We start from the raw sequence: 112,377 nt of genomic DNA, 5'->3' as shown, positions 1-112,377 counted from the left end.
CCCCGCGGCCGGTCGACGGATTCGTCGGACGCGCGGCGGAGGTCGCGCTCTTCCGCCGGGCCCTGAGCGGCGACGACCGGGCGTTCGCGGTGCCTTTCCTGCACGGCCCGGGCGGCGGGCCGTCCGGTGGTGGAGCTGGACGGCCGTACCGTCGATCCGACCCCGGACGGGTTCGAGAAGGAGGCCGGGGCGGCGCTGGCGGACGAGCGGGTGGCGCTGCTCGTCGACGCTTTCGAACGCTGCCGGGGGCTGGAGGGCTGGCTGCGCGACCGCTTCCTGCCCCGGCTGCCGGCCGGTGTGGTCACGTCGTCGCCGGGCGCCGCGGCCCGGAACCGGCCTGGGTGTCGGACCCCGGCTGGGCCGAACTCCTGCGCGTGACCGCCCTGCGCAACCTCGCGCCGGACGAGGCCGTGCCGCTGCTCGACGCGCACGGGTGCCCCGGGTCGCGCAGAGGGCACTGCTGGCCTTCACCGGCGGCCATCCCCTCGCGCTCGCACTCGCCGCGTCGTCGTCGGCGGCGGCGGCGGCGGCGGAGAACGGCACCGCCGCGGAGCGCTGGCAGCCCATCGGGGACGTCATCGAGACCCTGCTCCCGCGACTCGTCGGGGAGATGCCCTCCCCCGCGCACCGCAGGGCGCTGGGCGTCTGCGCCCGTCTGCACGTCACGACGGAGGCGGCGCTGCGCCCCGTGCTGGGCGGGGAGGCGGCAGTGCTGTTCGCCTGGCTGCGCGAACTCCCCTTCGTCGAAGCCGCCGCGGGCGGGCTCTGCCCGCACGACGTGGTCCGGGAAGCGCTGGAGGCAGACCTGCGCCGACGCGATCCGGCGGGCTACGCGGACATGCACCTGCGGCTGCACCAGCACCTCTTCGAGCGGGTGCGGACCGCGCCCGAACCCGAGCGCCCGGTCGCGGTGGGCGCCCTGCTGCACCTCTACCGCAGCGATCAGCACCTTCCCGGCTTCTTCACCTGGGAAAGCGAGGGCGAGGTGCAGGAGGAGCCGTACGCGCCGGCGGACCGGGACACGGTGCTCGCCCTCGCCGCAGAGGCGGAGGGCCCCGAGTCCGCCGCCCTCGCCCGGCACTGGCTCGACCGACAACCCGTGGCCTTCCGGGTCCACCGCCCGACCCGGTCCGGCACGGTCGTCGCGTTCGCCGCCCGGCTGCGCCTCACCGGTCCCGAGGGCACCGAGGCCGACCCCGTGGCTGCCGCCGCCTGGGCGCACACCCGGGCTGCGGCCCCGCTGCGCGGTGACGAATACCTCGCCCTCGCGCGCTTCGCCGTCCATCCGACCGCCTACCAGCGCAGGTCGGCGGTGACGGACCTGATGCAGTGGCGCGCCCTGGGCACGGTGTTCCACGACCGCGGGCCGGCCTGGTCCTGCGTAGTCCTGCAACGGGACGCGTTCTGGGCACCGCACATGCGGCACTTCGAGAGGGACCCGCTCCCCGCAAGACCCGTCGTCGACGGGCGGGAGCACGCCCTGTTCGTCCACGACTGGCGCGCCCGGACCGCCGCCCGCTGGCTGGAGACCAGGAGCCGGCTACTGCTCGCCGGCGCAGCGGGGGAACCGGCCGGGCCGGCCGATCTCGTCGTGCTCTCCCGACCGGAGTTCGACGCGGCGGTGCGCGCCGGACTGCGCGCGCTCCGGCGCCCCGCCGGACTGGAGCGGAACCCCGCTGACGCGCTGCAGGGTCGTCGCCGAGAGCGGCGGCACGCTCCACGCCGTGCTCGTGCGCGCGGTGGAGGAGCTGCGGACCGGGCGAGGGGGTGAGAAGCAGCACCGCGCCGTCGCAGCGACCTACCTCCGGGCCCGCTCCCCCAGCGGGCGCTGGCGGAGCGGCTGGGGCTGCCGTTCAGCACATACCGCAGGCACCTGGCCTCGGGCACGGACCGGCTCAGCACCTCGCTGTGGCGACGCGAACGGAGCGGCTCCTGATCCCGGGGCGCGAGGGCCGCGCCCACCTCGGGCGTCGCCCCTCGCCCTACGCCGGCTCCTGCAGGGGCCAGACCTCGACCACGCCCTGGGCGACCGCGCAGGGCGTCGCCGACGCGAGCCGGACGGCCTCCTCGAGGTTCGAGGCCTCGATGATCCCGAACCCGGCAACAGGAAGAGCCGAGGACATGAAGGGACTGCTCTCCACGGTCACACCGGCACCGTCGTGATTGCGCACCTGTACGGGCGCGCCGGCGATGCCCGTCACGGCCCCGGCTTCGAGCAGACGGGCCTCATGCGCGTGCGCCTCGTCCCGTACCACCGCCTCGGTGCGGTCGTAGCCGTCCTGATCCCCGTACCCGATGGTCACGAATCTCGCCACGGCAGGGCCTCCCCCTGGTCGTCCACAACACTTACCGGTACAGACCCTCGGACCTGCCCGAACTCATCGTGGCACCGGACGGTTCACGGATCGCCGCGGGGCCGCGCCGATGCGCCTTGCGGCCGCCGAGGTGGCCGGAGCGGGTACCCGGGGCCGCCACCCGCGCGGCCGGCGCGGACGCGCTGCACCACCGGGGAGGACGGTGGCCTGCACAACGCCCGCCGGGCGGGTCCTGGGCGGGTGCCGCTCCGTTCGGCTTTGAGGTGGCGTGTGGTCAGGCGGAGCCGGACTCGCGGCGGGCCGGGCGGCCGTGAGGCGGTGCCGTGGGGAGCCCTCACCGGCGAGGTCTTCGTGGACTTCCCCACCGGCTGGGGACCGCGACGGGCGGCCGACGCCGGGTTCACCGCGGTCCGCGTCGGGCGGAAGGTGGCCCCGGAGGTCACCGACGTACACGGCCTGGTGGAACTCGTCCAGCAGGGGCTGGGCATCGCGGTCGTCCCGCGGCACTTACCGCCAAGTCCGAGACGGCGGGGCTGGCCGCACTGCCGCTCGTCCCGACGGGCGGGGGTACGCGAGCCGGGCCGTGTCCCCGCCCGAGGACGCGCTCGTCCCCGCCGCCGCGGCACTGCTGGCGCTGCTCCCCGCCGGACGGAGGCCGCGCCCGGCTGATCCGTGCGGTCCCCGGCGGGCCCGGGCCGGGAGGGGGACCCGGCGGACCTCGCCCGGGCGGGAGCTGTGATGATGAGGTGCGCGAAGCGTCGCAGCGGAACGCAGGCTGCGCCGAGCCGAGGGGACACGATGGTCGCACTCGTCACCAACTGGGCCCGGAACGTCACGTTCGGGTCGCAGGAACTGCTCCGTCCCGGTTCGACGGACGAACTGCGGGAGCTCGTGGCCCGCAGTCCCCGGGTGCGGGTGCTGGGCGCCGGCCACTCGTTCAACCGGATCGCGGACACCGACGGGGTGCTCGTGTGCCTGGACCGGCTGCCGCGGGTCCTGGAGATCGACCCGGCCCGGCGCACCGCGCGGGTGGGCGGCGGGGTCCGCTTCGCCGAGCTCTGTGCGGAGTTGCGCCGGCACGGCTTGGCCCTGGCCAATCTGGGCTCGACGCCGCACTTCACCCTCGCCGGCGCCCACGCGACCGGAACCCACGGCTCCGGCGACCGGAACGGCAGCCTCGCGGCAGCCGTCCGGGCGATCGTCCTGCTGACCGCCGACGGCTCGGTCAGGACGCTGCGGCGGGGAGACCCGGAGTTCGGCGGCGCGGCGACCTCGCTCGGGGCCCTGGGGGTCGTGACCGAACTGACCGTCGACCTCGTCCCGGAGTTCGAGGTGGCGCAGTTCCTCCATGAGGGGCTGACGTGGGAGACGCTGACGGAACGTTTCGACGAGCTGTTCTCCTCGGCCTACAGCGTGAGTGCGTTCACCGACTGGTCGGCCGCCCCCTGCCGGCTGTGGCTCAAGCACCGGACGGGCGACCCGTCCCCCGACCTGAGCCGGAGCGGGACCCGCCCTGCGGTCGCCGCGCACCACCCGGTCCCGGGGATGCCCGCCACGCACGTCACGGAGCAGCTCGGCACCCCCGGGCCGTGGGACGAGCGGCTGCCCCACTTCCGGTCCGGGTTCGTGCCCAGCTCGGGCACGGAACTGCAGTCGGAGTACTTCGTCCCGCGCGCCGACGCGGCCGGGGCGCTGACCGCGCTGCGCGGCGTGGGGGCGGCACTGGCCCCGGTGCTCCAGATCGCCGAGATCCGCACCGTGGCGGCCGACGACTGCTGGCTGGGGCCGAACCACGGCCGGGACAGCGTCGCCTTCCACTTCACCTGGGTGCAGGACGCCGAGGCGGTGACCCGCGTGCTGCGCACCATGGAGGAGGCGCTCGCCCCGTTCGGCCCCCGGTTCCACTGGGGGAAGCTCTCCTGCCTTCCGCCCGAGCAGCTGCGCCGCTCGTACCCGCGCTGGGACGACTTCGCCCGGCTGCTCTCCCGCCTGGACCCGGGCGGGACCTTCCGCAACCCCTTCGTCGACCACTACTTCCCGCCCGCCGCGGGCTGAGCAGCGGGTCCGTGGCCGGTGGCCGCCGACGGTGCCGGTGGCCACCGGCACCGGTGCCGCGGTCCGGCAAGCGGCACGGACCGTTCGGCGGGACGGTTTCCCCGGCGCGTGTGGCAGGGCTCCCCCGTCCGGCCGCAGGGATGCTTCCGAACGGCCCGCGGGGTGGAACCGACGGGGCGACAGACACGTCGCACGCCATGCAGGGAGCCCCCATGATTCTGTCGATCTCCGGAGTCGTCCTGCTCGGAGTGATCGCCTTCCTCTTCTTCCGCAAGGACGGCTTGAAGCTCTCGCACGCGGTGGTGTGCGCGCTCTTCGGCTTCTACCTGGCCGGATCGGCCATCGCGCCGAGCATCACCGCGGGCGGTGAGAGCCTCGCCAACCTCCTCGGCGGCCTGACGCTCTGAACCGGGCGGGCGCCGCTCCGCAGCAGCCGGCCGCGGCCGACGGCGGTCGGCCGCCCGTCCCGGATCCGGTCCCGGACCGCCGATGACTTTCGCCACGACCCGGAGTCAGTACGTGCGAAAGGCCACGACGGGCCCAGGAACTCCCCGGAAACGAGACGCGGACATGGACAAGCTGACCTTCCTGAACCTGCCGGTGAAGGACCTCGACGCCTCGGTGGCGTTCTTCACCGAGCTCGGGTTCTCCTTCAACCCGCAGTTCACCGACGAGAACGCCACCTGCATGATCATCAGCGACCACAGCTACGTGATGCTGCTGACGGAGGAGTACTTCCGCGGCTTCTCCAAGAAGCCGGTCCCCGACACGGCCGCCTCGGCCGAGATGATCCTGGCGATCGGCCTGGAGAGCCGGGAGCAGGTGGACGAGAAGACCGACCGGGCGCTGGCGGCGGGCGGCTCCGCCGCCGGCGACACGATGGACGAGGGCTTCATGTACTCGCGGAGCTTCCAGGACCCGGACGGCCACCTGTGGGAGTTCATGTGGATGGACCCGGCGGCCGTGCAGAGCTGATCCCGCCGGGCCCCCGGGCCCCGTCACCGGGGCGGCGCCGTGTCAGCGGATCGCCGCCCCTGAGACCGTCCGGGCGATCACCAGCCGCTGGATCTCGCTCGTGCCCTCGAAGACGGTGTAGACGGCCGCGTCGCGGTGCATGCGCTCGACCGGGTACTCCCGGGTGAAGCCGTTGCCGCCGAGGATCTGCATCGCCTGGGCGGTGACGGCCTTGGCGGTCTCTCCGGCGAACAGCTTCGACATCGAGCCCTCGGCAGCGGTGAACGGTTTCCCGGTGGCCGCCATCCACGACGCGCGCCACACCAGCAGCCGGGCTGCGTCGATCCGGGTCCGCATGTCGGCGAGCTGGAAGGCCACGCCCTGGTTGTCGATGATCGGGTGGCCGAACTGCTCGCGGGTGCCGGCGTAGTCGAGCGCGACCTCGTAGGCGGCGCGGGCGATGCCCACCGCCTGGGCCGCCACGGCCGGCCGCGACGCCTCGAAGGTCGCCATCGCGGCGTTGCCGCCGCGTCGGCGGCCGCCCTCTCGCGCCCGGGCCAGCCGCTCGTCCAGCTTCTCCCTGCCGCCGAGCAGGCAGTGCCCGGGGAGCCGGACGTCGTCCAGCACCACTTCGGCGGTGTGCGAGGCGCGGATGCCGTGCTTCTTGAACTTCTGCCCCTGGGACAGGCCCGGTGTGCCGGGCGGCACGAGGAAGGAGGCGTGGCCGCGGGCGCCCAGCTCCGCATCCACCACCGCGACGACCACGTGGACGTGTGCGATGCCGCCGTTGGTGGCCCAGGTCTTGGTGCCGTTCAGCACCCACTCGTCCGTCGCCTCGCGGTACACGGCGCGGGTGCGCATCGCCGCGACGTCGGAGCCGGCGTCCGGCTCCGAGGAGCAGAAGGCGGCCAGCTTCACGTCGTCGGCGTCGCCGTACATCTGCGGGACCCAGGTGGCGACCTGCTCCTCGGTGCCGTTCGCCACCACGCCGACCGCGGCGAGGCCGGTTCCGACGATCGACAGGGCGATGCCGGCGTCGCCCCAGAACAGCTCCTCCATCGTGGTGGGGAGGCCCAGCCCGGTGGGGTCGAAGAACTGCTGCGCGTAGAAGTCGAGGGAGTACAGCCCGATCTTGGCAGCCTCCTGGATGATCGGCCAGGGGGTCTCCTCGCGTTCGTCCCACTCGGCGGCGGCCGGGCGCATCACGTCGGCGGCGAATCCGTGGATCCACTCCCTGAGCGCTCGTTGATCGTCGTCGAGATCCATCGCAAAGTCCGCCACGGCGGCGCCTCCCACATTGTTACTAGCGGTAACATGTGGCAGTCTGTTACCGCTCGGTAGGCCGTGTCAACCACGGCACGGCACGCAGCTCACTCGTTCCGGGTGCTACGTTGCCGTTCCGGGCGACCCGTGGACGCGGGCGGGGGAGGAACTCACGACGATGGTCACCAGAGCGCAGCACAGCGGCCGTTCGGCGGGTCGGCGGGAGGAGCTGCTGGAAGCGGCCAACCGGGTCGTGCTCAGGGACGGCCCCGGAGCCTCCATGAACGCGATCGCGGCCGAGGCGGGCATCACCAAACCGATCCTCTACCGGCACTTCGGCGACAAGGGCGGGCTGTACCGGGCGCTGGCCGTCCGGCACACCGACGCGCTGCTGTCCTCGCTGCGCGCCGCGCTGGACGCACCGGCGGACCGGCGGCGCCGGGTCGAGTCGACGCTCGACACCTACCTCGCGGCCATCGCGTCGCACCCGCAGGTCTACCGCTTCCTGATGCACCCGGCGGAGGAGGGCCCCGCCGGGGAGTACGGCTTCGACGTCGGACAGGACTCCGCGATGCTGCTGCGCCGACTCGGCGACGAACTCGGCTCGGTCATCGACGAGCGGCTGGACCTGGGACCGGACGGTGCCGAGTCGGCGCGGGTGTGGGGGCACGGCATCGTCGGCATGATGCACGCCGCGGGCGACTGGTGGCTCAAGGAACGCCCGTGCTCCCGCGCACAGTTGGTGGAGCAGCTGGCCAACCTGCTCTGGGGCCGGCTGGCCGCCGCGGCCGACCGCGAGGGTGCGCCGGGCTTCTGATCCCGCGACCGGCGGTGGTCCCCTTCGACGCGGTCGCGATGTCCTCGACCGGCCCCGGCGCTCCCGACACCCGCGACCGGACCCGGCTGCGCCGTCAACCGGGGACGGCTCCGCCCGCCCGTCCCCAGGCGGTGTGCCGGGCCGCTCGCACCAGCCGTCGGCGGCGTACGGCACCCAACCGGTCCGGATAGACGACACCGTCCAGGTGGTCGCACTCGTGCTGGAGGCAGCGGGCGAAGAACCCCTCGCCGGTCACTCCCACCAGCCGGCCGTCGCTGTCGCTCCCGCTGAGTACCGCCCGGTCCGCGCGGGCCACCGCCGCCTCGGGCCCAGGGAGCGACAGGCAGCCCTCCGGGCCCCGTACCGAGGCGTCCGAGAGCTCCACGGTACGGGGGTTCACCAGGTGGCCGAGGTGCCGCCGCTCCTCGTCGTCGGGGCAGTCGTAGACGAACACCCGCAGGGGCACGCCGATCTGGCAGGCCGCCAGGCCGACCCCGCGCGCGGCGTACATTGTGGCGAACATATCCTCGATGAGCCGAACCAGCGGCGCACCGAACTCCGCCACCTCCGCAGAACGCCGGTGCAGAACCGGGTCACCGAAGGCGGTGAGTGGCCGGACACGACCGGAGCTGCCGGGAAGTGGACCGCGTTGCATGACCGTCAGGATACGGCCGGGGCTCCGCTCCGGACACCGGGCGGTTCGGGGTACGGCGCGGATCTCGGTAGGCTGCTCCCGGACCGAAGCGCAAGGAGGATCAAGGACGATGGCAGGCAACTCGGACCCGCTGTCGCCGCGGGCCAGACTGGCCGTGACGGCGGGCAGGGCAGCGGCAGCGGTGTCGCGAGCCGCGGGCCGCGGCAGCGGATCGGTCATCGGCGGCCGAGTGGCGCTCAGACTCGAACCTGAGCTGCTGGCCCGGCTGGCCGGCCACCTGGACGTGATCCTCGTGTCCGCGACCAACGGCAAGACCACCACCACGAGGCTGATCGCCGAGGCGCTGCGCGCCACCGGCGAGGAGGTCGTGTCCAACGCGCTCGGCGCGAACATGCCGGCCGGGATCACCTCGGCCCTGGCGGGCGGCTCCAAGGCCCGCTACGGCGTGATCGAGGTCGACGAGAAGTACCTGGCCGGTGTGGCGGGGGATGTCTCGCCGAAGGCGATCGCGCTGCTGAACCTCTCCCGCGACCAGCTCGACCGGGCGGGCGAGACCCGGATGCTGGCCGAGAGGTGGCGCGAGGGGCTGTCCGGCTCGAAGTCCGTGGTGATCGCCAACGCGGACGACCCGCTGGTGGTCTGGGCCGCCTCCTCCTCGCCCAACGTGGTGTGGGTGGCCGCCGGCCAGGAGTGGAAGGACGACGCGTGGTCCTGCCCCTCCTGCGGCGGCGTGATGCAGCGGCCGGGGGACGAGTGGTTCTGCGCGGAGTGCGGCTTCCGGCGCCCCACCCCCTCGTGGGCCCTCTCCGGGGACCATGTGCTCGATCCGCACGGCAGTGCCTGGCCGATCCGGCTCCAGCTCCCCGGTCGGGCCAACAAGGCCAACGCGACCACCTCGGCCGCGGTAGCCGCCGCCTTCGGAGTGGCACCGCAGCACGCCCTGGAGCGGATGTACTCCGTCACGGCCGTGGCGGGCCGCTACGACGTGGTCTCGTTCCAGGGCCGGGAGATCCGGTTGCTGCTGGCCAAGAACCCGGCGGGCTGGCTGGAGACCTTCTCGCTGATCGACCCGCCGCCGACCCCGGTCATCCTCTCGGTGAACGCGCGCGGCGCCGACGGCACGGACACCTCGTGGCTCTGGGACGTCGACTACTCCCGGCTGGCGGGCCACCCCATCTGCGTCATCGGCGACCGGCGCCTGGACCTGGCGGTGCGGCTGGAGGTGGCGAACGTGGACTTCCGGGTGTGCGAGACAGTGGAGGAGGCGATCGGCACCTGCCCGCCCGGCCGGATCGAGGCCATTGCCAACTACACGGCGTTCCAGGAGCTGCGCCGCGTCGTCGGAAACTGACCCTTACGCCTGGAGGTACACGAGCATGAGCGACACGAGCCTGCGGGTGGTGTGGGTCTACCCTGACCTGCTCAGCACCTACGGCGACCAGGGCAACGTCCTCGTCGTCGGACGGCGGGCGGAGCAGCGCGGTCTCGACGTGCAGCGCGTCGACGTGCGCTCCGACCAGCAGATCCCCACCTCGGGGGACATCTACCTGATCGGTGGCGGTGAGGACCGGCCCCAGCGGCTTGCGGCGGAGCGGCTGCTGCGGGACGGCGGCCTGGCGAGGGCGAGCGACAACGGCGCGATCATCTTCTCGGTGTGTGCCGGCTACCAGATCCTGGGGCACGAGTTCGTCAACGACGTGGGCGAGCCCCAGCCGGGGCTCGGCCTGCTGGACGTGACCTCGGTGCGCGGCGAGGCGGACCGCTGCGTGGGGGACGTCCTGGCCGACCTCGACGAGCGGCTGAACCTGCCGCAGCTGACCGGGTTCGAGAACCACCAGGGCATCACCCGGCTCGGCCCCGGCGCGCGTCCGCTGGCCCGCGTCCGCCTCGGCCAGGGCAACGGCACGGGGGACGGCACCGAGGGCGCCTGGAACGGCACGGTCTTCGGCACCTACATGCACGGCCCGGTCCTGGCCCGGAACCCGCTCATCGCGGACCTGCTGATCAAACTGGCCCTGGACGTCAACGCGCTGCCGCCGGCCGACGACCGCTGGTACGAGGCGCTGCGCGCGGAACGGATCGCCGCCGCGACCCAGCCGGTCTGACTCGGCGTCCCGGGCCGGCGACCGGCCCGCGCCCCCGGCCGCGAACGCGGCCGGGGGCGCCTCTACTCTGGAGCAGACGTCCGGCGCGATTCGGGAGAGTACGGGATGGATCACAGCGGTCACGGCATGGATGCAGACCTGCCGCCGTTCACGCTGGGACGGGGGCTGGAGTTCAGCGGCGAGCCGTTCTTCCTGACCGGTTGCCTGCTGGCGCTGGCCCTGTACGGCTGGGGCATGCTGCGCCTGCGCCGGCGCGGGGACAACTGGCCGGTGGGCCGTGCCGTCGCCTTCGCGACCGGGGTCCTGACCGTCGCCCTCGTGATGTGCACCGCCCTCAACGCGTACGGCATGGTGCTGTTCAGCGTGCACATGGTGCAGCACATGGTCATCAGCATGCTCTCCCCGGTCCTGCTCCTGCTCGGCGCGCCGGTCACCCTGATGCTGCGGGCGCTGCCTGCCTCGGGGCGGGCCCGGAGGGGGCCGCGTGAGCTGCTGGTGGCCCTGCTGCACAGCCACTGGATGCGAGCCGTCTCCCACCCGGCCTTCACCATCCCGCTGTTCATCGCCAGTCTCTACGGCCTGTACTTCACCCCGCTGTTCGACTTCCTGATGGGTTCGACCGCGGGACACCTGGCGATGATGGTGCACTTCCTCGCCGTCGGGCTGGTCTTCTTCTGGCCGATCATGGGGGTGGACCCCGGCCCGCACCGCCCCGGCTACGTGATGCGGATGCTGGAGCTGTTCGCGGGGATGCCCTTCCACGCCTTCTTCGGCATCGCGCTGATGATGGCCTCGCAGCCGATGGTGGCGACCTACGCCGATCCGCCCGCTTCGCTGGGCGTGGACGCGCTGGCGGACCAGACGGCAGCCGGCGGCATCGCGTGGGCCTTCAGCGAGATCCCCTCGGTGCTGGTGCTGGTCGCGCTGGTCTTCCAGTGGTACGTCAGCGAGCAGCGGCAGGCGAAGCGGCAGGACCGGGCCGCCGACCGCAACGGCGACCGCGACCTGGTGGCCTACAACGCCTACCTGGCCTCGCTGGGACGGGGGAGCGGCTGACCGCGGAGCGGCCGCTCCCCCGTCCCAGCACCGCCGCCCGCCCGGTACCGCTCCGATCGAGGGGCGTCCCGCAACGTCCGCACACCGGTCGTGCGGGGACGTTCCGGCAACGCGGCGAGGTGCCCGTGGCCGGCGCCGTGCGCCCGCCGGGATTGCGGGACAGCCCTCAGGACGGCGTGTCCATGGCGCGTCGCCCCCGCCCGGGTGGACGATGGAGTCCGGAGGAATCGGACCCGCCCGCGGCCGGCTGCGCCCACCGCAGGGCCTGGAGAGGTGGTGGCGATGCCGGGAACGGTGAAGGGGCTGGCCGGGGCGACGCTGGTCTCCCTGGTGGTTGCCACGGTGTTCTCCGTGACACTGGGTGGCACCGGATGGCTGTGGTTCGCCTGGGTGGTGCTGGGGCTGGCGACCCTGGGGGTGATCACCGCGGAGGGGCGGTGACGTCGGCCTCCCGTTGTTCGGGCGCACGGTTCCGTTTGAGCCCCGTCGAAGACGGTCACCCGGCCCGTGCGACTCCGGAGCGCTCAGGAGCGTAGGCGCCGGCCGGTTGGGAACGCAGCCCCCGGCGCCGCCGCACTTCCCCGGCCCCCACGCGGACGTGCGGCGGGAGCGGTACAGCCGCAGGTCCGGGGCTGCCTCTCGACTGCGCGCACGCGATGGGACAATGGGACGGCAGACCCCAGGGGCGCTGTCCCGACGGCGATGCCGACGAAGCGTGGAGCGCAGAAGGAGAAGGCATGGTCGAGCCGGATGATCCGTGGGTCGAGTTCGCCACCAGGCTGGCGGACATGGCACGTGACCTGCTCACGCAGGACGACGTCGGGGCGACCCTGGAGCGGATCTGCACCCACGCGACGGAGCTGATCGAGGACTGCGACGAGGCGGGCGTCCTCGCGCTGAAGGGCAAGAAGGTGCGGACCCTGGCGGCGACGAGTGACACGGTCCTCGTCGCCGACCGGCTCCAGGAGGAGCTCGGCGAGGGCCCCTGCTTCGACGCCACCCGGCACCGGGAGAAGGTCTACCGGCTCAAGGACATGACCGGCGGGCACGACCGCTGGCCCCGCTTCGCCCCCAGGGCACACGAGCTCGGCATGGGCAGCATGATGGGGTTCCTGCTCTACACCGAGGACGACAACCTCGGGTCCCTGAACATGTACTCGGCCAAGCCCTCCGCCTTCACCGAGGCCGACGAGCGCACCGGGTGGCTGCTCGCCTCCCACGCGGCGGTCGCGTTCTCCAGTGCCCGCCGACACGACGAACTCCAGCACGCCATCGCGACCCGGCACGAGATCGGCGAGGCGATGGGCATCCTCATGGGACGGCACAACCTCACCGAGCACCAGGCCTTCGACGTGCTGCGCAAGGCCTCGCAGGACCGGAACACCAAACTGCGCGAGGTGGCCTCCGTCGTCACCCGGACGGGCGCCCCACCGGAGTAGGAACCCCACCGGGCGCGCTCCCCGCCGCGGGCGTACGGACGCGTGTGAAGTGCGACGACGCGTGCGGCGGGGGTTCGCTTCGGTGCAATGGTGGCAATCGTGACGGAATGTGCGGACGAGCGTTGGAGTGCACACCCAACCCTCCGGTAGCGTCCGGGTATGAGTCATCCCCATCCCCAACTTGGACCGCCGCCGCGCCTGCCCGATGGAGGGCTGAGGGTCATCCCGCTGGGTGGCCTGGGCGAGATCGGTCGCAACATGACCGTATTCGAATACGGCGGAAAGCTGCTGGTCGTCGACTGCGGCGTACTGTTCCCCGAAGAGCACCAACCCGGCGTGGACGTGATCCTCCCGGATTTCACGGCCATCCGGGATCGTCTGGACGACATCGTGGCCGTCGTGCTCACCCACGGCCACGAGGACCACATCGGCGGTGTCCCCTATCTGCTCCGCGAACGCGCCGACATTCCGGTGGTCGGCTCCCGGCTGACGCTGGCCTTCCTGGACGGCAAACTCAAGGAGCACGGCATCAAGCCGCGCAAGGTGCAGGTCAAGGAGGGTGACCGGCGCGGTTTCGGACCGTTCGACTGCGAGTTCGTGGCGGTCAACCACTCCATCCCGGACGGACTCGCCGTCGCCCTGCGCACCCGTGCGGGTCTGGTGCTGCACACCGGCGACTTCAAGATGGACCAGTTCCCGCTGGACGAGCGGATCACCGACCTCCGCGCCTTCGCACGGCTCGGCGAAGAGGGGGTCGACCTCTTCCTGACCGACTCCACGAACTCCGAGGTGCCGGGCTTCACGACTTCCGAGCGCGAGCTGACCCCGGCCATCGAGCAGGTGTTCCGCACCGCGCCGAGACGGGTCATCGTGTCCAGCTTCGCCAGCCACGTGCACCGTATCCAGCAGGTGCTCGACGCGGCGCACGAGCACGGACGCAAGGTGGCGTTCGTCGGCCGGTCGATGGTGCGGAACATGGGAATCGCCCGTGAACTGGGTTACCTCAAGGTTCCGCAGGGCCTGGTCGTCGACACCAAGGCGCTGGACAAGATGGCGGAGAAGAAGGTGGCGCTGGTCTGCACCGGCTCGCAGGGCGAGCCGATGGCCGCCCTGTCCCGGATGGCCAACCGCGACCACGTGATCCGCATCGGGAAGGGCGACACCGTGCTGCTCGCCAGCTCGCTGATCCCCGGCAACGAGAACGCCATCTACCGGGTGATCAACGGCTTGAGCCGGTGGGGTGCGAACGTGGTGCACAAGGGCAACGCCAAGGTGCACGTCTCCGGCCACGCCAGCGCCGGGGAACTCGTCTACTGCTACAACATCGTCCGGCCGCGCCACGTGATGCCGGTGCACGGCGAGTGGCGCCACCTGCAGGCGAACGGCGAGCTGGCCGTCCGTACCGGGGTGGACGAAAAGAACGTGCTCCTCGCGGAGGACGGCGTGGTGGTCGACCTCGTCGACGGCAAGGCCTCGATCACCGGCAAGGTCCCGGCGGGCTACGTCTACGTCGACGGCATGACGGTCGGCGGCGCCACGGAGGCCTCGCTGAAGGACCGGCGCAACCTGGCGGAAGAGGGCGTCATCACCGTCGTGGCCATCGTCGACGCCGACACCGGGGCACTGGTGGAGCCCCCGGACTTCCTGGCACGCGGTTTCGTGCACGACGAGCAGACCTTCGCCGCCGTCGTGCCGGTGATCGAGAAAACCCTCGCGACCGCCGCGGCGGAAGGGGTGGGCGACGCGGTGCAGCTGGAGCAGCTGCTCGTGCGGTCGGTGGGCTCCTGGGTCTACCGCACCTACCGCCGGCGTCCGATGGTCATCCCCGTGATCGTCGACGCCTGAGCCGCCGACGCGTCACCCGGAGCCGGCCGAGCCGGCCTCCGGGTGCGGCCCCGCTGCCAGGCGGGAGGGCCGCACCCGGAGGCGCGCAGGGGACCCGCTTCGGGTCAGTCCTCGCGGTCGTCGACCGGGGGGAGGGTTCCGGTCCGGGCGGCCTTGGCGTACCAGTGGGCGCTGGACTTGGGGATCCGCCGGTGCGTCGGGTAGTCGACGTACACCGCGCCGAACCGCTTGCTGTAGCCGTAGCCCCACTCGAAGTTGTCCAGCAAGGACCACAGGAAGTAGCCCCGGACGTCGACGCCGTCCTCGATCGCCCGGTGCACCGCCGAGAGGTGGCCGTGCAGATAGGCGATGCGGTCCGGGTCGTGGACCTCGCCCTCCGGGTTGACGTAGTCGTCGAAGGCCGCGCCGTTCTCGGTGATCACCAGCGGCAGCTTGGGGAAGTCGCTCTTCACCCGCATCAGCAGGTCGTAGAGCCCGCTCGGGTCCACCGCCCAACCCATGGCCGTGGTGCTGCCGGGCGGACGGTGGAAGGCCACGTCGTCGCCCCCGGGCCACGGGCTGTGGTCGCTCACACCGTGTCCGTCCGACCCGTGCTCGCCCTCGCCGCCCGCGGCGGAGACGAGCGTCGGGGTGTAGTAGTTGACACCCAGGAAGTCCAGCGGCTGCTGGATGAGCGCGGTGTCGCCCTCACGGACGAACGACCAGTCCGTCAGGTGGGCGGTGTCCCGCTGCACGTCCTCCGGGTAGGCGCCGCTCAGCACCGGGCCGGTGAACACCCGGTTGGCCACCCCGTCGATGCGGCGGGCGGCGTCGAGGTCGGCCGGGCTCTCGGTGCGGGGCCGCACGTGGTGGAGGTTCAGGGTGAGGGACATCTGGGCCCGCTCCGGCAGCTCGGCGCGCAGCGCCTGCACCGCGAGGCCGTGCCCGAGGTTCAGGTGGTGGACCGCGCGCAGCGAGGCTGCCTGGTCGGTGCGGCCCGGGGCGTGGACACCGGAGGCATAGCCCAGGAAGGCGCTGCACCAGGGCTCGTTCAGGGTGGTCCAGGTCTGCACCCGGTCCCCGAGCGCCTCGCCGGCGAGCCGGGCGTACTCGGCGAAGCGGTACGCGGTGTCGCGCTCCGGCCAGCCGCCGGCGTCCTCCAGCTCCTGGGGCAGGTCCCAGTGATAGAGCGTGGCCACCGGCTGGATGCCCTTCTCCAGAAGCTCGTCGGTGAGCCGGCGGTAGAAGTCCAGGCCCTTCTGGACGGCCGGGCCGCGCCCGGTGGGCTGGACGCGCGACCAGGAGAGCGAGAACCGGTAGGCGCCGACGCCCATGTCGGCCATGATGCCGACGTCCTCGCGCCAGTGGTGGTAGTGGTCGGTGGCGATGTCACCGGTGTCGCCGTTGCGCACCTTGCCGGGCGTACGGCAGAAGGTGTCCCAGATGGAGGGGGTGCGGCCGTCCAGGGCCGCCGCGCCCTCGATCTGGTAGGCGGCGGTCGCGGTGCCCCAGAGGAACGTGGGCGGGAACACGCGCTCGGCGGTGCTCGCCGCGGTCGCGCGGGTACGGGGTGCTGTGGCCACGAAAGGTCCTTCCAACATCAGCGGTGTCACGGGGAGGGGTTCTGCGGGGAGCACGGCGGCGACCGGCTCCGGGAGGCGGTCGTGCCCGGGGTGCACGGGGCGCCGGAGGCGGCCGGGGTCAGCCCTTGACGGCGCCCTGCATGATGCCGCCGACGATCTGGCGTCCGAAGACGATGAACATCAGCAGCAGGGGCAGCGTGCCGAGCAGGGCGCCGGCCATGATCAGCGACTGGTCGCGCACGTAGCCCGCGCTGAGCTGGGTCAGGGCGACCGGAATCGTCGGATTGGCCATGTCCAGGACGATGAACGGCCAGAAGAAGTCGTTCCAGGCGTGCACGAACGTGATCATGAACAGCACCGCCATCGCCGGCCGGGCGATCGGGAGCACGATGCTCCAGAAGATGCGCAGCGAGTGTGCCCCGTCGACGCGGCCCGCCTCGATGAGTTCGTCCGGCATCGCCTCCATGAGGTACTGCCGCATGAAGAACACGCCGACGGCGCTCACCAGGGTCGGGAAGATGACCGCGGGCAGTTTCTGCCCCCAGCCGAGCTCGGACATCATCATGAACAGCGGGACGACACTCAGCTGCGGCGGGATCATCATCGTGCCGATGACCGTCATCATCAGGATGTTCCGCCCCCGGAAGCGGAGTTTGGCGAAGGCGAAGCCGGCCAGGGTCGCGAAGAGGACGGTGGCCACGGCGATGGTGCCGGCCACGATGAAGCTGTTGGTCAGCGCCTTGCCCATCGCGGCGTCCTCCCACGCCGCCGCCAGGTTCTTGAACAGGTTCGGTCCCGGCAGGAACGGGGGCGGCGTCTGGGTGACGCGGGTGTTGTCCGTGGACGCCGCCACCATCGTCCAGTACAGCGGGAAGAGCGAGGCGATCCCGGCCAGCGCGAGCAGGATGTAGGCGAGCGGCCCGGCATGGTGCTGCCGCCCGGCCTTCACCCGGAAGGGCAGCCGGAGCCGCCGTTTGCGGTCCGGGAACGGCGCGACGCTCGCCGGGCGCTTGCGCGTCTCCGGCCGGCGGGGAGCAGTTTCAGTGGTCATGGCGTGCTGCTCCCTGGTCACGAGGTGCGGGACGAGTAGCGCTTGTAGAGGCGCTGGACGACGAAGAGGAGGATGAGCAGCAGGAACATCGCCCAGGCGACGGTCGCCGCACGGCCCATCTGGTAGTTCTTCCAGCCCTCTTCGTACAGCAGCAGCCCGAGCGTCTGGTACTGGTTGCTCGCTCCGCCGGTGATGCCGTTCGGGCCCTGGCCGAAGATCAGCGGCTCACCGAAGAGCTGGGTGGCTCCGATCGTGGAGAGCACGATGGTGAACACGATGGTGGACCGGATGCCGGGGATGGTGACCTTGGTGAACTGCTGCCAGCGGGAGGCGCCGTCGATGGAGGCGGCCTCGTACCGGTCCTTCGGGATGGCCTGCATCGCGGCCAGGTACAGCAGGGCGTTGTAGCCCGTCCAGCGCCAGATCACGATGCTGGAGATGGCGAACTGGGCGGGCCACCTGCTGCTCTCCCAGTCGACGTTGTCGATCCCGAAGATCCCGAGGAACCAGTTGATCATGCCGAAGTCGCGTTCGAAGAGCATGGTGAACACGAGTGCCGCAGCACCGACCGAGGTGGCGTAGGGAGCCAGCGCGGCGACCCGGAAGAAGCCCGCGCCCCGCATCCGGTAGTTCAGCAGATGCGCGAGTCCCAGCGCCATGAGCAGCTGGGGGACGGTGGAGAGGACGCCGATCGTGACGGTGTTGCCCAACGCGTTCCAGAACCGCTCGTCCTGCACGAGCTCGACGTAGTTCTGGAACGCCCGCCACTCCATGATGTCCATCGTGGAGAGCTCGACCTTGTGCAGCGAGATCCAGGACGTGTAGATCAGCGGGTAGAAGCTGAAGGCCGCGAAGATGACGAAGAACGGGGCGATGAAGGTGTAGGGCGCCCCTCGCATGTCCAGCCGGTGGAGGAGGTTGCGCCACTTCTGCCGGGGCTTGCCCCCCGGGGCGGAGTGCGGCCCTCCGGGCGAGCCGGCCGGGGCGCCCTTGGCCCCGTCGGCGGGAGGTACCGAGGTGGAGGTGGCCACGGAGGGCTTCCTTCCCTGAGATGCGTGAACGGACGGTGCGGGGTCCGGCGGCGGCTCGCGCCGCCGCCGGACCCCCAGGGAGGAACGGTCAGCGAACGGCCTTCTGGACGCGCTCGTCAGTGGTCTCCCACGCCTCGTCGGGGCTCTGGTCCCCGTCCTCGACGAGCTGGAGGCCCTGCGAGAAGGTGTCCTTGATGGTGCCGTCCTTCCGGCCGAGCACCTGCTCGTCCGGGATCTCCTGGGCGGCGGTGCCGAAGATCTGGCCGATCGGTGCGTTGCTGAAGTACTCGGACTTCGCCTCGGAGACCTTCGAGTCGTCGAGCGCCTCCTTTGAGGACGGGAAGTTCCCCAGCTCCTGGAACAGGTAGGCCTGCTGCTCGGGCGCGGTCAGCCACGCCACGAGCTTCTGGGCCTCTTCCTTGACCGGGCTGCTCTCCATCACACCGAGGAAGGAGCCGCCCCAGTTGGCGCCCTGCGGAGCCTTCGCGACGTCCCAGTTCCCCTTGTTGTCGGGGCCGGCCTTCTCGCTGATGTGGGCGAGCATCCACGCCGGGCACACGGTGGAGGCGAAGGTGCTGTTCGCCAGTCCGGGGTCCCAGCCGGGCTGGAACTGCCGCAGCTTGGCGGTGATCCCGGAGGTGGCGGCCTCGGTCGACAGCTCCCAGGCGTCCTCCACGGCCGGGTTGTCCTTGTAGATGAGGTCGCCGTCCTCGTTGTAGAACTGCTCCGAGTTGCCGTAGATCATCGCGTTGAACAGGCCGGAGGCGCTGTCGAGGAAGGCGACCTCCTCGTCCTCGGAGCCGGACTTGAAGTCCTTGCCCGCCGCCACGTAGTCCGACCAGCCGCCCTCCCACAGCTCGGCGACCTCGTCACGGTCGGTGGGCAGGCCCGCCTGTTCGAACAGGTCCTTGCGGTAGCAGACGGCCATCGGGCCGATGTCGGTGCCGAGGCCGATGATCTTGTCGTCCGGGGTGGTGACCTGGCTCAGCTTCCAGGGGAGGAAGTGGTCGATTCCCTCCACACCGGACATGTCGGCGAACTCGTCCGCCTGGGTGTCGACAAGTTCCTTGGCACGGCCGATCTCGATACCCTGGATGTCCTTCAGCCCGCTCCCGGCGGCCAGCCGGGTCTGGAGGGCGGTGTAGTAGCTCTGCTCGTCGCCGGCCACCTCGGCGTTGATCTTGACGTTCGGGTTCTCCTCCATGTACCGGTCGAGCAGATCGGTCTCCTTGAAGCCCATGACACCGAAGAGGCCCATGTTGATGGTGACCGTGCCGTCCTCGGCCTTCCCGCTCCCGTCGCTGTCACCGCCGCTGCAGCCCGAGACGAGTGCGAGGGAGAGGGCAACCGATACGGCGGCTACGACTCTTGTAGCGGATGGCTTGCGGGCACTGACCATTACGTCCTCCTTGCGGCGGCGCGGTAGCGCCGGAGTGCTGACTCATCGAGTGCTCTCCCCCGCCTCAACACGAGGGTGGGAACGATCCCAGTCCGAGTGGGAACGATCCCACCGCGGTTGATAGACGACTGTGTGACTCAAATCCCGTGACGTCAAGAACAAATGTCGCCTCCGTTACGAGACCGTGTCCAAGAGGCCTCCCGAGCCCCCGGAGCCGCTCTCGGGGTCTGGCACAATGCGCTGATCGGCGCTGCACTCGGCGCTACGAGGGCGAGAGGAGACAGCAGGCCATGGGCGCCAGTGACCGGCCAACTATTAAAACCGTGGCTGCACGGGCGGGGGTGGGCCGCACCACCGTGTCCCGGGTTCTGAACGGTTCGCCGCTGGTCAGCGAAGCGGCGAAGACCGCCGTGCAGGAAGCGATCACGGCGCTGAACTACGTACCGAACTCGGTCGCCCGGAGCCTGGTCACCAGCCGGGCGAACTCCATCGCCCTGGTCATCCCGGAGTCCGAGAGCCGGCTGGGGTCCGAGCCCTACTTCTCCGCCGTGATCCGCGGTGTGAGCACCGGGCTCGCCGCCGCGCAGATCCAGCTGCTGCTGATACTGGTCCGCGACCAGCGCGAACTCGACCAGCTCAGCGACTTCCTCGCCGCCCGGCGGGTGGACGGGGTCCTGCTCGTCTCGGTGCACCGCGACGACCCGCTGCCCGGACTGCTGGAGGAGATGGAACTGCCGACCGTCCTCGCGGGCCGCCGCTCCCCCACCGAGTCGCTGAGCCACGTGCTCTCGGACAACGTGGGCGGCGCCTCGGAAGCCGTACGCCACCTGCTGGAACGCGGCCGCTCCGAGATCGCGACCATCACCGGGCCGTTCGACATGGACGTCGGCCACAGCCGGTTGCAGGGCTGGCAGGACGCGCTGGCGGGCGCCGGAATCCGCGCGGACGAGGGACTCGTGGCCCCTTCCGACTTCACCGAGGACGGCGGACGGGCCGCGATGCGGGCCCTGCTGGAGCGGCGCCCGGGGCTGGACGCGGTCTTCGCCGCCTCGGACGTGATGGCCGCCGGCGCGCTCGCCGAACTGCGCAAGGTGGGCCGGCGGGTACCCGACGACGTCGCCGTGGTCGGATTCGACGACTCGATCATCGCGCGGCACACCGATCCCGCCCTCACCAGCGTCGGGCAGCCGGTGGAGGAGATCGGCAGCACCATGGCCGAGATCCTGCTCCACGAGATAGACGAGCCGGGCACCGAGCGGCGCCACGTCCTGCTGCCCACGTCACTCGTCGTCCGCGAGTCGACCTGACGGACCGGACCCGCCCACGGCGACCGGTGCCCGCGACCGGCATCCACCGCCGCTGCCCGCCCCCGGGGTGACGGCTGGTCAGAGCGGCCGGCACAGGCCTGCCACGAGGAGGGAGACCAGCCGGCGCGCGTCGTAGCGGGGGTCGCCGTCCGCACCGACGCAGAGATTGCCGACCCCGCGCATCAGCAGGTAGGGGTCCAGGTCGGAGCGGATCTCGCCGGCCGCGGCCGCGGCGTCGAGCAGTTCCGCGCAGACCGGCACGAGGCGGTCGAGGAACCAGGCGTGCAGCGTCTCGAAACCGTCCTTGTCGGACTGGAGGACGGCGGCGAGCCCGTGCTTGGTGACCAGGAAGTCGACGAAGAGGTCGATCCACCGCCCCAGCGCGGCGTGCGGTGACGCGTCGGCCGCCAGCAGGGCCGGACCGGCCTCGGCGCAGGCCTCGACCTGGTGCCGGTAGACAGCGATCACCAGGTCGGACCGCGTCGGGAAATGGCGGTAGATCGTTCCCATCCCGACACCGGCCTCCGACGCGATGTCGCGCACCGGCGCGTCCACCCCGGACCTCACGAACACCGCGGCGGCCGCGTCGAGCAGCGTCTCCTGATTGCGCCGGGCGTCCGCCCGCTTGGACCGGGACGCACGCCCCGCGCCCTCCTCGCCGCCGTTCACCACGTCCTCCGTCCGCCTGCCGACCTGCATAAACGGAACGCCGCTCCGTATCGTTAGCGGAGCGCGATTCCGTTTGCCCATCATGACAGAGCAGGGCACGGGGGCCAAACCTCGCGCTGCCTGCCCACCTCCACCGCAGAGAAGGAACACCGTCATGCACTACCGCACACTGGGCCGCACCGGCATACAGGTCAGCTCCCTCGCGCTGGGCGCGATGAACTTCGGAGGGATCGGACGCACCACCCAGGAGGAAGCCACAGCCCTGGTCGACGCCGCCCTCGAAGGCGGCGTCAACCTCATCGACACCGCCGACAGGTACAGCGACGGCGAGTCGGAGGAGATGGTCGGAAAGGCCGTCGCCGGCCGCCGCGAGGACCTCGTGCTGGCGACGAAGGCCGGGCTGCCCATGGGCGACGCGCGCAACCACCGGGGCGGTTCGCGCCGCTGGCTGGTGACCGCGCTGGAGAACAGCCTGCGCCGCCTCGGCGTCGACCACGTGGACCTCTACCAGATCCACCGGTGGGACCCGAGCACGAGCGACGAGGAGACCCTGTCCGCGCTGACCGCTCTGCAACGCGCGGGGAAGATCCGCTCCTTCGGCACCTCGACGTACCCCGCCCACCGCCTCGTACAGGCGCAGTGGGCGGCGCGCGAGCACCGCCTGAGCCGCTACACCACCGAGCAGCCCAGCTACTCGATCCTCCAGCGCGGCGTCGAGGCCGACGTGCTGCCCGTGGCCGAGGAGTACGGGCTCGGCGTGCTGGCGTGGAGCCCGTTGGCCTCGGGCTGGCTCTCCGGGGCCGTCCGCGCGGGCCGGGAGATCAGCACGCACCGCTCCGCGATCCTGCCGCAGCGCTTCGACACCACCCTTCCCGCCAACCGGGCCCGGCTCGACGCCGTCGAGAAGCTCGCCGGGGTGGCCGACGGCGCCGGTCTGACCATGGTCCAACTCGCCCTCGGGTTCGTGACCAACCACCCCGCCGTGACCAGCGCGCTCGTCGGGCCGCGCACACCGGAGCATCTGCACGCGCAACTCGCCGCCGCCGACACCGTGCTCCCGGCGGATGTACTCGACGCGATCGACGCGATCGTGGCCCCCGGGGTCGACCTGGCGGCGCACGAGAAGAACGGCACTCCGCCGGCGCTGCTCGCCCCCTCCCTGCGCCGGCGCTGAGCACCCGCGGCGAGACTGCTTCTCCTCTGTCTCCCCTCCTCCCCGACGCTCGCGCAGGCCGGCTCCCCCGGACGGGCCTGCCTCCCCCTCCTGCCCGGTGCGGTGTTCCCGCCGGCGAACCCGATCCGGCTCCCGCGGCCCGCCCTCCCGGTGCTGTCCCCTCGCGCACCGTCGGGGCCGGTGAAGGTCCCGCGGTCCCTCCGCACCCCTCGGGGGCGAGCTACGATCACCCTGTCGGAGCGGGGTGCGCGTCCCGGTCGCGCTCGGACCGCGAGGGTCCCCGCCGTCCGAGCGCGGCAGGCCGGTGCGGGTTCCGTCGGACCCGGCCCGGTGGATGACACGCACCGGACGGCGGGGTAGAAGAGAGTCGTGCGACCTGGCAGAACGCGGCCACCGGCCCGTTTTCGGTGAACTGGGGGAGTGAGCGTGTTCTACTACGTCCTGAAGTACGTGCTTCTGGGCCCGATGCTGCGGCTGGTGTTCCGACCGCGTCTGGAAGGGTGGGAGCGGGTACCGGACGAGGGCGCGGCCATCATCGCCGGGAACCACCTGTCGTTCAGCGACCACTTCCTGATGCCCGCCATGCTCAAGCGCCGGATCACCTTCCTGGCGAAGGCGGAGTACTTCACCGGCCCGGGCCTCAAGGGGCGGCTGACTGCCTTCTTCTTCCGCAGTGCCGGGCAGATCCCGGTCGACCGCTCGGGGCGGCAGGCCGGTCAGGCCGCGATCGACGAGGGGCTGGGGGTGCTGGGCAAGGGCGAACTGCTGGGCGTCTACCCCGAGGGGACGCGTTCGCACGACGGCCGCCTCTACAAGGGCCGGGTGGGGGTCGCCGCGATGGCCCTCGGGGCGGGCGTCCCGGTCATCCCCTGTGCGATGGTCGGCACCTTCGAGATCCAGCCGCCCGGCCGCCGGCTGCCCCGGATCGGCCGGGTGACGATCCGGTTCGGCGAACCGATGGACTTCTCCCGCTTCGCCGGGATGGAACGGGAGCGCGCCGTGCTCCGCGCGGTGACGGACGAGATCATGTACGCGATCATGGAACTCTCGGACCAGGAGTACGTGGACCTCTACGCACCGGACGCCAAGGAGCTTGCCAAACGGGGCGACGACCCCGGGAGCGCCTGAGGCTCCGTCCCCGACGGGCGGGCCGAAGCGGTTCCCCCGTGGTGTGCCGCTGGTGCCGTACCGATACGGGCCAGCGGGACGGCGGCCAGCTCGTCCAGGGCCTCGCGCAGCACCAGGGCGTCGTGGGCCACCGCGGTGACGAGCGCGGCCGGTCCCGCCAGCGGAGCGAGCACCGCCCCGTCCCCCAGGCAGCGGGACTCGACGGGCTCCTCGGCCAGCTCCTGCCCGACCACCAGGAGTTGTCCCACCGCACGGCGTCCGCCGAGCACCGCACCGCTCTCCCCTCCGGGGGCGCGCGGGCCGAGTGCGAGCTCCTGGTCCAGCAGCGGCCGACCGTCCCACCGCACGGTGAGCCGGCTGCGCAGGTCTCCCGCCGGCTCACCGGTCCGGCCGAGGACCAGCTCCTCCCGGAGCACCAGACGCGCACCCGCCGCCAGTTCCACCCGGGTGGTGGTGCGCAGGTCGCTGCCGGCGGCCGACACCAGGGGCTCCGGGAGCCAGTCCAACCGGGCCCGCTCCCCCACCCGGTGGGTCACGTCGTAGCAGGCGGGAGCGCCGGTGGTGCCGGGCAGTGCGACGGTGGCCGCGGCGCTGGTGAGACGCAGCGCGGCGCCTTCGCCGACGGTCACGTCGATCCGGAGGCGGTCGCCGCCGAGTGGCGCGGCCATCGCCCCGACCAGCGTGACCTGCGCCGCGGCGTCCGCTCCCCCGCCGCCCGGGGCCCGGGTGCGCCGCAGGGCGAGCGGCCCCTCGCTGCGCAGTTCGGGCAGGTCGACCCGTCCGGAGGCGGACCGGACGGCGGTGACGCGTGCCCGGGCGGTGACGCCGCTCATACCGCTGCCCGTGACGCGGTCCAGTCGGCGACCCTGGCCCGGACCCAGTCGATCACCGGCCGGGCGCCCTCCTCGGAGGTGAGCGAGGTGAACGCCACCGGGAGTGGCCCGCGCTGCCCGGCGGCGTCCCGTGCCATCGCCGCCAGGTCGGAACCGACATGGGGCGCCAGATCGGTCTTGTTGACGACCAGCAGGTCCGAGGAGGTGACGCCCGGCCCGCCCTTGCGCGGGATGTCGTCGCCGCCGGCCACGTCGATCACGAATATCTGCGCGTCCACCAGGCCGCGGGAGAAGGTCGCCGTGAGGTTGTCGCCGCCGGACTCCACCAGCACCAGGTCGATACCGCCCTGTGCCGCGAGGTCCTCCTCCAGGTCCTCGATCGCCTCCAGGTTCGCGGAGATGTCGTCGCGGATCGCGGTGTGCGGGCAGGCTCCGGTCTCCACCGCGGCGATCCGCTCGGGCGGCAGGACCGCGTGGCGCAGCAGGTGGAGCGCGTCCTCACGGGTGTAGATGTCGTTGGTGACGACGGCGAGGGACAGTTCCTCGCGCAGTGCGCGGCACAGCGCGGCCACGGTGGCGGTCTTGCCCGAGCCGACCGGACCGCCCAGTCCGATCCGCAGGGCGCGGCGGCGGCCGTCGGGGCGGGTGACGAGGGCGCCTTCGGCGAGGGCTGCGCCGGATTCGTGGTGGTCGAGGTGCATGGCCGGTGGTTCCTTTCGGGAGCGGGACCCGCGGCGGGTCGGGGGTCAGGACGCGAAGAGCCGGACGGGCCAGGCGGCGTGCTGCTCGGCCGTGATGTCCAGCAGCGGCGCCGAGGCGGCCGGCAGGCCCTGCGGACCGTCCGTCCGGGCGTGCGCTTCGGCCCGGACGGAGACCTCGTCGATCTCCGCCGCCAGTCCGGCCAGTACGGCGGTGGCGTCGAACGGGTCGAGGCCGAGCAGCCGCACCACGGCCGTGGCGGGGCCGGATACCGACTCGTAGGCGGCGCTGCGGGCGGCGTCCAGCGGCTCCAGTCCGGCGGACCGGACGGTGGCTCCGAGCACCACGGGCTGGTGCGCCCCGCGCGGGCGGGCGGCGGCGAGCGCGTCGAGCGCCTCGGACGGCCAGGTCGCCCGGGCCGCCCGCATGAGCTGCCGGCCGAGCCTGCGGGCGGCGCGGCGCAGCGCGGGCGAGGGGGTGCGGGCGTCGGCGGCGTCGTCCAGGGCCAGCGGGTCGTGGCCGGCTGCCGCGGCCGCGGCGAGGGCGGCGGCCACCGTGCCCGTGGTGTGCAGCCGACCGCGGCAGAAGTCCGCCAGGTCCGCCGGGCCGGTGATCCGTCCGGCGCGGACGGCGGCCTCGGCTCCTCCGGAGTGGGCGTGCCCGCCCGCGGGGAAGCGTCCGTCGGTGAGGACGAGCAGTGCGGCCCTGTGCGTCATGCGTGGCACCCCGCCGTGGATGAGGGGCCCGGCCACACCGTCGCGGGTGCGGCCGGGCGCGGTTCGGTTCGGGGCCCGGCTCTGCGGTCCCCTCGGTTCAGAACAGGAAGTACCGCTGTGCCAGAGGCAGTTCGACAGCAGGGTCGGGCTCGACGGCTTCGCCGTCGATGGTGACGGCGAAGCTGTCGGGCGCCACCCGTACCTCGGGCCGGGCGGAGTTCTCGCGCATGTCGGCCTTGCCGACCCGCCGGGTGCTGTGTGCCGCGACGAACCTCTTCCCGAGTCCCAGGCGCTCGGGCAGCCCGTCGTCGAGCGCCGTTCCGCTGGTGAAGTTGACCGAGTTGGCCGCAGGGGCGCGTCCGAACGCGCCGAACATCGGGCGCGGCAGCACCGGTTGCGGCGTGGGGATGGAGGCGTTGGCGTCGCCCATCTGCGCGTGGGCGATCTGGCCGCCCTTGAGGACGAGTCGCGGTCTGACGCCGAAGAACGCCGGTTCCCACAGCACCAGGTCGGCGAGCTTGCCGGTCTCCACGGAGCCGACCTCGTGGTCCACGCCCTGGGCCACCGCGGGGTTCACGGTGTACTTGGCGACGTAGCGCCGGGCGCGGCGGTTGTCGGCCCGGCCGTCCCCCGGGAGGGCGCCGCGCCGGCGCTTCATCACGTGGGCGGTCTGCCAGGTGCGCATGACCACCTCGCCGATACGGCCCATGGCCTGGGCGTCGGAGGAGATGACGGACAGGGCCCCGAGGTCGTGCAGGACGTCCTCGGCGGCGATGGTGGTGGGCCGGATGCGGGACTCGGCGAACGCCAGGTCCTCGGGGACCGCCGGGTTGAGGTGGTGGCAGACCATCAGCATGTCGAGGTGCTCCTCGACGGTGTTGACGGTGTGCGGCCGGGTCGGGTTCGTGGAGCTGGGCAGGACGTTCGGCTCGGAGACGACGGTGATGATGTCCGGCGCGTGCCCGCCCCCGGCGCCCTCGGTGTGGTACGTGTGAAGGGAACGCCCGGCGATGGCCGCCAGGGTGTCCCCGACGAAGCCCGCCTCGTTCAGGGTGTCGGTGTGGACGGCGAGCTGGACGCCGGTCTCCTCGCAGACGTCCAGGCAGGCCCGGAGGGCGGCCGGGGTCGCTCCCCAGTCCTCGTGGATCTTGAAGCCGAGTGCCCCGCCGCGCAGCTGGCTGCGGAGCGCCTCACCGGAGACGGTGTTCCCCTTGGCCAGCAGCCCGACGTTCACCGGCATGCCGTCCATGGACTCCAGCATCCGGGCCAGGTGCCAGGGCCCGGGTGTGACGGTGGTGGCCTTGGTGCCCTCGGCGGGCCCGGTACCGCCGCCGATCAGCGTGGTGACCCCGGAGGCCAGGGCCTCGTCGACGAGTTGCGGGCAGACGAAGTGCACATGGGCGTCGATGGCTCCCGCCGTGAGGATGCGGCCGTTGCCGGCGATGATCTCGGTCTCCGGGCCGATCACCAGGTCCGGGTGGACGCCGTCCATGGTGTCGGGGTTGCCCGCCTTGCCCAGTGCGGTGATCCGCCCGTCCCGGATGCCGACGTCGGCCTTCACCACGCCCCAGTGGTCCAGCACGACGGCCCCGGTGACGACGGTGTCGGGGGCCCCCTCGGCGCGTGTCGTGCGGGCCTGGCCCATCGACTCGCGGATGACCTTGCCGCCGCCGAAGACGGCCTCGTCGCCGGCCCGCCCGGGGCCGCCGCACAGGTCCCGCTCGATCTCGACGACCAGGTCGGTGTCGGCGAGTCGTACCCGGTCCCCGGCTGTCGGGCCGAAGAGGTCCGCGTAGGTCGCGCGGTCCAGTTCAGTCATCGAGCGCCCCCGCCGTCTCGCCGCGCAGGCCGGCCACCACTCTGCGTCCCGCCAGGGGGACCAGCGACACCCGTACCGGGACGCCGGGTTCGAAGCGCACCGCGGTGCCGGCGGCGATGTGCAACCGCTTGCCGCGCGCGGCGGAGCGGTCGAAGGCGAGGCCGGGGTTGGCCTCGGCGAAGTGGTAGTGGGAGCCGACCTGGACCGGGCGGTCGGCGGTGTTCAGCACCGTCAGCCCGGTCAGCGGCGCGCCCTCGTTGAGCGGTACCGGACCGTCCGCCAGGAGGAACTCGCCGGGGATCACGGCGCCCTCCCCGCCCGGACGATCGGCTCGTGCACCGTGACGAGTTTCGTCCCGTCGGGGAAGGTCGCCTCCACCTGGACGTCGCGGATCATCTCCGGGACGCCCTCCATGACGTCCTGTCGGGTGAGGACCTCGCGTCCGCTGGCCATCAGCTCGGCGACCGTCCGGCCGTCCCGGGCCCCTTCGAGGAGGTGCACGGTCAGCAGGGCGAGGGCTTCCGGGTGGTTGAGCCGCACGCCGCGCTCACGGCGCCGGGCCGCCACGTCCGCGGCCACATGGATGAGCAGGCGTTCCTGCTCGTGCGGGGTCAGTTGCACGCTTCCCACCTCACCGGTTGTCGCGCGTAGCGCTGGGCGAGGAGGCTAGTTCCCCTGCGTTACGGCCGCGTTACGCAAGGAGGCGTGGACGCGATCCCCCGGGCCCGGGGCGCGGGGCGGTGCCCACCGCGTGCGCGGACGCGCCGAGGGCCCGGTCCGGTGCTCGGCGCCCGGACCGGGCCCATCCCCCCCTCGGGCGCCCGACGACCTCCCCCGTGCGCCGTCGGACGCCCTCGTCGCCGTCCCGTGCCGTCGGTCCGTGGCGCGGGACGGCGGGGCACGGCCGGCCCCTGAGGGCGAGGGGCCCGGCCGGTGCCGTCCGGCGGGCTCAGTCGCGCAGCGCGCGCCAGGTCTTCGGACCGACGATGCCGTCGGCCTCGCCGGAGCCCATGTAGGTGCTCTGGAACCAGAGCACCGCGGAACGGGTCTTCGGGCCGAAGTCCCCGTCCACCGCCAGGGCCTCGTTGTGGTAGGCGTAGTAGGCGGTGGTCTCGCCGATCAGCGCCTGGACCTCGCGCACCGCGGCGCCCGTGCTGCCCTGCGACAGCATCGGGCCGCCCGCCGGCGCCGCGAAGTAGTGGCCGCAGTACCAGCCGATGCTTCCGTAGGTGCAGGAGGCGGCGGCTTTCGCCGCGGCCTTCGCCGCGGTCGCGGGGGCCGCGGAGGCCGTTTTGGCGGTCGCCGCGGTCGCTCCGAACAGGGCGGCGGTGGCGGCGAGCGCCGCCAGTGAGGTCTTCGCTCTCATGCGAGCTCTCCTTCTGAGGCGTTCAGGGTGTGCACGGCCGGTCGGGGCGTGCGGAGTCGGAACGGCCGCGACGCGGACCCTCTCGGCGGGGTGCGGCGCCCGCCGTGCGGCGGGCACCCCCAAGGGGAGCCGTCCGCTCCGGATCACCGGTCGCCGTAGCGCAGTTCGCTCCACGTCTGCGGACCGACGATGCCGTCGGACGCGGAGGTGCCGATGTAGTACCACTGGAACCAGGTCACGGCGCTCTCGGTGGCCGGACCGTAGATCCCGTCGACCGTCAACCGCTGCCCGCTGGTGGCGGTGTAGCGGGTGGTCTCGTTGATCAGCGCCTGGATCTCCTTGACATGGCTGCCCTGGCTGCCGCGTTCGGCCCACTGGCTGCCGGTGTGGTAGCCGCAGTACAGGCCGACGGTGCTGACGCCCCGGCAGGTGTCGGCGGTCGGCGCCGCCACGGCAGTGGCAGCCGGCAGCAGCGCGACCGCAACGCCGGCGGCGGCCACCGCCATGGTGCGGACAGGGTTCTTCCCGCGCATCTGGGTCTCCCTCTCGAATGGTGCTTCGCTTCGGGTCGACCTCAGACTGCGGGGAGGCACGGGCGCCGCACCAGCGAGGGGGACGGGTGCGGGTCGAAACGGGACGTCCCACGCTGCGACCTGCTGGGACGCTCCCGCACGGGACGCCTCCGCGGGACCCCGCCGGGACGGTGGACCGGCCCGCGGTGCGGGCCCGGGAGGCGTCCGCGCGGCCGGAGGCGCGGGTCAGCGGCTCCCGGACGGCCGGTGGTGCGCCGCGATACCGAAACCACCCTGCTCGCCCGGGGCGGACGGCAGCGGGTGCACCGTCGAGACGGTACTGACCGCGGCGTCCGCCGACGCCGCGTCGGCGGCCTCCAGGCGTGCGAGGTCGGCGGCCGAGACCAGCGCCACCAGCGGCCTGCCGTGCCGGGTGACCACCACGCGCTCGCCGCCGTAGACGACCCGGTTGATCAGGTCGGCGAGCTCGGCACGGGCTTGCGTCACCGGAATCTCATGAGCCATGCTCCCAGCATAACGCCATGTACGTCCTGTACATTTCTTGCAGAAGTTCCGTCGGCCCGCCTGGGCCGGCGCCGCTCCCCGCGGAAGCCGCCCCGGCGCCCGCGGCCCGGACGAAGGAGTTCGTCGATGACGCAGCCCTCCGCGCGCCACGTGCTGCCGCAGCTCACCGAGCGCACCAGCACCGGCGACCGCACCACGGACCCCTACTCGAAGCTGCTCGACGAGCGGATCGTCCTCCTCGGCACACCGATCGACGACGCCGCGGCGAACGACGTGACGGCGCAGCTCATGCACCTGGAGTACGCCGCCCCCGACCAGCACCTCTCGCTGTACATCAACTCCCCCGGCGGCTCGTTCACCGCGATGACGGCGATCCACGACGCCATGCGCTTCGTCTCCTGCGAGGTCGAGACGGTCTGCCTGGGGCAGGCGGCCTCGGCCGCGGCGGTCCTGCTGGCAGCCGGCACCCCCGGCCGCAGGCTGGCTTTGCCGCACGCGCGAATCCTGATCCACCAGCCCTCGTTCGCCGAACCGGTCCGGGGGCAGACCTCGGACCTGGAGATCGAGGCGGCCGAGATGCAGCGGACCAGGGACACCCTGGAGGAGCTGCTCTCCCGGTACACCGGCCGCGCGGTCGACCGGGTGCGCGCCGACATCGAACGCGACCGGATCTTCGGCGCAGAGGAGGCGGTGCGGTACGGACTCGTCGACCAGCTCACGGTCCGGCGCGGGCGCCGGGACGCCGCACAGCCGGCCGGCTGACGGCCGTGGCCCCCTCGCTGCCCCCGGAACTGCCGCCGCTGCCCTCGCTGACCCGGGCGGAGGGCGAGTTCCTCGACCGCTACCTCGAGGTGCTCGATCTGCTGGGCCGGATCAACCCGGCCCGCGGCGACCGGACCTACGGGGCCCTGCGGGCCGCGCAGGGCCTCACCGCGGGCGCCCGCGCACTCCAGGACGCCCTCGCGCTGATGCACGAGCGGGGCGAGTCCGAACTGCACACCGCGACCCTCGCCCGCGCGCTCAGGGTGCTGGACGGCGAACGCCGCGCCGCCCGGGTGACGCTGCCCCCGGACCCGCCCCGGTGAGCCGCGCGGCCGGAGGTGCGGCCGCCTCCCGGGCCGACCGCACCGGCCCGGGTGGCATAGGCCGCTCCCTGCGGGCAACCCTTGGGGCATGGCCACAGACCCCGCCGTCCGGAACGAGACCCCGCTGGAGCGCGACGACCGCAACTTCGTCGAGCTGCTCCAGGAACTCCGCGTCATCCAGACGGGGGTGCAGATACTCTTCGGCTTCCTGCTCACGCTGGCGTTCACCGCGCGGTTCACCGAACTGGACGGGTTCCAGCGCGGAACCTACGTGACCACACTATTGCTGTCGGCCCTGGCGACAGTGCTGTTCACCGCTCCCGCCGCCCTGCACCGGGTCCTCTTCCGGCGTGGCGCCAAGCGCCATGTGGTGGACCTTTCATCCCTGCTGGCGAGCATCGGGCTGGGCATACTGGCCCTCGCCCTGACCGGCGCGGTCCTGCTGGTGCTGGACGTGGTGATGGGACGTGCCGTGGGCGCGGTCGCGGCCTCCGGGATGGCCCTGACCTGCGCCGCGCTCTGGGCTGCGCTCCCCTGGCGGACCCGCCGCCGGCAGCGGGCGAAGCCGCTGGAGTGACGGCACGCGGGTCCCGCAGACCGCCTTCCACCGCGGCCTCAGCGGACGGGCAGCCGCCAGGGCAGCTCGGTCCAGGCCGTCTTGCCGCCGTCCGCACGCGCCTCGACCCACAACCGCCCGCCGTACTCCACCGCCACCGCGCGGATGATCACCAGACCCCGTCCGTTGTCCTGCTGCACGGCGGCGGGCAATCGTTTCGGCCCGGCGGGATCGCTGTCCGAGACACCGATCCGGAGCCGCTCGTGCCGGTCGAGCCGGACCTCCAGCCGGAAGCCCGGCGAGCGCCCGTGCGTGTGCTGGACCACGTTGGTGGCCAGTTCGGAGACGACCAGCCGGACCGCGTCGGCCAGCGCCTCCCCCGCTCCCCGAGGACCCCGGTCGCGCATCTGCGGGCTCCCGGCACCGAGGCCGGGTCACTCGGCAGGTCGACGGATGCTTCCGGATGGTCTGCCATGACGACGCCGTCCCGTCCCCCTCAGGGGCGGTACGCCGGCGGACGGGCGAGGAGCGGGGGCGGAGCCGCCCTCGGATGGTTGCTCCGCGTCAGGGTGCCACCACGGGCACGGCGATGCGTCCGATCCACCGGGATGTACGGACATGGATCGCTCGATGCGGTGAACTCCGCGCCGGGAAGCCCCTTCTGCCGCACGGACCGCCACCTCCCGGCCGCCCGGGGCACGGCGGACGCGGACAGGCACCGCGGACGCCCTCCGGCAGCGGTCTCAGACCCCGCCGGACCCCCTCGGAGGGAAGGGAGCGGCCCGGGTGATCGCGGCGACGGCAGCGTCCAGTTGGCCCGTCGTCAGGTCGGCCCGCGCGGTCAGTCGCAGCCGGGAGACACCGTCGGGCACGGAGGGCGGCCGGAAGCAGCCCACCGCCAGCCCGGCCGCGCGGCAGCCGTCGGCCCAGGCGACGGCCGCCTCGGCCGACGGGGCCCGCGCGGACACCACCGCGGCGTCCGGCGCGACCGCGGCGAACCCGGCCGCGCTGAGCCCCGTGTGCAGCGCGCCGGCCCGGGCGCGGACCCGGGCGGCCCTGCCGGGCTCGGCGCGCAGCAGCCGCAGGGCCGCGAGGGCGGCCCCGGTGGCCGCGGGCGCGAGACCGGTGTCGAAGATGAACGACCGTGCCGTGTTGACCAGGTGCGCGATCACGCGGGCCGGGCCGAGGACCGCGCCGCCCTGGCTCCCCAGCGACTTGGACAGCGTCACCGTCGCGACGACGTCCGGGGCGCCCGCGAGTCCGGCCGCGTACGGCGCCCCCCGACCGCCGGGGCCGACGACGCCGAGCCCGTGGGCATCGTCGACGAGCAGCGCGGCGTTCACCTCCCGGCAGACCACGGCCAGGGCCGCGAGCGGGGCCGCGTCGCCGTCCACCGAGAACACCGAGTCCGTGACGGCCGTCGCGGGCCCCACGTGGCCGTCGAGTGCCGAGCGGAAGCCCTCGGGGTCCGCGTGCGGTGCGATCCGGGTCGTGGCGCGGGAGAGCCGGCACCCGTCGATCAGTGAGGCGTGGTTCCCCGCGTCGGAGACGATCCGCGTGTCGCGGCCGGTGAGCGCAGTGACCGCCGCCAGGTTGGCCGCGTAGCCGGAGGAGAGGACCAGCGCCGCCTCGAAGCCGCAGAACGCGGCCAGTTCCGCCTCCAGTTCGGCGTGCAGCTCGGTGGAACCGGTCACCAGCCTCGAACCGGTGGCCCCCGCACCCCAGGTACGCGCGGCGCGGGCCGCCGCCTCGGTGACCTCGGGGTGGCGGGCGAAGCCCAGGTAGTCGTTGCCGGCGAGGTCCAGCACGGCGGAGTCCGCGGCGCGCGGGCGCAGCGCGCGGGCGAGGCCGTCCCGGTCCCGCTGCCGGCGGGCCTCGTCGAGCGGTCCGAACGGGTCCTGCTGCATACGGTGGTGCCGTTCCGTCGTGGTCGGTGGGCGGACTGCCCGATGCCCGCGTGGACCGCTACGGCCCTCGGGCGGCCGGACGCCGTGCGTGGGTTCCGCATAGAACCTAGTGCCGGCGGACCCCCGGCAGCGTGTGGCAATGCACACACCCCGTTCGGACGGAGTTGTGGGTTCCCTCCTTGGCCGCGGACCACCCGGTAGGCAAGGATCATCGCCATGGAGCTGCTGAAGACGCTGGTGGACAAGGGACTGCGACGCGAGCTGCCCACGCGGGAGGAGGCCCTCGCCGTCCTGGCGACCCGGGACGACGACCTCCTCGACGTGGTCGCGGCGGCCGGGCGGGTGCGCCGGGCCTGGTTCGGCCGGCGGGTCAAGCTCAACTACCTGGTCAACCTCAAGTCCGGACTGTGCCCCGAGGACTGCTCGTACTGCTCCCAGCGCCTGGGCTCCAAGGCGGAGATCCTCAAGTACACCTGGCTCAAGCCGGACCAGGCGGCGCAGGCCGCGGGTGCCGGGGTGGCGGGCGGCGCCAAGCGGGTGTGCCTGGTCGCCAGCGGCCGCGGACCGACCGACAAGGACGTGGACCGGGTCTCGGACACCATCGCCGCGATCCGGGAGCAGCACGAGGGCGTCGAGGTGTGCGCCTGTCTGGGGCTGCTGTCCGGGGGGCAGGCGGAGCGGCTCCGGGCGGCGGGGGTGGACGCCTACAACCACAACCTCAACACCTCGGAGGAGACCTACGGCGACATCTGCACGACGCACGACTACCAGGACCGGGTCGACACCGTGCGGCAGGCGCAGTCGGCCGGGCTCTCGGCGTGCTCCGGGCTGATCGCCGGCATGGGCGAGACCGACGCGGACCTGGTCGACGTGGTGTTCGCGCTGCGCGCCCTGGACCCCGATTCGGTGCCGGTCAACTTCCTGATCCCCTTCGAGGGGACCCCGCTTGCCGAGCAGTGGCAGCTGACACCGCAGCGCGTTCTGCGGGTGCTGGCGATGGTCCGGTTCGTCTGCCCGGACGTGGAGGTCCGGCTGGCGGCCGGGCGGGAGGTCCACCTGCGCTCGTTGCAGCCGCTGGCACTGCACCTGGCCAACTCGATCTTCCTGGGCGACTACCTGACCAGCGAGGGCCAGGCGGGGCAGGCCGACCTGGACATGATCGCGGACGCCGGTTTCGAGGTGGAGGGCGCCGGGACGGGGACGCTACCGGAGCACCGGCGGGCCGCGACCGGCGCAGGCTGCGGAAGCGGCTCCTCCGCCGGCTGCGCACCGTGCGGCACCGGGGAGGTGGGGGACGCGGCCCCCGCGGCGGCGTCCGGGGGCGCGGGGAGCGCCCGCGGTCCGGCCCCGGGCGCGGGCGACGGGGCCGCGGAGCCCGCCGGGGCCCCGCGGGCCGGTCTGGTCACGGTGCGGCGGCGCGGCGCGGGCACGGAGCTGCCGCCCAATGCCTGAGCCGCTGACCGTCGCCGAACTGCTGGCGCTGGACCGGCAGCACGTCTGGCACCCGTACGGGCCGATGCCGGGTCGCACGGCGCCGTTGGCGGTGGAGTCGGCGTCCGGGGTGCGGTTGCGGCTCGCGGAGCCGGTGCTGGGCCGGCGGGAGCTGGTGGACGGGATGGCCTCCTGGTGGTCGGCAGTCCACGGCTACAACCACCCGGTGCTGAACGCCGCCGCGCACGAGCAACTGGACCGGATGAGCCATGTGATGTTCGGCGGTCTCACCCACGAGCCCGCCGTACGGCTGTCCAAGCAGCTCGTCGACCTCACTCCGGACGGTCTCGAGCACGTCTTCCTGGCCGACTCGGGCTCCGTCTCGGTCGAGGTCGCCGTCAAGATGTGTCTCCAGTACTGGCGTTCGGTCGGGCGGCCGGCCAAGCAGCGCCTGCTGACCTGGCGGGGCGGCTACCACGGGGACACCTGGCAGCCGATGTCGGTGTGCGACCCGGACGGCGGCATGCACCACCTGTGGTCCGGGGTGCTGCCGCGCCAGGTGTTCGCGCCGGCGCCGCCCGCGGGCTTCGGCCGGGAACCCGATCCGGAGTACGTGCGCGGCCTGCGGGAGCTGATCGGCCGGCACTCCGAGGAGCTGGCCGCCGTCGTCGTGGAGCCGGTGGTCCAGGGCGCGGGCGGGATGCGCTTCCACTCCCCCGGCTACCTGACGGCGCTGCGGGATGCCTGCGACGAGCACGACGTGCTGCTGGTGCTGGACGAGATCGCGACCGGTTTCGGCCGGACCGGGGAGTTCTTCGCCGCCGACCACGCGGGAGTCTCCCCCGACGTGTTGTGCCTGGGCAAGGCGCTGACCGGCGGCTACCTGACCATGGCGGCGACGCTGTGCTCCGCGCGGGTGGCGGACGGGATCTCGGCGGGCGAGGTCCCGGTGCTCGCGCACGGCCCGACCTTCATGGGGAACCCGCTGGCCGCCGCGGTGGCCGGGGCTTCTGTCGGGCTGCTGCGCGAGCGGGACTGGCGCGGCGAGGTGCGCCGGATCGGAGCGGGGCTGCGGGACGGCCTGTCCGGGACCGCCCGGCTCCCGGGGGTGCGCGACGTCCGGGTGCTCGGCGCGATCGGCGTGGTGCAGCTGGACCGCGAGGTGGACATGGCGGCCGCGACGGCGGCGGCGGTGCGCGAGGGCGTCTGGCTGCGGCCCTTCCGCGATCTGGTGTACACGATGCCGCCGTACGTGACCGGCGACGAGGACGTGGCGCGGATCTGCGCGGCGATGCACGCCGTGGCACGGCACGGCTGAGCGGGGGGGGGCGGCGGTGGACGTGCTGTGCGTGACCGGTACCGGGACCGGGGTCGGCAAGACGGTGGCCACCGCGGCCCTGGCGGCGGCGGCCCGGCGGGCCGGCCGCCGGGTGGCGGTGCTCAAGCCCGTGCAGACCGGGGTCGCTCCGGACGGGGCCGGGGACGCCGAGGAGGTGCGCCGGCTGGCGGGCCCGGGCGTCACCTGCTCGGAGCTGGCCCGCTACCCGGACCCGCTCGCCCCGGAGACGGCGGCCCGGCGGGCCGGGCTGCCGGGCGTGTCGGCCGAGCGGATCGCCGGGGCGGTCCGGGAGCTGGCGGCCGGGCACGACCTGGTGCTCGTGGAGGGCGCGGGCGGTCTGCTGGTCCGGTTCGACGAGGAGGGGGCGACCCTGGCCGACGCGGCGCGGCTGCTGGCCGCACCGGTGCTGGTGGTGGCTGCTGCCGGACTGGGCACACTCAACGCCGTCGCCCTCACCGCGGAGGCGCTCGCGGCGCGCTCGCTGCGCTGTCCGGGGGTGGTGGTGGGCAGTTGGCCCGGCGTCCCGGACCTGGCGGCCCGGTGCAACCTGGCGGACCTCCCCGTCGCGGCGGGGGCTCCGCTGCTGGGCCTGCTGCCGGAGGGGGCCGGGGCGCTGCCTCCGGAGCACTTCCGGGCCGCGGCGGCCGGCTGGCTGGCGCCGGAGCTCGGCGGGGTACGGGCCCGGGGGCCCGCCTGACCCCGGGGTGCGCACCGGTGGCGGTCACCCGTCAGCGGCTCCAGGTGCGCAGCTCCCCGGCGATGGCACGGACGTCGGCGGTGCCGTCCTTCACCAGCCGGGCGAGGTCGCGGATTCGCTCGGGCGAGGTGGCCACGTCGTGGCCGTCGGCCACCAGGTAGGCGTAGGCGACCGCGGAGGCGAACATCGCGTTGGAGCGCTCCAGTGCGGGGACGTGGAGGAGCAGTTGCAGGAGCGCGGCGGCCCGTTCGTGGGGGTCGGGGTAGACCGGTCGGCCGAAGATGGTCGCCTCGTGCCGGCTGACGGCGGCCACGAGCGCGCCGTAGTCGGAGATCCGGGGGTCGCCGGGGGTGTTCTGCTCGGCCACCATGAGGAGCCACGCCAGGTCGATGCGCAGGCTCACGTACGGGGCTGGTCCTCGCGCTTCCGGCCGAGTTCCTCGGCGAACACCGTCTCGTACTGCTTCATGAAGTCGGCGGCGGCCTTGACGAAGGTGTGCCCCGCCTCGCCCGCGTCGTGCCGGACCAGTTCCTCGATGTAGCGGTTGACGCTCATCCCGTGCTGCTGCGCGCGCCGCCGTGCGGTCTCTGCGGTGGACTCGTCCACGCGCACGTTGAGCTGGGTCTTGGCCATACCACCACGCTAGCGCGATTACGCTAGTAAGGGCAAGCGCTGCCGTACCCCCGGGCGCACCTGCGGCGCCGGCGCCCGGAAGGACGCCGCGCGGGGCGCCGGTGCGCGGCGGAGGGGCACCCCGGCCCAGCCGCGCCCCTTCACTCCTCGGCGCGGGCGCCGGTGCGCCGTAGGGTGGGTCGGCGCCACCGCGGCCCGTCCGCGGCCGGCTGCCCCGTCACGGTACGGCCGAGGCGGATGCCGCACGGCGAGGAGAACGCCGTCGGGACCGGCGCGAGGAAGGAACGACCGGATCATGGGCTCTCGCCGCACGCCGCGCACTCGTCGGCGCCGGACCGCCGCACCCCCCTGCCCGCCTTCGGCGGCGCACCGGACGGGGGTGCGCGGGTGACCGAGGCGCTGCTGCTGACCCTCGCCCTGCTGCTGACCCTCGCCTGCGGGGTCTTCGTCGCCGCGGAGTTCTCGCTGACCACCGTGGAACGCGGCGCCCTGGAGCGCGCCGCCGAGGCCGGGGAGGCGGGGGCCGCGGGCGCGTTGCGCGCCGTGCGCTCGCTGACCTTCCAGCTCTCCGGCGCCCAGTTGGGCATCACGGTCACCGGACTGATCATCGGCATGCTCGCCGAGCCCTCGGTGGCGGCGCTGCTGTCCGGGCCGATCGAGGCCGCCGGACTGCCCGCCGCGACGGCCTCCTCGGCCGCGCTGGTCCTCGGCACGGCGCTCACCACCGTGGTGCTGATGGTGATCGGCGAGCTGGTCCCCAAGAACTGGGCCATCTCGCGGCCGCTTCCGGTCGCCAAACGGGTGGCGACCCTCCAGCGCGGATTCTCGGCCGGCTTCCGGCCGCTGATCCGCCATCTGAACAACACCGCGAACCGCACGGTGCGCCGGATGGGCCTGGAGCCCACCGAGGAACTCGCCTCCGCCCGCTCCCCGCAGGAGCTCGTGGCGCTCGCCCGGCACTCCGCCCGGGAGGGCGCGCTGGAGGCCGACTCGGCCGAGCTGTTCGTACGGACCCTGCACCTGGCCGAGCTGACTGCCGAGAACGTGATGACCCCGCGGGTGCAGGTGACCGCGCTCGACGCGCGGGCCACCGCGGAGGACGTCGCCGACGCCACCCGCGCGACGGGCCTCTCCCGGTTCCCGGTCTTCCGCAGCAGCCTGGACAGCGTGATCGGCGTGGTCCACGTCAAGGACGTCCTGGCCGTACCGGCGGACCGCAGGCCCGGCCACCCGCTGACCGACCTGCTGCGCGAGCCGTTGCTGGTGCCGGAGTCGCTGACCGTCGACCGGCTGCTGGACCGGCTGTCCGAGACCCGGAGCATGGCCGTGGTCATCGACGAGTACGGCGGCACGGCCGGGGTGGTGACGCTGGAGGACATCGTCGAGGAGGTGGTCGGAGAGGTGCGCGACGAGCACGACCCGATGGAGGCGCCCTACCTGGCTCCGCAGGGGTCCGACGCGCAGGGGCGGGAGACGTACGACGCGGACGGAGCGACCCGGACCGACCAGCTGGAGGCCATCGGGCTGCGGCCGCCGGAAGGTCCCTACGAGACGCTCGCCGGGCTGGTCGCCACCGCGCTGGGCCGCATCCCGGTGGAGGGCGACCGCCTGGAGGTGGCCGACTGGGTCGTGGAGGTGGCCGACGCCACGGGCCGCCGGGTGGCCCGCGCGCGGCTGCTGGGCCCGCCGGACGACACCCAGGAGGCGGACGGCGGTGCCGACGGCCCGGACGACGCGCGCCCGTCCCCGCACCCCGGTCTGCGCGGAGCGGAGCCGCCGGAGGGCGGCCCGCCGCACGGCGGGCCCGCGGACGGCGGGGAGGGCGCCCGATGACCGCGCTGCAACTGCTGATCGGCCTGCTGACCCTGGTCGTCAACGCCTTCTTCGTCGGCGCGGAGTTCGCGCTGATCTCGGTGCGGCGCAGCCAGGTCGAGCCGCTCGCCGAGCAGGGCGACCGGCGCGCGGCACGGGTGGTGTGGGGCCTGGAGCACGTGTCCGCCCTGCTCGCCACCGCCCAGCTGGGCATCACCCTGTGCACCCTGGTGCTCGGCATCGTGGCCGAGCCGGCCATCGAGCACCTGCTGGAGCCCGCCTTCCTCGCCGTCGGACTCAGCGGCGCACCGGCCCACACCGTCTCGTTCGTCATCGCCCTGGCGCTGGCGACCTATCTGCACATGCTCTTCGGGGAGATGGTGCCGAAGAACATCGCCCTCGCCGAGCCCCAGCGCTCCGCGCTGCTGCTGGGTCCTCCGCTGGTGGCGGTCACCCGGGCGCTGCGTCCGGTGATCTTCACCATCAACACCTTCGCCAACGCACTGCTGCGGCTGCTGCGCGTCGAGCCGAAGGACGAGGTGGAGTCGGCCTTCTCCGACGACGCGCTGGCCCGGCTGGTGGCCGACTCCAGCGCGGCGGGGCTGCTGGACCAGAGGGCCACCCGGCGGCTGCGGCACGCCCTGGAGCTGGGCCGGCGCCCGGTGGCCGAGGTGGTCCGCCCCGGCGAGCGCGTCGTGGCCGCGCGGCTGGGCGTCACCCCGGAGGAGTTGGAGCGGCTCTCGGCCCGTTCCGGCTACTCCCGCTTCCCGGTGGTCGACCGGGCCGGACGGGCGGTCGGCTACCTGCACGTGAAGGACGCGCTGAACGCCCGCTCCCGGGAGCGCCCGTTCCCGGTGGCCGCGCTGCGCCCGGTGGCACGGGTCCGGGCGGAGACTCCGCTGGACGACGTGCTGGGCGCGATGCGGAGCAGCGGGACCCACCTGGCGGCGGTGATCGGCCAGGACGGCCGCACCGCGGGGCTGGTCACCATGGAGGACGTGCTGCGGGAGCTGATGGGCCGCACCTCGGCGGCCGGACCGGGAGCGGAGGAGTCCGGCGGTACCGACCGGTAGCCGGTTGACCCGGGCAACCGTACCGGTGGTTATCATGGTTCCCGCCATGACCAACGCACCCAGGATCCAGAGCTTCGCCGCCCTCGGCGACTCCTTCACCGAGGGAATGTCGGACCTCCGCCCCGACGGGACCTACCGGGGGTGGGCCGACCGGCTGGCCGACCGCCTGGCGGCCCGCTCCGACGGCTTCGCCTACGCCAACCTGGCGGTGCGCGGCAAGCTGATCCAGCAGATCGCCGAGGACCAGGTGGCCCCGACCGTGGCCATGGGGGCCGACCTCGTCACCCTGGTCGGCGGCCTGAACGACGTGCTGCGCCCGAAGTGCGACCTCGGCCGGGTCCGGGGCCTGCTGGAGGAGTCGGTGGAGAAGCTCGTCCCCGCCTGCGGACAACTGGTCCTGATGCACAACCCCGGCCGGAACGGCCCGGTCATGGACCGCTACTACCGGCCGCGGATGGAGGAGCTGTACGGCTTCATCGACACGCTCGGCGCCCGCACCGGCGCTCTCGTCGTCGATCTCTACTCCTCCCCCGCCCTGGCCGATCCGCGGATGTGGGCGGACGACCGGCTGCACCTGACGGCGGAGGGCCACCGGCGCGTGGCGGAGGCCGTCTGGCAGCGGCTCGGACTGCCCGCCGAGGCGGACTGGAACACCCCGCTGCCGGCGGCGCCGCCGCCCGCCTGGCACCGCCGCCGGCACTCCGACGTCCGCTTCGCCCGGGAGCACCTGGGCCCGTGGGTCGCGCGGCGGCTCAGCGGGCGGTCCTCGGGCGACGGCCGGCCCCCGAAGCGTCCCGACCTGGCCCCGCACGCCGTCCGCGACACCCCGTAGAATCCGGCAGCGTGACTGACAAGCCCCGCATTCCGAACGTCCTGGCCGGCCGCTACGCCTCGGCGGAACTCGCCGTCCTGTGGTCCCCCGAGTACAAGGTGACGCTGGAGCGGCGGCTGTGGCTCGCCGTGCTGCGCGCCCAGAAGGACCTCGGCATCGAGGTGCCGCAGGAGGCGCTCGCGGACTACGAGCGGGTCGTGGAGCGGGTCGACCTGGCGTCCATCGCCGAACGGGAGCGGGTCACCCGGCACGACGTCAAGGCGCGCATCGAGGAGTTCAACGCGCTGGCCGGACACGAGCAGATCCACAAGGGCATGACCTCCCGGGACCTGACGGAGAACGTGGAGCAGCTCCAGGTCCGGCTGTCGCTGGAGCTGGTGCGGGACCGCACGGTCGCGCTGCTGAGCCGGCTGGGCCGGCTCGCGGCCGAGCACGCGGCCCTCGTGGTCACCGGGCGCTCGCACAACGTCGCCGCCCAGGCCACCACGCTCGGCAAGCGCTTCGCCAGCGCCGCCGACGAACTACTGGTCGGCTACGACCGGCTGGAGAATCTGCTGGCGCGCTACCCGCTGCGCGGCATCAAGGGGCCGGTGGGCACCGCGCAGGACATGCTGGACCTGCTCGGCGGGGACGCGGACGCGCTGGCGGAGCTGGAGCAGCGGATCGCCGGCCACCTGGGCTTCGCGCACTCCTTCACCTCGGTCGGCCAGGTCTATCCGCGCTCGCTCGACCACGACACGGTGAGCACGCTGGTGCAGTTGGCCGCCGCGCCCTCCTCGCTGGCCCGCACGATCCGGCTGATGGCGGGGCAGGAGCTCGTCACCGAGGGGTTCAAGGAGGGGCAGGTCGGCTCCTCGGCCATGCCGCACAAGATGAACACCCGCTCCTGCGAACGGGTGAACGGCCTGACCGTGGTCCTGCGCGGCTACGCCTCCATGGCCGCCGAGCTGGCCGGGGACCAGTGGAACGAGGGCGATGTGTCCTGCTCGGTGGTGCGCCGGGTCGCCCTGCCGGACGCGTTCTTCGCCCTGGACGGCCTGCTGGAGACCTTCCTCACGGTGCTGGACGAGTTCGGCGTCTTCCCTGCGGTCGTCGCCCGGGAGCTGGACCGCTACCTGCCGTTCCTGGCCACCACCAAGGTGCTGATGGCCTCGGTGCGGGCCGGCGTGGGGCGCGAGGCCGCCCACGAGGCGATCAAGGAGCACGCGGTGGCCTCGGCGCTCGCGCTGCGGGCCGGGGCCGAGCGGAACGAGCTGCTGGACCGGCTGGCCGCCGACGACCGGATTCCGCTGGACCGGGGAGCGCTGGACGGCCTGATGGCCGACCGGCTGTCCTTCACCGGCGCCGCCGAGCGCCAGGTCGCCGTCGTGGCAGCCCGGATCGAGGACGTCGCCAAGGCCCACCCGGAGGCGGCGGGCTACTTCCCCGGAGCCATCCTCTGACCGCCTCCGACGCACCCCCCGGCGGCGGCACCGGTCCGCACGCGTCCGGGCCGGACGGCCGCGGGCCGGGCGTCGGACCCGACGACGGGCCGGTGCCGGACGTGATCGCGGAGGGACTGCGGGTGCTGTTCTGCGGCATCAACCCGGGGCTCACCTCCGCCGCCACCGGCCTGCACTTCGCCCGTCCGGGGAACCGCTTCTGGCCGGTGCTGCACGACGCCGGATTCACTCCCCGCCGGTTCGCCCCCGCGGAGCAGTACGAGCTGCTCCGCCACGGCCTGGGCATCACCAACGTGGTGCAGCGGGCGAGCGCCCGGGCCGACGAGGTGGCCGCGGAGGAGTTCCGCGAGGGCGGGCGGCTGCTGACCGCGAAGGTCGAGCGGTTCCGGCCGGAGGTGCTGGCGGTCGTCGGGATCACCGCCTACCGGACGGCGTTCGGTGAGCGCCGCGCGGTCGTGGGCGAGCAGCCCCGCCGCGTCGGCGGCAGCCGGGTGTGGGTGCTGCCCAACCCCAGCGGCCTGAACGCCCACTGGAGCCGTGCGGCGATGGCCGGGGAGTACACGGCGCTGCGCGTCTCGCTCCGCTGAGGGCCCCACCGGGGCCCGGAGCGGACCTGGGGCCGGACGGTCAGCGTACGGTCGGCGGGGCGTGCGCCGGACGGCCCTCGGGGCGTCCGGATCGGTACCGGACGGTGATCATCGCCACACTCGCCGTGGCCCGCTCCCGGCCGATACGATCCGGACACGCGTACGGCAGGGAGGCGTCAGGTTGGGGAGGCTCACCGGCAGGGACCCGTCCCTGCTGCGCAGGATCAACTCGACGGTGGTGCTGCGGGCGCTGCGCACCGCGGACAACTGCCCGACGCTCACCGAACTGGTCCGGAGCAGCGGGCTGTCCCGGCCGACCGTGGAACAGGTGGTCGACGGCCTGATCGAGGGCGGGCTGGTCGCCGAGGCGACTGCGGACCCGGCGGACGCCCGCCGCCAGGGCCGGCCGGCGCGCCGTTACCGGTTCCGGTCGGAGGCCGGGCACCTGCTGGGCATCGAGATCGGTCCGCACCGGGTGTCCGCGGTGCTGTCCAACCTGCGCGGCAAACTGCTGAGCGCGGCGGAGCGGCCGGTCTGCGAGGAAGCGTGCGCCGACGAGCGGCTGGAGGCGGCCCGGGCGGCCGTCTCGGACCTGCTGCGGCGCTCGGAGGTCGCACGCTCCAGTCTGCGGGCCGTGGGGGTCGGCAGTCCCGGGATCGTCAGCGGGGACGGCACCGTGCGGCTGTGCACGGCGCTGCCGGGCTGGACGGGGCTGCCGCTGGGCGAGCGGCTGCGCCGGTCTTTCCGCTGCCCGGTGCTGGTCGAGAACGACGCCAACGCCGCCGTCCTGGCCGAGCGGTGGAAGGGCGCGGCGGTCGGCTGCGAGGACGCGGTGATGGTGCTGGCCGGGCTGAGTCCGGGTGCCGCCTCGCTGATCGGCGGGCGGCTGCACCGCGGCTACGGAGGTGCGGCGGGCGAGATCGGAGCCCTGCACCTGCTGGGTCGCGAGGCCTTCCCCGAACGGCTGCTGTCCACCACGGGTGAGCCGCTCCACCCGCTGGACGAGGCCGCGGTGGCCCGGGTGTTCGCACTGGCCCGGGAGGGGGACGAGGGCGCGCGGCAGGCCGTCGACCGGTTCCTCCAGCGGTTGGTGCACGACGTGGCCGCGCTGGTGCTGGCACTGGACCCGGAGCTGGTCGTGATCGGCGGCTGGGCCGCCGGGCTGGAGGGGGTCCTGGAGCCGCTGCGCGGTGAGCTGGCCCGCTACTGCCTGCGCCCGCCGCGGGTGGCGTCCTCCCTGCTCGGGGAGGCGGCCGTGGCGACCGGGGCGCTGCGGCTGGCCCTGGACCACCTGGAGCAGCAGCTCTTCACCGTCGGCGACGAGGCAGCCGTCTGACGGTCGGACGGCCGGCCGGGAACCCGCCCCGCGGACCGTCCGCCGCGTACCGGGCGCGGGTCAGCTCGCGAGCAGTTCCACGCCGCCGCCGGCCTCGCCGAAGGTGAGCCGGCAGGTGTCGGCACGGTAGGTGGCCACGCCCACAGCGGCGGTGCGCCCGGCGGCGAGGTAGCGGGTGGTGACGACCAGCACCGGCGCGCCGGGCAGCCGGTCGAGCCGCCGGGCGGCGTCGGAGCCCGCCGAGCCGAGCTCGACGGAGCGGTCCTGGCCCTCCAGCCCGGAGGCGTGCAGGGCCTGGAGCACGGCCTGACCGCGGACGGCGCCCGCCGCCTCGGCCGGCACCTCGGTCAGCGGGGTGTAGAGCAGCTCGGTGGCAAGGGGCTGTCCGTGCGAGCGGCGGGTCCGGTGCACCACGTGCGCCGCCCGGCCTTCCGGGAGGTCCAGCAGCCGCCCGACTGCGGCGGGCGGCGCCGCCTCCGTGCAGTCCTCGGTCTGCCAGGCGTCGCCTGCCGCGCCGGGCCGGGTGTCCCTCGTCGGCGCGACGTCCACACCGACCCGCGGCGGGGCGACGGTGGTGCCCACACCGCGCCGGCGCTGCAGCCGGCCCTCGAACTCCAACTGCTCCAGCGCCTGCCGGAGCGTCGCCCTCGCGACACCGTAGCGCGCCGCGAGGTCGCGCTCGTTGGGCAGGATCTGCCCGACGGAGAACTCGGAGTCCAGCGCCTCGGAGAGCACCGTCTTCACGTGCCAGTACTTGGGCTCCGGCACTGCCTCAAGCTGCGTGGTCCCCACCCTTGCCTCCGCCTCGGCCGTGTTGCCCGCGGGCAACGACCCGCCTGCCTTTATGCGTGCTTGTTTATTAAAGGTTGTTGCGTATGCCTTCGACCCTAGGACGAGCGGACCCGTTGGTCAAGACCAATGCCCCGGGGCACGGATGGCCACGGCCTCGCGCACCCCATAGCCTCGACCACCCGGGACACACGCAGGAGAACGGCGGCCAGGGGCGACGGACCGTTCGGTGGCACGAGGGAGACGCAGGCATGGCACGACCGGTCACAGTGGTCACGGGCGGAAGCCGCGGCATCGGGGCGGCGGTCGCCCGGCGGCTGGCCGCCGCCGGGCACGACGTCGGCGTCGGTTTCGCCCGGTCTTCGGAGGCTGCCGAGGAGACCGTGGCCGCGGTGCGCGCCGCGGACGGGTCGGCGGTCGCGGTCCGAGTCGACACCGCGTCGGAGGAAGAGGTAGACGCCCTGTTCGGCACCGTGCGCGAACGGCTCGGGCCGGTCACCGGCCTGGTGAACAACGCCGGTGTCACCGGGCCGCTGGGCCGCTTCACCGAGACGCCCCTCGCCGAGATCCGGCGGGTGGTCGAGGTGGATGTGGTCGGCGCCATGCACTGCGCGCGCCGCGCGGCACTGGAGATGTCCCACCGGCACGGCGGCGGGGGCGGGGCGATCGTCAACATCTCCTCCTGCGCCGCCACCCTGGGCAGCCCCGGGGAGTACGTGCACTACGCCGCGGCCAAGGCCGCGGTGGACGCGCTCACGGTGGGGCTCGCCAAGGAGCTGGCACCAGAGGGGGTGCGGGTGAACTCGGTGCAGCCCGGGACGATCGTGACGGACATCCACGCGACCATGGGTGATCCGGAGCGGCCGTGGCGCCGCGCGGACCGGGTGCCGATGGGACGCCCCGGGGAGCCGGACGAGGTGTCCGGCGCGGTGGCCTGGCTGCTGTCGGCGGAGGCCTCGTACACCACCGGGGCGATCCTGCGCGTCGCGGGCGGGCTGTGAGCGGCGGGGCACCTCGGGCACGGCCCGCACGGCACCGCCGGCAGGCGCCTCGCGGACGGCAGGCACGGCACGGACGTCGTGGTGGGTCTGGACGCGGGCGCCCTGCGAGTGCGCGGCCGGTGCCGCGTGGTGTGGAGCGAGCACGGACCCGAGCGCGCGGGTTTCGGCTACGGGACCCTGCCAGGCCATCCGCTGCGCGGCGAGGAGGCCTTCGTCGTCGCGCGGGGGCCGGACGGATCGCTGTGGCTGGAGGTCTTCACCTACAGCCTCCCGGCGACCCGGTGGACGCGCGCGGCCCGGCCGCTCGTGCGGTTGCTGCAACGGGCCTCCGCGCGGGAGTGCGGACAGGCCCTGCGCAAGCTGCTGCGGAATGGCTGAAAACCGCCCCAAGCGGGTGGACTCCCCCTTAACCAGTCGGTCACAGACCGTTCGTGATCACGCAACACCCGTGCGACACCGTGGGAGCATGACTGACGCCTCCTCCCGCAGCACCGCCCTGCGCCGCCACCACTGGCGTCGTGACCTGGTCGAACTCGCCGCCCTGTTCACCGCCGTGACCCTCGCCGACAGCATCGCCAAGACGGTCGTGCACGGCCCGGACGGACCGGTGCTGCTGGTGGCGTCCGCGCTCGTGCTGCTGGCGACGGCGGGCTTCCACACCTGGTGGGCACGGCGGCACGCGCACGAGCCGCCGCCGGTCGATACCGGGCCCGCCCCCGGCTCCGCGGGTGGGCCCGGGGAGCCCGGTACCGCCGCGGTGCTCTGGCGGATGCGCACCACGGTGCGGGACACCCCAGGCTCGCTGGCCGCGCTGTGCACGGCGCTGGCCGCGAGCGGCGTGGACATCCTGGCCCTGCAGACCCACCCGCTCGGGGACTCCACCGTGGACGAACTGCTCCTGCGCGCGCCGCAGCGCCTGGGCCCCGGCACCCTCAAGGGACTGGTGGGCGACGCGGGCGGCAGCGGCACCTGGTTGGAGCGCGCCGACGCCCACGACCTGGTGGACGCCCCCACCCGGATCCTCGGCATGGCCACCCGCACCGCCCTGGACGCCTCCGAACTGCCCCTGGCGCTGCGGGAGCTGCTGGGCCGTTGCAGCATCCGCTCGCTGCCCGCCGGCTCGGACCTGCCGGCGGAGGGCGTGCTGGAGGAGACGGTGCTGCGGCTGCCGGACCCGACCGGCGGTGCGCTCGTCGTCGAGCGCGCCCACCTGCCCTTCACCCCCACCGAGTTCGCCCGCGCCAGGGCGCTCGTCGAGCTGGACGCCCGGCTCGGTCAGCGGCTGCCGAAGCAGTGCGACGTGCTCACCCTCCCGGAGGGCGGCGCGCTCACCGTCCGCCGTGCCGACACCCGGGACCTGGCGGCGGCGACCGCGATGCACGAGCGGTGCTCCTCGGAGACCCTCGCGCTGCGCTATCACGGGCCGGCCAGGGACGCGGACCGCTACCTCCGGCACCTGCTCTCGCCCCGCTTCGGCCGGACCCTGGCGGTCGAGTCCGCCCCGGGGGAGCTGGTCGGGCTCGGCCATCTGCTCTGGGACGGCGACGAGACCGAGGTGGCCCTCCTCGTCGAGGACGACTGGCAGCGCCGCGGCCTCGGCACCGAGCTGCTGCGCCGGCTGACCGAGCAGGCGGTCGAGGCGCACTGCGCGCAGGTCTACGCGGTGACCCGCAGCTCCAACACCGGCATGATCGCCGCGATGCGGGGCCTGGGGCTCCCGTTGGACTACCAGATCGAGGAGGGCACCCTGGTGATCAGCGCAGAGCTGACTCCGGCCGCCGCGAGCGAGACTCTGCCGGACGGCCGCTGAGCGCGGCGTCCAGATCCGCCCACAGGTCCTCGACGTCCTCCAGGCCGACCGACATCCGCAGCAGCCGCTCCCCGACGCCGCTGCCGTGGCGGTCGGCCTCGTCGACGATCCGGTGGCTGATCGAGCCGGGGTGCTGGATGAGGGAGTCGACGCTGCCGAGGCTGACCGCCGGGGTGATCAACCGGACCGCGGCGATCACCTCGTGGGGGTCGCCGTGCACCTCGAAGGCCACCATTCCGCCGCCGATCCGCGGGTAGTGGACCCGGGCGATCCGCGGGTCGTCCGCGAGCCGGCGGGCGAGCTCCGCCGCCGAGGCGGACTGGGCCCGCACCCGCACCGGCAGCGTGGACAGGCCGCGCAGCAGCAGGTAGCCGGCCAGCGGGTGCAGTACGCCGCCGGTGGCGAACCGGACCTGCCGCAGCCCGCGCGCGAGTTCCTCGTCGCACGCGACCACGCCGCCCAGGACGTCGCCGTGGCCGCCGAGGTACTTCGTGGCGCTGTGCAGCACCAGGCGGGCACCGTCCCGCGCGGGCTGCTGGAGCACCGGGGTGGCGAAGGTGTTGTCGACGAGCAGCGGCACCTCCCCGCACTGCCGCGCCACGGCCGCCAGGTCCACCTCGGCCAGGGTCGGGTTGGCCGGGGTCTCGACCAGCACCAGCCCGGTGTCCGGGCGGACGGCGTCCGCCACTCCCGCCGGATCGGTCCAGGTCACCTCGGTGCCCAGCAGCCCGCTCTCCAGCAGGTGGTCGCTGCACCCGTAGAGCGGGCGCACCGCCACCACGTGCCGCAGTCCGGCGGAGCCGCGCACCAGCAGCACCGCGCTCAGGGCCGCCATCCCGCTGGCGAACGCCACGGCCGACTCGGTGCCCTCCAGCCGGGCCAGTCCCTCCTCGAACCGGGCGACCGTGGGGTTGTCGAGCCGGGCGTACACGGGGGCGCCGGTCAGCTGTGCGCCGGTGGCGGCGAACTCGTCGAGCCGGGCGGCCTCGGCCCGGCTGTCCCGGGACGGGTAGGTGGTCGAGAGGTCGAGGGGGACGGCGTGCAGGCCCAGCTCGGCGAGGTCCTCGCGGCCGGCGTGCACCGCCTCGGTGGCGAGGGAACGGGGTGTCGTCGGTGTCGTCTCCATAGGGGCAGCCTGAACAGCTTCCGGCCGGAAGCGGCGATCGGCCGTGCTATGTTCGACCGATGAGCGAATCCGTCACTCTTGACGCGGTGGATCTGGAGATTCTGCGGCTGTTGCAGAACGACGCCCGGACCACCTACCGGGAGTTGGCCGACGCCGTCGGCGTCGCCCCGTCGACCTGCCTGGACCGGGTGGGGCGGCTGCGGCGCTCCGGGGTGATCCTCGGACACGCTCTCCGGCTGGATCCGGCCAGGATGGGGCGTGCGCTGGAGGCGCTGCTGTCGGTGCAGGTCCGTCCGCACCGCCGGGAGCTGATCGGGCCGTTCGTGGAACGCATCCGCGGACTGCCGGAGTCGCGCGCCCTGTTCCACCTCACCGGCCCGGACGACTACCTCGTGCACGTCGCCGTCACCGGCACCGCCGACCTGCAACGGCTCGTCCTGGACGAGTTCACCTCGCGCCGGGAGGTGGCCCGGGTGGAGACCCGGCTGATCTTCCAGCAGTGGTCCTGCGGTCCGCTGCTGCCCCCGGCCGCCGAGCCGGCCCGGGGCACCTGACCCCGGGGGCGCGCCGACCGGCGGGTGGGGGTGACGCGCCCCGGGCTTCCGTACGAGGATGGGGCGCATGTCAACCAAGAACCCGAGCCCTCTGCCCCGCGAGGTCGCCGACGCCTACGTCGACTCCCTGGTCGCCCTCGATCCGATCGAGGGGACCTTCCTGGGTGTGCCGGAGAGCGCCGGCCTGCTGCCCGACCTCTCCCCGGCCGGCCAGGAGGAGACCGCCGCGCTGGACCGGGCCACACTGGAACGGCTCGCCGAGGCGGAGCAGCAGATCACCGGCGGGGACGCGGACAGCGAGCGCCGCTGCGCCCGCCTGCTGCGCGAGCGGCTGACGGCCCGGCTGGCGATCCACGACGCGCGCGAGGGACTGCGCGCGGTCAGCAACATCAGCTCACCGGTCCACGCGGTGCGCTCCGCGTTCACCCTCATGCCCACCGCGACGGACGCGGACTGGGCCGCCGTCGGACAGCGGCTCCGCGCGGTGCCCGCCTCGCTCGCCGGCTACCGCGAGTCGCTGGAGGCCGGGCTGGAGCAGCGGCTGCCCGCCGGACCGCGCCAGGTGGAGACGCTGATCGGCCAGCTCACCGAGTGGGCCGGCCGGGAACCGGGCGGCAGCTGGTTCGCCGCGTTCACGGCGGACGGGCCGGACTCGCTGCGCGGGGAGCTGTCCGAGGCCGCCGACCTGGCCGCCGCGGCGGTGGCCGAACTGCGCGACTGGATGCAGGACGTCTACGCCCCCGGCGTCGCCGGCGCCCCCGACACGGTGGGCCGGGAGCGCTACGCCCGCTGGGCGCGCTACTGGAACGGGACCGACCTGGACCTGGAGGAGGCCTACCGCTACGGATGGTCGGAGTACCACCGGCTGATGGCCGAGATGCGCACGGAGGCCGAGCGCGTCCTGCCCGGCGCGGCGACGCCCTGGGAGGCGCTCGCCCACCTGGACACCCACGGCGAGGCCGTGGAGGGGGAGACGGAGGTGCGGAACTGGCTCCAGGGGCTGATGGACGAGGCCATCGAGGCGCTGAACGGCACCCACTTCGAGCTCTCCGAGAGGGTCCGCCGGGTCGAGTCGATGATCGCTCCGCCCGGCGGCGCAGCGGGCCCGTACTACACGCCGCCCTCGCTCGACTTCAGCCGCCCGGGCCGAACCTGGCTGCCCACCATGGGCGAGACCCGCTTCCCGGTGTACGACCTGGTGACCACCTGGTACCACGAGGGCGTTCCCGGGCACCACCTCCAGCTCGCCCAGTGGGTGCACGTGGCCGACACGCTCTCCCGCTACCAGACCACGGTGGGCATCGTGAGCGCCAACGCCGAGGGCTGGGCGCTGTACGCGGAGCGGCTGATGGACGAGCTGGGCTTCCTGACCACCGCGGAACGGCGGCTGGGCTACCTGGACGCCCAGATGATGCGCTCCACCCGGGTGATCATCGACATCGGCATGCACCTGGAGCTGCGGCTCCCCGACGACTCGCCCTTCCACCCCGGGGAGGTCTGGACGCCCGCACTGGCGCAGGAGTTCTTCGGCATGCACAGCAGCCGGCCGGCGGGCTTCGTGGAGAGCGAACTGGTGCGCTACCTGGGCATGCCGGGGCAGGCCATCGGCTACAAGCTCGGTGAGCGCGCCTGGTTGCTCGGCCGGGACGCCGCCCGCAAGGCGCACGGCGACGCCTTCGACGCGAAGCAGTGGCACATGGCCGCGCTGTCGCAGGGCTCGCTGGGGCTGGACGACCTGACGGCGGAACTCTCCGCCCTCTGAACGGAGTCCGCGTCACGTCCGGAACCGCCGTCCGCCTCGTGCCGCCCTGGGCTGGCGTCCGCCGCGCCCGTACCGGCCCCGCCCGGTGCGGGCGGGGCACGGCGGCGCCGGGCGACGCGCGCCGCCCGGCCGGACGGGGGCGGTGGCCGGCGTCAGCAGCCCAGGAGGGCGGTCCGGGAGCCGGTGCGGGACTTGGCGATCTCCAACTGGGCCGGTATGCGCAGCCGGAGATCCGCGACGTGGCTCACGATGCCGACGCTGCGGTCGCGTTCACGCAGCGAGTCGAGCATCTCCAGCACCTCGTCGAGGGTCTGCTCGTCGAGGCTGCCGAAGCCCTCGTCGATGAACAGGGTGTCCAGCCGGGTGCCGCCGGCCTCGTCGCTGACCGTGTCGGCGAGGCCGAGGGCCAGCGCCAGCGAGGCGGAGAAGGTCTCGCCGCCGGAAAGGGTGGCGGTGTCGCGCTCCCGCCCCGTCCAGGAGTCCACGACGTGCAGCGCGAGACCCGAGCGGGCGCCGCGCCCGGCCCGGGCGTCGGAGTGCACCAGCGTGTAGCGCCCGCCGGACATCCGCTGCAACCGCTCCCCCGCGGCCGCAGCGACCTGTTCCAGTCGCGCGGCGAGCACATAGGTCTCCAGCCGCATCCGCCGCTCGTTGTCCGTCGAGGTTCCGGCCGTCAGGCCGGCCAGCCGTGCCACGCGCTCGAACCGGGCCCGCAGCGGGCCGAGGGTCCCCGCCTCCGCGGTGGCGGCGGCGGAGAGCCGGTCGAGCTCCGCACACCGGGTCCGCGCGGCGGCCCGCCGCTGGTCCGCGAGGCGCTCGCGGCGTGCGGCACCGGTCACCGCGTCCTCGGCCCCGGCCACCTCCGCGGGCGGCAGCTCGGCGGCGGCCCGCACCTCCTCGTCGGCGAGTTCGGCGCGCACCGACCGCTCCTGCGCCTCCCAGTCGTCCAGCGCGTCCTGGAGGGCCCGCTGGCGGGGGGCCGGCAGGACCGCTTCCGCCGCCGCGGACGGGGTGTCGAAGCGGGCCCGGTAGGCGGCCGCGGACAGCGCACCGTCCGTCTCCTTGAGCCGCTCGGCGGCGGCCTGCGCACGCTGGACCGCCCCGGATGCCTCGGCCAGGGCGTCGACGAGGCGGCTCAGCTCCCCGACCCGTTCTCCGACGCCGGTCGCACCGTCCGCGGCCCGCTCGATCCGGTCGGCGAGCGCGCGCTGCTCGTTCAGCAGCGTCTCCCGCCGGGCCGTACGGGCAGCCGCCCGGCTGCCCGCCTCCCGCTGCCGGTCGAGCCGACCGGCGTGCTCGCGCAGCGCCGCTTCCCTCGCCTCGCGGGCGGGGTGCGCGTCGGCCGCGGCCTCCCGGAGCGCGGTGTGCTCGGCGGCCACCTCGCGGAGCCGGGCGCCCAACGCGCCGGTGGGGGCACCGCCCGCCGATGCGTCGGCGGCCTCGCGGGCCTGCTCCAGCCGCTCGTACTCCCCCCTGGCGCGCTCGCGGCGGCCCTCGGCCTCGCGGTACCGGGCGAGGGCGGCGTCCTCGTCGGAGGGCGCCACGTGCTCCGCTCCGGTCCGGGCGGGCCGCGGGTGCTCCCTACCGCCGCAGACCGTGCACGGCTCACCGGGCCGCAGGGCCGCGGCCAGCTCGGCGGCGATGCCCCGCAGTCGCCGCTCCTTGAGGTCAAGCCAGCACTCGCGGGCGTCGCCCGCCGCGCGCGCCGTCCCGTCCCGCTCCGCGGCCGCCGTGCGCAGCTCACCGGCCAGCCCGTCCCGCTGCCGGGCGGCTGCCAGCGCCCGCTCGGCCTCGGCCCGGCGTCCGGCCAGGTGCTCGGCCGCGGTGGCGGCCTCCTGAGCGCGCTCGACGCGCGCCTGAAGCGCCGCCCGCCGCTCGGTCCAGTCGGCGAGCCACGCCTCGGCCTCGTCGAGGGTCTCGGCCTCCTCGACCGCCTCGCGCTCCAGTTCGTCCAGCTCGGCCCGCAGTTCGGCGCTGCGCCGCTCGGCCTGCCGCGCGGCCTCCAGGACACCCAGCTCGGTCCGCAGCCGTCGTTCCTCGGCGAGGAGCTGCCCGCCGCTCGCCCCGTCGAGCGGCGCCGGCAGCACGGCCCGCTGCTCCTCCTCGTGCCGGGCGCACCTCCGGTGCTCGGAGTCCGCACTCCGGTGGGCGTCCAGGAAGGGCACCACCGAGTCGGCGGCCCTGGCCCGGTCCAGCAGGGTGCGGGTGTGCTCCCGTTCCGCGGCTGCCCCGGCCAGTTCGGCGGCCCGCCGGCGGGCCGCCGCGTGCCGGCGTTGCAGGCGGTCGCGTTCCCGCTGCTCGTCGAGGCGGCGGCGGGCGGCGGCGTACTCGGCTCCGGCCCGACCAGCGGCGCCGGCGGTGATGTCGTCCAGTTCCCTGGCGGTGCTGCGCACCTGCGCGGCCCAGGCGAGCACGGCCTCGGCGAGACCGGGATCGCCGGGACGGTGGCCGGGCGGCGGGTGAGCGGCGGCACCGTCTCCGGCGGCCTGCTCGACCCGGTGCGCCAGGGCCAGGAGCTCCTCGTCGGCGGCCTGGACCCGGCGCTGTGCACTCGCCCGCAACTCGGCCAGGTGGCGCTCGACCCCGGCGAAGCGACGGGTGTCGAAGAGTTGCCCGAGGAGTTCGGCCCGCTCGTCGGCGCCGGCCCGCAGGAAGCGCGCGAAGTCGCCCTGCGGGAGCAGGACGACCTGGCAGAACTGCTCGCGGCTCATGCCCAGGAGGTCGCCCAGCTCCTGCCCGATCTCCTGGTGCGAGGTGCTGAGCGGCTCCCATGTCCCCGCCCCGGTCCGGTACTCGCGCAGCCGGGACTGGGCGCGGTCGGTGGTGAACCCCTCGCCGACCCGCTTGCGCCGCGGCTGCTCGGGACGCCTGGTGACCTCCAGCCGCCGGTCGCCCACGGTCAGTTCGAGCACCACCTCGGTCGCGGTGCCCTCGGCGGCGTGGTCGCTGCGCAGCCCCCCGCGCCCTTGGCTCAGCCGGGCGCCGGGCACGGCCGCGTAGAGGGCGTAGCAGACGGCGTCCAGCACCGAGGTCTTGCCCGCCCCGGTCGGGCCGTGCAGCAGGAAGAGGCCGCCGCCGGACAACCGGTCGAAGTCGACCTCCTCGGTCCCCGCGAAGGGGCCGAAGGCCGTGACGGTCAGCCGGTGGAGTCTCAACGGCCCGCCTCCGTACGGTCGTCGGCGATGCGGGCGTGGTCGAACGCCTCCGTCAGCAGGGCACGCTCCTCGCGGTCCGGGCCGTCCCCGCCCCGTACGTGGGCGACGAAGTCGGCGGCGATGCGGTGGTCGCCGCGGCCCCTGATCCGCGCGGCGTAGGAGGCGGTGTCCGCCTCCTCGCCGCGGTCGGGCTCGAAGACCAGGCTGAGCACCTCGGGGAAGCGCTCGGCGAGCCGGGCCATCGGGTCGGGCGGACGCACCGGATCGGTGAGCGTGGCCTCCACCCAGGACCCGGCGTGCACGGCCAGTGCCGGATCCTCCAGCAGAGCCGCCAGCGGACCGCGGAGCCGCACGAGCGGGCGGGGCACCGGGCAGTCGGTCCGGGCGGCGTCCAGCTCGCCGCCCGGACCGAGGTCGACGAGCCACAGGGACTTGCGGTGGTCCGCCTCGGAGAAGGAGTAGGCCAGCGGCGAGCCGGAGTACCGGACCCGGTCGGTGATCCGCTGGCAGCCGTGGAGATGGCCGAGCGCGGCGTAGTCCACGCCGTCGAACAGCGCCGCGGGCACGGCCGCCGCGCCTCCCACCGAGATGTCCCGCTCACTGTCGGACGGCTCCCCGCCGGTGACGAACGCGTGCGCGAGCACGATGCTGCGGGTGCCCGGGGGCCGGGCCGCCAGGTCGGCGCGCACCCGCTCCATCGCCGCGCCGAGCACCGCCGCGTGACCGCCCTGCGCCACGCCGAACCCGTCGCGCACCAGGGCCGGTTCCAGATAGGGCAGGCCGTAGCAGGCGACCGGTCCGTGCGCGTCGTCGAGCAGGACCGGCTCGGCGCAGTCCGCGGGGTCGGTCCGCAGGTGCACCCCGGCCCGTCCGATCAGGCCCGCGCCGACTCCGAGCCGTCGTGCGGAGTCGTGGTTGCCGGAGATCATCACCGTCGGTACGCCGAGGGCCGCCAGCCGGTGCAGGGCGTCGTCGAAGAGTTCCACCGCGGGGAGCGGTGGCACCGCCCGGTCGTAGACGTCACCGGCGACGAGCACCGCGTCCACCTGCTCGGTACGCGCGGTCTCGATCAGGTGGTCGAGGAAGGCTGCCTGCGCCGTGAGCAGGCTCACCCGGTGCAGGCTGCGGCCCAGGTGCCAGTCGGACGTGTGCAGAAATCTCACCGTGCCGCTCCGACCTGCATGTTTCTCCTAGCTCTGCACCCGCGAGCCCCCGGGCCCCGGTGCCGTTCACTTCGCGCTGCCTCGTCGTCCGCGCGGCCGGCACCACCGGCCCGCGGGCGGCGCGGGGTCCGTCCGGGGCGCCAGTCTGCCATCCGTGCCCTGGGCGCGGGGGCGGCCGCAGACATCGGCTGCCCGGATCACCCGCCCGGGGCGGGGGGTCACGCCGACATGGGCTGCTCGTCGCCCGCGGGGGCGTCCGCGCAGGCGGCGGCGAGGTCGTCCAGGGAGACCCCCAGGGCGTGGGCCAGGGCGGCCACGGTGAAGAACGCCGGAGTCGGGGCCCTTCCGGTCTCGATCTTCCGGAGGGTCTCGGCGGAGACCCCGGCGGCGGCGGCGACCTCGACCATGCTGCGCTCGCCGCGCACCCGGCGGAGCATGACACCGAAGCGCTCTCCGCGTGCCCGCTCCTGCGGACTCAAAGGAACTCTCACCATACCCGCGATACTAATACCGCACGGCGGCGGGTGCGGCAGCCGAAGTGCTGGAGCGGGCACGGAGGGACGGGGCCCGGGGCGGCCCCCGAAGGCACCGAGGGTCGTTTTCCGCGTCCGGATGTCAGTACCTCCTGCGAGGCTGGTCGGCATGACACCGCTGCTGCTGACCGACATCGAGCGGGCCGTGCGCGAAAGCTGGAGCGCCGACACGTGCACCCCCGAGTTCCGGGCGCGCTGGACTCCCGACAACCCGGCCCGGGACCAGTGCGGCGTCACGGCTCTGGTGCTCCACGACCTGCTGGGCGGCGAACTGCTCCGCGGCGAGGTCCGGGTGCGCGGCAGACGGACGGACTACCACTGGTGGAACCGGCTGGGGGCGGGTGTCGAAGTGGACCTCACCCGGGAGCAGTTCCGTCCCGAGGAGATCGTCAGCGAGGGTGTCGCCGTGCCCCGGCCCCCGCAGGCCGAGCCGTTTCGGCTCCGCGAGGAGTACGCGCTTCTCCGCAGTCGGGTCGCGGCGCGGCTGGATGCCGGACGGCCGCTCGGTTGACCCACCCACCGGGGGTCCGCGGGTGGCGGCCTCCGGGACCGCCGGTGGAGCGGGGAACCGCCGCCCCACCGGGACGGTGTCAGGCCAGCCCGAGCCTTCGCAGGGCGCGGCGCTGCGGAGCGGACGGTTCGGCGGGCCAGATGACGTACGCGACGCCTCCGGAGCCGGACTTCTCCCGGCCCTCGGCGTCCAGCCGCCTGGTGCGCAGCCACACCGTCTCGAACTGGCCCCGGGGGTAGACCCGCCGCACCGCGTCGTTGTCCGGGGCATTGGGGTCGTTGGCGATCACGTCGCCGTCGGCCGTGAAGCCGATCACCGTCATCAGGTGGCCGGCGGTGCCGTAGCCGGCCCCGTCCAGCTCGGTGGCCAGAAAGGACTGCGAGGTGACGAGCGGGATGCCGGCGGCGACCAGCAGCTCGGCCTCCCGCAGCGAGTCGAGCCGGGTCACGGTCGCGGCCGTCGAACGGTAGGTCGCGGCGTAGGCGGTGCTGAACGGCCAGTTGCCGCAGCCCTCGTACTGGTGGTCGTAGGTCCGCCGGGCGGCGTGGCAGACCTGCGGGTCGTCGTACTCCGGTTCCACCCAGGCGAGTTCCTCCGGGCGGGGGTGCCGCCCCCAGTACTCGACGATCATCTGGGTGGAGGTGGGGCCGCACCATGCCTCGCCCCCGTTGTCGTACTCCGGGTAGCGGCCGATGTGCACGTTCTGCGAGTAGCGGGGGACGTCGAGCTCGGTGCCCGCCGCCGGGCCGGGGGCGGTGGCCGGCACCTCGAAGCGGTCCGGGAGGTCGGAGGTCATCACGCCGAGGCGCCGGACCGCGGGGCGGGCCCCGCTCCCGGGCGCGCGCAGCAGGACGACCCGCAGCCGGTAGCCGGCGATGCGCAGGGCGCCCGCCGAGGAGTCCACGGAGAGCGTGTCGGTCCACACCGAACTGCGGCCGTCCCCCTGACCGTCCACCGAGGTCCGGCGCGGGACGTCCGGGCCGTCGCCCGCGGTCCAGATCCCCAGGGTGTACCAGGGCGAGTCGGTGCCGTCGGTGTAGCGGACCCGGACCTCCGTCCGCAACCACGTCCGGGCCGGGGTGCGGGCGTTCCAGGAGACGACGAGTTCCCTGGCGGGCACGCGCAACCGGTACGGTGCGGAGGTCCAGTCCGCGAACTCCCAGTGCTCGGTGGCCGTTCCGCCGTGCGGATCGCGGTACTCGGTGGTGCCGGCCGGCCCGCTGAAGGCGATGCCCTCGTGCGGGTCCTCGATCCGGACGCCCCGGCAGGTTCCGCTCTCCCAGTGCTCCGGCGCGCTCCAGTGCTGACGGCTCACGGTCCTCCTCGGGTGGCCGGGGGTCTCGGCCGTTCCTCCCGGGCCCTCGGGCGGCGGCTGCTTCCGGGCGGCGGCGGCCGCCGGTGGCGCGGCGGCCGCCGCCGCACCGCCCAGGGCGACGGCGATCAGGCTCCGGCGGGTGGGGGGTCGACTGCGCATAGGAAGTCCTCGGAGGTCGCTCGGTGGTGCGCCGCTCGGACGGTCCGGCTGCGCGGGCCCTCCACTATTGCCCGGGCGGGCGCCCGGGCACAGCCTCCGGCGCCCGACACGCCCGCGGCAGCCGGGCACGCCACGGAGGCGGAGCGGGCCGTGCAGCGATGCCCCGGGCGGGGCTTAGGCTGGCCGTATGCGAGAGGAACCGTCCGGCACCGCCCCGGAATCGCTGCCGCGCTTCGCCTCGCGGTTGCGGACCGCCGCCCCGACCTGCGGACCGGTGCGATTGGTGGCTGTCGACGGCCACGCCGGGTCCGGCAAGAGCACCTTCGCGGAGAGGCTGGCCGAGGAGCTGGGCGGCGCCCCGGTGGTCCGGACGGACGACCTCGCATGCCACCACTCGCTGTTCGGCTGGACCGACCGGTTGCTCGCCGAGGTCGTCAAGCCCCTCTCGGCGGGTCGGACCGCCTGCCACGAGGTGTACGACTGGCAGGGCGGGGCGTTCACCTCGCACCGCGCCGTTCCCGCCGCCGGCACCGTGCTGCTGGACGGGGTCGGGGCCGGCCGGCGCCGCCTGCGGCCCTGGCTGGCCGCGGTGCTGTGGATGGACGTGCCGGCCGGGGAGGCCTGGACCCGCGGCCGCCGGCGGGACGGGCCCGCACTGGCCGGCTTCTGGGACGGCTGGGTGGTGGCCGAGACCCGGCACTTCGCCGACGATCCGACCCGGCCGTTCGCCACGTTCACGGTACGACGGCCGTCGGGCGGCTACCGGCTGCGTCGGGCGGACGCGGTCTCCCTGGCCCCCGAGCCCTTTTCTGACGCTGAGTGATCACCTGGCCCCGGCTCGGAGCGGAGACCGGAAGCTGCGCCCCGGTCGGCGCGAAGCGCTTGACCGGGGCGCAGCGAGGAACTACGTTCGGTGGTATGGCCTGTACAGGCCATCCTCAGACGCGAAGCCCCCGATCGTTCCCCCGTGATCGGGGGCTTCGTGCTGCCCGCTCCGGGAGGGCGCCGTCAGGCCTACACCCGAGGGGCGGAACGTCACGCTCCGTTATCGATCGCAGCCGGTCAGCGACCCGGAGCCGGCCCGTCCGCCGCGTCACAGCCCCGGCACCCTCGGTAGGCGCCCTTCGGGGAGCGGTGCTCCCCGGGTACGATGCCACTGGTCGCCGGGCACGGCGGGCACCCGCGGGTGCCGGACGCCGATCGCCCGACGCGGCGCGACAGTTGTGGCCCAACGGCCGGATGGTGAGCTCCGGTCGCCGCCGCGGGGGACGATCGTTTGGGGGGATCGCGTGGACTTCGGAGCGCACCAGTCCCCCCAGTCGCATGCCCCGGCCGATCTGGCGTGGCTGCGCGGGGTGGACGCCTACACCGTGGGGGCCTACGCCCAGGCCGAGGAGGAGTTCCGGGCGGCGACGGCGCTGGACCCGGCGATGGCCGACGCCTGGCTCGGCCTGCACGCCCTGCGGGTGGACACCGCCGTCTCGCTGCTGCGCATGTTCGAGCACCGCGGCCGGTTCGGCGAGCAGCGCTCCCGCCACCGCCGCACGCTGAACTCCTGGTACTGGCTGGGCTGGTGGGTGCAGCCCGTGCTGGAGACCAGCCGCGACCTGCTGCTCGCGCACGCCTCGCACTGGCTGGACGGCCGCCATGTCGCCGAACTCGACCGGGCTCTGGCCAACTGCCCGCCCGCCGAGTCGGATCCGCAGGTCCGCTTCCTGCACGCCTGCCGCGCCTACCTGGCCAAGGACTGGGAGGGCCTCGTCGCCCACACCGACCCCCTGGTCGGGGACCCGCTGCTGGGCATCGAGACGGGGCTGTTCGCGGGCATGGCGAGAGTGCGTCTGGAGATGTACGGGCAGGCAGAGCCCCTGCTGTCGGCCGCGCTGATGCGGTGCAGGAGCGAGCAGCCGCAGCGCAAGGAGCTGCGGTACTGGCTCGCGCGGGCCCGCGAGGGGACGGGCCGCAGCGCGTCGGCGCTGCCGCTCTACCGCGCGGTGCACCGCGTCGATCAGACCTTCATGGACACCGCCGCCCGGCTCACCGCCATCGCCGACGGCGACGGGGCGGGCGAGGTGCCGCCGCTGGCGGCGATGTCGGTGGCGGGTGCGGGCCAGGACGTCCGCGAACCGGGCCCGGAGGCAGGACCGCTCCCGGCCGACCTCGGCGAGGCGCCCGACCCGGTGGCCGAGGGGCTGCGTTTCGGTGGCCCGGCGGGCGGCGCGGAGTCGGCGCCGGTGGACGCGGACGGGGTCCGCGAGCGAGTGGCGGCCCTGGCGGGACGGTCGGCGTCCACCCGGTGGCCGGCCGGCCCGTCCGACCCGGAACGGGTGGCGCAGGCACTGGAGGAACTGGAGCGGATGGTCGGCCTGGAGCCGGTCAAACGGCAGGTGCGGGCGCTGTCCGCCCAACTGCACATGGCGCGGCTGCGCGCGGCCCAGGGGCTGCCGGTGCAGCCGCCGAAGCGGCACTTCGTCTTCTCCGGCCCCTCGGGGACGGGCAAGACCACAGTGGCGCGCATCCTGGGCCGGGTGTTCCACGCCCTCGGGCTGCTGGGCGGCGACCACCTGGTCGAGGCCCAGCGCGCCGATCTGGTGGGCGAGTTCATGGGGCAGACGGCGGTGAAGGCGAACGAGCTGATCGACTCCTCGCTCGGTGGGGTGCTCTTCGTGGACGAGGCCTACAGCCTGGCGAACTCCGGGTACGCCAAGGGCGACGCGTACGGGGACGAGGCGCTTCAGGTGCTGCTCAAGCGGGCCGAGGACAACCGCGACCGCCTGGTGGTGATCCTCGCCGGATACCCGGAGGGGATGGACCGGCTGCTGAGCGCCAATCCGGGGCTCGGCTCCCGCTTCACCACCCGGATCGGCTTCCCGAGCTACCGCCCGCTGGAGCTCACCCGGATCGGCGAGGTGCTCGCCGCGGAGAACGGCGACGGCTGGGACGACGAGGCGGTGGAGGAGCTGCGCAGCATCAGCGGCCACGTGGTCGATCAGAACTGGGTCGACGAGCTGGGCAACGGCCGCTTCCTCCGCACCCTGTACGAGAAGAGCTGCGCCTACCGCGACCTGCGGCTCTCGCAGAGCGCGGGCGAGCCGTCCAGGGGCGACCTCGCCACACTGCGCCTCCCGGACCTGATGCAGGCCTACGGCGAGGTCATGTCCGGGCGCGGCCCGGCCGCCCCGCGTGCGGAGCCGCCGTTCACCGACTGAGCCCGCAGGAGCGGACCTCACCGGTAGCCGAACGATCGCCTCCCGGCGTGCGCCGCCGCGTAGAGGCATGGCGGAGGTGAGCACTGCGCGCCGGTGTCAACGTTCCGGCCCCGTGTCGGGCCGGTGGGCCGGGGCGTGTCCGGCGAGCATGGTCCGGACGGCCTGTTCCACGGCGTCGTGGACGTCGGAGGCCGCGGGGTTCCAGTCGGTCAGCAGTATGCGGGGCCACAGGACGTAGTTGGCGATCATGCCGAGGTACTGGTTCGCGGCGCTCACGGCATCCGGGACATCGGCGTTGCCCGCCTCGTACTCGGCTTCCAAGTAGTGCTGTACGGAGGTGAAGTAGGGCAGTTTGCCGAGCTGGAACTGCATCCGTCCCAGTTCGGGGAAGCGTGGCAGTTCGGCGATGACGATCCGGAACAGGGCCGTCATGCCGGGCCGGCCGACGAGGTCGGCGTAGCGGTGGCCGATGGTTGTCAGCCCGGAGCGCAGATCTCCGGTCTGCGGCCGCGCGGCGGCGTCACGCTGCCAGGACTCGGTGACGATGGCCTCGAACAGTGCCGCCTTGGTGGGGAACCGCTCGGACAGGATGGACTTCGAGACCCCGGCCGCTTCGGGGCCGACCGCCACCGATTGCCACGGTGGAGCGATGCGGGACGACGCCGGGAACGCCCGGGCGACGAGCGAGGCAGAGGCGGGCGGCGACGGACCCGACGCGCTCCCGGCCGGTCCTGCCCGCTTCCGTGCGCGGGAGCGCGGGGAGGAGGCCGCTCAGTGGCCGGCGGGGCCGGTGCCGTGGTGCTCGGTCAGGGAGCGGAGCGCGGCGGCGTCCCGCACCGCGTGGTCCCGGGCGATGCCCGGCTGGATGCCCAGCACGGGAAGGCTGGTGCCGTCCGTGAGGTCGAGGAAGACCCAGGGGTCGCCGCTGCGCAGGTGGACACCGAGGACCTCGGCCCACTCCAGCCGCCGGGTGCGGGTGAGGTTGACGACGGTGACGCCGTGCGCGTCGGCCTTCACATGCGGGCGGGCGAGCACGGCGAGCACGGCGCAGAACAGCGCGCCCGTCAGGATGAAGCTCACCCGCTCCCCCGCTCCCAGCCCTTCCAGCATCAGCCCGACCGTCGTCAGGACGGCGAACATGACCGCGCCGATGCCGAGCAGGACGACGCGGGTGCGGGTGGGGCGGAAGGTGGCCGGCAGGGCCGGTGCGGGGGTGTCGGCTGGCACGGTGGCTCGTCCTCGTCCGGGTGGGTGGGGCGGGCACCCCGGGCGGGGCACCCGCGGCGCCGGGCCCGGACCGCTGCGGGCGGCCGGGCCCGGGTCCGGCGTCAGAGCCGGCAGGCGTGGATGTGCGTGGTCAGGATGGCGCGGGCGCCCAGTTCCCAGAGGTCGTCCATGATCCGCTGGGCCTCGCGCGAGGGCACCATGGACCGCACGGCGACCCAGCCCTTGTCGTGCAGCGGCGAGACGGTCGGCGACTCCAGACCCGGGGTGAGCCGCACCGCCTTCTCCACGTGCTCGGCGCGGATGTCGTAGTCCATCATCACGTAGCGGCGGGCCACCAGGACGCCCTGCATCCGGCGGAGGAACTGCCGGACCTTCGGGTCCTCCTGCGTCGCCCCGCGGCCGCGGACGACGACGGCCTCGGACTCCAGGATCGGCGCGCTGATGGTCTCCAGGCCGGCGCTCCGCAGGGTCGTACCGGTCTCCACCACGTCGGCGATCACCTGGGCGACGCCGAGCTGGATCGCCGTCTCGACCGCGCCGTCGAGGTGCACGACGGAGGCGTCCACCCCGTGCTCCGCGAGGTGGCGCTCGACCAGGCCGGAGAAGGACGTGGCGACGGTCATCCCGCCGAACTCGGAGACGTCGCTCGCGGTGCCGGGGCGGGTGGCGTAGCGGAAGGTGGAACCGGCGAAGCCGAGTTGCAGGATCTCCTCGGCGTCCGCACCGGAGTCGAGCAGCAGGTCCCGGCCGGTGATGCCGATGTCGAGCTTGCCGGAGCCGACGTAGACCGCGATGTCGCGGGGGCGGAGGAAGAAGAACTCGACCTCGTTGTCGGCGTCCACGAGGACCAACTCGCGGTGGTCCTTGCGCTGCCGGTAGCCGGCCTCATGCAGCATCGCCGACGCAGGCTCGGACAGTGAACCCTTGTTGGGAACGGCGATGCGCAACATGTGACGGCTTCCTTCTGCTCGGGGGCGGCGCGGGCGGACGCGCCGGGCGTGAGGTGTGCGGAGCGGTGCTCCCGGCGGGCCGTCGGACCCCGCGCCGCAAGGGGCGGACTCGGGAACCTGGCGGCCGGGGCGGGACCGGAACCGGACGACGACGTCCGGAAGGGAGGGGCCGGGCCTCGGCTCACAGATGGGTGTAGACGTCGTCCAGCTCGATGCCGCGGGCGACCATCATCACCTGAAGGTGGTAGAGGAGCTGGGAGATCTCCTCGGCCGTCCGGTCGGTGCCCTCGTGCTCGGCGGCCATCCACACCTCGGCGGCCTCCTCCACCACCTTCTTGCCGATGGTGTGCACGCCGGCGGAGACCAGCTCCGCGGTGCGGGAGGTGCGGGGATCGCCGGTGGCGGCCTTGTGCCGGAGCTCGGTGAAGAGTTCCTCGAATGTCTTGTTCGCCATGGTGGTCCCAGCCTAAGGGGTGGCGGGACCGGCGACGCACCGCGTCTCGGTGGGTGGTCGCCGGTCCGGCTCCCGGGCCGGGCGCCGCGGCCGGTTCAGCGCCAGGGCTCGGCGACGGTCCGCAGGACGGTCGCGGTGGCGACGGCGGCCGTGACGGCCTCGTGCCCCTTGTCCTCCACCGAGCCCTCCAGACCGGCCCGGTCCAGGGCCTGCTGCTCGGTGTCGCAGGTGAGCACGCCGAAGCCGATCGGGACCCCGGTGTCCACCGACACCTGGGTGAGGCCCTGCGTGACGCCCTGGCACACGTACTCGAAGTGCGGGGTGCCGCCCCTGACGACCACGCCGAGCGCGACCACCGCGTCGTAGCCGCGTCCCGCCAGCACCTTCGCGACGACCGGCAGTTCGAAACTGCCCGGGACCCGCAGCACCGTCGGCTCGTCGATGCCGAGGTCGCCCAGGGCGCGCAGTGCGCCGTTCAGCAGCCCGTCCATGACCGTGTCGTGCCACTGGGCGGCGATCACGGCGACCCGCAGGTCCTCGCAGTTCTTCACGGTCAGCTCGGGTGCGCCCTTGCCGCTCACGGTGTCTCCTCGGTGGGTGGGTGGCCGGTGGCGCGCGCACGACCCGCGTGCGCCGCCGGAGGTCTCGCCCGCTCCCGGACACGGCGTGCGGAAGCGCGGAGTGGTGCGCCGGGGGCGGCCGTGCGGGAAGGCGGCCTGCGGCGCGACGGGGTCACTGACCGCCGCAGGCCGAGGCGTGCGGTTCCTCCAGCCAGGGCAGGTCGTGGCCCATCCGGTCGCGCTTGGTGCGCAGATAGCGGATGTTGTACTCGCCGGCCTGGACGGGCATCGGCTCGCGGCCGTTGATCCGCAGCCCGTGCAGGCGGAGCGCCTCCGTCTTCTCGGGGTTGTTGGTCATCAGCCGCAGCGAGCGCACCCCGAGGTCGGTGAGCATCTGCGCACCGGCCGCGTAGTCGCGGGCGTCGGCGGGCAGGCCGAGTTCCAGGTTGGCGTCCAGGGTGTCGTGGCCGAGCTCCTGGAGCTCGTAGGCGCGCAGTTTGGAGAGCAGGCCGATGCCGCGCCCCTCGTGGCCGCGCAGGTAGATCACCACGCCGCGTCCCTCGCTCTGCACCCGGGCGAGCGAGGCCTCCAGCTGGGGGCCGCAGTCGCAGCGCCGGGAGCCGAAGACGTCACCGGTCAGGCACTCGGAGTGCACCCGCACCAGGACGTCCTTCCCGTCGCCGATCTCACCCGCGACGAGTGCGATGTGCTCCACCCCGTCGAGGGCGGAGCGGTAGCCGAAGGCACGGAACTCACCGTGCTCGGTGGGCAGTCGGGTCTGGGCCTCGCGGCGCACGGTGGGCACCTCGGGCTCGGCGAGCGCCCTGCGGTACGCGACCAGGTCCTCGATGGAGATGATCGCCAGTCCGTGCTTGCGGGCGAACGGCACCAGTTCGGGCAGCCGCATCATGGTGCCGTCCTCGGCGGCGATCTCGACGATCGCGGCGGCGGGACGGAGCCCGGCCAGCCGGGCGAGGTCCACGCCCGCCTCGGTGTGGCCGCCGCGGACGAGCACGCCGCCCTCGCGGGCCCGCAGCGGGAAGACGTGGCCGGGTCGGTCGAAGTCGCCGGGGAGGCGGCCCGGGTCCGCGAGCATCCGGATGGTGGTGGCCCGGTCGACGGCGGAGATCCCGGTGCTGACACCGTGCTCGGCGGAGGCGTCCACCGACACGGTGAAGGCGGTGGCCATGGACTCGGTGTTCCGGGCGACCATCTGCGGCAGCTCCAGCCGGTCGAGCGCCGGGCCCTCCATCGGCACGCAGATCAGGCCGCGGCACTCGCTCATCATGAAGGCCACCACCTCGGGGGTGGCCTTCTCCGCGGCGAGGACGAGGTCGCCCTCGTTCTCGCGGTCCGCGTCGTCGACGACGACGACCGGCCGGCCGGCGGCGATGTCGGCGACCGCCCGGGCGACCGGGTCGAGCACCGCCTCCTCCTCGGCGGGCGGGGCGTACCAACTGCCGAGTGCGGTCATGCCGTCACTCCTTCCAGTTTCTCCGCCGGGGGCCCGTCGGGCGTCCCGGAACGGTTCTGCGAGCGCAGCCACCAGGAGCGCATGCCCCACAGCACCAGCACGAGGTAGACGAGGTAGACGAGACCGGAGAAGGCCAGGCCGCTGCTGAAGGCCAGCGGCACGCCGACGAGGTCGACCAGCAGCCAGGCGAACCAGAACTCCACCAGCCCGCGGGCCTGGGCGATCATGGCGGCGAGGGTGCCGGTGAAGATGTACGCGTCCGGCCAGGGGTTCCAGGACAGCGCGGGGAAGGCGCTGAAAAGCGCGCCGACCACAAGGGTGCCCAGGGCGGTGCCGACGAGCAGCGCCGCGCGCTCCCGCCCGGTCGCGAACCGGACGGCGATCGACCCGTCCTGGGCCTGCCGCCTCCCGGCGCGCCACTGCCGCCAGCCCCACAGCGCGACCGTGATGACCAGCAGCTGCTTGCCGACCCCGCCGCCGAGCTGGGCGGAGGCGTAGGCGCCGATCAGGATCAGGCCGGACAGCACCTGGACCGGCCAGGTGAGCAGCGAGCGCCGCCAGCCCAGGGCGAGGGCGAGCAGTCCCAGCGAGTTGCCGGCCACGTCGGAGCGGATGACCTGCTGGCCCAGCACCTCGAAGGCGGGGTCGTTCAGCCAGTCGAGCGCGCTCACCGGGAGACCTCCGCCGCCGCGTCGCGGTCGGCGCCGAGCAGGCGCTCGACGTACTTGGCGACGATGTCGACCTCCAGGTTCACGGGGGCGCCCGGCTGCTTGCCGCCGAGCGTGGTCAGCGCGAGGGTGGTCGGGATGAGGCTGACGGTGAACCAGTCCGGACCGGCCTCCACGACGGTCAGGCTGATGCCGTCCACGGTGATCGAGCCCTTGTCCACCACGTAGCGGGCCAGCGCCGCGGGCAGCGACACCCTCACGACCTCCCAGTGCTCGCCGGGGGTCCGCTCCAGGACGGTGCCGGTGCCGTCGACGTGCCCCTGCACGAGGTGGCCGCCGAGCCGGCCGCCGAGCGCCGTCGGGCGCTCCAGGTTGACCGGGGAACCGGCGGCGAGGACGCCGAGGGAGGAGCTGCGCAGGGTCTCGGCCATCACGTCGGCGGTGAAGACCCCGTCCGCGGTGCCGACGACGGTGAGGCAGACCCCGTTGACGGCGACGGAGTCGCCGTGCCGGGCGTCCTCGGTGACGAGCGGACCGCGCAGGTGCAGGCGGGAGGAGTCACCGAGGTGTTCCACGGCGGTGACCTCGCCCAGCTCTTCGACGATTCCGGTGAACACTCAGGACTCCTCGGGGAAGGCGGGAACGGCGGTGATGCGCAGGTCGGGGCCGAGCGCCGCGGTCTCGGTGACCGTCAGGCGCAACGCCTGCGCGAGGGTGGTGATTCCGGCGCCGGTGAGGGCCTGCGGCCCGTCGCCGAGCAGCACCGGCGCCAGGTAGGCGGTGACGCGGTCGACGGCGCGGGCGGCGACGAACGCGCCGGCCAGCGTCGGGCCGCCCTCCAGCAGCACGGACCGCACCTCGCGGGCGTGCAGCGCGGCGAGCAGGGCGGGCAAATCCAGGCCGTGCCCGCCGGGGGCCCGCGGGAGCCGGAGGACCTCGGCGGTCGACTCGGGCACGGGCACGTCGTCGGCGACGGCCAGGAGGGTGGGGGCGGCGTCGTCCAGGACCCGGGCGCCGGGCCGCAGTGCGGCCTCGGTGTCGACGACCACGCGCAGCGGCTGCCGGGCCGCGTTGACCCCGCGGGCGGCGAGGTGCGGGTCGTCGGTGCGGGCCGTCCCGGAGCCGACCAGCACGGCGTCGGACTCGGCGCGCAGCCGGTGCACGTCGGCGCGCGCCTCGGCGGAGGTGATCCAGCGGCTGGTCCCGTCGGCCGCGGCGGTCCGGCCGTCCAGGGTGGACGCGTACTTCCAGTGGACGTGCGGGCGGCCGAGCCGCAGCGAGGTGAGCCAGGCGGCGTTGCCCTCGGCGGCCTCGCGGGCCAGCAGTCCGCTCGCCACGTCCACGCCCGCCCCGGCGAGCACCGTGCCGCCACCCTCGGCGACCGGGTCGGAGTCGGCGACCGCGTAGACCACCCGGGCCACCCCGGCGTCGAGCAGCGCCCGGGTGCAGGGGCCGGTGCGGCCGGTGTGCCGGCAGGGTTCCAGGGTGACGACCGCGGTGCCGCCCCTGGCGTCGTCCCCGGCCTCGGCCAGCGCGTGGATCTCCGCGTGCGGGCCGCCGGCGCGCTTGTGCCAGCCCTCGCCGACCGTGCGTCCGGTGCGGTCCAGGACGACGCAGCCGACGACGGGGTTGGGGCTGGTGAGGCCGAGGCCGCGGGCGGCGAGTTCCACCGCGCGGTGCATGGCGGCGCGTTCGGCGGGGCGAGCGGGTGCGGCGTCCACCGGGTCCTCCTGCCTCTTCGGGCCAGGACTCCGGGGTGCGGGAATTCGTAACGGACACACCGGCCCCTCGGCACCGCCCAGTACCGGTGAATCCCCGGTCGCGAACGCGAGCACGGGCACGGGCACCGGGCACCCGGTGGCGGGTGACCGCTCCTGTCCGTCGCGCACTGCCTCCCATCCGGACTTTAACCGTCGGTCCAGGAGTTTCACCTGGTCAACCGACCGCTGGCTGCGGCCGGGTCGCGGACTTTAACCGCCGGTTCGGACTTTCACCGACCCCGGAGTGCGCTGACGTAGCTTCTCTCCGCCAATTCTGCCACGGATGCCGCACGCCCACGCGGGCACCGCCTGTGTCCTGGCTCACAGGGGCCGCCCACGACACACCGTGGTACCGGCGGCGGTCGCGCCACTCCCCGGCGCACCGGATCGAGCCGGGCGGGCTCGGTACCGGGTCGGACGGACCGGTAGTCGGCCCGTCCGCGCGCCGGCGCGGGCTGGTGTCCGTGCCGGCGGCGTGCGCGGAGGTCGCCGTGCACGCCTCCGTCGGGGGCACGGTGGTCCGGATTCCGCCCGCACCGGGAATGGCCGCGGCCGTCAGTCCTCCGGCAGCTCCACCGGGGCGATCTCGTCGTAGACGTCGCCCGGCCCGGGGTTGCCCGCGTCGGTGCCGCCACCGAACTGGTGCATCACGCCCCAGACCGCGTTGAGGGCGGTCTGCACGGCCCCTTCCGCCCAACCGGCCGTCCACGAGACGTCGTCGCCGGCCAGGAACAGCCCCCGCTTGTCGGCGGGCAGCCGGTCCTGCATGAAGTGGGTGAACAGCCTGCGCTGGTAGCGGTAGTGGCCGGGCAGGTTGGCCTTGAACGCACCCATGAAGTACGGCTCGTTCTCCCACGAGACCGTCACCGGGTTGCCGATGACGTGCCCCCGGATGTCGACGCCCGGGTAGATCTCGCCCAGCGACTTGAGCATCACCTCCATCCGGTCCCGCGCGCTGAGCGGCAGCCACTTGAGGCTGTCGTCGCACCAGGTGTAGGAGAGGCAGATGGTGGCCGGGCGGTCCGGTCCGCCGCCGTCCAGCAGGTAGGTGCCGCGGGTCATCCGGTCGGTGAGCGTCATGCTCATCGTGTCGCGGCCGGTGGGCACGCCTCGCGCGTCCACCGCCTCGTCCCGCCAGAACGGCCGGTCCACCGGCACGAACAGCTTGGACGACTCCATGTAGTGGGTGCGTTCGACCGCGGTCCAGTGGTCGATCGGCAGCAGCGAGTCGGAGCAGTCGATCTTGGACAGCAGCATCCAGGACTGCGCGGTGAAGACGGCCACCCGGTAGGTGCGGATGTCCCCGGCGGCGTCGGTGACGGTGACGCGGTTGCCGGCGGTCCGGTGCAGCCGGGTGACGGCCGGGCGGTGCGCGCCCTCGTGCAGCGAGCGCAGCGAGGTGCCCTGCGGCCAGTGCACCAGTTTGTCCGGCTCCCGCTCCCACAGGCGCAGCGGCAACTGCTGGCTGCCGCCGACGATCCCCCGGTGGTCGTCGTCCGCGCCGGTGTAGACGACGCGGAGGATCTCCAGGATGGAGTTGGGGAAGTCCGTGTCCCAGCCGCCGGTGCCGAAGCCGACCTGCCCGAAGATCTCCCGGTGGCGGAAGGAGGCGAAGGCCGGCGAGTCGCACAGGAACCCGTAGAAGGTCTGGTTGTCCAGCTTCTCCACCAGCGCCGACCAGATCTCCCGGATGCGCGGCACGTCGCGCTCCCGGACGGCGCGCTGCATGTCGGAGAAGTCGGCGCCCTCCTCCAGGCAGGCGTTCCACGCGTCCATCACCTGGTGGTAGACCTCGGGGAGGTCGTCCAGCGTCCGGGCGTAGTGCGAGCGCCCCTTGAGGTCGACCACCGTGGACGGGGTGTCGGGTGCCAGCGGGTTGGGGAACGCCTCGGTCTCCAGCCCGACGAGGTCGACGTAGTGGTGGAAGGCGGTCGAGGACGGAGGGAAGCGCATCGCGCCCATCTCGGCGGTCAGATCGGGGTCGCAGCCGTCGAAGGTCGCCGTCCGCAGCCGCCCGCCGATTTGGTCCGCCTCGTACACGACGGGCCGCAGGCCCATCTTCATCAGCTCGTAGGCCGCGACGATCCCGGAGAGGCCGCCACCGATCACGGCGACCTCGGTACCGTGCTCGGTGGCCGGGACACCGCCGAGCCCGGCCGGATGCCGCAGCCAGTCGTCGTAGGCGAAGGGGAAGTCCGGGCCGAACATCGTGACGGGTGGCTGGGACTGGGCCTCTGCGTGCTGCTCGTCGTGGACGGCGGCGGGCACGGTGGAGGTCATCGGCGCGGTTCTCCTCGCTCGGACAGGATCGGGTAGAGATCGGGGCGGCGGTCGGTCAGATACGGGTTCTCGGCGCGGGAGGCGGCGAGCAGCGCCGGGTCCGCGTCGGCGACGAGAAGGTCCTCGCCGGCCCCCGCCCGGGCGCGCACGGTGCCGTCCGGTGCGGCGAGGCAGCTCAGCCCGGCGAAGGCGAAACCGCCCTCCTGCCCGCAGCGGTTGGCGTAGGCGATGTGCAGCTGGCTCTCCCAGGCGCGGACCGGCAGCAGCGACCGGGCGACGAACTCGTACGGGCGCATCAGCGCGGTGGGCACGAGCAGCAGTTCGGTGCCGGCCAGCGCGTGCGCCCGCACCGACTCGGGGAACTCCACGTCGTAGCAGATCAGCAGGCCGAGCACGGTGCCGTCCAGCTCCGCCTGCACCAGCGGCTCGTCGCCGGGTGTGAAGCGGCTCGTCTCGTAGGAGCCGTAGAGGTGGGTCTTGCGGTAGTTCGCCAGCCGCTCGCCGCCGGGCCCGATCAGCTGGGCCGCGTTGTGCACGGCGTCGCCGTCCCGCTCGGGATAGCCGTAGACGATCGCCACGCCGTGGGCCGCGGCGACGTTCGCGACCGCGCGGCACCCGGGCCCGTCGGCCGGCTCGGCGGCGTCGGCGACGCCGTCGCCCAGCGCGTACCCGGTCAGCGAGAGCTCGGGGGTGACGAGCAGCCGGGCGCCGGACGCGGCGGCGCGGCGGGCCGCCGCGTCCAGGGCGGCGAGCCGGACGGCGGCGGTCTCCGGACCGGGTGCGGGCTCGGCGGGGCCCTGCAGGAGTGCGAGGCGCAGCGGCGTCATGAGTCCTCGGGAGGGGCGGAACGGGCGGGAGGCGTGGGTGGCGCGCCCGGTGACGGCGGGCGCGCGGTGGTGGGCGGTCCGAGCGGGGCGCGGGGCACCGGGTACTGCCGGACGGCCGCCGGGGCGGCGCGGCGGCATATCCGACGGTACGTTTCGGCCCAACCGGTGACAAGACTCATTTCTTGTGCAACCGCGCACGGTTCGTTGCGTGCCGCACGCCGCCCGCGGCGATTCGTTGCGCAGCACGGGCAGGCAGGCGTCCGTCCCCGGGGCGAGCCGTGCCGTGCGCCTCCCCGACCGGGGACGCAGGCGCTCAGACGGGGGTGTCCGCCGAGAACCGGCGCAGCAGGGGCGAGAGCACCAGCACCGACTTGGTGCGCTCGACGAACGCCTCGCCCGCGATGCGCTCCAGTACCCGCTCGAAGTGCCGCATGTCGGAGGCGAAGATCTGCACCAGCGCGTCCGCGTCCCCGGTGACGGTCGACGCGGACACCACCTCGGGGTACCGCGACAGGCCGCGGCGGATGTCCTCCGGCGAGGTGTTGTGGCGGCAGTACATCTCGATGTACCCCTCGGTCTCCCAGCCGAGGGCGGCCGGGTCCACCCGGACGGTGAACCCGGTGATGGCGCCCTCCGCCCGCAGCCGGTCCACCCGCCGCTTCACTGCGGGGGCGGAGAGGCCCACCTTCGCGCCGATGTCGGCGTAGGAGCGGCGGGCGTCCGCGGCGAGGGCGTGGACGATGCGTTCGTCGAGGTCGTTCAGTCGCACGGCGGGTCGTTCACTTCTCCTGGTCGGTGCGGTCCCTGCGGGTGTCGCGGGACCGGCGGTCGGCCCCGGGGGCAGTAGACCACGGCGGGCGACCGGCCGGTCAGCTCCAGCTCGCGTGCAGCGCCTTGCCCTCCGCGTAGCCGGCGGCGCTCTGCACACCGATCACGGCCTTCTCGGCGAACTCCGGCAGCGATCCGGCCCCCGCGTACGTGCAGGACGAGCGGACCCCGGCGATGATGGAGTCGATCAGGTCCTCCACTCCGGGCATTACCGGGTCCAGGAACATCCGGGACGTGGAGATGCCCTCCTCGAACAGGCCCTTGCGTGCCCGGTCGTAGGCCGACTCCTCCGAGGTGCGGTTGCGCACCGCGCGGGCCGAGGCCATGCCGAACGACTCCTTGTAGAACCGGCCGTCGGCGGTCTGCTGGAGATCGCCCGGCGACTCGTGCGTCCCCGCGAACCAGGAGCCGACCATCACGTTCGAGGCACCGGCGGCCAGCGCCATCGCCACGTCCCTCGGGTGCCGCACCCCGCCGTCCGCCCAGACGTGCCTGCCGTGCCGGCGCGCCTCGGCGGCGCACTCCAGCACCGCGGAGAACTGCGGGCGCCCCACTCCCGTCATCATCCGGGTGGTGCACATCGCGCCCGGGCCGACACCGACCTTCACGATGTCGGCGCCCGCCTCGACCAGATCGCGCACCCCCTCGGCGGAGACCACGTTGCCCGCCACCAGCGGGACCCGGGGGCCGAGCGCCCGGACCGCCTTCAGGGTGTCGAGCATGCCCTCCTGGTGGCCGTGCGCGGTGTCCACCACCAGCGTGTCCACGCCCGCGTCCAGCAGCGCCGCGGCCCGGCCCGCCACGTCGCCGTTGATGCCGACGGCGGCGGCGATCCGCAGCCTGCCGTCCGCGTCGGTGGCCGGGGTGTAGAGGGTGGCGCGCAGGGCGGCCTTGCGGGTCAGCAGCCCGACCAGCCGGCCGTCCGGACCGACCGCGGGGGCGAGCTTGCGGTGCGCGCCGTCCAGCCGGTTGAACGCCTCCCGCGGGTCGATGTCCGCGTCCAGCACCAGCAGCTCCCGCGACATCACCTCGGAGACCTGGGTGAAGCGGTCCACGCCCGTGAGGTCGGACTCCGTCACGACGCCGACCGGGCGGCCGCCCTCGACGACCACCCCGGCGCCGTGCGCCCGCTTGGGCAGCAGCGACAGCGCGTCCCCGGCCGTCGCCGACGGGGCGAGCACGATCGGCGTGTCCAGCACCAGGTGGCGCTGCTTGACCCAGGAGACCACCTCGGTCACCACGTCCAGCGGAATGTCCTGCGGGATGACCACCAGGCCGCCGCGCCTGGCCACCGTCTCGGCCATCCGGCGCCCGGCGATGGCGGTCATGTTGGCGACCACCAGCGGGATGGTGGTCCCGGTGCCGTCCGGCGCCGAGAGGTCCACGGCCTGGCGCGAGCCGACCGACGAGCGGCCGGGGACCATGAAGACGTCGTCGTACGTCAGGTCGTACGGGGGCCGCTGGTCGTTGAGGAATCGCACGTGCAGAACATCCAGTCCTTCGGAGGAGACCCCGGCCTGCGGGCCGGGGCAAAACGCACGTACTTGATCCTCGCACGGCCACCCCCCTCGGTGTCCACGGACGACGCACCGCAGGCCGCCACCCGGCTCTCGTGCGCTCCCGGCACGGAGACGCGGCCGTTCCCCCGGCGGGACCGTCCACGTCCGACGGGGACGCGCACGTTTCCGCCGCAAGGGCTACGCGCCGGCCGCCGGTGCCTCGCCCGCGCCCGTGACCGACGGCGGTGCGGGACCCCCGGAACCGGACCGGCCGGTGAGCCTCAGCGCCCGCGTCCCCAGCGGCTCGGTCCAGCGGGCCGCGAGCGGGCCGACGATCACGAGCAGCAGCACGTACGCGGTGGCGAAGGGCGCGATCCGCGGTTCGGCGCCGGTGGCCAGCCCGGCGATGATGATGGAGAACTCCCCGCGAGCCACCAGCGCTCCCCCGGCCCGGAACCGTCCGCGAGAGCTGATCCCGGCCCTGCGCGCGGCGTACCAGCCGGTGAGGATCTTGGTGAAGGTGGTGCCGATGGCCAGCACCAGCGCGGGGAGAAGCACCGGCGGTATGTCGGCGGGGACGGTGGACAGGCCGAAGAACACGAAGAACACCGCGGCGAAGAGGTCGCGCAGCGGCGTGAGCAGCGCGCGGGCACTGTGCGCGACCTCCCCCGAGATGGCGATGCCCACCAGGAACGCGCCCACCGCGGCGGAGACCTGGAGCCGCTGCGCCACACCGGCGACGAGCAACGTCAGGCCGAGGACCACCAGCAGCAGCATCTCCGGGTTGTTGGAGGACACGGCCCGACTGATCAGCCGGCCGTGCCGGAGTGCGAGGTAGAGGACCGCCGCGACGGTGCACAGCGAGATCGCCAGGGTGACGCTCCCGCTGGCGAGCCCCACGCCCGCGAGGATCGCGGTCAGCAGCGGCAGGTAGACCGCCATCGCCAGGTCCTCCATCACCAGGACGCCCAGCACCACCGGTGTCTCCCGGTTCCCGAGACGTCCCAGGTCGGTGACCACCTTCGCGATCACTCCCGAGGAGGAGATCCACGTGACGCCCGCAAGCGCCACCGCGCCGACCGGCCCCCAGCCCAGCACCAGGGCGGCAGCAGCCCCCGGCGTGGCGTTCAGCACGAAGTCGACGGCGCCGGAGGGGTACTGCGTCTTGAGGTTGGCGACGAGTTCCGAGGCGCTGTACTCCAGCCCGAGCATCAGCAGCAGGAGCAGTACGCCGATCTCGGCGCCGATCTCGAAGAAGCCCTCGCTGGTGTTCAGCGGGAAGATCCCGCCGTGCCCGAACGCCAGCCCGCCGAGCAGGTAGAGCGGGATCGGCGACATGCCGAGCCGCCCCGCGAAGCGGCCGACGAGTCCCAGGCCGAGGATCACCGCACCCAGCTCGATCAGCAGGATCGTGGTGTCGTGCACGCGGTCAGCCTCCCGAGACGAGATCGGTCAGGTCGGAGACGCCCTCGCGGGTGCCCACCACGATCAGGGTGTCTCCCGACTCCAGCCGGAAATCCGGTCCCGGCGAGGGCACCGCGCCGGTGCGGCGCAGCACCGCGACGATCGACGCGCCGGTCCGGGTGCGCGCCCGGGTGTCACCGAGCGGACGTCCGCGGAAGGCGGAGTTCGGAGGCAACGGCACCCGCTGCGTCACCAGGTCCAGCTCCAGGTCACCGCCGTGGAGGGCGTCGGCGGCGGAGAACTCCGGCTTCACCAGGTCGGCCAGCTCGGCGGCCTCCTCGGGCTCCAGCGGCACGGTCGCCCGGCACGCGTCCGGGTCCTCCGGGTCGTAGAAGCCGAGGAAACGCCGACCGTCCTGGTGGACGACGACGGAGATGTGGCGTCCCGCCCGGGTGACGACATCGAACTGAGTTCCGACTCCGGGCAGTGGGGTCCGACGTGTGGTCATGGCGCTCTCCCGGGATCGGGGCGGAGTGGCGGGTACCGGCGCTTCCGGCCCCGACCGGCCGAAACGACCAGCGGGTGCATCCTATTTCCGCCCACCCCGTCCCCGTCCCCGTCCCCGTCCCCGGGGCGCACAGCGGGGCGGGACGGCGCGGACGCGAGGAGCAGTCGTGCAGGAGGTCCACGGACAGCAACTCGATGGGACCATCCCCGCGTGCGCGGGGAGCAGGCCATCGCCGTCCACGACAACGCGGACATCGCGGGACCATCCCCGCGTGCGCGGGGAGCAGGCGAAGCCGGCCGCCGAGCCGCAGTGGGTGACGGGACCATCCCCGCGTGCGCGGGGAGCAGAATCGCCGGACCACCTCTTCCACCGAGACCTCGGGACCATCCCCGCGTGCGCGGGGAGCAGCGCTCTCCGTCATCATTGGCGAGCGCGTACACGGGACCATCCCCGCGTGCGCGGGGAGCAGCGGTGCGACGCGCAGGACGATGGGGATGGACAGGGACCATCCCCGCGTGCGCGGGGAGCAGCTGCCGGACCTGACCGGGCACAACTGGTCCGGGGGACCATCCCCGCGTGCGCGGGGAGCAGTCCTACCAGGCGACTCGAAGAGGGTGTGTGACGGGACCATCCCCGCGTGCGCGGGGAGCAGTCGGACCAGTCAATCCGTGTCACGTCTCCCAGGGGACCATCCCCGCGTGCGCGGGGAGCAGCCGGCCACCCCGGCTCCGGCCGGGGACCGCGGGGGACCATCCCCGCGTGCGCGGGGAGCAGCCGCAGTGCTTGACGCGGACCTGCCGGGGATTGGGACCATCCCCGCGTGCGCGGGGAGCAGTGCCGCTCTGGCCGGTCGATCAGTTTCCCGTCAGGGACCATCCCCGCGTGCGCGGGGAGCAGATTGCCGCCGCCGATCTCCGCTGGGTCGATATGGGACCATCCCCGCGTGCGCGGGGAGCAGCGCGCGGCCCTGTACCGCGCCTACATGGCCGCGGGACCATCCCCGCGTGCGCGGGAGCAGTGGTCGCCGCGGACCGGCGCCTGCGGGTGGCGGGGACCATCCCCGCGTGCGCGGGGAGCAGTCAGCTTCGTCGTGCTCCTGGGCGTCATCGTCGGGACCATCCCCGCGTGCGCGGGGAGCAGTGGTCCAAGCGAGGGATGCGGCGGACAGGAGGAGGACCATCCCCGCGTGCGCGGGGAGCAGCGCCTGAGCTCGGTGTTCTCCAGCGCCACCGCGGGACCATCCCCGCGTGCGCGGGGAGCAGGTAGATGCTGCGGAATCGGGCTCGGGTCCGTCGGGACCATCCCCGCGTGCGCGGGGAGCAGACGCCGGGCTCGATGGGCCCGGCGGCCGGGGCGGGACCATCCCCGCGTGCGCGGGGAGCAGGACACCGTGCATCTGCCGCTGCTCCTGGACGAGGGACCATCCCCGCGTGCGCGGGGAGCAGGAGCCCACCCCTGAGCCGGGTGAGCCGGAGGGGGGACCATCCCCGCGTGCGCGGGGAGCAGGACTCGCGGAAAACCTGCCCGTGGAAGAACGGGGGACCATCCCCGCGTGCGCGGGGAGCAGGGCTTTCCAGGGGGTGATGCGGGGGGCGACGCGGGACCATCCCCGCGTGCGCGGGGAGCAGCGCGCCGGGGCCACTGGCCTGCGGTTCGGCATGGGACCATCCCCGCGTGCGCGGGGAGCAGGAGCATGGGGGCGCTCTCCTGACTGTCTGCCAAGGACCATCCCCGCGTGCGCGGGGAGCAGTCGATCGCGGCCCGGCCCCAGGTGCCGACGGCGGGACCATCCCCGCGTGCGCGGGGAGCAGACTCGGTGACCTGGGGGTCTACCGGGGGCCGGCGGCGTTCTGAAGCACTTTCGTCGAATAAGACATAAAGGGCCAAACTACTCCCATCGGTATCCAGGGCACCCGGGCGGGCTTCGGAGACGTGCGGAGCGCGTCTGCACTACCACCATCGAACACGCAGGGGGCTGATTCCTCAAACCAGCTGCGGCAAGAGATCGTTCGCATGTATTCCTCTCACATGACTGCGAGTGACGGGGGCGTCGTCTCCGGACTGGGCGATCGACTCAGAGGCGGCGTGCGGAGTGTGTGGGCGAAACACGACCGGGACAGCGAGGGCTGGTTGCCGCTGTGGCGGCACATGGCGGACACCGCCGCGGTGGCGGGGCTGCTGTGGGACCACTGGTTACCGGCGAGTGTCCGCGGGCTGATCGCGGATACGCTGCCGGGCGGAGCGGAGGACGCCCGCTGCCTCGTTGTGTGGTTGGCGGGCGTCCACGACGTGGGGAAGGCTACGCCGGCCTTCGCGTGCCAGGTGGACTCGTTGGCGGACGGCATGCGGGCGGAAGGATTGGGGATGCCCACCTCACGCCAGTTCGGGCCGGACCGCAGGCTGGCGCCGCACGGGCTGGCGGGACAGCTGCTACTGGGCGAGTGGTTGGAGGACCGGTGCGGCTGGACCCGGCGGCAGGCGGGCCAGTTCACGGTGGTGGTGGGCGGGCACCACGGCGTGCCGGCGGAGCACGGCCAGATCAAGGCGCTCGACGACCGCGACCACCTGCTGCGCACGCCGGGAGCGGCCGAGTCGGTGTGGCGGCGGGTGCAGGAGGAGTTGCTCGACGCCTGCTCGGACGCGTTCGCGGGACGGGAGCGGTTCGGCGCCTGGCGGGGGGTGAAACTGCCGCAGACCGTTCAGGTTCTGCTCACCGCGTTGGTGATCGTGGCGGACTGGATCGCCTCGAACCCCGACCTGTTCCCGTACTTTCCTCAAGAGGAGCACCGGACGCACGAGGAGCGGGTGTCCGCGGCGTGGCGCGGGCTGGAGCTGCCTCCGCCGTGGCAGCCGGACGAACCGTCCGGCGGGACGGAGGAGTTGTTCGCGACGCGGTTCGATCTGCCGCCCGGCGCGCGAGTCCGGCCGGTGCAGCGGGCGGCGGTGGAGTTGGCGCGCGGGATGCCGGCCCCGGGGCTCGTGGTGATCGAGGCCCCGATGGGCGAGGGCAAGACGGAGGCGGCGCTCGCGGTAGTCGAGCTGTTCGCCGCACGGTCCGGCGCGGGCGGCGTGTTCTTCGCCCTGCCCACCATGGCGACGGGGAACGCGATGTTTCCCCGTCTGGTGGACTGGCTGGGGCGTCTACCCGCGTGGGAGGGGGGCCGGTCGGTCCTGCTGGCGCATTCGAAGGCGGCCCTCAACGAAGAGTACGCCGCCATGATGCGCGGGAGTCGTCAGCGGATCGCGGCCGTCGAGGTGGACGCGCCGGAGCAGCGGTGGAGTCCCTCGCAGCCGACGGCGGCAGCCGGGGCGCTGGTGGCGCACGCGTGGCTGCGGGGTCGCAAGAAGGCCATGCTGGCCTCGTTCGGGGTGGGGACCGTGGACCAGTTGCTGCTCGCCGGGCTCAAGAGCCGGCACCTGATGCTGCGGCACCTGGCCGTGGCGGGCAAGGTCGTGGTGATCGACGAAGCGCACGCCTACGACACGTATATGAGTGTGTACCTGGACCGGGTGCTGTCGTGGCTGGGGTCCTACCGGGTGCCCGTGGTGGTGCTGTCGGCGACGCTACCGGCCGTACGGCGGCGGGAGTTGGCCGAGGCGTACGCGGGAGCGGAGCCGGGTTCCCGCGAGTTCGAGCCGGTGGGGCGGGCTTCGCAGTACCCGTTGCTGACCGCCGTGGCTCCGGGGCGGGGACCGGCCGTGACAAGTCCGGACGCGTCGGGTCGGCAGGTCGAGGTGGCCCTGGAACGGCTTGACGACGACACCGGGCTGCTCGCACAGCGCCTTGCCCGCGAGCTGGACGGGGGCGGGTGCGTGCTGGTGGTGCGGAACACGGTCCGGCGGGTGCTGGAGACCGCCGCGGTGCTCCGCGAGCGCGTCCCCGGGGCCGAGGTGACGGTGGCCCACTCCTGCTTCGTCGACGCGGACCGGGCGCGCAAGGACGCCGAACTGCTGCGGTGGTTCGGTCCACCGGGCGAGGCGGTGGACCGACCGCGGGGGCCTCGTGTCGTGGTCGCCAGCCAGGTGGCCGAGCAGTCGCTCGACGTGGACTTCGACCTCCTGGTCACGGACCTGTGCCCGGTCGACCTGATGCTCCAGCGAATGGGGCGGCTGCACCGCCACCGGCGGGGTGCGGAGCAGACCGAGCGGCCGCCGCGGTTGCGCACCGCGCGCTGCCTGGTCACCGGTGCCGACTGGAGTGGTGACGTCCCCGTACCCGTGGCCGGATCGGTGGCGGTGTACGGGGAGTACGCGCTGCTGCGCTCCGCTGCCGCGCTGCTGCCGTACGGCGGCGGGGCCCTCCGCGCCCTGCGGCTGCCGCAGGACATCAGCCCCTTGGTCCAGGGTGCGTACGCGGACGGCGCGGCGGGGCCCCCGTCGTGGTCGGCCGCACTGGACGCGGCGCACGGGAAGCACGCGAAGCACCGGGAGAGCCAGGCCGAGCGGGCGGACGTCTTCCGGCTGGGCTCCGTGGGGCGGCCGGGGCAGCCGTTGTTCGGCTGGGTCGCAGCCGGTGCGGGGGACGCCGACGACACGCGGGCCGGACGGGCGCAGGTGCGGGACGGCAGGGAGAGCCTGGAGGTGGTCGCCGTGCAGCGACTCTCCGACGGCTCGCTGGCCACCCTCCCGTGGCTGGGACGGGACCGGCACGGCAACGAACTGGGCGGGCTGGAACTGCCGCAGGACCGGGTCCCGACGCCTCGCGCGGCGCGGGCGGCGGCGCAGTGCGGGCTCCGCCTGCCCTCGCAGTTCTCCTACCCGGAGGCGCTGGACCGGGCGATCGCCGAACTGGAGGAACTCTATGTGCCCGCTTGGCAGGGGAAGGACAGCCACTGGCTCGCCGGCCAGCTCATTCTCCCGCTGGACACGGACTGCCGGGCTCTCCTGGCGGGATTCCGGCTTCAGTACAGCAGAACCGACGGCCTGGAAGTGACACGTGTCTGAAGTACAGGAAGCCACCGCCGCGGGCGGCCCGGGTTTCGATCTGACCTCCCGGCCCTGGATTCCGGTGCTGCGGCGGGACGGCGTCCAGCAGGAGCTGTCCCTACGGGACGTCTTCGCCGGCGCCGCAGACCTCGTGCGGCTCGTGGGAGACCTGCCGACACAGGAGTTCGCCCTCGTCCGGCTCCTGCTGGCCGTCGCCCACGATGCCGTGGACGGTCCGAAGGACATGGAGGACTGGGCCGAACTGTGGGAGGACGAGAGGTGCTTCTCCCGCGTCCCGGCCTACCTGGACGAGCACCGCGAGCGGTTCGATCTCCTGCACCCGCAGGCGCCCTTCCTTCAGGTGGCCGACCTGCACACCGCGCGCCACGAGGTCTTCTCCCTCAACCGCGTCGTCGCGGACGTCCCCAACGGGGAACCGTTCTTCACCTCCCGCATGCCCTCGGTGACACGGCTCGGATTCGCCGAGGCCGCACGCTGGGTCGTGCACGCCCACGCGTACGACACCTCCGGCATCAAGACCGGCATCGAGGGCGACCCGCGGGTCGTGGGCGGCCGGGTGTACCCGCTCGGCGTCGGCTGGGCCGGAACGCTGGGCGGTGTCATGGCCGAGGGCCGCACCTTGCGGGAGACGCTGCTGCTGAACCTGGTGGCCGCCGACGGCTCCGTCCTGCGCTTCGGCCCCGACGACCGGCCGGCCTGGCGCAGGGAGCCGTGCGGTCCCGGCGCGGCGGACCGACGGCCCACCGGGGTGCGCGACCTGTACACCTGGCAGACCCGTCGGCTGCGGCTCCACCACGACGCCGAGGGCGTGCACGGCGTCGTCCTGGGCTACGGCGACCCGCTCGTCCCGCGGAACAGGCACACGCTCGAACCGATGACGGGGTGGCGCCGCAGCCGGGCCCAGGAGAAGAAGCACGGCGAGTCCCCGTCGTACCTCCCCCGCGAGCACGATCCGGCACGCGCCGCCTGGCGGGGTCTGGCGGCTCTGCTGGCCGACCGCGCCGAAGCGGCCCAGGGCTCCGAGCCGGCCGACACCCTCCGGCCGGGAGTGCTGGAGTGGATCGCCCGTCTGGTGACGGAGGGCTTCCTGTCGCGCGGCTACCTGATCCGTACCCGGCTCGTCGGCGCTGTCTACGGCACCCAGCAGTCCGTGATCGACGAATCCGTGGACGACCGGATGACGATGGGCGTGGTCCTTCTCCACCAGCACGAGCGCGCGCACGCGCGGCAGGCCGTGGACGCCGTGGCCGACGTCGACCTGGCCGTCCGGGCCCTCGGCGATCTCGCCACCGACCTGGCCCGTGCCTCGGGCGCCGAACCCGAGGGGCGCCGCGTCACGGCGCGCGATCTCGGTTTCGCCGCCCTGGACGGCCCCTACCGCACCTGGCTGCACGCACTGGCGGCGGTCGAGGACCCGTACGAAGCACGCGCCCGCTGGCAGCGGGAAGTGCGCGACATCGTGGCAGGGCTCGGCGACCGGCTCCTGCACGACGCCGGTGACGCGGCCTGGGCCGGGCGCACGACGGACACGAAGACAGGCAAGACGTGGTCCAACTCCGCGCTCGCCGACACGTGGTTCCGCCGCCGCCTGGGTGACGCGCTCGGCCGCTCCCTCGCCTCCGACCCGCCGCCGGGCGCCAACGGCGTCCCGGGACCCGACCCCTCCCGGGAGGAACCCGAATGACCACGCTCGCAGCCCCGCTCGGCGCCCGTCGGCGCGTCGCGCACCTCACTGCCCGACTGATTTCCGACCTCCAACGGAACTATCTCGACGACCAGTCCCACGCCGTCGCGGCGCTGGCCCGGCTGCGCCGCGGAGCGGGCAAGGAGTTCGCCCAGGTGCCGGACCTGTGGGACCTGGCCGACACCGGACCGCTGCACGAGGCACCGCCCGGCGGCGGACGACCCCTGAGCGAGAGCGAGCTCACCCGGGCCGAGGACTCGGTGCACGTCGCCCTGACTCTCTGGGCGCTGCACCAGCAGTCCCGCGGCACGGGCATGCACCGGCCGGACAGCCGGAAAGCGCCTGCCGGGCTCGGCGCGGCGGTCCGCGCGCTGATGCCGCCGGGCGACCTCGACGAGGCGGTGCGCAAACGCCTCGTACGGGCCGGCACGGCTCCCGACCTGGTCACCCTCGCCGTACGGCTGCGGGACCTGGTCCTGCTGCTGCGCCGCGAGGACATCGCCCTCGACTACGGGCTTCTCTCCGGGCAGCTCTACCGATGGCAGGAGGCCGGAGGCCGCGACGACGTCCGCCGCGCCTGGGGCCGCTCCTTCCACGCCCACCGCTCCGGTACCACCGAACCGACCGGGCCCGGTACCACCGACCCGACCACCGAACCGACCGGACCCGGTACCACCGACCCGACCACCGACAGGGACGCCTCGTGAACCGCCTCTTCCTCGACGTGCACGCGCTGCAGACCGTGCCGCCCAGCAACCTCAACCGCGACGACACCGGCGCCCCGAAGTCGGCCGTGTACGGCGGGTGCCCCCGCGCCAGGGTCTCCAGCCAGGCGTGGAAGCGGGCCACCCGCACCTACTTCGACACCGAGAAGCTGCTCGATCCGAGCGAGCTCGGCGTGCGGACGAAGAAGGTCGCCGAAGCCCTGGCCGACCGGGTCACCGTACTTGACCCGTCCATCGAGACCGGCCGGGCGCTGGAGCTCGCCGCCTCCGTCCTGTACTCCGCAACCGGCTCCAAGATCGAGGCTCCCAAGCGCAAGGCCGACGCCGCCAAGGACACCGCGCAGGAGCCGGCGCCCGAGTCGAAGTACCTCATGTTCCTCAGCGCCCGGCAGCTCGACGGGCTCGCCGCGCTCACGGTCGAGGGCGCGGCCGACATGACCGCCCGTCTCAAGGACAAGAAGTTCAAGGCCCGGTTGAAGGAGGTCGCCGACACCCACCACTCGGTCGACATCGCGCTCTTCGGCCGGATGGTGGCCGACGCGGCCGACTTCAACGTCGATGCCGCCGTCCAGGTCGCCCACGCGATCAGCGTGCACCGGGTGGAGAGCGAGTCGGACTACTACACCGCCGTCGACGACCGGAACACCGACGCCGAACCGGGTGCCGGCATGATCGGCACCGTCGACTTCAACTCGGCCACCCTCTACCGCTACGCAGCCCTCGGGGTGCATCAGCTCGCCGCCAACCTCGGAGAAGGCCTGCACGCGGGCGCGCGCCGTACCGAACCCGTCCGCCGGGCCGTCGAGGCGTTCGTCCACGCCTTCCTCGCCTCGCTGCCCACCGGGAAGATCAACACCTTCGGGCACCACACGCTGCCCGAAGCCGTCGTCGTCAAGCTGCGCACGACCCGGCCCGTCAGCTTCGTCGCCGCCTTCGAGGAACCCGTCACCGCACAGGCGCACAGCGGTCACCTGCGCGGTGCCGCCGCGCGCCTGGCCGAGTTCGTTCCCGACATCGAGCGGGCCTACGGCGACGACGAGTCCACGATGACCTGGGTGCTGCGCGTCGGCCCGAACACCGCGCAGCTCGCGGACCTCGGCCGTGAGGAGACCCGTCTGACCGAACTCGTCGCCTCGGTCGGCAGAGCGGTCGCCGAGCACCTGGACAAGCCCGCATGAGCGTGCTGACCCTGCAACTGGCCGGACCTCTCCAGTCCTGGGGGGCCTCCGCCCGGTTCGTCCGCCGCGGGACCGAGTCCGCCCCCACCAAGAGCGGCGTCCTCGGTCTCCTCGCCTCCGCCCAGGGGCTCGAGCGCGCTGACGAGCGTGCGCTGGCCCGCCTGGCCGGCCTGCGGTTCGGTGTCCGTATCGACCAACCCGGCAGCCGCGTCCGCGACTTCCAGACCGCCCACCACGCGGTCACCGGGAAGTCGATGCCGCTCTCCGAGCGCTTCTACCTGGCCGACGCCGTGTTCGTCGCCGCCCTGGAGGGCGAGGCGGCGCTCTTGGAGGAGCTGCTGGCCGCGCTGCGCGACCCCGTGTACCCGCCCTACCTGGGCAGGCGCTCCTGTCCACCGGCCCGGCCCGTGGAACTGGGCCTCCACCACGGCGCCGATCTGCACGGCGCCGATCTGCACAGCACACTGCGCCGCGAACCCTGGCGTGCGGCCGCCTGGTACCAAAGGCTCCACCGCGGGCAGCGCAGCGTGCCGTTGACCGTGCTGCACGAGGCGCTCCCCGAGGAGGACGGGGACACCCTGCGCGACCAGCCACTCAGCTTCGCCGCCGAGCACCGCCGACACGCGCTGCGGACGGTCGTGGCCGCCACGGTGGAAGTCTCCCACCCCGAGCACGCAGGCGCCCGACGCGCTCCCGCGCACGAACCGTTCGCCGCGCTGGAGGAAGAGGAAGACCAGCACTGATGTTCCTGACCCGATTTCGCGTCAACACCGCCCGGCCCGGGGCCCGTCGTCTGCTGTCCTCGCCGCAGGCCCTGCACGCCGGTGTGATGTCCTCCTTCCCGGACCTGCTACCCGCGGACGCCGGAGCCGGCCCCCGCAACTCCCCCTCCCCCGGCGCCCCGCGGGTGCTGTGGCGACTGGATCACAACGCCCGGGCCGAGGTCTTCCTCTACCTCGTGGGCCCCGCCCGCCCCGACCTGACCCACCTAGTCGAGCAGGCCGGCTGGCCCGCGGCGGCACTGGACCCACTCACGCCCGGCTGGCACACCCGCCCCTACGCCCCCTTCCTCGACCGCCTCAATCCCGGCAGCACCTGGGGCTTCCGCCTCACGGCGAACCCGGTGCACCACATCCGCCGCAAGGACGGCGAACCCACCAAGCGCACCGCCCACCTGACGCCCGTACACCAGAGGTCCTGGCTCCTCGACCCCGAGCGCCAGGAGCGGGCGGGCTTCCGCATCACCGAGAAACCCACCGACAGCCGCCTGCTGCCGGGCGGCACCACCTACAGGACCAAGACCCCGCACTACGGCGATCGCTTCGAACTCGCCGTCCGTGACCACCGCACCGTGTCATTCTCCAAAGCAGGCGACGGCAAGGGAGCGTCGAGAAGGGGCCCGGTCAGTCTGGTGACCGTCACCTTCGACGGCCGTCTCGAAGTCACCGACCCGGAGGCCATGCGCCGAACCCTGACCCAGGGCCTCGGCAAGGCCAAGGCGTACGGCTGCGGTCTGATGACCCTCGCCCCGCTCCCCTCCGGCACCGCGTTGGGCCACGAGGACGAGAGCAGGGGCGGGAACAGCGACGGGACGGGGAGCGCCGGATGACGACCGTAGGCCAGCGCACGGCGCTCACTCCTCGCCACCTCACGCGCGCCGGAGAACGTCTCTCTTTCGTATACCTGGAGCGCTGTGTCGTCCACCGGGACGCCAACGCCATCACCGCGGAGGACACCGAGGGCACCAGGCACATCCCCTCCGCCACCATCGGCACACTCCTCCTCGGCCCCGGCACACGCATCACCCACCAGGCCATGAGCGTTCTGGGCGAAACCGGGGCGGCGGTTGCCTGGGTGGGGGAACACGGCGTCCGCTACTACGCCGGCGGGCGGGCTCTGACCCGCTCCGCCGCCCTCGCCGAGGCACAGGCTGCCCAGTGGGCCAACGTGCGCTCGCGCATCGCGGTGGCCCGCGCGATGTACCGCCTGCGCTTCCCCACCGAGGACCCCGCCGGCCTGACCCGGCACGAACTCCTCGGTCGTGAAGGCACCCGAGTGAAGGAGTGTTACCGCGCCCAGGCCCGCCGCACCGGCGTCGAGTGGAAGGGACGCGTCTACACCCCGGGCGACTTCACCAGCGGCGACCCCGTCAACCAGGCCATCACAGCCGCCGCGCAGTGCATGTACGGAATCGCGCACGCCGTCGTCGTCTCCCTCGGTTGCAGCCCCGCGCTCGGCTTCGTCCACTCGGGCCACGAGCTGTCCTTCGTCATGGACATCGCCGACCTCTACAAGACCGAGGTGGGCATCCCGCTCGCCTTCGACGTCGCGGCGGAGGACGGGGAGGACGTGGGCCCCCGCACCCGCAGAGCCCTTCGCGACCGGATCACGCAGACGTCCCTGATGGACCGGTGCGTCAGCGATATCAAGCAGTTGCTGCTCCCGGACGGCGACCCGACGGAGGCGCAGGACCTCGTCACCCTACAGAGCGACGGTGGCCGCGAGGTCGCAGCCGGACGCAACCACGGCGACGCGGCGGCTTCCTGGTGACCGTCATCGTCCTCTCCAGTTGCCCACCCGGACTGCGCGGGTTCCTTACCCGATGGCTGCTGGAGATCTCGGCGGGCGTCTTCGTCGGGAACCCCTCGGCCAGAGTTCGCGACGTGCTGTGGGAAGAAGTGCAGCAGTACGCCGGACAGGGACGGGCCCTGCTCGCCCACACCACCAACAACGAGCAGGGTTACACCTTCCGCACCCACGACCACCACTGGCACCCGGTCGACCACGAAGGCGTCACCCTCATCATGCGCCCCAACCTCGACGCCCCACCTCCGGGCCCCGCCCCGAAACCCGGCTGGAGCAACGCGGGGCGACGCCGACGATTCGGACCCCGATGAGCCGTCTTCCGACACCCCTCATGCCCGGAATGTCGCAATCGACGAAAGTGCTCGAACCCCGCCCCTCCTCGCCGTAAACTCGCAGGTCACCGAGTCTGCTCCCCGCGCACGCGGGGATGGCCCCCACTCCGCGACGTCGAGACCGGGCACCGTGTGCTGCTCCCCGCGCACGCGGGGATGGCCCCGGCTCACCAAGGGCACCACCGCTCAGCTCCTCCTGCTCCCCGCGCACGCGGGGATGGCCCCACCGACACCGGTGAGTCCGTAGTGGTCGACCACTGCTCCCCGCGCACGCGGGGATGGCCCCATCCGACGGGACCGGATGACGACCCCCTCCGCCTGCTCCCCGCGCACGCGGGGATGGCCCCGCCTCGCTGCGCCCGCCGCTCGGCAGCCTCACCTGCTCCCCGCGCACGCGGGGATGGCCCCGATGCGCGAGATCCGCGACGCCCTCGGCCACACTGCTCCCCGCGCACGCGGGGATGGCCCCCGGTCGGCGAAGGCGACGGCGGGGGTGGAGTGCTGCTCCCCGCGCACGCGGGGATGGCCCCTCGGAGTGCTGCGGGCGGCTCCGCCGCCGACCCTGCTCCCCGCGCACGCGGGGATGGTCCCCACAAGAGCAGCGAGCGCGTCGAGGCTCCGGACTGCTCCCCGCGCACGCGGGGATGGTCCCAACTGGCTCCGTACACGCCGAGTTCGGCGTGTCTGCTCCCCGCGCACGCGGGGATGGTCCCTTCTGGCATGCCTCCGGTGAACCGGTGCCCGGCCTGCTCCCCGCGCACGCGGGGATGGTCCCCCCGGCACCCGGTACACGCCGGGGTGTACACCCTGCTCCCCGCGCACGCGGGGATGGTCCCCAGATCACCAGCACCAATCCCATGACCGGCGACTGCTCCCCGCGCACGCGGGGATGGTCCCGAGAAGGCCGGCACGACCGAGGGTCTGCGCAACTGCTCCCCGCGCACGCGGGGATGGTCCCCTGGCGCCGCCAGGCCGCCCGGTGGTCGGCCCCTGCTCCCCGCGCACGCGGGGATGGTCCCCGCCGGACCGGCCTACTCCCTCACTGACGCGCCTGCTCCCCGCGCACGCGGGGATGGTCCCTCGGGCCCGGGGGCGAACACGGCGACGCCTTCCTGCTCCCCGCGCACGCGGGGATGGTCCCGAGCGGGATTCCAGCACGGTGGAAGCCATGATCTGCTCCCCGTACGGGCGGCGGAGCCGGGTGTCGAGCGGGCGCCTCCCCGCTCGGCCGACGCCCCCGGCCCCGGCCCCGGCCCCGGCCCCGGCCCCGGCCCCGGCGAAACGGACACGAGCGGTGCGGGAAACACGGCCCGTCGTCTCAGAGGCCGGAGCTGGCGTCTCCGATGGCTTCGTCCAGGATGGCCAGGCCGAGGGAGAGTTCCTCCTCGGTGGCGGTGAGCGGCGGGGCGATGCGGAAGATGCCGCCCATGCCGGGGAGTTGGACGATGTTCATGTGCAGGCCGAGTTCGAGGCAACGGCGGGTGACGCGGGCTCCGAGTTCGTCCGAGGTCTGCTTCGCCTCCGGGTCGGCGGCGAGTTCGAGTCCGGCCATCAGACCCCGGCCGCGGATGTCACCGACGACGGAGTGCCGGTCGGCGATCTCCGTGAGGCCCTTCCGCAGGAACGCGCCGAGCGTCCGGGCGCGCTCGTCGAGGCGGTCGCGGGTGAGTACGTCGAGGACGGTGTTGCCGACTGCGGCCACCAGCGGGTCGGAGACGTGGGTGGTGAAGAAGAGGTAGCCGCGCTCGTGTGCCTCCTGCTCGATCTCGGCGGTGGTGAGCACCGCGGCCAGCGGCAGGCCCGCGCCGAGCGTCTTGGAGAGGGTGAGGATGTCGGGGACGACGCCGTCGCGTTCGAACGCGTACCAGGTGCCGGTACGGCACAGGCCGGTCTGGGCTTCGTCGAGGATGAGGAGCATGCCGCGCTCGCGGCACTTCTCCTGCAACGCGGCGAAGTAGCCCAGCGGCGGTTCGATGACGCCGCCGGAGCTGAGGATCGGCTCGACGAGGCAGGCGGCGAGGCTGCCGGTCGACTGGGCGTCGATGAGGTCGAAGGCGAAGTCGAGTTGGCGGCGCCAGTCCAGCGAGCCGTCGGCCTCGGTGAAGTCGGGGCGGTAGGGGTTCGGGACGGGGATGGCGAAGTTGCCCGGCGCGGACGGGCCGTAGCCGCTGCGTCCCGCGCTGTACGTGGCGGAGGCGGCGGCCTGCGTCATTCCGTGCCAGGAACGGGCGAAGGAGACGATCTCGTGCTTGCCGGTGACGAGCTTCGCCATCCGGATCGCGGCCTCGTTCGACTCCGCTCCGGTGGTCAGCAGCAGCGCCTTCTCCAGCGGCGCGGGCAGGGTCTCGGCCAGTCGGCGGACGAGGTCGACCACCGGGCGGCTGAGCATGCCGCTGTAGAGGTGGTCGAGGGACGCGACCTGGCGCTGGACGGTCTCGACGATCTCCGGGTGGGAGTGGCCGAGGATGGCGCTCATCTGCCCGGAGGTGAAGTCGAGGAGCCTGCGGTTGTCGGCGGTGAAGAGGAAGCTTCCGGAGGCGCGGTCGATGATCTCGCGAGTGAAGGCGCCGCCGTAGCGGACGAGATGCCGGTCGGCATCGGCCCAGAAGGCCTCGGAGGTGTGCGAGGGGTGGTCGGAGCAGCCATGCCCTCGACGGTAGGCCGCGCCGGAGTGACACGTCCATCTCACGATTCCCGCTTTCCTGTACGGCTGTGCCGCACAACCATGGACGATGTGATGAATCCGTGGAGACTGCGTCTGCTGAGCCGCCTGGACACGCTGGGGACCGTCCGGGCGGTCGCCCAGGCGGCCCGCCTGAGCCCGTCGAGCGTCTCCCAGCAGTTGGCCGTGCTGGAGTCCGAAACGGGCACGCAACTGCTGGAGCGGACGGGCCGCCGGGTGCGGCTGACCTCGGCGCGGACGAGCCGTGGGCCTTCGACATTCCGCAGTCGTACATGGCGAACCTCGCGCTGCGCCTGTGCCGGCAGGCGAGCTTCGATCCGCGGGTGGTGTGCCGCTTCAGTAACTGCATGCTCACCCTCCAGCACGTGGAGGACGGAGGGGTGTTCGGCGCCGGTGGCGTCGGCGGTGCGCAGGCGGAGCCGGTACGCGTGCCGCAGGCGCAGGCGCAGGCGCAGGGCAGTCTGGTGAAGCTGCCGGTCGGGGAGGACGCAGCCCTGCTGCCGTCGCTGCTGACCCTGGCCGACGTCTACGGGACGGGCTACCACGCCGCCAAGCAGGCCCGCGTGGACGCGCGCACCACCGTGACGGTGGTCGGGGACGGCGCCGTCGGACTCCTCGCCGTGCTGTCCGCGAAGCAGCTCGGTGCCGAGCAGATCATCCTGATGGGGCGGCACCGGAATCGTACCGATCTGGGGGTGGGGTTCGGGGCCACCGATGTCGTCCCGGAGCGCGGGGAGGAGGGAGTGGCGAGGGTGCGCGAGCTGACCGGCAGCGAGGGCACTCACACCGTCCTGGGGGCAGTCGGCCACCTGCCGGCCTACGAGATGGCTGTCGGCGCCGTCCGCCCGGGCGGGGTGATCAGCCGGGTCGGAGTGCCCCAGTACGAAGAGGCCCCGATCGGCTTCGGCAGCCTCTTCGGGCCGAACGTCACGCTGCCCGGCGGGCCCGCTCCCGTCCGGGCGTACATCGAGGAACTGCTGCCCGCGGCGCTGGACGGGACCGTCCAGCCCGGACGGGTATTCGACCGGGCGGTGCCGCTGAGCGACACGCCCGAGGGCTACCGGGCCATGGACCAGCGGGAGGCGCTGAAGATCCTCATCACTCCGTGACCGCGGGGCCGGGCGTGCGGCGCCCCGAAACGGCCCTGCGGCGGTGCCAACCGGCGCCGCGGCAGGGCCGGGAAGGGCGTTCTCCCGCGATCAGCGTCCCGCGGCGAACCGCGTGAAACGGGACCAGCTCGCGCCGCCCACGGTCAGGTGCGACCGCGACGGTTGCTTCGAGTCACGGACGAGCACCGAGGTCTCGTCCGTCGCGACCTCGACGCACTCGCCGCCCTCGTTCGAGCTGTAACTGCTCTTGAACCATGCGAGTGCACTCAGCGCCGTCGGGTTTTCCAGGGACTTCATCGCTCTTCCAGCAACCCTTCGATCAACAACAGGGACTCACGCGGACTCAGGGCTTGAGACCGGATGCTTCCATACCGTGCGGCCAGGATACGGACGTCCGCCATCTCCGTGAGCAACCGGCTGAAGTTCTGTACTTCCAGGTAGCCGACCTGGGCTCGGCCCGCAGGCGTGAGAAGGATGAAGGGGCCTCCCATTCCGGCGTGCTCCCCTCGCTCCTGCGGCATCACCTGCAACTCGACACTTCGCAAGCGGCCCAGCCTGGCCAACTCCCCCAGCTGCGCACGATGCGTGTCACTCGAACCGATCGGACGACGGAGCACAGCCTCCTCTACGACGCAGTTCACCATGGGGGCGGGCCGGCTCGTCAACAGTGCCTGCCTCGCCAGACGAGACGCCACTCGTTGTTCGATCGTCTCCTCATCGAGAAGCGGCTTGCGCATCTCGTAGAGCGCACGCGCGTGCGCCTCCGTTTGGAAGAGGCCTGGGATGGTGTGGTTGCTGTAGTAGGAGAGCTCGACCGCGTCCGTCTCCAGGCGGGCGTAGTCCTTGAACCAGCTCGGGTGCTTCACCCGCGCTCTCGCCTTGGCCCGGAGGACGTCCTCCTTCGCCGCCCGCAGCAGCCCGCTCGCGCCGAGCAGTTCGTCTGCCGCGTCGAGGAACTCCGGCTGCGGGGTCCTGCGTCCGCGCTCCAGCGAGCGGATCAGGTCCTCGCTGTAACCGAGTCGCTCGCCCAACTCGCGCTGTGTCAGCTCGGCACGCTCCCGCAGCAGCCGGAGCTGTCGACCGACTGTCCGGAACAGGTCGGTCGCGTCCTCCGATTCGTCGCATGCCCCGATTGTCTCGGCTGTCTCCACGCCGTCACCGTCCCCAGACTCTGCACCGACACCGCTCGTACCGTCCCCGGTCACGGGGAACGGCCGGTACGCGCGCTCCGACTCAACGTGACGGAGGCATCGCGTACCGGAGTCACTGCTGGTCAGCGTAACGAAAGTCACTCAGGCTGAGTGCCATGAAGAGAGAATCCGCACCGATCGACGTACCGGGGCCCGCGGCGCCTCCGGTCCACTTCACCCAGCTTCTGAGCGCCACCCCGCGGGGCGCCCGGCTGGCCCGGCTGCTCGCCGTCGAGCAACTCGTGCGCTGGGGACGGGAACGGGACAGCACACACGTCCGCTCCGCGGCACTGGTCGTGTCGGAACTGGCGACGAACGCCGTTCTCCACGGAAGGTCGGCGGGACGGAGTTTCCGCCTCTCGCTCGCGCTGCTTCCGACCGGAGGGCTGCGGGTCGAGGTGACGGATTCGCGCGGTGAACGGCTGCCCGCGCTGCTCCGCGGGGACGACGAGGGCGGGCGCGGGCTGCTGCTGGTCGACGCGCTCGCCGACGACTGGGGCGTCACGCCGTACCTGCCCAGCGGCAAGACCGTCTGGGCGGAGATCCCGCCGGACCGGTAGCTCCCGCGGTGGGCGTGTCCCCGGGCGGAACGACGGGGCCCGGTGTCCAGCAGGTCAGCGCCGAGCGGATCGAGGGCCCTGGAGCGCCGTCCGCGGCAGTTTCAGCAGCACGACGGTCTGGTGGACATCGTGCGCGGCGCCGGCCTGGTGGCCGTCTCCTGGAACGTCTTCGAGTCGAAACTGGTCGCCGAGTACAACGCGTTCACCCTGGCCGGGGAGTTCGACGAGGCGCAGGTCCTCAGGAAGTGGTCGGAGGCGCCGCTCACCGCGGACCACAACCTCGTCAACGCCCGGTGGACCGACCTGGTCGCCATCCAACGCCGAGGCGCCGGAGGAGCACCTGGAGGAGGGAGCCGGGTGGGCCCCGACCCTGCGCACCAAGGTGCACCACCCGCGCGCTGCCCGTGCGCCGTGCCCGCCGTGCGGCCCGCGTCCCCGGCGCCGGACCGGTGGGCGCGGGCCGCGCGGCCGGGGCTCAGAGGTCGTCCGGGTCCGCGCGGTCCAGGGCGCGGCGGGGGGCGGGGCCGGCCCGCAGCAGGTCGTCGGCCGCCGCGGTGTCGGTGACCAGGCTGGTCACGAGCCCGGAGCGCAGCACCGCGCCGATCGCCTCCGCCTTGCGCCGCCCGCCGGCGATCGCCACCACCTCGGGGACCCGGCGGAGCCGGTCCGCCTCCACGGTGATGCACCGCTCCCCCAGGTCGCGGCCGATGCGGCGGCCCTGGACGTCGAAGAGGTGCGCCGACATCTCCGCGGCGGCGCCGAGCGAGGCGTAGTGGCCGCGTTCGGCGTCGCTGAGCATGTCGTGCACGGTGGAGACGCCGGGCTCCCAGGAGCCGATGGAGACCGCGGCCACGGTGACCTCGTCGAAGTACTCGAACGCGGCGGCGATCCCGGTCTGGTTGCGCAGGGCCGCGGCGGTGGCCGGGTCCGGCAGCAGCATCGGGGCGTAGATCGGGTGCGCCTGACCGCCGGCCACCTCGGCGGCCCTGCGGACCGCCTCGACCGAACCGCGGTCCGCGGTGCCCGCGTCGTAGACACCGGTGAGCTGGACGACCGTGCACGGCGGCAGCCGGCGCAGGGCGGTGGCCATGTGGATGGTGGAGCGGCCCCAGGCGAGACCGAGCACGGCGCCCTCGGTGACGAGTTCACCCAGCAGGTCGGCGGCGACCTCGCCGAGGTTCTCCGGATCGGCCGCATCCTCGGTCGCCTCCGCGGGCGACTCAACGACCACGACGTGACGCAGCCCGTAGTGGGCGCGCAGGGCGTCGGAGCGCTCGGCGTCGAGCTCCGCCGGGACGCGGATCTCGATCCGTACCAGGTCGCGTTCGAGTGCCGTCTCCAGGACCCGGGCCACCTTGAAGCGGCTCACGCCGAACTCGTCGGCGATCTGGATCTTGGACTTGCCCTCCAGGTAGAAGCGCCGGGCCATCGCCGCGGCCTGCATGAGCTCGGCGGGCCCCATCCTCGTCACTGCCCGACCCGTCGACACGGCAACTCACCTCAACCTTCCACCGCACGTGCGCTCGCGCGCCGAGGGTTCATCCTCGCAGATACCGGCGGCCCTCGATCCGTTCCGTGCAGGGCACAGGCACCGGCCGGGGCCGGACCCGCGCCCCCTGGTGGCGGCCCCTCGCGTCAGAGCGTCCCGGCACGTCCCGACGCCTCGGTCGCCTGCTTCCGCAGAGCATGGACGGCGGCCTCCGGGTCGTCCGTACCGTAGACCGACGAACCGGCGACGAAGACGTCGGCGCCCGCCTCGGCGCACTGCTCGATCGTCTCCGCGGAGACCCCGCCGTCCACCTGGAGCCACAGCTCCAGACCGTGCCTGTCGATGAGCTGACGGGTGCGGCGGATCTTGGGGAGCATGATGTCGAGGAACGCCTGGCCGCCGAACCCGGGCTCCACCGTCATCACCAGGAGCATGTCGAGCTCCGGGAGCAGGTCCTCGTAGGGCTCGATCGGAGTCGCGGGCTTGAGCGCCATCGAGGCACGGGCGTCCTTGGCCCGGATCTCGCGGGCGAGCCGGACGGGCGCCGCCGCGGCCTCCGCGTGGAAGGTGACGGACCCGGCGCCGGCCTCGGCGTAGGCGGGCGCCCAGCGGTCGGGCTCGTCGATCATCAGATGGCAGTCGAGCGGAATGCTGCTCGACTTGTGCAGCGCCTCGACGACCGGGAGGCCGAGCGTCAGATTGGGCACGAAGTGGTTGTCCATGACGTCGACGTGCAGCCAGTCGGCGCCGGCCACGCGCTCGGCCGACTCGGCCAGTCGGGCGAAGTCGGCGGACAGGATGCTGGGGCAGATCTGAACCATGCCCCCAGTATGGACGCCCCGTGCGTCCGACCGTCGACCGGTCCCGGCACGGCCGCACCGGCAGCGCCCGCCGGTGCGGCCGGGGTCCGGCCGCGTCAGCCGGTGCGGCGCAGCAGGGCCAGGTACATGGCGTCGGTGCCGTGCAGGTGCGGCCAGAGCTGGATGTCGGGCCCGTCGCCGAGGTACGGCACTCCGGGCAGCAGCGGTCGGGCGTCGACGGGTTCGCAGCCGATCCGCCGGGAGACGTCCGCGACCACCTCGCCGGTCTCGGCCGGGTGCGGTGAGCAGGTGGCGTAGCCGACCACGCCGCCCACCCGGACCGCGCGCAGCGCCTCCTCCAGCAGGCCCCGCTGGAGGGGCGCGAAGCCGTCGAGGTCCTCGGGACGCCTGCGCCAGCGGGCCTCGGGACGCCGGCGCAGGGCGCCCAGTCCGGTGCAGGGGACGTCGACCAGCACCCGGTCGAAGGTGCCGGGGCGCCAGGGCGGCCGGGTGCCGTCCGCCGCGACGACCTGGTACGGGCCCGGGTTGCCGCTCAGGGCTCCGGCCACCAGCCGGGCGCGGTGCGGCTGCTTCTCGGCGGCCACCAGCGCGGCACCCCGCTGCGCGGCGAGACCCGCGAGGAGGGCGGCCTTCCCGCCGGGGCCGGCGCAACCGTCCAGCCAGCGGGTGTCGCGGCCGTCCAGCGGCGCGTTCGCGAGGGCGAGCGCGACCAACTGGCTGCCCTCGTCCTGCACGCCGGCGCGGCCCTCGCGGACCGCGTCGAGGGCGCCGGGCTCGCCGCCCGCGAGCCGGACGGCGTACGGGGACCAGCGTCCCGGACGGGCGTCGGGGGTGAGCAGTTCCTCGGCGGTCGCCCGTCCGGGACGGGCGACGAGGGTGACCTCCGGGCGCTCGTTGTCCGCCTCCAGCAGTTCCTCGATGCCCTGCCGGCCGCCGCCGAGCGCGTCCCACATCGCGGAGACCACCCAGCGGGGGTGGGAGTGCACGAGGGCGAGGTGGGCCTCCGGGTCGTCCTCCCAGGGCGGCGCCACCTGCTCCAGCCAGCCGTCCAGATCGTGGGCGGTGATGCGGCGGAGGACGGCGTTGACGAACCGGGCCCGTCCGTCGTTCAGCACGCACTTGGCGAGTTCCACGGTCGCGCTGACCGCCGCGTGCGGGGGGATGCGGGTGCCGAGCAGCTGGTGCGCGCCGAGCGAGAGCACGTCCAGCACCGGCGGGTCCACCTCGGCCAGTGGACGGTCCACGCAGCGGGCGATGACGGCGTCGTAGGTGCCCTGGTGGCGCAGGGTCCCGTAGACGAGTTCGGTGGCGAGGGCGGCGTCCCGGTCGTCGAAGCCGCCGGCCTGCCGGGCCTTGCGCAGCAGGGGCGGGAGCGCCAGGTTCGCGTAGGCGTCCCGCTCGTCCACCGCGCGCAGCACCTCGTAGGCGAGCGCCCTGACCGGGTCGCGCACGGGTGTGCGGCGCGGCTTCGCGGGTCGGCGGGACGGGCGGCGGGACTGGTCTGCCACGGGAAAGGTGCTCCGGAACTGGGATGACGTCGGGCGGGGTCCAGGTTACGCGCCGAGCCGCTCGCCCTCCGCCACCCGTACCCCGCGGGCCCAGTCCGCGGCCTTCATCGGCTTCTTGCCCTGCGGCTGCACCCAGACCAGTTCGACGGCGTGCGAACCGGTGCCCACGTGGACCGCGTTCTTCCCGGCCGCGACCTCGCCCGGCGCGAGCCCGGTGCGCTCCACGGCCGGGGCGGCCTGGACGAGCTTGAGCCGCTCGCCGCGGAAGCGGGTCCAGGCTCCGGGGTGCGGGGCGCAGCCGCGCACCACCCGGTCGACGCGGAGTGCGGGAGCGGTCCAGTCGACCTCGGCGTCGGCGACGCCGAGCTTGGGTGCGAGGCTGACGCCCTCGGCAGGTTGCGGAACGGCGGTCAGGGTGCCGTCCTCGATGCCGTCCATGGTGGCGGCGAGCAGGCCGGAGCCGGCGAAGGCGAGGCGGGTGAGCAGGTCACCGCTGGTGTCGGTGGGCCGGATCTCCTCGGTGACGACTCCGAACACCGGCCCGGTGTCGAGTCCCTCCTCGATGCGGAAGGTGGCGGCTCCGGTGAGTTCGTCGCCGGCCAGCACGGCGTGCTGCACGGGCGCGGCACCGCGCCACGCGGGCAGCAGCGAGAAGTGCAGGTTGACCCAGCCGTGCGGCGGGACCCCGAGCGCGGCGGCGGGCAGCAGGGCGCCGTAGGCGACGACCGGGCAGCAGTCGGGGGCGATCTCCCGCAGCCGGGCCAGGAAGTCCTCCTCGCGCGGGCGCGCCGGTTTGAGCACCTCGATGCCGGCTTCCTCGGCCCGCTGCGCCACCGGTGAGGCGACCAGCCGTCGACCGCGGCCGGCGGGGGCGTCGGGCCGGGTGACCACGGCCGCGACCTCGTGGCGCTCGGAGGCGAGGAGGGCGTCGAGAGAGGGGACGGCGACCTCGGGGGTGCCGGCGAAGACGAGCTTCATCGGGGCGGGACTACCTCTCCAGGCGGCGCGGACGGACGGGCCAGTCTACGGCGCGTCAGCGGCAGGCGCCTGCGGGGGCGCGGAGCGGGACGCTCACGCTCACTCGCGACTCCTGGCGCCCGGGGCCGTGACCAGAGCGGGCGGTGCCGCGTTGGTCAAGGGGATTTGACCGCTGGCACCCCGCAGGGAGCGCCGACGCCACGCATGCGGCCCGCCGCAGGCGACCGGCGGGCGCCGCTCCCCTCCGCACCCGCCCGTTTCCCTACACGCCCCCTACACGCCGGTTCGAGAGGCTTCCTCATGGCCGACCACGCCACCCATGACGCCCAGGCACGCGCAAGTCTGCATCTGCTGGTGCGGGACATCGAGCGGGTCCGCCGGCAGGTGGACGCGCTGCGCACCCTCACCGCACAACTGGGCAACGTCTACCGGCCGCGCCGGACCGGTCCGTCAGCGGGCTTCGTCGTCTACGGCCGGGCGCCCGCCCCGACGGTACGGCTCGCCCAGGAGCTACGGGACAGCGTGGAGACGCTGGTGACCTCCGCCGTCGAGTTCGACCGCTCGCTGGGCTTCTCCTGGGACGCGGTCGGCTCGGCCCTCGGCGTCACCAAGCAGGCCGTGCACCGGCGCTACGGGGGACGCCGGGCAGCCGAGCGGGCCGCGGCCGGAGGCGAGAGCGAAGCGGCCGGCGCCCCGCCTGCGGACTCCGCTGCGCCGTCGCCGGAACGCACCGGCATGCCGACCGTCCCGGTGGCCCGCACCGAGCAGGCCGGCCCGGCGGCAGGCGCCACGGGCACACCGGGGCCCGGCTCCGAGACCGGTGCGGAGAGCGGGCCGGTGCGCGGCCCCGAGGCGCCGCGGTCCGGCCGGCTCCCCGGGCTCCCGGCTCCGCGCAGGGGCTGACCGGACGGCACGCGGGCACGCCTCCGGCGGGCAGCCGGCTCTCCGCCTCGGCGGGCACGCCGATCCCGTCGAGGCCGGGACGTCGAGGCGGGCCCGCCCCGGCGGCGGCGCGTCGGCGCGGGCACTCCGGTGTGCCTCCCGCGGCGCCGGGCGGCGGGTCAGCCGATGTCCGGCGGGTCGATCCGCACCCGCACCGGGGGGCCGTCGCGGCGGGACAGCCGCCCGGCCTGGGCCGTCTTCAACGCGGCCGCAAGCGCGGCCCCGGTGCCGGGCGGAACCCGTACCAGCGCCCGCTCCCACTGGGCGCCCGGCGGCGGGTCACCGACCCGGCGCGGCCGGTCGCGGCCCGGCACGGGCAGCGGCACCGGGCCCATCACCTCGGCCTGCGGGGGCAGTCCGGCCGCGACGAGGAACGGCCCCACGGCGCCCTCCGGCGCGCTGACCGCCGCCATCCGGGAGACCGGCGGGTAGCCCAGTTCGGCCCGGTCCGCCAGCTCCCGGGCGGCATGCCCCTCCGGGTCCCAGCGGACCAGCGCCTGCACCGGGCGCAGTACGGGTTCGGCGAGCACCACCACCGTGCCGCCCTCGGACTGCGGACGGACCAGAGCCGAAGCGGCCAGCCAGCGCCGCAGCGCCTCCTCCCCCGCCCGCAGGTCGGGACGGCCCAGCAGCGCCCAGCCGTCGAGCAGCAGCGCCGCAGCGTAGCCGGGCCCCTCAGGGACCGGCTCGGCTCCGGGGGTGCTCACCACCAGGGACGGCTGGTCCGGGACGGTGTCGAGGACGTGGTCGCGGCCCGAGGTGCGCACCGGTACGGCGGGGAAGGCGCGGCCCAGCTCCTCCGCCGTCCGGCGGGCGCCGATGACGCTGGCCCGCAGCCGCGTCCCGTCGCACTCCGGGCACTGCCAGCGAGGGGCGGGCACTCCGCACCAGCCGCAGTGCAGGGCCTCGGCCGGCCCCTCGGAGCGGAGCGGGCCCCGACAGCGGCCGCAGCGGGCCGGCTCCCGGCAGCGCTCGCAGGCGAGACGGGGCGCGTATCCGCGCCGCGGCACCTGCACCAGCACCGGACCGGCGGCCAGCCCCTCCCTGGCGGCGTTCCAGGCGAGCGAGGGGAGCCGCGCGGTACGGGCGGCGGGGTCGCGCTCCTCGTCGTGCTCGCTGACAGTGCGGATCAGCGGGGCGGCCTGCCGGACCGCTGCCCGGTCGGCGGTGAGCGTCCCCGCCCAGCCGGTCTCGACCAACTGGGCGCCCTCCGCGGTGCGGGAGTGCCCGCCGAGCAGGAAGGCGGCGCCCTCGTGGGCGGCCCGCAGCAGCAGCACCTCGCGGGCGTGCGGCTGCGGCGCGTGGTCGTCGGCGTGCGCCGGGTCGGCGTCGTCCCAGAGGGCCACCAGGCCCAGGCCGCGCACCGGGGCGAACATCGCCGCGCGGGTGCCGATGACGACGGAGGCGGCACCGCGGCTCACCGCCAGCCAGCGGCGGTACCGCGCCTGCGGCCCGGCGTCGGCCGTCAGCAGCACGTGGTGCCCCGTGCCGACCAGCGCGGTGAACGCCGCGTCCACCCGGGCGGCGGCACGGCCGTCCGGCAGGACCGCGACCGCGCCCCGTCCCGCGGCGAGGGCCGCGGCCAGCGCGCGGGCCAGTTCGTCCGGCCAGCCAGGGCCGGGCAGCGCCGTCCACACCGCTCGGGGCGCCTCCCCCGCGGTGAGGGCGTCGAGGTAGGCCGGGCCGTGCGGGTAGCGGGACCAGCCGCCCGGCTCGGGCGGGCCCGGCCGGGCCGGGGGCTCGGGTGCGGGGCTCTTCTCGGCGCGGGCGACGCGGGGCGGGACGGCGAGTTGCACGACGTCGGCCAGAGCCCCCGCGTACCGGTCGGCGACGGCCCGGCAGAGAGCCAGCAGGGCCGGGGTGAGGACCGGCTCGGGGGACAGCACCTGGGCGATCGGGGCCAGCACGCCGGGGTAGTCGCTGTCGGCGCGGCGTTCGACGATGAAGGCGTTCATGAGTCTTCCGCCCTCGCGGCGGCCGTCCCGCTCCCCCGCGCCGAACCGCACCCGGACCCGCGCACCGGGCCGGGCGTCGGCGTCCAGCGCCGCGGGCACCGCGTAGTCGAAGTAGCGGTCGAGGTGGACCAGGCCCTTGTCCACCAGGACCCGCGCCACCGGCAGTTCGGCGGCCCGCTCGGCGTTCCGCCAGGTGCGCGGTCTCGCGCGCGGCGCGCCCTTGCGGACGGCGTCGCGGATCAGGGCGAGCTGCTCGGGCGGTGCTCCCGTCGCGGGCTCGGACCGGCCGTTTTCGCTGCTCACCCGTCCAGTACTAGCAGACGTGCCGGACAGTCCGGCGTCCTGTGCACCCGGGCGACGCGGAGGGCCCGGGTGCGCCGGTGCCGGACGCGCGCCGTGCGCGGACCCGGGCACCGGCTCACCGGCGCGGTCCGGGTCCGCGCACGCGGTGTGCGCTCCGGTCAGCGGCCGACCGCTGCGCGCAGTGCGTCGACCCGGTCGGCGCGCTCCCAGGTGAAGTCCGGCAGCTCGCGGCCGAAGTGGCCGTAGGCGGCGGTCTGGGCGAACATCGGCCGCAGCAGGTCGAGGTCCCGGATGATCGCGGCGGGGCGGAGGTCGAAGACCTCGGCGATGGCACTCTCGATGCTGGCGACCTCGGCGGTGGCGGTGCCGAAGGTCTCCACGAACAGGCCCACCGGCTCGGCCTTGCCGATCGCGTAGGCGACCTGGACCTCGCAGCGGGACGCGAGCCCGGCGGCGACCACGTTCTTGGCGACCCAGCGCATGGCGTAGGCGGCCGAGCGGTCCACCTTGGAGGGGTCCTTGCCGGAGAAGGCACCGCCGCCGTGGCGGGCCATGCCGCCGTAGGTGTCGATGATGATCTTCCGGCCGGTCAGTCCGGCATCGCCCATCGGGCCGCCGATCTCGAACCGCCCGGTCGGGTTCACCAGCAGCCGGTACCCGTCGGTTTCGATCTTTATGCCCTCGTCGACGAGGCCGTTCAGCACGTGCTCGACGACGAACTCCCGGATGTCCGGGGCCAGGAGCGAGTCGAGGTCGATGTCCGAGGCGTGCTGGGAGGAGACGACGACGGTGTCCAGACGGACCGCCTTGTCGCCGTCGTACTCGATGGTGACCTGGGTCTTGCCGTCGGGGCGCAGGTACGGGATCGTCCCGTTCTTGCGGACCTCGGAGAGCCGGTTGGACAGCCGGTGCGCGAGGGTGATCGGCAGCGGCATCAGTTCGGGCGTCTCGTCGCAGGCGTAGCCGAACATCAGGCCCTGGTCGCCGGCGCCCTGCCGGTCCAGCTCGTCGCCGTCCTCACCTTCGGCGGTGCCCTCGACGCGCTGCTCGTACGCGGTGTCGACACCCTGTGCGATGTCGGGCGACTGCGAACCGATCGAGATCGAGACGCCGCAGGAGGCGCCGTCGAAGCCCTTCTTCGAGGAGTCGTACCCGATGTCCAGGATCTTGCTCCGGACGAGGGTGGGGATGTCGGCGTAGGCCTTGGTCGTCACCTCTCCGGCGACGTGGACCTGGCCGGTGGTGATGAGCGTCTCGACGGCGACCCGGGAGGCCGGGTCCTGTGCGAGCAGAGCGTCGAGGATGGTGTCGCTGATCTGGTCAGCGATCTTGTCAGGGTGGCCCTCGGTGACAGATTCCGAGGTGAACAGGCGGCGGGACACATCGCTCCCTGGGGTTGCAGCGGCTGCTGGCTGATCGTTTTACGGGCCGACCGGGGGCTGCGCCACGGGACGGTCCGGTGACAGTTTATCCGTAGGGCCTCACGTGGTGGTCGTGGTGTCTCACAGAGCAACACGGAGTCTTCCAGGATCGGGGCGCACTGAACAGTGGGCGTGCCGGACCCCGGGTCCCGCGGACGCTGCTCAGGACGGGCTCAGCGGGCCGGCAGCCGCGGCACCACCAGGTCCCAGACGGTGTCGGCGAGTACCTCCTTGGGGCCGTGCGGCACCAGGGTCTCCCCACCACCGGCGGCCAGCACCACCGCCTCGTTCTCCGCCGACCCGAAGGTGCGGTCCTCCCCGACCTCGTTCACCACCAGCAGGTCGCAGCCCTTGCGGGCGAGCTTGGCGCGGCCGCCGGCGAGCACGTCCTCGGTCTCGGCGGCGAAACCGACGACCACCTGACCGCGCGCCGGCCGGTCGGCCGCGACCTCGGCCAGCACATCGGGGTTGCGGACCAGCTCGACCGGCTCCGGCTCACAGCCATCGCGCTTCTTGATCTTCCCTGCCGCGTAGTGGGCGGGCCGGAAGTCGGCCACCGCGGCGGCCATCACCACCGCGTCCGCATCGGCAGCCGCGGAGAGCACCGCCTCCCGCATCTGGAGGGCCGTGCCGACCGGGACGACGTCCACGCCGGCGGGGTCCGGCAGGGCGCTGTTGGCGGACACCAGCGTCACCCGCGCGCCGCGCGCGGCGGCGGTCGTGGCAAGGGCGTGGCCCTGGCGCCCGGACGAGCGGTTGCCGAGGAAGCGGACCGGGTCGAGCGGCTCCCTCGTGCCGCCCGCGCTGACCACCACGTGCCGCCCGGCGAGGTCGGCGAGGTCGGCGACCGGTACCGCTCCCCGGGCAAGCACCCGTCGGCAGACCTGGAGGATCGCCTGCGGGTCGGGCAGCCTGCCCTTGCCGGTGTCCGCACCGGTGAGCCGGCCGACGGCCGGCTCGAGCACCACCGCGCCCCGGGCGCGCAGGGCGGCGACGTTCTCCCGGGTGGCGGGGTGCTCCCACATCTCGGTGTGCATGGCCGGCGCGAACACCACCGGGCACCGGGCGGTGAGCAGCGTGTTGGTGAGCAGGTCGTCGGCCAGTCCGTGCGCGGCTCTGGCAAGGAGGTCGGCGGTGGCGGGGGCCACGACGACGAGGTCCGCCTCCCGGCCGATCCGCACGTGCGGGACCTCGTGGGCCGACTCCCACACTCCGGTGGCCACCGGGTTGCCGGACAGGGCGGACCAGGTGGCCGCGCCGACGAACTGGAGCGCGGCCTCGGTGGGCACGACCTGCACCCGGTGCCCGCTCTCGGTCAGGCCCCGCAGCAGCTCGCAGGCCTTGTAGGCGGCGATTCCGCCGCTCACGCCGAGTACCACCCGGTTGTTGTCCATCGCTTGCCCTCTCCCGCGCTGCCTGGCGCGCGCCGCTCGGCGCGCCCGTGTCCGCGACCGCCCGGGCGGGGTCCGCTGCCGGGTCTCCCCCGCACGACCGCCCGTCCGGTGTGCCGCACTTCCCCGGCGTCGCCGTTCGCGTCGGCCGCAGCGCCGGGAGGCGGGCGACGCACCGCGGGCCAGGCAGCGGCTGCTGCCTGGCCCGTCGGGTCGGGGACCGGTGCTCAGGTGGGCGGGGCCTCGACGGCCTCCGAGGTGAGCAGTCCGGCGTTGATCTCACGGAGCGCGATCGAGAGCGGCTTCTCGTGGACGTGGGTGTCCACCAGCGGGCCGACGTACTCAAGCAGGCCCTCACCGAGCTGGGAGTAGTACGCGTTGATCTGGCGCGCGCGCTTGGCGGCGTAGATCACCAGGCTGTACTTGGAGTCGGTGGCCTCGAGCAGCTCATCAATCGGCGGGTTGATGATGCCCTCGGGCGTGGAGATGGAAGAGGACACGCTCTGCCTTCCGACGGTGAAGAACGGGGACGCAAAATGATCAGTCGATACACACCAAGGTTAGCAGCTCAGCAGAGACGTCCTCGACCGAGGTATTGACGAGCGTGGTGTCGAACTCGGTCTCGGCGGCGAGTTCGACCCGGGCCGCGGCCAGCCGGCGCTCGACGACCTCGGGCGGCTCGGTGCCGCGCCCGGTGAGCCGCCGCACCAGTTCCTCCCAGCTCGGCGGCGCCAGGAACACGAGCCGGGCCTCCGGCATCGACTGGCGCACCAGCCGGGCGCCCTGGAGGTCGATCTCCAGCAGCACCGGCTCCCCGGCCTCCAGCCGCTCCGTCACGGCCTGCCGGGGCGTGCCGTAGCGGTTGCCGGCGAACTCGGCCCATTCCAGCAGCTCACCGTTGGCGACGAGCTTGTCGAACTCCTCGTCGGCGGTGAAGAAGTAGTGCACGCCGTGGCGCTCGCCCGGACGCGGGGAGCGGGTGGTGGCGGACACCGAGAGCCATACCTCGGGGTGGACCTTGCGCATGTGGGCGACGACCGTGCTCTTGCCGACCCCCGAGGGGCCGGAGAGCACGGTCAGCCGCGGACGTTCACTCATGCAGCGATTATCCCGGTTTCCGGGAGTGCTCCGCTCCCCGGGCGGCGGCTCGGGCCGCCCGGGGAACGCACGAGCACTCGGCTGTCTCAGTCGACGGTCAGTTGGCGCCGCCGAACTCGCGCTCCAGCGCGGCGATCTGGTTGGAGCCCAGACCGCGGACGCGGCGGCTCTCGGAGATGCCGAGCCGCTCCATGATCTGCTTGGCACGGACCTTGCCGACGCCGGGCAGGCTCTCCAGGAGAGCGCTGACCTTCATCTTGCCGATGACGTCGTTCTCCTGTCCCTGCTTGATGACGTCATGGAGGGAGCCGTTGGAGTGCTTCAGCCGGTTCTTGACCTCGGCGCGCTCCCGGCGAGCCGCTGCGGCCTTCTCGAGCGCGGCTGCGCGCTGTTCAGGGGTAAGGGGCGGAAGAGCCACGCCTTCGTCACCTCGGATGTCGAACTGTCGGATACGGATCGGTGAGGAACCTAGTAGCCCCGCAACCACGGGGCAACGAGCAACGCGCCTGTTCACGCCGCTCCCGACGGAGACTAGCGGTCACGGGCCGCAGAGTCAGCGAGAACGGCGGAAAAGTGCTGGTCAGCCTCATCAGAAACGGACTTTTGCGGGCAAATGACCGGGTGAATCGCGGGAATGCGGAATCGTTCCGGTGCCCTGTGACCCGGCCAGCGGCCCGGCGGGCGACCGAACGGGCACCGACCCCGGGACGACACCCGTCACCCGAGGGACTCGGCGAGTTCCGCAGCGTAGCGGTCGGCCGTCGCGCGCAGTCCGGACGGAGACGGCCCCGCCCGCAGCACGCCCCGGCTGACGCTGGGGAGCACCTCCCGGACGGCGCTGCCGAAGATCCGCGGAAGATCCGCCGGAGTCGCCCCCTGCGCCCCGATCCCCGGCGCGAGCAGCGGCCCGTTGATGCCCAGCGGGAACCCGGCGCGCTCCAGCGTGGCGCCCACCACGGCACCGAAGGAGCCGAGCGGCTCCGCCCCGGCGTTCTCCGCCGCGAGGTGGTCGAGCATCAGCCGCCCGACCTGCCGGCCGTCCGGCGCGGTGGCGCGCTGCACCTCCGGGCCCTCGGGGTTGGAGGTGAGCGCCAGGACGAAGACCCCGCCGCCGTGCCGGTGTGCCAGGTCGAAGGCGGGCCGCAGGGACTCGTAGCCCAGGTAGGGGCTGGCGGTCACGGCGTCGCTGAAGAGCGGGGAGCCCGGGTCGAGGTAGGCGCCGGCGTAGGCGGCCATCGTGGAGCCGATGTCGCCGCGCTTGGCGTCCATCAGCACCAGCGCCCCCGCGCTGCGGGCGTCCGCCACCGCGCTCTCCAGGACGGCGACCCCGCGGGAGCCGAAGCGCTCGAAGAAGGCCGACTGGGGCTTGAGCACCGCGACCCGGTCGGCAAGGGCGTCCACCACGGTGCGGGCGAAACGTTCCAGGCCGCCGACGTCGTCGGGCAGCCCCCACTCGGCCAGGAGCGCCGGATGCGGGTCGATGCCCGCGCACAGCGGGCCGCGGGCCTCGGTGGCGGCGCGCAGCCGCGCGCCGAAGGGTTCGGGGGTCACGGCGCGGGGTCCGCCTCACGGTTGTCGGCGCCGACGGCGTCGGCGAGGGTGGCGTGGGGCCCGGCCTTCACCCGTCGGGCCAGCCCGCGGTGCACGGACCTGGCCCAGAAGGGCCCCTGGTAGACGAGGGCGCTGTAGCCCTGGACCAGGGTGGCCCCGGCGAGGATGCGGCGCCAGGCGTCCTCGGCGCTGCTGATGCCGCCCACGCCGATCAGGACGAGCCGGTCGCCCACCCGGCGGTGCAGCCGGCGCAGGACCGCCAGGGACCGCTCCTCCAGCGGCGCGCCGGAGAGCCCGCCGGCCTCGGCCAGCAGTTCGGGCCCGCTGCGCAGGCCCAAACCCTCCCTGGCAACCGTGGTGTTGGTCGCGATGATGCCGTCGAGGCCCAGCTCGACGGCCAGATCGGCCACCGCGTCCACGTCCTCGTCGGCGAGGTCCGGGGCGATCTTCACCAGCAGCGGGACGCGCCGGCCGTCGACCGCCCGGTCGGCGGCCTCGCGGACCGCGGTGAGCAGCGGACGCAGCCGGTCGGCGGCCTGCAGGTCGCGCAGCCCCGGGGTGTTCGGCGACGAGACGTTGACCACCAGGTAGTCGGCGTGCGGGGCGAGCCGCTCGGCGGAGGCGACGTAGTCGGCGACGGCCTCGTCCTCGGGAACCGCCTTGGTCTTCCCGATGTTCACCCCGACGACGGTGCGGAAGACTTCGGCGCGGCGTGCCAGGCGGGTCGCGACGGCGGCCGAGCCTTCGTTGTTGAAGCCCATCCGGTTGATCAGCGCCCGGTCCCCGGTGAGCCGGAACAGCCGCTGCGGCGGGTTGCCGGGCTGCGAGAGCGCGGTGACGGTGCCGATCTCGACGTGGTCGAAGCCGAGCATCGCCAGGCCGTCGATGCCGACCGCGTTCTTGTCGAAGCCCGCCGCGAGGCCCAGCGGGCCGTGCATCCGCAGCCCCAGCGCCTCGGTGCGCAGCTCCCGGTACCGCGGGGCGAGTACGGCCGCCAGCAGCGAGCGCAGGACGGGGACACGGGCCACGCGGCGGATCCAGCCGAAGGCCAGCGCGTGGGCCTTCTCGGGGTCCATCCGCCGGAAGAGCAGCTGGAACAGCAGGCGATACATAGGAGCGGCGGTGCCTTCTGTACGGGCCGCGCGGGCGGCGGCCTGGGTGGGTGCGCGGAGGCGCGGGTGCACGGGTGCGCGGAGGCGCCGACGGTGAGGTGCCCCGGGGGCGTGGGAGGGGCGCCGGGGCACCCCTCCTGGACGCCTCACCCGGCGCCGGTGCTGCTCCCGGTCCGTGCGGAGTCCAGCCGGGCGGCGTGCTCCTGGAGGGAACGCACGCCGACCTCGCCGCGTGTCAGGGCCTCGATGCCCTGAACGGCGGCGGCCAGCGCCTGCACGGTGGTGAGGCAGGGCACCCCGCGGGCGACGGCCGCGGTGCGGATGTCGTAGCCGTCGAGGCGGCCTCCGGTGCCGTAGGGGGTGTTGACGATCAGGTCGATCCCGCCCGCGTGGATGAGCTGGACGACCGTCGGCTCGCCGTTCGGGCCCTCACCCTCGCTGTGCTTGCGGACGACGGTGGCGTGGATGCCGTTGCGCTTGAGGATCTCCGCGGTGCCGGAGGTGGCGACGAGCTCGAAACCGAGGGCGAGCAGTTCCCTGGCCGGGAAGATCATCGAGCGCTTGTCCCGGTTGGCCACCGAGACGAAGGCGCGGCCCTTGGTGGGCAGGGCGCCGTAGGCACCGGCCTGCGACTTGGCGTAGGCGCTGCCGAAGACGGTGTCGATGCCCATGACCTCGCCCGTGGAGCGCATCTCGGGACCGAGCACGGTGTCCACCCCGCGACCCTGCACGTCCCGGAACCGGGACCAGGGCAGCACGGCCTCCTTGACGGAGATCGGGGCGTCCAGCGGCAGGGTGCCGCCGTCCCCGGTGGCCGGCAGCATGCCCTCGCCGCGCAGTTCCGCGACGGTGGCGCCGAGCGAGATCCGGGCCGCGGCCTTGGCCAGCGGGACCGCCGTGGCCTTGGAGGTGAAGGGCACCGTGCGCGAGGCGCGCGGGTTGGCCTCCAGGACGTAGAGGATGTCCCCCGCGAGGGCGAACTGGATGTTGATGAGCCCGCGCACCCCGACGCCCCGGGCGATCGCCTCGGTGGAGGCGCGCAGCCGCTTGACGTCGAAGCCGCCGAGGGTGATCGGCGGCAGGGCGCAGGCCGAGTCGCCGGAGTGGATGCCGGCCTCCTCGATGTGCTCCATGACGCCGCCGAGGTAGAGCTCGGTGCCGTCGTAGAGCGCGTCGACGTCGATCTCGATGGCGTCGTCGAGGAAGCGGTCGATCAGCACCGGGTGCTCGGAGACGAGGCCCGCGTGCCGGTGCAGGTACTCGCCCAGCGAGGGCTCGTCGTAGACGATCTCCATGCCGCGGCCGCCGAGCACGTAGGACGGCCGGACCATGACCGGGTAGCCGATGCCGGCGGCGATGGCCTTGGCCTCGTCGAAGGAGTACGCGGTGCCGTACTTGGGCGCGGGCAGTCCGGCCTCGGTGAGGACCCGGCCGAACGAGCCGCGGTCCTCCGCCGAGTGGATCGCCTCCGGGGAGGTGCCGACGACGGGCACGCCGTTGTCCTTGAGCGCCTGCGCCAGCCCCAGCGGGGTCTGGCCGCCGAGCTGGACGACGACCCCGGCGACCGGCCCGGCCTGCGTCTCCGCGTGGACGATCTCCAGGACGTCCTCCAGGGTGAGCGGCTCGAAGTAGAGCCGGTCGGAGGTGTCGTAGTCGGTGGAGACGGTCTCCGGGTTGCAGTTGACCATGACGGTCTCGTAGCCGGCCTCGGAGAGGGCGAAGGAGGCGTGGACGCAGGAGTAGTCGAACTCGATGCCCTGGCCGATGCGGTTGGGCCCGGAGCCGAGAATGATCACCGCGGGCTTCTCCCGGGGCGCCACCTCGGTCTCCTCGTCGTAGGAGGAGTAGAAGTACGGGGTCCGGGCGGCGAACTCCGCGGCGCAGGTGTCGACCGTCTTGTAGACCGGACGCACGCCCAGGGCGTGCCGCACCTCGCGCACCACGTCCTCGCGCAGTCCGCGGATGCCGGCGATCTGCGCGTCGGAGAAGCCGTGCCGCTTGGCCTCGGCGAGCAGGTGCGGGTCGAGCCGCTCGGCGGCGGCCAGTTCGCGGGCCACCTCGTCCAGGAGGAAGAGCTGGTCGACGAACCAGGGGTCGATGTTCGTGGCCGCGAAGACCTCCTCGGGTGTCGCTCCGGCCCGGATCGCGCCCATGACGCTGTTGATCCGGCCGTCGGTGGGACGGGCGGCCAGGGCGAGCAGTTCCCGCTTCTCCTCCGGGCCGCCGGGCGGGCCGGTGAAGTCGAACTGGCTGCCGGTGCGCTCCAGCGAGCGCAGGGCCTTCTGCAGCGCCTCGGTGAAGTTGCGGCCGATGGCCATCGCCTCGCCCACCGACTTCATGGTGGTGGTGAGGGTGGAGTCGGCGGCGGGGAACTTCTCGAAGGCGAAGCGCGGCGCCTTCACCACCACGTAGTCGAGGGTCGGCTCGAAGGAGGCCGGGGTCTTCTCGGTGATGTCGTTGGGGATCTCGTCGAGCGTGTAGCCGACGGCGAGCTTCGCCGCGATCTTCGCGATCGGGAACCCGGTGGCCTTGGAGGCCAGCGCGGAGGAGCGCGAGACCCGCGGGTTCATCTCGATGACGATGATCCGGCCGTCCTCGGGATTCACCGCGAACTGGATGTTGCAGCCGCCGGTGTCCACGCCGACCTCGCGGATCACGGCGATGCCGATGTCGCGCAGGGTCTGGTACTCGCGGTCGGTGAGCGTCATGGCCGGGGCGACGGTGATCGAGTCGCCGGTGTGCACGCCCATCGGGTCGAAGTTCTCGATGGAGCAGACCACCACGACGTTGTCGTTGCGGTCGCGCATCAGCTCCAGCTCGTACTCCTTCCAGCCGAGGATCGACTCCTCCAGGAGCACCTCGGTGGTCGGCGAGAGGGTCAACCCCTGGCCGGCGATCCGGCGCAGTTCCTCCTCGTCGTGGGCGAACCCGGAGCCGGCGCCGCCCATGGTGAAGGAGGGGCGGACGACCACCGGGAAGCCGCCGAGGCCCTCGACCCCGGCCAGCACCTCCCCCATGGAGTGGCAGATGACCGAGCGGGCGGACTCGCCGTGCCCGGTCGCGGCCTTCACCGCGGTCACGACGTCCTTGAAGAGGTCGCGGTCCTCGCCCTTGTTGATGGCCTCGACGTTCGCGCCGATCAGCTCGACGCCGTACTCGGCGAGCGTGCCGGAGTCGTGCAGCGAGATCGCCGTGTTGAGCGCGGTCTGACCGCCCAGGGTGGGCAGCAGGGCGTCCGGGCGCTCCTTGGCGATGATCTTCTCGACGTACTCCGGGGTGATCGGCTCGACGTAGGTCGCGTCGGCGATCTCCGGGTCGGTCATGATCGTCGCCGGGTTGGAGTTCACCAGGATCACGCGCAGCCCCTCGGCCCTGAGGACGCGGCAGGCCTGGGTACCGGAGTAGTCGAACTCGGCGGCCTGGCCGATCACGATCGGGCCGGAGCCGATGACCAGGACGGACTGGATATCGGTGCGCTTAGGCACGCTGGCCCTCCATCAGGGAAACGAAGCGGTCGAACAGGTAGGCCGCGTCGTGCGGCCCCGCGGCTGCCTCGGGGTGGTACTGGACGCTGAACGCGGGCCGGTCGAGCAGGTGGAGCCCCTCCACCACACCGTCGTTGAGGCAGACGTGGCTGACCTCGGCCCGGCCGTAGGGGGTGTCGAAGACCCGGTCGGTGGGGGCGTCCACGGCGAAGCCGTGGTTGTGCGCGGTGACCTCGACCTTGCCGGTCGTCCGGTCCTGTACCGGCTGGTTGATACCGCGGTGGCCGTACTTGAGCTTGAAGGTGCCCAGGTCCAGCGCCCGGCCGAGGATCTGGTTGCCGAAGCAGATCCCGAACAGCGGGATGCCGCGCTCCAGCACCCGGCGCATCAGCTCCACCGGGTGCTCGGCGGCGGCGGGGTCGCCGGGCCCGTTGGAGAAGAAGACGCCGTCCGGGTCCGCCGCGGCGATGTCCTCGAAGGAGGCGGTCGCGGGAAGCACCCGCACCTCTATCCCGCGTTCGGCCATCCGGCGCGGGGTCATGCCCTTGATCCCGAGGTCGACGGCGGCGACGGTGAACCGCTTCTCGCCGACGGCCGGGACGGTGTAGGGCTCGGTCGTGGCGACCTCGCCGCACAGGTCGGCGCCCTTCATCTGCGGCGCGCCCTGCACCCGGGCCAGCAGGGCGGGCTCCTCGGCGAGCGCGTCGCCGGAGAAGATGCCCACCCGCATCGCCCCGCGCTCGCGCAGGTGGCGGGTCAGGGCACGGGTGTCGACCCC

General features: G+C 73.7%; 105 protein-coding genes, 3 pseudogenes, 3 CRISPR repeat arrays and 1 riboswitch (1 of these 112 cut by a window edge). Of the genes and pseudogenes, 49 read left to right on the top strand and 59 right to left on the bottom strand.

From position 1 onward, the window contains the following. Window positions 1-126 precede the first annotated feature (126 nt). Together H300_RS0123425 and H300_RS0123420 are read left to right on the top strand one after the other, a co-directional pair. The gene (locus tag H300_RS0123425; protein WP_028429329.1) at window positions 127-378 is read left to right on the top strand and encodes a hypothetical protein; all 252 of its coding nucleotides are present in this window, start codon (window positions 127-129) and stop codon (window positions 376-378) included. 55 nt (window positions 379-433) lie between these two features. Next, on the top strand, window positions 434-1,771 hold the full coding sequence (locus H300_RS0123420) for a hypothetical protein (protein WP_028429328.1): 1,338 nt from the start codon (window positions 434-436) through the stop codon (window positions 1,769-1,771). A gap of 211 nt (window positions 1,772-1,982) precedes the next feature. On the opposite strand, the gene H300_RS0123415 is transcribed toward H300_RS0123420, so the two are convergent. Next, the gene (locus H300_RS0123415; protein ID WP_028429327.1) at window positions 1,983-2,315 is read right to left on the bottom strand and encodes a YciI family protein; all 333 of its coding nucleotides are present in this window, start codon (window positions 2,313-2,315) and stop codon (window positions 1,983-1,985) included. On the opposite strand from H300_RS0123415, the gene H300_RS30790 reads away from it, so the two are divergent. The 4 genes from H300_RS30790 (at window position 2,229) to H300_RS0123400 (ending at window position 5,345) form a co-directional block, all read left to right on the top strand. Then, entirely contained in the window at window positions 2,229-2,984 is a 756-nt protein-coding gene (locus H300_RS30790; RefSeq protein ID WP_486584017.1) for a LysR substrate-binding domain-containing protein, read from the top strand. The genes H300_RS0123415 and H300_RS30790 overlap by 87 nt on opposite strands. Before the next feature lie 129 nt (window positions 2,985-3,113). Continuing rightward, window positions 3,114-4,370: an FAD-binding protein gene (locus tag H300_RS0123410; RefSeq protein WP_028429326.1), complete on the top strand. Its 1,257-nt coding sequence runs from the start codon at window positions 3,114-3,116 to the stop codon at window positions 4,368-4,370. Window positions 4,371-4,582: 212 nt separating this feature from the next. Further along, on the top strand, window positions 4,583-4,777 hold the full coding sequence (locus H300_RS0123405) for a hypothetical protein (protein WP_028429325.1): 195 nt from the start codon (window positions 4,583-4,585) through the stop codon (window positions 4,775-4,777). 163 nt (window positions 4,778-4,940) lie between these two features. After that, window positions 4,941-5,345 (top strand): VOC family protein, encoded by a 405-nt coding sequence (locus H300_RS0123400; RefSeq protein WP_028429324.1) that lies wholly within the window; start codon window positions 4,941-4,943, stop codon window positions 5,343-5,345. Between the two features lie 42 nt (window positions 5,346-5,387). On the opposite strand, the gene H300_RS0123395 is transcribed toward H300_RS0123400, so the two are convergent. Beyond that, window positions 5,388-6,605 (bottom strand): acyl-CoA dehydrogenase family protein, encoded by a 1,218-nt coding sequence (locus tag H300_RS0123395; protein ID WP_028429323.1) that lies wholly within the window; start codon window positions 6,603-6,605, stop codon window positions 5,388-5,390. 160 nt (window positions 6,606-6,765) lie between these two features. Here H300_RS0123395 and H300_RS0123390 point away from each other — a divergent pair, with 160 nt between their 5' ends. Continuing rightward, complete coding sequence (locus tag H300_RS0123390; protein WP_028429322.1) at window positions 6,766-7,404, top strand: TetR/AcrR family transcriptional regulator; 639 nt, start codon at window positions 6,766-6,768, stop codon at window positions 7,402-7,404. A 94-nt stretch (window positions 7,405-7,498) separates the two neighbouring features. On the opposite strand, the gene def is transcribed toward H300_RS0123390, so the two are convergent. Then, the gene (gene def, locus H300_RS28875; RefSeq protein WP_037981615.1) at window positions 7,499-8,059 is read right to left on the bottom strand and encodes a peptide deformylase; all 561 of its coding nucleotides are present in this window, start codon (window positions 8,057-8,059) and stop codon (window positions 7,499-7,501) included. Between the two features lie 109 nt (window positions 8,060-8,168). On the opposite strand from def, the gene H300_RS0123380 reads away from it, so the two are divergent. The 6 genes from H300_RS0123380 to H300_RS0123355 all read left to right on the top strand — a co-directional run bounded on the left by H300_RS0123380 (window position 8,169) and on the right by H300_RS0123355 (window position 14,504). Then, the gene (locus H300_RS0123380) at window positions 8,169-9,410 is read left to right on the top strand and encodes a MurT ligase domain-containing protein (RefSeq protein ID WP_028429321.1); all 1,242 of its coding nucleotides are present in this window, start codon (window positions 8,169-8,171) and stop codon (window positions 9,408-9,410) included. Between the two features lie 25 nt (window positions 9,411-9,435). After that, complete coding sequence (locus tag H300_RS0123375; protein ID WP_028429320.1) at window positions 9,436-10,164, top strand: glutamine amidotransferase; 729 nt, start codon at window positions 9,436-9,438, stop codon at window positions 10,162-10,164. Window positions 10,165-10,269: 105 nt separating this feature from the next. Continuing rightward, window positions 10,270-11,220, top strand: a complete 951-nt coding sequence (locus tag H300_RS0123370; protein WP_028429319.1) for a cytochrome c oxidase assembly protein — start codon at window positions 10,270-10,272, stop codon at window positions 11,218-11,220. A 282-nt stretch (window positions 11,221-11,502) separates the two neighbouring features. Then, the gene (locus H300_RS32005; protein WP_028429318.1) at window positions 11,503-11,661 is read left to right on the top strand and encodes a hypothetical protein; all 159 of its coding nucleotides are present in this window, start codon (window positions 11,503-11,505) and stop codon (window positions 11,659-11,661) included. Between the two features lie 296 nt (window positions 11,662-11,957). Then, entirely contained in the window at window positions 11,958-12,659 is a 702-nt protein-coding gene (locus H300_RS0123360; RefSeq protein WP_028429317.1) for a GAF and ANTAR domain-containing protein, read from the top strand. A gap of 159 nt (window positions 12,660-12,818) precedes the next feature. Continuing rightward, on the top strand, window positions 12,819-14,504 hold the full coding sequence (locus H300_RS0123355) for a ribonuclease J (protein WP_028429316.1): 1,686 nt from the start codon (window positions 12,819-12,821) through the stop codon (window positions 14,502-14,504). Between the two features lie 104 nt (window positions 14,505-14,608). Here the strand turns inward: H300_RS0123355 and H300_RS0123350 are convergent, their stop codons facing one another. From H300_RS0123350 to H300_RS0123335, 4 genes are all read right to left on the bottom strand, one after another. After that, window positions 14,609-16,084 (bottom strand): GH1 family beta-glucosidase, encoded by a 1,476-nt coding sequence (locus H300_RS0123350; RefSeq protein ID WP_078516254.1) that lies wholly within the window; start codon window positions 16,082-16,084, stop codon window positions 14,609-14,611. Between the two features lie 100 nt (window positions 16,085-16,184). After that, complete coding sequence (locus H300_RS0123345) at window positions 16,185-17,117, bottom strand: carbohydrate ABC transporter permease (RefSeq protein WP_028429314.1); 933 nt, start codon at window positions 17,115-17,117, stop codon at window positions 16,185-16,187. Between the two features lie 17 nt (window positions 17,118-17,134). Then, window positions 17,135-18,148, bottom strand: a complete 1,014-nt coding sequence (locus tag H300_RS0123340; protein ID WP_028429313.1) for a carbohydrate ABC transporter permease — start codon at window positions 18,146-18,148, stop codon at window positions 17,135-17,137. An 88-nt stretch (window positions 18,149-18,236) separates the two neighbouring features. Continuing rightward, window positions 18,237-19,547 (bottom strand): extracellular solute-binding protein, encoded by a 1,311-nt coding sequence (locus H300_RS0123335; protein WP_028429312.1) that lies wholly within the window; start codon window positions 19,545-19,547, stop codon window positions 18,237-18,239. Between the two features lie 290 nt (window positions 19,548-19,837). Here H300_RS0123335 and H300_RS0123330 point away from each other — a divergent pair, with 290 nt between their 5' ends. After that, window positions 19,838-20,854 carry a LacI family DNA-binding transcriptional regulator gene (locus H300_RS0123330; protein ID WP_028429311.1) on the top strand — a complete coding sequence of 339 codons (1,017 nt, stop codon included), beginning with the start codon at window positions 19,838-19,840 and terminating at the stop codon, window positions 20,852-20,854. A gap of 78 nt (window positions 20,855-20,932) precedes the next feature. On the opposite strand, the gene H300_RS0123325 is transcribed toward H300_RS0123330, so the two are convergent. Beyond that, window positions 20,933-21,553, bottom strand: a complete 621-nt coding sequence (locus H300_RS0123325; RefSeq protein WP_051270308.1) for a TetR/AcrR family transcriptional regulator — start codon at window positions 21,551-21,553, stop codon at window positions 20,933-20,935. 124 nt (window positions 21,554-21,677) lie between these two features. Here H300_RS0123325 and H300_RS0123320 point away from each other — a divergent pair, with 124 nt between their 5' ends. Together H300_RS0123320 and H300_RS0123315 are read left to right on the top strand one after the other, a co-directional pair. Beyond that, complete coding sequence (locus tag H300_RS0123320) at window positions 21,678-22,697, top strand: aldo/keto reductase (RefSeq protein WP_028429309.1); 1,020 nt, start codon at window positions 21,678-21,680, stop codon at window positions 22,695-22,697. 426 nt (window positions 22,698-23,123) lie between these two features. After that, entirely contained in the window at window positions 23,124-23,825 is a 702-nt protein-coding gene (locus tag H300_RS0123315; protein WP_028429308.1) for a lysophospholipid acyltransferase family protein, read from the top strand. Here the strand turns inward: H300_RS0123315 and H300_RS28870 are convergent. The 9 genes from H300_RS28870 to H300_RS0123270 all read right to left on the bottom strand — a co-directional run bounded on the left by H300_RS28870 (window position 23,768) and on the right by H300_RS0123270 (window position 30,295). Beyond that, a complete protein-coding gene (locus H300_RS28870) occupies window positions 23,768-24,658 on the bottom strand; it encodes an urease accessory protein UreD (RefSeq protein WP_078516243.1) in 891 nt (296 codons plus the stop codon). The two genes, H300_RS0123315 and H300_RS28870, sit on opposite strands and share 58 nt — an antisense overlap. Beyond that, a complete protein-coding gene (gene ureG / locus H300_RS0123305; protein ID WP_028429307.1) occupies window positions 24,655-25,359 on the bottom strand; it encodes an urease accessory protein UreG in 705 nt (234 codons plus the stop codon). The genes H300_RS28870 and ureG overlap by 4 nt, the downstream gene beginning before the upstream one ends. 45 nt (window positions 25,360-25,404) lie before the next feature. Further along, window positions 25,405-26,073, bottom strand: a complete 669-nt coding sequence (locus tag H300_RS0123300) for an urease accessory UreF family protein (protein ID WP_028429306.1) — start codon at window positions 26,071-26,073, stop codon at window positions 25,405-25,407. A 97-nt stretch (window positions 26,074-26,170) separates the two neighbouring features. Continuing rightward, window positions 26,171-27,892 (bottom strand): urease subunit alpha, encoded by a 1,722-nt coding sequence (locus tag H300_RS0123295; protein WP_028429305.1) that lies wholly within the window; start codon window positions 27,890-27,892, stop codon window positions 26,171-26,173. After that, entirely contained in the window at window positions 27,885-28,196 is a 312-nt protein-coding gene (locus H300_RS0123290; RefSeq protein ID WP_028429304.1) for an urease subunit beta, read from the bottom strand. Before H300_RS0123290 ends, H300_RS0123295 begins: the two co-directional genes overlap by 8 nt. Beyond that, window positions 28,193-28,513, bottom strand: a complete 321-nt coding sequence (locus H300_RS0123285) for an urease subunit gamma (protein ID WP_028429303.1) — start codon at window positions 28,511-28,513, stop codon at window positions 28,193-28,195. The genes H300_RS0123290 and H300_RS0123285 overlap by 4 nt, the downstream gene beginning before the upstream one ends. Window positions 28,514-28,841: 328 nt before the next feature. After that, window positions 28,842-29,258 carry a peptidoglycan-binding domain-containing protein gene (locus H300_RS32805; RefSeq protein ID WP_028429302.1) on the bottom strand — a complete coding sequence of 139 codons (417 nt, stop codon included), beginning with the start codon at window positions 29,256-29,258 and terminating at the stop codon, window positions 28,842-28,844. A 143-nt stretch (window positions 29,259-29,401) separates the two neighbouring features. Continuing rightward, window positions 29,402-29,791, bottom strand: a complete 390-nt coding sequence (locus H300_RS0123275) for a peptidoglycan-binding domain-containing protein (protein WP_028429301.1) — start codon at window positions 29,789-29,791, stop codon at window positions 29,402-29,404. A gap of 225 nt (window positions 29,792-30,016) precedes the next feature. After that, window positions 30,017-30,295: a type II toxin-antitoxin system Phd/YefM family antitoxin gene (locus H300_RS0123270; RefSeq protein WP_028429300.1), complete on the bottom strand. Its 279-nt coding sequence runs from the start codon at window positions 30,293-30,295 to the stop codon at window positions 30,017-30,019. A gap of 126 nt (window positions 30,296-30,421) precedes the next feature. Here H300_RS0123270 and H300_RS0123265 point away from each other — a divergent pair, with 126 nt between their 5' ends. From H300_RS0123265 to H300_RS28865, 3 genes are all read left to right on the top strand, one after another. Next, window positions 30,422-31,057: an ATP-dependent Clp protease proteolytic subunit gene (locus H300_RS0123265; protein ID WP_028429299.1), complete on the top strand. Its 636-nt coding sequence runs from the start codon at window positions 30,422-30,424 to the stop codon at window positions 31,055-31,057. Window positions 31,058-31,062: 5 nt separating this feature from the next. Beyond that, window positions 31,063-31,380, top strand: a complete 318-nt coding sequence (locus tag H300_RS0123260) for a hypothetical protein (RefSeq protein ID WP_199779246.1) — start codon at window positions 31,063-31,065, stop codon at window positions 31,378-31,380. Window positions 31,381-31,468: 88 nt separating this feature from the next. After that, entirely contained in the window at window positions 31,469-31,957 is a 489-nt protein-coding gene (locus H300_RS28865; protein WP_051270307.1) for a DUF6328 family protein, read from the top strand. A 38-nt stretch (window positions 31,958-31,995) separates the two neighbouring features. Here the strand turns inward: H300_RS28865 and H300_RS28860 are convergent. Together H300_RS28860 and H300_RS0123245 are read right to left on the bottom strand one after the other, a co-directional pair. Then, window positions 31,996-32,411: pseudogene (locus H300_RS28860) on the bottom strand (ATP-binding protein). A 268-nt stretch (window positions 32,412-32,679) separates the two neighbouring features. Next, a complete protein-coding gene (locus tag H300_RS0123245) occupies window positions 32,680-33,843 on the bottom strand; it encodes an 8-amino-7-oxononanoate synthase (protein ID WP_028429298.1) in 1,164 nt (387 codons plus the stop codon). A gap of 216 nt (window positions 33,844-34,059) precedes the next feature. On the opposite strand from H300_RS0123245, the gene bioB reads away from it, so the two are divergent. Genes bioB through bioD form a run of 3 tightly spaced genes read left to right on the top strand, consistent with a single transcriptional unit; the run spans window position 34,060 to window position 37,310 of the window. After that, window positions 34,060-35,295, top strand: a complete 1,236-nt coding sequence (bioB, locus tag H300_RS0123240; protein WP_028429297.1) for a biotin synthase BioB — start codon at window positions 34,060-34,062, stop codon at window positions 35,293-35,295. Continuing rightward, window positions 35,288-36,592 (top strand): adenosylmethionine--8-amino-7-oxononanoate transaminase, encoded by a 1,305-nt coding sequence (locus H300_RS0123235; RefSeq protein ID WP_028429296.1) that lies wholly within the window; start codon window positions 35,288-35,290, stop codon window positions 36,590-36,592. Before bioB ends, H300_RS0123235 begins: the two co-directional genes overlap by 8 nt. 16 nt (window positions 36,593-36,608) lie before the next feature. Next, window positions 36,609-37,310: a dethiobiotin synthase gene (gene bioD / locus H300_RS0123230; protein WP_028429295.1), complete on the top strand. Its 702-nt coding sequence runs from the start codon at window positions 36,609-36,611 to the stop codon at window positions 37,308-37,310. Between the two features lie 31 nt (window positions 37,311-37,341). Here bioD and H300_RS0123225 read toward each other — a convergent pair whose 3' ends face one another. Together H300_RS0123225 and H300_RS0123220 are read right to left on the bottom strand one after the other, a co-directional pair. Continuing rightward, on the bottom strand, window positions 37,342-37,713 hold the full coding sequence (locus tag H300_RS0123225; RefSeq protein ID WP_028429294.1) for a hypothetical protein: 372 nt from the start codon (window positions 37,711-37,713) through the stop codon (window positions 37,342-37,344). Beyond that, complete coding sequence (locus tag H300_RS0123220) at window positions 37,710-37,943, bottom strand: toxin-antitoxin system HicB family antitoxin (RefSeq protein ID WP_028429293.1); 234 nt, start codon at window positions 37,941-37,943, stop codon at window positions 37,710-37,712. Before H300_RS0123220 ends, H300_RS0123225 begins: the two co-directional genes overlap by 4 nt. Window positions 37,944-38,330: 387 nt before the next feature. Here H300_RS0123220 and H300_RS28855 point away from each other — a divergent pair, with 387 nt between their 5' ends. From H300_RS28855 to H300_RS0123190, 6 genes are all read left to right on the top strand, one after another. Next, window positions 38,331-39,776, top strand: coding sequence for a hemolysin family protein (locus H300_RS28855; RefSeq protein WP_078516253.1), 1,446 nt, complete (start codon window positions 38,331-38,333; stop codon window positions 39,774-39,776). Further along, window positions 39,773-40,828 (top strand): hemolysin family protein, encoded by a 1,056-nt coding sequence (locus tag H300_RS28850; protein ID WP_051270306.1) that lies wholly within the window; start codon window positions 39,773-39,775, stop codon window positions 40,826-40,828. The genes H300_RS28855 and H300_RS28850 overlap by 4 nt, the downstream gene beginning before the upstream one ends. A 46-nt stretch (window positions 40,829-40,874) precedes the next feature. Continuing rightward, window positions 40,875-41,660, top strand: coding sequence for an SGNH/GDSL hydrolase family protein (locus tag H300_RS0123205; protein WP_028429292.1), 786 nt, complete (start codon window positions 40,875-40,877; stop codon window positions 41,658-41,660). 11 nt (window positions 41,661-41,671) lie between these two features. Next, on the top strand, window positions 41,672-43,102 hold the full coding sequence (gene purB, locus H300_RS0123200) for an adenylosuccinate lyase (protein WP_028429291.1): 1,431 nt from the start codon (window positions 41,672-41,674) through the stop codon (window positions 43,100-43,102). Between the two features lie 92 nt (window positions 43,103-43,194). Then, window positions 43,195-43,689 (top strand): G/U mismatch-specific DNA glycosylase, encoded by a 495-nt coding sequence (gene mug / locus H300_RS0123195; protein WP_486584016.1) that lies wholly within the window; start codon window positions 43,195-43,197, stop codon window positions 43,687-43,689. A 181-nt stretch (window positions 43,690-43,870) separates the two neighbouring features. Beyond that, the gene (locus tag H300_RS0123190; protein ID WP_028429289.1) at window positions 43,871-45,025 is read left to right on the top strand and encodes an ROK family transcriptional regulator; all 1,155 of its coding nucleotides are present in this window, start codon (window positions 43,871-43,873) and stop codon (window positions 45,023-45,025) included. A 60-nt stretch (window positions 45,026-45,085) separates the two neighbouring features. Here the strand turns inward: H300_RS0123190 and H300_RS0123185 are convergent, their stop codons facing one another. Beyond that, window positions 45,086-45,817: a GntR family transcriptional regulator gene (locus tag H300_RS0123185; RefSeq protein WP_028429288.1), complete on the bottom strand. Its 732-nt coding sequence runs from the start codon at window positions 45,815-45,817 to the stop codon at window positions 45,086-45,088. A gap of 248 nt (window positions 45,818-46,065) precedes the next feature. On the opposite strand from H300_RS0123185, the gene H300_RS0123180 reads away from it, so the two are divergent. The 3 genes from H300_RS0123180 (at window position 46,066) to H300_RS0123170 (ending at window position 48,625) form a co-directional block, all read left to right on the top strand. Next, the gene (locus H300_RS0123180; RefSeq protein WP_028429287.1) at window positions 46,066-46,815 is read left to right on the top strand and encodes an SDR family oxidoreductase; all 750 of its coding nucleotides are present in this window, start codon (window positions 46,066-46,068) and stop codon (window positions 46,813-46,815) included. Between the two features lie 81 nt (window positions 46,816-46,896). Next, a complete protein-coding gene (locus H300_RS28845; RefSeq protein WP_051270305.1) occupies window positions 46,897-47,193 on the top strand; it encodes a DUF1990 domain-containing protein in 297 nt (98 codons plus the stop codon). 88 nt (window positions 47,194-47,281) lie between these two features. Beyond that, on the top strand, window positions 47,282-48,625 hold the full coding sequence (locus tag H300_RS0123170) for a GNAT family N-acetyltransferase (protein ID WP_028429286.1): 1,344 nt from the start codon (window positions 47,282-47,284) through the stop codon (window positions 48,623-48,625). Here the strand turns inward: H300_RS0123170 and H300_RS0123165 are convergent. Further along, window positions 48,570-49,751, bottom strand: coding sequence for a PLP-dependent transferase (locus H300_RS0123165; protein WP_028429285.1), 1,182 nt, complete (start codon window positions 49,749-49,751; stop codon window positions 48,570-48,572). The genes H300_RS0123170 and H300_RS0123165 overlap by 56 nt on opposite strands. A 59-nt stretch (window positions 49,752-49,810) precedes the next feature. On the opposite strand from H300_RS0123165, the gene H300_RS0123160 reads away from it, so the two are divergent. Both H300_RS0123160 and H300_RS0123155 read left to right on the top strand, forming a co-directional pair. Then, window positions 49,811-50,305, top strand: a complete 495-nt coding sequence (locus H300_RS0123160; protein ID WP_028429284.1) for an Lrp/AsnC family transcriptional regulator — start codon at window positions 49,811-49,813, stop codon at window positions 50,303-50,305. 58 nt (window positions 50,306-50,363) lie between these two features. Next, window positions 50,364-52,067: a DUF885 domain-containing protein gene (locus tag H300_RS0123155; RefSeq protein ID WP_106966905.1), complete on the top strand. Its 1,704-nt coding sequence runs from the start codon at window positions 50,364-50,366 to the stop codon at window positions 52,065-52,067. Between the two features lie 152 nt (window positions 52,068-52,219). Here H300_RS0123155 and H300_RS0123150 read toward each other — a convergent pair whose 3' ends face one another. From H300_RS0123150 to H300_RS0123140, 3 genes are all read right to left on the bottom strand, one after another. Then, window positions 52,220-55,222 (bottom strand): AAA family ATPase, encoded by a 3,003-nt coding sequence (locus tag H300_RS0123150; RefSeq protein WP_028429282.1) that lies wholly within the window; start codon window positions 55,220-55,222, stop codon window positions 52,220-52,222. Then, the gene (locus H300_RS0123145) at window positions 55,219-56,385 is read right to left on the bottom strand and encodes an exonuclease SbcCD subunit D (protein WP_028429281.1); all 1,167 of its coding nucleotides are present in this window, start codon (window positions 56,383-56,385) and stop codon (window positions 55,219-55,221) included. Before H300_RS0123145 ends, H300_RS0123150 begins: the two co-directional genes overlap by 4 nt. 218 nt (window positions 56,386-56,603) lie before the next feature. Next, window positions 56,604-56,879 (bottom strand): helix-turn-helix domain-containing protein, encoded by a 276-nt coding sequence (locus H300_RS0123140; protein WP_028429280.1) that lies wholly within the window; start codon window positions 56,877-56,879, stop codon window positions 56,604-56,606. Window positions 56,880-57,027: 148 nt separating this feature from the next. On the opposite strand from H300_RS0123140, the gene H300_RS0123135 reads away from it, so the two are divergent. Next, complete coding sequence (locus H300_RS0123135) at window positions 57,028-57,429, top strand: YunG family protein (RefSeq protein ID WP_028429279.1); 402 nt, start codon at window positions 57,028-57,030, stop codon at window positions 57,427-57,429. 79 nt (window positions 57,430-57,508) lie between these two features. Here H300_RS0123135 and H300_RS0123130 read toward each other — a convergent pair whose 3' ends face one another. After that, window positions 57,509-58,903: a peptidase C39 family protein gene (locus H300_RS0123130; protein WP_028429278.1), complete on the bottom strand. Its 1,395-nt coding sequence runs from the start codon at window positions 58,901-58,903 to the stop codon at window positions 57,509-57,511. A 187-nt stretch (window positions 58,904-59,090) separates the two neighbouring features. Between H300_RS0123130 and H300_RS28840 the strand changes: the two genes are divergently transcribed. Both H300_RS28840 and H300_RS0123120 read left to right on the top strand, forming a co-directional pair. Continuing rightward, the gene (locus H300_RS28840; RefSeq protein WP_051270304.1) at window positions 59,091-59,726 is read left to right on the top strand and encodes an AAA family ATPase; all 636 of its coding nucleotides are present in this window, start codon (window positions 59,091-59,093) and stop codon (window positions 59,724-59,726) included. Between the two features lie 466 nt (window positions 59,727-60,192). Beyond that, window positions 60,193-62,112, top strand: coding sequence for an AAA family ATPase (locus H300_RS0123120; protein WP_028429277.1), 1,920 nt, complete (start codon window positions 60,193-60,195; stop codon window positions 62,110-62,112). 96 nt (window positions 62,113-62,208) lie between these two features. Here the strand turns inward: H300_RS0123120 and H300_RS28835 are convergent, their stop codons facing one another. The 15 genes from H300_RS28835 to H300_RS0123045 all read right to left on the bottom strand — a co-directional run bounded on the left by H300_RS28835 (window position 62,209) and on the right by H300_RS0123045 (window position 76,551). Then, window positions 62,209-62,742: a TetR/AcrR family transcriptional regulator C-terminal domain-containing protein gene (locus H300_RS28835; RefSeq protein WP_037981607.1), complete on the bottom strand. Its 534-nt coding sequence runs from the start codon at window positions 62,740-62,742 to the stop codon at window positions 62,209-62,211. 141 nt (window positions 62,743-62,883) lie between these two features. Then, on the bottom strand, window positions 62,884-63,339 hold the full coding sequence (locus tag H300_RS0123110; protein ID WP_028429276.1) for a PH domain-containing protein: 456 nt from the start codon (window positions 63,337-63,339) through the stop codon (window positions 62,884-62,886). A gap of 101 nt (window positions 63,340-63,440) precedes the next feature. Then, entirely contained in the window at window positions 63,441-64,289 is an 849-nt protein-coding gene (gene hisG, locus H300_RS0123105) for an ATP phosphoribosyltransferase (RefSeq protein ID WP_028429275.1), read from the bottom strand. 181 nt (window positions 64,290-64,470) lie between these two features. After that, window positions 64,471-64,743 carry a phosphoribosyl-ATP diphosphatase gene (locus H300_RS0123100; protein ID WP_028429274.1) on the bottom strand — a complete coding sequence of 91 codons (273 nt, stop codon included), beginning with the start codon at window positions 64,741-64,743 and terminating at the stop codon, window positions 64,471-64,473. Between the two features lie 95 nt (window positions 64,744-64,838). Then, window positions 64,839-65,324, bottom strand: coding sequence for a 6,7-dimethyl-8-ribityllumazine synthase (gene ribH, locus H300_RS0123095; RefSeq protein ID WP_028429273.1), 486 nt, complete (start codon window positions 65,322-65,324; stop codon window positions 64,839-64,841). Between the two features lie 151 nt (window positions 65,325-65,475). After that, on the bottom strand, window positions 65,476-66,777 hold the full coding sequence (locus H300_RS0123090; protein WP_028429272.1) for a bifunctional 3,4-dihydroxy-2-butanone-4-phosphate synthase/GTP cyclohydrolase II: 1,302 nt from the start codon (window positions 66,775-66,777) through the stop codon (window positions 65,476-65,478). Further along, window positions 66,774-67,448: a nicotinamide mononucleotide transporter family protein gene (locus H300_RS0123085; protein WP_028429271.1), complete on the bottom strand. Its 675-nt coding sequence runs from the start codon at window positions 67,446-67,448 to the stop codon at window positions 66,774-66,776. The genes H300_RS0123090 and H300_RS0123085 overlap by 4 nt, the downstream gene beginning before the upstream one ends. Continuing rightward, window positions 67,445-68,062: a riboflavin synthase gene (locus H300_RS0123080; protein WP_028429270.1), complete on the bottom strand. Its 618-nt coding sequence runs from the start codon at window positions 68,060-68,062 to the stop codon at window positions 67,445-67,447. Before H300_RS0123080 ends, H300_RS0123085 begins: the two co-directional genes overlap by 4 nt. Beyond that, window positions 68,063-69,127, bottom strand: a complete 1,065-nt coding sequence (ribD, locus tag H300_RS0123075) for a bifunctional diaminohydroxyphosphoribosylaminopyrimidine deaminase/5-amino-6-(5-phosphoribosylamino)uracil reductase RibD (protein ID WP_037981730.1) — start codon at window positions 69,125-69,127, stop codon at window positions 68,063-68,065. Window positions 69,128-69,326: 199 nt separating this feature from the next. Beyond that, a riboswitch (FMN riboswitch) is annotated at window positions 69,327-69,457 on the bottom strand. A 303-nt stretch (window positions 69,458-69,760) separates the two neighbouring features. Continuing rightward, a complete protein-coding gene (locus H300_RS0123070; RefSeq protein ID WP_028429268.1) occupies window positions 69,761-71,485 on the bottom strand; it encodes an NAD(P)/FAD-dependent oxidoreductase in 1,725 nt (574 codons plus the stop codon). Further along, window positions 71,482-72,312, bottom strand: coding sequence for a carbon-nitrogen hydrolase family protein (locus H300_RS0123065; RefSeq protein ID WP_028429267.1), 831 nt, complete (start codon window positions 72,310-72,312; stop codon window positions 71,482-71,484). Before H300_RS0123065 ends, H300_RS0123070 begins: the two co-directional genes overlap by 4 nt. 313 nt (window positions 72,313-72,625) lie before the next feature. Beyond that, entirely contained in the window at window positions 72,626-73,081 is a 456-nt protein-coding gene (locus H300_RS0123060; protein ID WP_028429266.1) for an Lrp/AsnC family transcriptional regulator, read from the bottom strand. A gap of 100 nt (window positions 73,082-73,181) precedes the next feature. Then, entirely contained in the window at window positions 73,182-74,621 is a 1,440-nt protein-coding gene (locus H300_RS0123055; RefSeq protein ID WP_028429265.1) for a GuaB1 family IMP dehydrogenase-related protein, read from the bottom strand. 216 nt (window positions 74,622-74,837) lie between these two features. Further along, entirely contained in the window at window positions 74,838-76,064 is a 1,227-nt protein-coding gene (locus H300_RS0123050) for a cation:proton antiporter (protein WP_028429264.1), read from the bottom strand. A gap of 4 nt (window positions 76,065-76,068) precedes the next feature. Continuing rightward, entirely contained in the window at window positions 76,069-76,551 is a 483-nt protein-coding gene (locus H300_RS0123045) for a cation:proton antiporter regulatory subunit (protein WP_028429263.1), read from the bottom strand. A 196-nt stretch (window positions 76,552-76,747) separates the two neighbouring features. Continuing rightward, window positions 76,748-77,509: a CRISPR direct-repeat array (repeat unit 29 nt; unit sequence GGGACCATCCCCGCGTGCGCGGGGAGCAG). A gap of 91 nt (window positions 77,510-77,600) precedes the next feature. Continuing rightward, window positions 77,601-78,362: direct repeats of the CRISPR family, unit length 29 nt; unit sequence GGGACCATCCCCGCGTGCGCGGGGAGCAG. 217 nt (window positions 78,363-78,579) lie between these two features. On the opposite strand from H300_RS0123045, the gene H300_RS0123040 reads away from it, so the two are divergent. Genes H300_RS0123040 through cas2e form a run of 8 tightly spaced genes read left to right on the top strand, consistent with a single transcriptional unit; the run spans window position 78,580 to window position 87,982 of the window. Continuing rightward, the gene (locus H300_RS0123040) at window positions 78,580-81,495 is read left to right on the top strand and encodes a CRISPR-associated helicase/endonuclease Cas3 (protein WP_037981603.1); all 2,916 of its coding nucleotides are present in this window, start codon (window positions 78,580-78,582) and stop codon (window positions 81,493-81,495) included. Beyond that, complete coding sequence (gene casA / locus H300_RS0123035) at window positions 81,488-83,182, top strand: type I-E CRISPR-associated protein Cse1/CasA (protein ID WP_028429261.1); 1,695 nt, start codon at window positions 81,488-81,490, stop codon at window positions 83,180-83,182. The genes H300_RS0123040 and casA overlap by 8 nt, the downstream gene beginning before the upstream one ends. Next, complete coding sequence (gene casB, locus H300_RS0123030; protein ID WP_028429260.1) at window positions 83,179-83,889, top strand: type I-E CRISPR-associated protein Cse2/CasB; 711 nt, start codon at window positions 83,179-83,181, stop codon at window positions 83,887-83,889. The genes casA and casB overlap by 4 nt, the downstream gene beginning before the upstream one ends. Beyond that, on the top strand, window positions 83,886-85,085 hold the full coding sequence (gene cas7e / locus H300_RS0123025) for a type I-E CRISPR-associated protein Cas7/Cse4/CasC (protein ID WP_028429259.1): 1,200 nt from the start codon (window positions 83,886-83,888) through the stop codon (window positions 85,083-85,085). Before casB ends, cas7e begins: the two co-directional genes overlap by 4 nt. Further along, window positions 85,082-85,828, top strand: a complete 747-nt coding sequence (cas5e, locus tag H300_RS0123020) for a type I-E CRISPR-associated protein Cas5/CasD (RefSeq protein ID WP_028429258.1) — start codon at window positions 85,082-85,084, stop codon at window positions 85,826-85,828. Before cas7e ends, cas5e begins: the two co-directional genes overlap by 4 nt. Further along, window positions 85,828-86,694 carry a type I-E CRISPR-associated protein Cas6/Cse3/CasE gene (cas6e, locus tag H300_RS28830; RefSeq protein ID WP_051270302.1) on the top strand — a complete coding sequence of 289 codons (867 nt, stop codon included), beginning with the start codon at window positions 85,828-85,830 and terminating at the stop codon, window positions 86,692-86,694. Before cas5e ends, cas6e begins: the two co-directional genes overlap by 1 nt. Continuing rightward, window positions 86,691-87,635 (top strand): type I-E CRISPR-associated endonuclease Cas1e, encoded by a 945-nt coding sequence (cas1e, locus tag H300_RS0123010; protein ID WP_028429257.1) that lies wholly within the window; start codon window positions 86,691-86,693, stop codon window positions 87,633-87,635. Before cas6e ends, cas1e begins: the two co-directional genes overlap by 4 nt. Continuing rightward, window positions 87,632-87,982, top strand: a complete 351-nt coding sequence (cas2e, locus tag H300_RS0123005) for a type I-E CRISPR-associated endoribonuclease Cas2e (protein WP_028429256.1) — start codon at window positions 87,632-87,634, stop codon at window positions 87,980-87,982. Before cas1e ends, cas2e begins: the two co-directional genes overlap by 4 nt. Before the next feature lie 95 nt (window positions 87,983-88,077). Continuing rightward, window positions 88,078-89,144: direct repeats of the CRISPR family, unit length 29 nt; unit sequence CTGCTCCCCGCGCACGCGGGGATGGTCCC. Between the two features lie 177 nt (window positions 89,145-89,321). Here cas2e and H300_RS28825 read toward each other — a convergent pair. After that, window positions 89,322-90,692, bottom strand: a complete 1,371-nt coding sequence (locus H300_RS28825; protein ID WP_078516241.1) for a class-III pyridoxal-phosphate-dependent aminotransferase — start codon at window positions 90,690-90,692, stop codon at window positions 89,322-89,324. Between H300_RS28825 and H300_RS32800 the strand changes: the two are divergent. Then, window positions 90,588-90,860 (top strand): annotated as a pseudogene (locus H300_RS32800) (hypothetical protein); the annotation flags it as partial. The gene H300_RS28825 and the pseudogene H300_RS32800 overlap by 105 nt on opposite strands. A gap of 98 nt (window positions 90,861-90,958) precedes the next feature. Then, window positions 90,959-91,795: a zinc-binding dehydrogenase gene (locus H300_RS28820; RefSeq protein ID WP_199779250.1), complete on the top strand. Its 837-nt coding sequence runs from the start codon at window positions 90,959-90,961 to the stop codon at window positions 91,793-91,795. A 90-nt stretch (window positions 91,796-91,885) separates the two neighbouring features. Here the strand turns inward: H300_RS28820 and H300_RS0122990 are convergent, their stop codons facing one another. Next, entirely contained in the window at window positions 91,886-92,092 is a 207-nt protein-coding gene (locus H300_RS0122990; RefSeq protein WP_028429255.1) for a DUF397 domain-containing protein, read from the bottom strand. Continuing rightward, window positions 92,089-92,946 (bottom strand): Scr1 family TA system antitoxin-like transcriptional regulator, encoded by an 858-nt coding sequence (locus H300_RS0122985; RefSeq protein WP_028429254.1) that lies wholly within the window; start codon window positions 92,944-92,946, stop codon window positions 92,089-92,091. Before H300_RS0122985 ends, H300_RS0122990 begins: the two co-directional genes overlap by 4 nt. A 155-nt stretch (window positions 92,947-93,101) precedes the next feature. On the opposite strand from H300_RS0122985, the gene H300_RS0122980 reads away from it, so the two are divergent. Next, on the top strand, window positions 93,102-93,545 hold the full coding sequence (locus tag H300_RS0122980) for an ATP-binding protein (protein WP_051270301.1): 444 nt from the start codon (window positions 93,102-93,104) through the stop codon (window positions 93,543-93,545). A gap of 99 nt (window positions 93,546-93,644) precedes the next feature. After that, window positions 93,645-93,939: pseudogene (locus H300_RS32795) on the top strand (hypothetical protein); the annotation flags it as partial. 81 nt (window positions 93,940-94,020) lie between these two features. Here the strand turns inward: H300_RS32795 and H300_RS0122970 are convergent. The 4 genes from H300_RS0122970 to fmt all read right to left on the bottom strand — a co-directional run bounded on the left by H300_RS0122970 (window position 94,021) and on the right by fmt (window position 98,341). Beyond that, a complete protein-coding gene (locus tag H300_RS0122970; protein WP_028429251.1) occupies window positions 94,021-95,007 on the bottom strand; it encodes a sugar-binding domain-containing protein in 987 nt (328 codons plus the stop codon). A 173-nt stretch (window positions 95,008-95,180) separates the two neighbouring features. After that, window positions 95,181-95,855: a ribulose-phosphate 3-epimerase gene (rpe, locus tag H300_RS0122965; protein ID WP_028429250.1), complete on the bottom strand. Its 675-nt coding sequence runs from the start codon at window positions 95,853-95,855 to the stop codon at window positions 95,181-95,183. Between the two features lie 95 nt (window positions 95,856-95,950). After that, window positions 95,951-97,363, bottom strand: coding sequence for a transcription antitermination factor NusB (locus tag H300_RS0122960; RefSeq protein WP_028429249.1), 1,413 nt, complete (start codon window positions 97,361-97,363; stop codon window positions 95,951-95,953). A gap of 45 nt (window positions 97,364-97,408) precedes the next feature. Continuing rightward, a complete protein-coding gene (gene fmt / locus H300_RS0122955; RefSeq protein ID WP_028429248.1) occupies window positions 97,409-98,341 on the bottom strand; it encodes a methionyl-tRNA formyltransferase in 933 nt (310 codons plus the stop codon). 300 nt (window positions 98,342-98,641) lie between these two features. Here fmt and H300_RS32790 point away from each other — a divergent pair, with 300 nt between their 5' ends. After that, window positions 98,642-99,244, top strand: coding sequence for a hypothetical protein (locus H300_RS32790; RefSeq protein WP_486584015.1), 603 nt, complete (start codon window positions 98,642-98,644; stop codon window positions 99,242-99,244). Between the two features lie 158 nt (window positions 99,245-99,402). Here H300_RS32790 and H300_RS0122945 read toward each other — a convergent pair whose 3' ends face one another. From H300_RS0122945 to carA, 10 genes are all read right to left on the bottom strand, one after another. Beyond that, the gene (locus H300_RS0122945) at window positions 99,403-101,541 is read right to left on the bottom strand and encodes a primosomal protein N' (RefSeq protein WP_028429247.1); all 2,139 of its coding nucleotides are present in this window, start codon (window positions 101,539-101,541) and stop codon (window positions 99,403-99,405) included. A 158-nt stretch (window positions 101,542-101,699) separates the two neighbouring features. Continuing rightward, on the bottom strand, window positions 101,700-102,923 hold the full coding sequence (metK, locus tag H300_RS0122940) for a methionine adenosyltransferase (protein ID WP_028429246.1): 1,224 nt from the start codon (window positions 102,921-102,923) through the stop codon (window positions 101,700-101,702). 212 nt (window positions 102,924-103,135) lie between these two features. Further along, window positions 103,136-104,356, bottom strand: coding sequence for a bifunctional phosphopantothenoylcysteine decarboxylase/phosphopantothenate--cysteine ligase CoaBC (gene coaBC / locus H300_RS0122935; RefSeq protein WP_028429245.1), 1,221 nt, complete (start codon window positions 104,354-104,356; stop codon window positions 103,136-103,138). 224 nt (window positions 104,357-104,580) lie between these two features. Further along, window positions 104,581-104,853, bottom strand: coding sequence for a DNA-directed RNA polymerase subunit omega (gene rpoZ / locus H300_RS0122930; RefSeq protein ID WP_028429244.1), 273 nt, complete (start codon window positions 104,851-104,853; stop codon window positions 104,581-104,583). Window positions 104,854-104,893: 40 nt separating this feature from the next. Beyond that, window positions 104,894-105,451 (bottom strand): guanylate kinase, encoded by a 558-nt coding sequence (gene gmk, locus H300_RS0122925; protein ID WP_028429243.1) that lies wholly within the window; start codon window positions 105,449-105,451, stop codon window positions 104,894-104,896. 97 nt (window positions 105,452-105,548) lie between these two features. Then, window positions 105,549-105,869, bottom strand: coding sequence for an integration host factor (locus tag H300_RS0122920; RefSeq protein WP_028429242.1), 321 nt, complete (start codon window positions 105,867-105,869; stop codon window positions 105,549-105,551). A 299-nt stretch (window positions 105,870-106,168) separates the two neighbouring features. Then, the gene (gene pyrF, locus H300_RS0122915; protein ID WP_028429241.1) at window positions 106,169-107,002 is read right to left on the bottom strand and encodes an orotidine-5'-phosphate decarboxylase; all 834 of its coding nucleotides are present in this window, start codon (window positions 107,000-107,002) and stop codon (window positions 106,169-106,171) included. Next, entirely contained in the window at window positions 106,999-108,114 is a 1,116-nt protein-coding gene (locus H300_RS0122910) for a quinone-dependent dihydroorotate dehydrogenase (protein ID WP_028429240.1), read from the bottom strand. Before H300_RS0122910 ends, pyrF begins: the two co-directional genes overlap by 4 nt. Window positions 108,115-108,260: 146 nt before the next feature. Then, on the bottom strand, window positions 108,261-111,599 hold the full coding sequence (carB, locus tag H300_RS0122905; protein WP_028429239.1) for a carbamoyl-phosphate synthase large subunit: 3,339 nt from the start codon (window positions 111,597-111,599) through the stop codon (window positions 108,261-108,263). Then, window positions 111,592-112,377, bottom strand: the 3' portion of a protein-coding gene (carA, locus tag H300_RS0122900; RefSeq protein WP_028429238.1) for a glutamine-hydrolyzing carbamoyl-phosphate synthase small subunit. Its footprint extends 357 nt past the window's final position; only the last 786 of its 1,143 coding nucleotides appear in the window; the start codon falls outside the window, past its right edge — the gene reads right to left on this strand; its stop codon occupies window positions 111,592-111,594. Before carA ends, carB begins: the two co-directional genes overlap by 8 nt.

The sequence above is a fragment of the Streptomyces sp. TAA040 genome (assembly GCF_000424845.1).
This window is presented reverse-complemented; position numbering and strand designations above follow the sequence as displayed.

Excerpts from the sequence above, each read along its gene's own strand:
- H300_RS0123155 (WP_106966905.1), top strand. The coding sequence starts at position 50,364 with ATGGGGCGCATGTCAACCAAGAACCCGAGCCCTCTGCCCCGCGAGGTC.
- fmt (WP_028429248.1), bottom strand. The coding sequence starts at position 98,341 with ATGAAGCTCGTCTTCGCCGGCACCCCCGAGGTCGCCGTCCCCTCTCTC.
- H300_RS0123220 (WP_028429293.1), bottom strand. The coding sequence starts at position 37,943 with ATGGCCAAGACCCAGCTCAACGTGCGCGTGGACGAGTCCACCGCAGAG.
- H300_RS0123320 (WP_028429309.1), top strand. The coding sequence starts at position 21,678 with ATGCACTACCGCACACTGGGCCGCACCGGCATACAGGTCAGCTCCCTC.
- H300_RS0123390 (WP_028429322.1), top strand. The coding sequence starts at position 6,766 with ATGGTCACCAGAGCGCAGCACAGCGGCCGTTCGGCGGGTCGGCGGGAG.
- H300_RS28850 (WP_051270306.1), top strand. The coding sequence starts at position 39,773 with ATGACCGCGCTGCAACTGCTGATCGGCCTGCTGACCCTGGTCGTCAAC.
- H300_RS0123380 (WP_028429321.1), top strand. The coding sequence starts at position 8,169 with ATGGCAGGCAACTCGGACCCGCTGTCGCCGCGGGCCAGACTGGCCGTG.
- H300_RS0123245 (WP_028429298.1), bottom strand. The coding sequence starts at position 33,843 with ATGCAGCAGGACCCGTTCGGACCGCTCGACGAGGCCCGCCGGCAGCGG.
- cas5e (WP_028429258.1), top strand. The coding sequence starts at position 85,082 with ATGAGCGTGCTGACCCTGCAACTGGCCGGACCTCTCCAGTCCTGGGGG.
- H300_RS0123135 (WP_028429279.1), top strand. The coding sequence starts at position 57,028 with ATGACACCGCTGCTGCTGACCGACATCGAGCGGGCCGTGCGCGAAAGC.
- H300_RS0123350 (WP_078516254.1), bottom strand. The coding sequence starts at position 16,084 with ATGTTGGAAGGACCTTTCGTGGCCACAGCACCCCGTACCCGCGCGACC.
- H300_RS0122980 (WP_051270301.1), top strand. The coding sequence starts at position 93,102 with ATGAAGAGAGAATCCGCACCGATCGACGTACCGGGGCCCGCGGCGCCT.
- H300_RS28820 (WP_199779250.1), top strand. The coding sequence starts at position 90,959 with ATGGCGAACCTCGCGCTGCGCCTGTGCCGGCAGGCGAGCTTCGATCCG.
- hisG (WP_028429275.1), bottom strand. The coding sequence starts at position 64,289 with ATGTTGCGCATCGCCGTTCCCAACAAGGGTTCACTGTCCGAGCCTGCG.
- H300_RS32805 (WP_028429302.1), bottom strand. The coding sequence starts at position 29,258 with ATGAGAGCGAAGACCTCACTGGCGGCGCTCGCCGCCACCGCCGCCCTG.
- H300_RS0123065 (WP_028429267.1), bottom strand. The coding sequence starts at position 72,312 with ATGACGCCGCTGCGCCTCGCACTCCTGCAGGGCCCCGCCGAGCCCGCA.
- H300_RS0123140 (WP_028429280.1), bottom strand. The coding sequence starts at position 56,879 with ATGGTGAGAGTTCCTTTGAGTCCGCAGGAGCGGGCACGCGGAGAGCGC.
- H300_RS0123355 (WP_028429316.1), top strand. The coding sequence starts at position 12,819 with ATGAGTCATCCCCATCCCCAACTTGGACCGCCGCCGCGCCTGCCCGAT.
- H300_RS0123180 (WP_028429287.1), top strand. The coding sequence starts at position 46,066 with ATGGCACGACCGGTCACAGTGGTCACGGGCGGAAGCCGCGGCATCGGG.
- H300_RS0123270 (WP_028429300.1), bottom strand. The coding sequence starts at position 30,295 with ATGGCTCATGAGATTCCGGTGACGCAAGCCCGTGCCGAGCTCGCCGAC.
- H300_RS0123295 (WP_028429305.1), bottom strand. The coding sequence starts at position 27,892 with ATGACTGAACTGGACCGCGCGACCTACGCGGACCTCTTCGGCCCGACA.
- H300_RS0123160 (WP_028429284.1), top strand. The coding sequence starts at position 49,811 with ATGAGCGAATCCGTCACTCTTGACGCGGTGGATCTGGAGATTCTGCGG.
- H300_RS32005 (WP_028429318.1), top strand. The coding sequence starts at position 11,503 with ATGCCGGGAACGGTGAAGGGGCTGGCCGGGGCGACGCTGGTCTCCCTG.
- H300_RS0123360 (WP_028429317.1), top strand. The coding sequence starts at position 11,958 with ATGGTCGAGCCGGATGATCCGTGGGTCGAGTTCGCCACCAGGCTGGCG.
- H300_RS0123345 (WP_028429314.1), bottom strand. The coding sequence starts at position 17,117 with ATGACCACTGAAACTGCTCCCCGCCGGCCGGAGACGCGCAAGCGCCCG.
- H300_RS30790 (WP_486584017.1), top strand. The coding sequence starts at position 2,229 with ATGCGCGTGCGCCTCGTCCCGTACCACCGCCTCGGTGCGGTCGTAGCC.
- H300_RS0123370 (WP_028429319.1), top strand. The coding sequence starts at position 10,270 with ATGGATCACAGCGGTCACGGCATGGATGCAGACCTGCCGCCGTTCACG.
- H300_RS0123070 (WP_028429268.1), bottom strand. The coding sequence starts at position 71,485 with ATGACCTCCACCGTGCCCGCCGCCGTCCACGACGAGCAGCACGCAGAG.
- H300_RS0122990 (WP_028429255.1), bottom strand. The coding sequence starts at position 92,092 with ATGAAGTCCCTGGAAAACCCGACGGCGCTGAGTGCACTCGCATGGTTC.
- ureG (WP_028429307.1), bottom strand. The coding sequence starts at position 25,359 with ATGCACCTCGACCACCACGAATCCGGCGCAGCCCTCGCCGAAGGCGCC.
- H300_RS0123405 (WP_028429325.1), top strand. The coding sequence starts at position 4,583 with ATGATTCTGTCGATCTCCGGAGTCGTCCTGCTCGGAGTGATCGCCTTC.
- H300_RS32790 (WP_486584015.1), top strand. The coding sequence starts at position 98,642 with ATGGCCGACCACGCCACCCATGACGCCCAGGCACGCGCAAGTCTGCAT.
- H300_RS28870 (WP_078516243.1), bottom strand. The coding sequence starts at position 24,658 with ATGAGCGGCGTCACCGCCCGGGCACGCGTCACCGCCGTCCGGTCCGCC.
- H300_RS0123170 (WP_028429286.1), top strand. The coding sequence starts at position 47,282 with ATGACTGACGCCTCCTCCCGCAGCACCGCCCTGCGCCGCCACCACTGG.
- cas1e (WP_028429257.1), top strand. The coding sequence starts at position 86,691 with ATGACGACCGTAGGCCAGCGCACGGCGCTCACTCCTCGCCACCTCACG.
- H300_RS28840 (WP_051270304.1), top strand. The coding sequence starts at position 59,091 with ATGCGAGAGGAACCGTCCGGCACCGCCCCGGAATCGCTGCCGCGCTTC.
- H300_RS0123130 (WP_028429278.1), bottom strand. The coding sequence starts at position 58,903 with ATGCGCAGTCGACCCCCCACCCGCCGGAGCCTGATCGCCGTCGCCCTG.
- H300_RS0123330 (WP_028429311.1), top strand. The coding sequence starts at position 19,838 with ATGGGCGCCAGTGACCGGCCAACTATTAAAACCGTGGCTGCACGGGCG.
- H300_RS0123275 (WP_028429301.1), bottom strand. The coding sequence starts at position 29,791 with ATGCGCGGGAAGAACCCTGTCCGCACCATGGCGGTGGCCGCCGCCGGC.
- H300_RS0122910 (WP_028429240.1), bottom strand. The coding sequence starts at position 108,114 with ATGTATCGCCTGCTGTTCCAGCTGCTCTTCCGGCGGATGGACCCCGAG.
- bioB (WP_028429297.1), top strand. The coding sequence starts at position 34,060 with ATGGAGCTGCTGAAGACGCTGGTGGACAAGGGACTGCGACGCGAGCTG.
- H300_RS0123300 (WP_028429306.1), bottom strand. The coding sequence starts at position 26,073 with ATGACGCACAGGGCCGCACTGCTCGTCCTCACCGACGGACGCTTCCCC.
- H300_RS0123375 (WP_028429320.1), top strand. The coding sequence starts at position 9,436 with ATGAGCGACACGAGCCTGCGGGTGGTGTGGGTCTACCCTGACCTGCTC.
- H300_RS0123165 (WP_028429285.1), bottom strand. The coding sequence starts at position 49,751 with ATGGAGACGACACCGACGACACCCCGTTCCCTCGCCACCGAGGCGGTG.
- H300_RS0123235 (WP_028429296.1), top strand. The coding sequence starts at position 35,288 with ATGCCTGAGCCGCTGACCGTCGCCGAACTGCTGGCGCTGGACCGGCAG.
- H300_RS0123325 (WP_051270308.1), bottom strand. The coding sequence starts at position 21,553 with ATGCAGGTCGGCAGGCGGACGGAGGACGTGGTGAACGGCGGCGAGGAG.
- rpe (WP_028429250.1), bottom strand. The coding sequence starts at position 95,855 with ATGGTTCAGATCTGCCCCAGCATCCTGTCCGCCGACTTCGCCCGACTG.
- gmk (WP_028429243.1), bottom strand. The coding sequence starts at position 105,451 with ATGAGTGAACGTCCGCGGCTGACCGTGCTCTCCGGCCCCTCGGGGGTC.
- H300_RS0123040 (WP_037981603.1), top strand. The coding sequence starts at position 78,580 with ATGACTGCGAGTGACGGGGGCGTCGTCTCCGGACTGGGCGATCGACTC.
- def (WP_037981615.1), bottom strand. The coding sequence starts at position 8,059 with ATGCAACGCGGTCCACTTCCCGGCAGCTCCGGTCGTGTCCGGCCACTC.
- H300_RS0123090 (WP_028429272.1), bottom strand. The coding sequence starts at position 66,777 with ATGACCGCACTCGGCAGTTGGTACGCCCCGCCCGCCGAGGAGGAGGCG.
- H300_RS0123400 (WP_028429324.1), top strand. The coding sequence starts at position 4,941 with ATGGACAAGCTGACCTTCCTGAACCTGCCGGTGAAGGACCTCGACGCC.
- H300_RS0123205 (WP_028429292.1), top strand. The coding sequence starts at position 40,875 with ATGACCAACGCACCCAGGATCCAGAGCTTCGCCGCCCTCGGCGACTCC.
- H300_RS28865 (WP_051270307.1), top strand. The coding sequence starts at position 31,469 with ATGGCCACAGACCCCGCCGTCCGGAACGAGACCCCGCTGGAGCGCGAC.
- H300_RS0123045 (WP_028429263.1), bottom strand. The coding sequence starts at position 76,551 with ATGACCACACGTCGGACCCCACTGCCCGGAGTCGGAACTCAGTTCGAT.
- H300_RS0123100 (WP_028429274.1), bottom strand. The coding sequence starts at position 64,743 with ATGGCGAACAAGACATTCGAGGAACTCTTCACCGAGCTCCGGCACAAG.
- casB (WP_028429260.1), top strand. The coding sequence starts at position 83,179 with ATGACCACGCTCGCAGCCCCGCTCGGCGCCCGTCGGCGCGTCGCGCAC.
- cas6e (WP_051270302.1), top strand. The coding sequence starts at position 85,828 with ATGTTCCTGACCCGATTTCGCGTCAACACCGCCCGGCCCGGGGCCCGT.
- ribD (WP_037981730.1), bottom strand. The coding sequence starts at position 69,127 with ATGCACCGCGCGGTGGAACTCGCCGCCCGCGGCCTCGGCCTCACCAGC.
- H300_RS0123265 (WP_028429299.1), top strand. The coding sequence starts at position 30,422 with ATGACGCAGCCCTCCGCGCGCCACGTGCTGCCGCAGCTCACCGAGCGC.
- H300_RS0123410 (WP_028429326.1), top strand. The coding sequence starts at position 3,114 with ATGGTCGCACTCGTCACCAACTGGGCCCGGAACGTCACGTTCGGGTCG.
- coaBC (WP_028429245.1), bottom strand. The coding sequence starts at position 104,356 with ATGGACAACAACCGGGTGGTACTCGGCGTGAGCGGCGGAATCGCCGCC.
- H300_RS0122970 (WP_028429251.1), bottom strand. The coding sequence starts at position 95,007 with ATGGGGCCCGCCGAGCTCATGCAGGCCGCGGCGATGGCCCGGCGCTTC.
- H300_RS0123335 (WP_028429312.1), bottom strand. The coding sequence starts at position 19,547 with ATGGTCAGTGCCCGCAAGCCATCCGCTACAAGAGTCGTAGCCGCCGTA.